This window comes from Kitasatospora sp. GP30, from assembly GCF_029892145.1.
Classification (GTDB): Bacteria; Actinomycetota; Actinomycetes; order Streptomycetales; family Streptomycetaceae; genus Kitasatospora; species Kitasatospora acidiphila.
On sequence record NZ_JARZAH010000020.1, the window covers coordinates 55164 to 142196 of the forward strand.

General features: G+C 71.3%; 94 protein-coding genes, 1 tRNA gene and 2 pseudogenes (1 of these 97 cut by a window edge). 49 read left to right on the forward strand and 48 right to left on the reverse strand.

Annotated elements, in window-relative coordinates:
• Positions 1-524, forward strand: partial view of a prolyl oligopeptidase family serine peptidase gene (locus P3T35_RS24715; protein ID WP_101383482.1) — the 3' end only. It extends 1570 nt beyond the left edge of the window; only the last 524 of its 2094 coding nucleotides appear in the window; its start codon lies beyond the left edge, outside the window; it ends in the stop codon at positions 522-524.
• 79 nt (positions 525-603) lie between these two features.
• Here P3T35_RS24715 and P3T35_RS24720 read toward each other — a convergent pair whose 3' ends face one another.
• The gene (locus P3T35_RS24720; protein ID WP_101383481.1) at positions 604-954 is read right to left on the reverse strand and encodes a hypothetical protein; all 351 of its coding nucleotides are present in this window, start codon (positions 952-954) and stop codon (positions 604-606) included.
• Positions 955-1117: 163 nt separating this feature from the next.
• On the opposite strand from P3T35_RS24720, the gene P3T35_RS24725 reads away from it, so the two are divergent.
• Positions 1118-1306, forward strand: a complete 189-nt coding sequence (locus tag P3T35_RS24725; RefSeq protein ID WP_101383480.1) for a hypothetical protein — start codon at positions 1118-1120, stop codon at positions 1304-1306.
• Between the two features lie 106 nt (positions 1307-1412).
• Here the strand turns inward: P3T35_RS24725 and P3T35_RS24730 are convergent, their stop codons facing one another.
• Positions 1413-2063, reverse strand: a complete 651-nt coding sequence (locus P3T35_RS24730) for a DedA family protein (RefSeq protein WP_101383479.1) — start codon at positions 2061-2063, stop codon at positions 1413-1415.
• A gap of 105 nt (positions 2064-2168) precedes the next feature.
• Between P3T35_RS24730 and P3T35_RS24735 the strand changes: the two genes are divergently transcribed.
• The gene (locus P3T35_RS24735) at positions 2169-4220 is read left to right on the forward strand and encodes a transglycosylase domain-containing protein (protein WP_101383478.1); all 2052 of its coding nucleotides are present in this window, start codon (positions 2169-2171) and stop codon (positions 4218-4220) included.
• Positions 4221-4470: 250 nt separating this feature from the next.
• Here P3T35_RS24735 and P3T35_RS24740 read toward each other — a convergent pair whose 3' ends face one another.
• The gene (locus tag P3T35_RS24740) at positions 4471-6600 is read right to left on the reverse strand and encodes a hypothetical protein (RefSeq protein ID WP_101383477.1); all 2130 of its coding nucleotides are present in this window, start codon (positions 6598-6600) and stop codon (positions 4471-4473) included.
• Positions 6601-6881: 281 nt separating this feature from the next.
• Positions 6882-7658 carry a TetR/AcrR family transcriptional regulator gene (locus tag P3T35_RS24745; protein WP_101383476.1) on the reverse strand — a complete coding sequence of 259 codons (777 nt, stop codon included), beginning with the start codon at positions 7656-7658 and terminating at the stop codon, positions 6882-6884.
• Positions 7659-7851: 193 nt separating this feature from the next.
• Here P3T35_RS24745 and P3T35_RS24750 point away from each other — a divergent pair, with 193 nt between their 5' ends.
• Both P3T35_RS24750 and P3T35_RS24755 read left to right on the forward strand, forming a co-directional pair.
• Positions 7852-9600: a S53 family peptidase gene (locus tag P3T35_RS24750; protein ID WP_180356718.1), complete on the forward strand. Its 1749-nt coding sequence runs from the start codon at positions 7852-7854 to the stop codon at positions 9598-9600.
• Between the two features lie 150 nt (positions 9601-9750).
• Entirely contained in the window at positions 9751-10374 is a 624-nt protein-coding gene (locus tag P3T35_RS24755) for a GNAT family protein (protein WP_101385443.1), read from the forward strand.
• 31 nt (positions 10375-10405) lie between these two features.
• Here P3T35_RS24755 and P3T35_RS24760 read toward each other — a convergent pair whose 3' ends face one another.
• The 5 genes from P3T35_RS24760 to P3T35_RS24780 form a co-directional block, all read right to left on the reverse strand.
• A complete protein-coding gene (locus tag P3T35_RS24760; RefSeq protein ID WP_101383474.1) occupies positions 10406-11179 on the reverse strand; it encodes a class I SAM-dependent methyltransferase in 774 nt (257 codons plus the stop codon).
• 118 nt (positions 11180-11297) lie between these two features.
• A complete protein-coding gene (locus tag P3T35_RS24765) occupies positions 11298-12086 on the reverse strand; it encodes an SDR family oxidoreductase (RefSeq protein ID WP_101383473.1) in 789 nt (262 codons plus the stop codon).
• 71 nt (positions 12087-12157) lie between these two features.
• Positions 12158-12733, reverse strand: coding sequence for a TetR/AcrR family transcriptional regulator (locus P3T35_RS24770; RefSeq protein ID WP_101383472.1), 576 nt, complete (start codon positions 12731-12733; stop codon positions 12158-12160).
• A gap of 32 nt (positions 12734-12765) precedes the next feature.
• The gene (locus P3T35_RS24775) at positions 12766-13308 is read right to left on the reverse strand and encodes a class I SAM-dependent methyltransferase (RefSeq protein WP_280707745.1); all 543 of its coding nucleotides are present in this window, start codon (positions 13306-13308) and stop codon (positions 12766-12768) included.
• A 147-nt stretch (positions 13309-13455) separates the two neighbouring features.
• Positions 13456-14169, reverse strand: a complete 714-nt coding sequence (locus tag P3T35_RS24780) for an ATP-binding protein (RefSeq protein ID WP_101383471.1) — start codon at positions 14167-14169, stop codon at positions 13456-13458.
• Positions 14170-14430: 261 nt separating this feature from the next.
• On the opposite strand from P3T35_RS24780, the gene P3T35_RS24785 reads away from it, so the two are divergent.
• The 3 genes from P3T35_RS24785 to P3T35_RS24795 all read left to right on the forward strand — a co-directional run bounded on the left by P3T35_RS24785 (position 14431) and on the right by P3T35_RS24795 (position 15930).
• Positions 14431-15291 (forward strand): helix-turn-helix transcriptional regulator, encoded by an 861-nt coding sequence (locus P3T35_RS24785; RefSeq protein ID WP_280707813.1) that lies wholly within the window; start codon positions 14431-14433, stop codon positions 15289-15291.
• Between the two features lie 20 nt (positions 15292-15311).
• On the forward strand, positions 15312-15527 hold the full coding sequence (locus P3T35_RS24790; RefSeq protein WP_101383469.1) for a DUF397 domain-containing protein: 216 nt from the start codon (positions 15312-15314) through the stop codon (positions 15525-15527).
• A 190-nt stretch (positions 15528-15717) separates the two neighbouring features.
• Positions 15718-15930: a DUF397 domain-containing protein gene (locus tag P3T35_RS24795; protein WP_280707749.1), complete on the forward strand. Its 213-nt coding sequence runs from the start codon at positions 15718-15720 to the stop codon at positions 15928-15930.
• A gap of 103 nt (positions 15931-16033) precedes the next feature.
• Here P3T35_RS24795 and P3T35_RS24800 read toward each other — a convergent pair whose 3' ends face one another.
• A complete protein-coding gene (locus tag P3T35_RS24800) occupies positions 16034-16810 on the reverse strand; it encodes an SDR family oxidoreductase (protein WP_101383467.1) in 777 nt (258 codons plus the stop codon).
• A 181-nt stretch (positions 16811-16991) separates the two neighbouring features.
• On the opposite strand from P3T35_RS24800, the gene P3T35_RS24805 reads away from it, so the two are divergent.
• Positions 16992-17840 (forward strand): helix-turn-helix transcriptional regulator, encoded by an 849-nt coding sequence (locus P3T35_RS24805; RefSeq protein WP_101383466.1) that lies wholly within the window; start codon positions 16992-16994, stop codon positions 17838-17840.
• 88 nt (positions 17841-17928) lie between these two features.
• On the opposite strand, the gene P3T35_RS24810 is transcribed toward P3T35_RS24805, so the two are convergent.
• On the reverse strand, positions 17929-18978 hold the full coding sequence (locus P3T35_RS24810; RefSeq protein WP_280707752.1) for an HD domain-containing protein: 1050 nt from the start codon (positions 18976-18978) through the stop codon (positions 17929-17931).
• A 137-nt stretch (positions 18979-19115) separates the two neighbouring features.
• The gene (locus P3T35_RS24815) at positions 19116-19766 is read right to left on the reverse strand and encodes a CatB-related O-acetyltransferase (RefSeq protein ID WP_101383464.1); all 651 of its coding nucleotides are present in this window, start codon (positions 19764-19766) and stop codon (positions 19116-19118) included.
• 240 nt (positions 19767-20006) lie between these two features.
• Between P3T35_RS24815 and P3T35_RS24820 the strand changes: the two genes are divergently transcribed.
• The 4 genes from P3T35_RS24820 (at position 20007) to P3T35_RS24835 (ending at position 23547) form a co-directional block, all read left to right on the forward strand.
• A complete protein-coding gene (locus P3T35_RS24820; RefSeq protein WP_101383463.1) occupies positions 20007-20456 on the forward strand; it encodes a hypothetical protein in 450 nt (149 codons plus the stop codon).
• 8 nt (positions 20457-20464) lie between these two features.
• The gene (locus P3T35_RS24825; protein WP_101383462.1) at positions 20465-21445 is read left to right on the forward strand and encodes a trypsin-like peptidase domain-containing protein; all 981 of its coding nucleotides are present in this window, start codon (positions 20465-20467) and stop codon (positions 21443-21445) included.
• Positions 21435-22658, forward strand: a complete 1224-nt coding sequence (locus P3T35_RS24830; RefSeq protein ID WP_180356716.1) for a protein kinase — start codon at positions 21435-21437, stop codon at positions 22656-22658. The genes P3T35_RS24825 and P3T35_RS24830 overlap by 11 nt, the downstream gene beginning before the upstream one ends.
• A 106-nt stretch (positions 22659-22764) precedes the next feature.
• On the forward strand, positions 22765-23547 hold the full coding sequence (locus P3T35_RS24835; RefSeq protein WP_101383460.1) for a hypothetical protein: 783 nt from the start codon (positions 22765-22767) through the stop codon (positions 23545-23547).
• 21 nt (positions 23548-23568) lie between these two features.
• Here the strand turns inward: P3T35_RS24835 and P3T35_RS24840 are convergent, their stop codons facing one another.
• From P3T35_RS24840 to P3T35_RS24860, 5 genes are all read right to left on the reverse strand, one after another.
• Complete coding sequence (locus tag P3T35_RS24840) at positions 23569-24525, reverse strand: hypothetical protein (RefSeq protein WP_101383459.1); 957 nt, start codon at positions 24523-24525, stop codon at positions 23569-23571.
• 137 nt (positions 24526-24662) lie between these two features.
• A complete protein-coding gene (locus P3T35_RS24845; RefSeq protein ID WP_101383458.1) occupies positions 24663-25067 on the reverse strand; it encodes a peptidase inhibitor family I36 protein in 405 nt (134 codons plus the stop codon).
• Positions 25068-25184: 117 nt separating this feature from the next.
• On the reverse strand, positions 25185-26228 hold the full coding sequence (locus tag P3T35_RS24850) for a transposase domain-containing protein (RefSeq protein WP_101383457.1): 1044 nt from the start codon (positions 26226-26228) through the stop codon (positions 25185-25187).
• An 86-nt stretch (positions 26229-26314) separates the two neighbouring features.
• Positions 26315-26578, reverse strand: coding sequence for a hypothetical protein (locus P3T35_RS24855; RefSeq protein WP_101383456.1), 264 nt, complete (start codon positions 26576-26578; stop codon positions 26315-26317).
• 71 nt (positions 26579-26649) lie between these two features.
• Positions 26650-26793 (reverse strand): hypothetical protein, encoded by a 144-nt coding sequence (locus P3T35_RS24860; protein WP_180356715.1) that lies wholly within the window; start codon positions 26791-26793, stop codon positions 26650-26652.
• 303 nt (positions 26794-27096) lie between these two features.
• Between P3T35_RS24860 and P3T35_RS24865 the strand changes: the two genes are divergently transcribed.
• The gene (locus P3T35_RS24865; RefSeq protein ID WP_218976732.1) at positions 27097-28080 is read left to right on the forward strand and encodes a LuxR family transcriptional regulator; all 984 of its coding nucleotides are present in this window, start codon (positions 27097-27099) and stop codon (positions 28078-28080) included.
• Positions 28081-28219: 139 nt separating this feature from the next.
• Here the strand turns inward: P3T35_RS24865 and P3T35_RS24870 are convergent, their stop codons facing one another.
• Positions 28220-29146: a LysR substrate-binding domain-containing protein gene (locus tag P3T35_RS24870; protein ID WP_101383455.1), complete on the reverse strand. Its 927-nt coding sequence runs from the start codon at positions 29144-29146 to the stop codon at positions 28220-28222.
• Positions 29147-29229: 83 nt separating this feature from the next.
• Here P3T35_RS24870 and P3T35_RS24875 point away from each other — a divergent pair, with 83 nt between their 5' ends.
• The 3 genes from P3T35_RS24875 to P3T35_RS24885 are packed head-to-tail and all read left to right on the forward strand — an operon-like array spanning position 29230 to position 32689.
• On the forward strand, positions 29230-29970 hold the full coding sequence (locus tag P3T35_RS24875; RefSeq protein WP_101385441.1) for a succinate dehydrogenase cytochrome b subunit: 741 nt from the start codon (positions 29230-29232) through the stop codon (positions 29968-29970).
• Positions 29971-30017: 47 nt separating this feature from the next.
• Positions 30018-31961: a fumarate reductase/succinate dehydrogenase flavoprotein subunit gene (locus P3T35_RS24880; protein ID WP_101385440.1), complete on the forward strand. Its 1944-nt coding sequence runs from the start codon at positions 30018-30020 to the stop codon at positions 31959-31961.
• Complete coding sequence (locus P3T35_RS24885; RefSeq protein ID WP_101383454.1) at positions 31958-32689, forward strand: succinate dehydrogenase/fumarate reductase iron-sulfur subunit; 732 nt, start codon at positions 31958-31960, stop codon at positions 32687-32689. Before P3T35_RS24880 ends, P3T35_RS24885 begins: the two co-directional genes overlap by 4 nt.
• A 37-nt stretch (positions 32690-32726) precedes the next feature.
• Here P3T35_RS24885 and lepB read toward each other — a convergent pair whose 3' ends face one another.
• Positions 32727-33578 (reverse strand): signal peptidase I, encoded by an 852-nt coding sequence (gene lepB / locus P3T35_RS24890; protein WP_101383453.1) that lies wholly within the window; start codon positions 33576-33578, stop codon positions 32727-32729.
• A 334-nt stretch (positions 33579-33912) separates the two neighbouring features.
• Between lepB and P3T35_RS24895 the strand changes: the two genes are divergently transcribed.
• The 5 genes from P3T35_RS24895 to P3T35_RS24915 are packed head-to-tail and all read left to right on the forward strand — an operon-like array spanning position 33913 to position 38343.
• Complete coding sequence (locus P3T35_RS24895; protein ID WP_280707767.1) at positions 33913-34794, forward strand: DUF4129 domain-containing protein; 882 nt, start codon at positions 33913-33915, stop codon at positions 34792-34794.
• Entirely contained in the window at positions 34794-35345 is a 552-nt protein-coding gene (locus P3T35_RS24900) for a hypothetical protein (RefSeq protein WP_280707769.1), read from the forward strand. The genes P3T35_RS24895 and P3T35_RS24900 overlap by 1 nt, the downstream gene beginning before the upstream one ends.
• A 54-nt stretch (positions 35346-35399) precedes the next feature.
• Positions 35400-36416 (forward strand): MoxR family ATPase, encoded by a 1017-nt coding sequence (locus P3T35_RS24905; protein ID WP_218976731.1) that lies wholly within the window; start codon positions 35400-35402, stop codon positions 36414-36416.
• Positions 36416-37753, forward strand: a complete 1338-nt coding sequence (locus P3T35_RS24910; RefSeq protein ID WP_101383451.1) for a DUF58 domain-containing protein — start codon at positions 36416-36418, stop codon at positions 37751-37753. The genes P3T35_RS24905 and P3T35_RS24910 overlap by 1 nt, the downstream gene beginning before the upstream one ends.
• Before the next feature lie 26 nt (positions 37754-37779).
• The gene (locus P3T35_RS24915; protein ID WP_101383450.1) at positions 37780-38343 is read left to right on the forward strand and encodes a hypothetical protein; all 564 of its coding nucleotides are present in this window, start codon (positions 37780-37782) and stop codon (positions 38341-38343) included.
• 168 nt (positions 38344-38511) lie between these two features.
• Here P3T35_RS24915 and P3T35_RS24920 read toward each other — a convergent pair whose 3' ends face one another.
• The 4 genes from P3T35_RS24920 to P3T35_RS24935 form a co-directional block, all read right to left on the reverse strand.
• A complete protein-coding gene (locus P3T35_RS24920; RefSeq protein ID WP_101383449.1) occupies positions 38512-39441 on the reverse strand; it encodes an ABC transporter permease in 930 nt (309 codons plus the stop codon).
• Entirely contained in the window at positions 39401-40306 is a 906-nt protein-coding gene (locus tag P3T35_RS24925) for an ATP-binding cassette domain-containing protein (protein WP_101383448.1), read from the reverse strand. The genes P3T35_RS24920 and P3T35_RS24925 overlap by 41 nt, the downstream gene beginning before the upstream one ends.
• Entirely contained in the window at positions 40303-40791 is a 489-nt protein-coding gene (locus P3T35_RS24930) for a MarR family transcriptional regulator (RefSeq protein ID WP_280707775.1), read from the reverse strand. Before P3T35_RS24930 ends, P3T35_RS24925 begins: the two co-directional genes overlap by 4 nt.
• A gap of 90 nt (positions 40792-40881) precedes the next feature.
• Entirely contained in the window at positions 40882-41277 is a 396-nt protein-coding gene (locus P3T35_RS24935) for a cupin domain-containing protein (RefSeq protein WP_101383446.1), read from the reverse strand.
• 52 nt (positions 41278-41329) lie between these two features.
• On the opposite strand from P3T35_RS24935, the gene P3T35_RS24940 reads away from it, so the two are divergent.
• Positions 41330-42322 (forward strand): helix-turn-helix domain-containing protein, encoded by a 993-nt coding sequence (locus tag P3T35_RS24940; RefSeq protein ID WP_101383445.1) that lies wholly within the window; start codon positions 41330-41332, stop codon positions 42320-42322.
• Between the two features lies 1 nt (position 42323).
• Here the strand turns inward: P3T35_RS24940 and P3T35_RS24945 are convergent, their stop codons facing one another.
• From P3T35_RS24945 to P3T35_RS24970, 6 genes and pseudogenes are all read right to left on the reverse strand, one after another.
• The gene (locus P3T35_RS24945; protein ID WP_101383444.1) at positions 42324-42749 is read right to left on the reverse strand and encodes an EthD family reductase; all 426 of its coding nucleotides are present in this window, start codon (positions 42747-42749) and stop codon (positions 42324-42326) included.
• A gap of 137 nt (positions 42750-42886) precedes the next feature.
• Positions 42887-43294, reverse strand: a complete 408-nt coding sequence (locus P3T35_RS24950; RefSeq protein ID WP_280707817.1) for a thiamine pyrophosphate-dependent enzyme — start codon at positions 43292-43294, stop codon at positions 42887-42889.
• Between the two features lie 240 nt (positions 43295-43534).
• Positions 43535-43762: pseudogene (locus tag P3T35_RS24955) on the reverse strand (hypothetical protein); the annotation flags it as partial.
• Between the two features lie 144 nt (positions 43763-43906).
• Positions 43907-44560 carry a DinB family protein gene (locus tag P3T35_RS24960; RefSeq protein ID WP_101383443.1) on the reverse strand — a complete coding sequence of 218 codons (654 nt, stop codon included), beginning with the start codon at positions 44558-44560 and terminating at the stop codon, positions 43907-43909.
• Between the two features lie 80 nt (positions 44561-44640).
• The gene (locus tag P3T35_RS24965; protein WP_101383442.1) at positions 44641-45186 is read right to left on the reverse strand and encodes a GNAT family N-acetyltransferase; all 546 of its coding nucleotides are present in this window, start codon (positions 45184-45186) and stop codon (positions 44641-44643) included.
• A 68-nt stretch (positions 45187-45254) separates the two neighbouring features.
• Complete coding sequence (locus P3T35_RS24970) at positions 45255-45566, reverse strand: helix-turn-helix domain-containing protein (RefSeq protein WP_101383441.1); 312 nt, start codon at positions 45564-45566, stop codon at positions 45255-45257.
• A gap of 149 nt (positions 45567-45715) precedes the next feature.
• On the opposite strand from P3T35_RS24970, the gene P3T35_RS24975 reads away from it, so the two are divergent.
• Positions 45716-46705 (forward strand): zinc-binding dehydrogenase, encoded by a 990-nt coding sequence (locus tag P3T35_RS24975; RefSeq protein WP_101383440.1) that lies wholly within the window; start codon positions 45716-45718, stop codon positions 46703-46705.
• Between the two features lie 141 nt (positions 46706-46846).
• Here P3T35_RS24975 and P3T35_RS24980 read toward each other — a convergent pair whose 3' ends face one another.
• Positions 46847-47026, reverse strand: coding sequence for a hypothetical protein (locus tag P3T35_RS24980; RefSeq protein ID WP_101383439.1), 180 nt, complete (start codon positions 47024-47026; stop codon positions 46847-46849).
• 49 nt (positions 47027-47075) lie between these two features.
• On the opposite strand from P3T35_RS24980, the gene P3T35_RS24985 reads away from it, so the two are divergent.
• Positions 47076-47579, forward strand: coding sequence for a hypothetical protein (locus P3T35_RS24985; protein WP_101383438.1), 504 nt, complete (start codon positions 47076-47078; stop codon positions 47577-47579).
• 42 nt (positions 47580-47621) lie between these two features.
• Here P3T35_RS24985 and P3T35_RS24990 read toward each other — a convergent pair whose 3' ends face one another.
• Positions 47622-48692, reverse strand: a complete 1071-nt coding sequence (locus tag P3T35_RS24990; RefSeq protein WP_180356714.1) for a DUF4190 domain-containing protein — start codon at positions 48690-48692, stop codon at positions 47622-47624.
• Positions 48693-49118: 426 nt separating this feature from the next.
• Between P3T35_RS24990 and P3T35_RS24995 the strand changes: the two genes are divergently transcribed.
• Positions 49119-49340 (forward strand): hypothetical protein, encoded by a 222-nt coding sequence (locus tag P3T35_RS24995; protein ID WP_280707781.1) that lies wholly within the window; start codon positions 49119-49121, stop codon positions 49338-49340.
• On the opposite strand, the gene P3T35_RS25000 is transcribed toward P3T35_RS24995, so the two are convergent.
• From P3T35_RS25000 to P3T35_RS25035, 8 genes are all read right to left on the reverse strand, one after another.
• Positions 49319-50548, reverse strand: coding sequence for a styrene monooxygenase/indole monooxygenase family protein (locus P3T35_RS25000; protein ID WP_101383436.1), 1230 nt, complete (start codon positions 50546-50548; stop codon positions 49319-49321). The genes P3T35_RS24995 and P3T35_RS25000 overlap by 22 nt on opposite strands.
• Before the next feature lie 60 nt (positions 50549-50608).
• Positions 50609-51244 carry an ATP/GTP-binding protein gene (locus tag P3T35_RS25005; RefSeq protein WP_101383435.1) on the reverse strand — a complete coding sequence of 212 codons (636 nt, stop codon included), beginning with the start codon at positions 51242-51244 and terminating at the stop codon, positions 50609-50611.
• Positions 51225-51710: a DUF742 domain-containing protein gene (locus P3T35_RS25010; protein WP_280707782.1), complete on the reverse strand. Its 486-nt coding sequence runs from the start codon at positions 51708-51710 to the stop codon at positions 51225-51227. Before P3T35_RS25010 ends, P3T35_RS25005 begins: the two co-directional genes overlap by 20 nt.
• Positions 51707-52132, reverse strand: a complete 426-nt coding sequence (locus P3T35_RS25015) for a roadblock/LC7 domain-containing protein (protein WP_101385437.1) — start codon at positions 52130-52132, stop codon at positions 51707-51709. Before P3T35_RS25015 ends, P3T35_RS25010 begins: the two co-directional genes overlap by 4 nt.
• A gap of 56 nt (positions 52133-52188) precedes the next feature.
• Positions 52189-54153, reverse strand: coding sequence for an ATP-binding protein (locus P3T35_RS25020; protein WP_101383433.1), 1965 nt, complete (start codon positions 54151-54153; stop codon positions 52189-52191).
• Positions 54154-54677: 524 nt separating this feature from the next.
• On the reverse strand, positions 54678-56483 hold the full coding sequence (locus P3T35_RS25025) for a peptide-N4-asparagine amidase (RefSeq protein ID WP_143676978.1): 1806 nt from the start codon (positions 56481-56483) through the stop codon (positions 54678-54680).
• Between the two features lie 186 nt (positions 56484-56669).
• Positions 56670-56906, reverse strand: a complete 237-nt coding sequence (locus P3T35_RS25030) for a hypothetical protein (protein WP_101383431.1) — start codon at positions 56904-56906, stop codon at positions 56670-56672.
• 80 nt (positions 56907-56986) lie between these two features.
• Entirely contained in the window at positions 56987-57928 is a 942-nt protein-coding gene (locus tag P3T35_RS25035) for an EamA family transporter (RefSeq protein ID WP_280707784.1), read from the reverse strand.
• 172 nt (positions 57929-58100) lie between these two features.
• Here P3T35_RS25035 and P3T35_RS25040 point away from each other — a divergent pair, with 172 nt between their 5' ends.
• The 5 genes from P3T35_RS25040 (at position 58101) to P3T35_RS25060 (ending at position 62464) form a co-directional block, all read left to right on the forward strand.
• Positions 58101-58535 carry a gamma-glutamylcyclotransferase family protein gene (locus tag P3T35_RS25040; protein ID WP_180356713.1) on the forward strand — a complete coding sequence of 145 codons (435 nt, stop codon included), beginning with the start codon at positions 58101-58103 and terminating at the stop codon, positions 58533-58535.
• 179 nt (positions 58536-58714) lie between these two features.
• The gene (locus tag P3T35_RS25045; RefSeq protein WP_101383429.1) at positions 58715-59869 is read left to right on the forward strand and encodes a PP2C family protein-serine/threonine phosphatase; all 1155 of its coding nucleotides are present in this window, start codon (positions 58715-58717) and stop codon (positions 59867-59869) included.
• Positions 59870-59967: 98 nt separating this feature from the next.
• The gene (locus P3T35_RS25050; RefSeq protein ID WP_101383428.1) at positions 59968-61143 is read left to right on the forward strand and encodes a M48 family metalloprotease; all 1176 of its coding nucleotides are present in this window, start codon (positions 59968-59970) and stop codon (positions 61141-61143) included.
• Between the two features lie 57 nt (positions 61144-61200).
• Entirely contained in the window at positions 61201-61611 is a 411-nt protein-coding gene (locus tag P3T35_RS25055) for a cupin domain-containing protein (protein WP_180356712.1), read from the forward strand.
• Between the two features lie 88 nt (positions 61612-61699).
• The gene (locus P3T35_RS25060) at positions 61700-62464 is read left to right on the forward strand and encodes a nucleotidyltransferase domain-containing protein (protein WP_101383427.1); all 765 of its coding nucleotides are present in this window, start codon (positions 61700-61702) and stop codon (positions 62462-62464) included.
• 165 nt (positions 62465-62629) lie between these two features.
• Here the strand turns inward: P3T35_RS25060 and P3T35_RS25065 are convergent, their stop codons facing one another.
• Positions 62630-63181 carry a CGNR zinc finger domain-containing protein gene (locus tag P3T35_RS25065; protein ID WP_101383426.1) on the reverse strand — a complete coding sequence of 184 codons (552 nt, stop codon included), beginning with the start codon at positions 63179-63181 and terminating at the stop codon, positions 62630-62632.
• A 141-nt stretch (positions 63182-63322) separates the two neighbouring features.
• Between P3T35_RS25065 and P3T35_RS25070 the strand changes: the two genes are divergently transcribed.
• Together P3T35_RS25070 and P3T35_RS25075 are read left to right on the forward strand one after the other, a co-directional pair.
• Positions 63323-63811, forward strand: coding sequence for a VOC family protein (locus P3T35_RS25070; RefSeq protein ID WP_101383425.1), 489 nt, complete (start codon positions 63323-63325; stop codon positions 63809-63811).
• A 20-nt stretch (positions 63812-63831) separates the two neighbouring features.
• Positions 63832-64767, forward strand: a complete 936-nt coding sequence (locus P3T35_RS25075; RefSeq protein WP_101383424.1) for a pyridoxamine 5'-phosphate oxidase family protein — start codon at positions 63832-63834, stop codon at positions 64765-64767.
• Here the strand turns inward: P3T35_RS25075 and P3T35_RS25080 are convergent.
• Positions 64739-66016, reverse strand: coding sequence for an MFS transporter (locus P3T35_RS25080; protein WP_101385435.1), 1278 nt, complete (start codon positions 66014-66016; stop codon positions 64739-64741). The genes P3T35_RS25075 and P3T35_RS25080 overlap by 29 nt on opposite strands.
• A gap of 78 nt (positions 66017-66094) precedes the next feature.
• On the opposite strand from P3T35_RS25080, the gene P3T35_RS25085 reads away from it, so the two are divergent.
• The 5 genes from P3T35_RS25085 (at position 66095) to P3T35_RS25105 (ending at position 71920) form a co-directional block, all read left to right on the forward strand.
• Complete coding sequence (locus P3T35_RS25085; protein WP_101383423.1) at positions 66095-67096, forward strand: DUF5937 family protein; 1002 nt, start codon at positions 66095-66097, stop codon at positions 67094-67096.
• 197 nt (positions 67097-67293) lie between these two features.
• Positions 67294-68754: a methionine--tRNA ligase gene (gene metG / locus P3T35_RS25090; RefSeq protein WP_101383422.1), complete on the forward strand. Its 1461-nt coding sequence runs from the start codon at positions 67294-67296 to the stop codon at positions 68752-68754.
• On the forward strand, positions 68751-69239 hold the full coding sequence (locus P3T35_RS25095; protein WP_218976729.1) for a GNAT family N-acetyltransferase: 489 nt from the start codon (positions 68751-68753) through the stop codon (positions 69237-69239). The genes metG and P3T35_RS25095 overlap by 4 nt, the downstream gene beginning before the upstream one ends.
• On the forward strand, positions 69239-69853 hold the full coding sequence (locus P3T35_RS25100; protein WP_101383420.1) for a DUF4231 domain-containing protein: 615 nt from the start codon (positions 69239-69241) through the stop codon (positions 69851-69853). The genes P3T35_RS25095 and P3T35_RS25100 overlap by 1 nt, the downstream gene beginning before the upstream one ends.
• A gap of 414 nt (positions 69854-70267) precedes the next feature.
• Entirely contained in the window at positions 70268-71920 is a 1653-nt protein-coding gene (locus P3T35_RS25105; protein WP_101385434.1) for a carboxyl transferase domain-containing protein, read from the forward strand.
• Between the two features lie 149 nt (positions 71921-72069).
• Here P3T35_RS25105 and P3T35_RS25110 read toward each other — a convergent pair whose 3' ends face one another.
• A complete protein-coding gene (locus P3T35_RS25110) occupies positions 72070-72438 on the reverse strand; it encodes a hypothetical protein (RefSeq protein WP_143676977.1) in 369 nt (122 codons plus the stop codon).
• A gap of 344 nt (positions 72439-72782) precedes the next feature.
• On the opposite strand from P3T35_RS25110, the pseudogene P3T35_RS25115 reads away from it, so the two are divergent.
• Together P3T35_RS25115 and P3T35_RS25120 are read left to right on the forward strand one after the other, a co-directional pair.
• Positions 72783-73257 (forward strand): annotated as a pseudogene (locus P3T35_RS25115) (VOC family protein).
• Between the two features lie 63 nt (positions 73258-73320).
• A complete protein-coding gene (locus P3T35_RS25120) occupies positions 73321-73767 on the forward strand; it encodes a DNA-binding protein (RefSeq protein ID WP_101383418.1) in 447 nt (148 codons plus the stop codon).
• A gap of 63 nt (positions 73768-73830) precedes the next feature.
• Here P3T35_RS25120 and P3T35_RS25125 read toward each other — a convergent pair whose 3' ends face one another.
• The gene (locus P3T35_RS25125) at positions 73831-75282 is read right to left on the reverse strand and encodes an MFS transporter (RefSeq protein WP_101383417.1); all 1452 of its coding nucleotides are present in this window, start codon (positions 75280-75282) and stop codon (positions 73831-73833) included.
• A 180-nt stretch (positions 75283-75462) separates the two neighbouring features.
• Here P3T35_RS25125 and P3T35_RS25130 point away from each other — a divergent pair, with 180 nt between their 5' ends.
• The gene (locus P3T35_RS25130; protein ID WP_101383416.1) at positions 75463-76008 is read left to right on the forward strand and encodes a helix-turn-helix domain-containing protein; all 546 of its coding nucleotides are present in this window, start codon (positions 75463-75465) and stop codon (positions 76006-76008) included.
• Between the two features lie 97 nt (positions 76009-76105).
• Here P3T35_RS25130 and P3T35_RS25135 read toward each other — a convergent pair whose 3' ends face one another.
• Entirely contained in the window at positions 76106-76564 is a 459-nt protein-coding gene (locus tag P3T35_RS25135) for an ATP-binding protein (RefSeq protein WP_101383415.1), read from the reverse strand.
• Between the two features lie 207 nt (positions 76565-76771).
• Between P3T35_RS25135 and P3T35_RS25140 the strand changes: the two genes are divergently transcribed.
• Positions 76772-78118 (forward strand): hypothetical protein, encoded by a 1347-nt coding sequence (locus tag P3T35_RS25140; RefSeq protein WP_101383414.1) that lies wholly within the window; start codon positions 76772-76774, stop codon positions 78116-78118.
• A 123-nt stretch (positions 78119-78241) separates the two neighbouring features.
• Here P3T35_RS25140 and P3T35_RS25145 read toward each other — a convergent pair whose 3' ends face one another.
• Positions 78242-78697, reverse strand: a complete 456-nt coding sequence (locus P3T35_RS25145; protein WP_280707798.1) for a hypothetical protein — start codon at positions 78695-78697, stop codon at positions 78242-78244.
• A 290-nt stretch (positions 78698-78987) separates the two neighbouring features.
• Between P3T35_RS25145 and P3T35_RS25150 the strand changes: the two genes are divergently transcribed.
• The 4 genes from P3T35_RS25150 (at position 78988) to P3T35_RS25165 (ending at position 83494) form a co-directional block, all read left to right on the forward strand.
• A complete protein-coding gene (locus P3T35_RS25150; RefSeq protein WP_101383413.1) occupies positions 78988-79455 on the forward strand; it encodes a hypothetical protein in 468 nt (155 codons plus the stop codon).
• Positions 79456-79530: 75 nt separating this feature from the next.
• On the forward strand, positions 79531-80430 hold the full coding sequence (locus tag P3T35_RS25155; protein ID WP_101383412.1) for a hypothetical protein: 900 nt from the start codon (positions 79531-79533) through the stop codon (positions 80428-80430).
• A gap of 41 nt (positions 80431-80471) precedes the next feature.
• Complete coding sequence (locus P3T35_RS25160; RefSeq protein ID WP_101383411.1) at positions 80472-81638, forward strand: winged helix DNA-binding domain-containing protein; 1167 nt, start codon at positions 80472-80474, stop codon at positions 81636-81638.
• 251 nt (positions 81639-81889) lie between these two features.
• Entirely contained in the window at positions 81890-83494 is a 1605-nt protein-coding gene (locus P3T35_RS25165; RefSeq protein ID WP_101383410.1) for an alpha-galactosidase, read from the forward strand.
• A gap of 75 nt (positions 83495-83569) precedes the next feature.
• On the opposite strand, the gene P3T35_RS25170 is transcribed toward P3T35_RS25165, so the two are convergent.
• From P3T35_RS25170 to P3T35_RS25180, 3 genes are all read right to left on the reverse strand, one after another.
• Positions 83570-83640: transfer RNA gene (locus P3T35_RS25170), tRNA-Cys, on the reverse strand.
• An 87-nt stretch (positions 83641-83727) separates the two neighbouring features.
• The gene (locus P3T35_RS25175; protein ID WP_101383409.1) at positions 83728-84639 is read right to left on the reverse strand and encodes a LysR substrate-binding domain-containing protein; all 912 of its coding nucleotides are present in this window, start codon (positions 84637-84639) and stop codon (positions 83728-83730) included.
• 101 nt (positions 84640-84740) lie between these two features.
• The gene (locus P3T35_RS25180) at positions 84741-85316 is read right to left on the reverse strand and encodes a TetR/AcrR family transcriptional regulator (protein ID WP_101383408.1); all 576 of its coding nucleotides are present in this window, start codon (positions 85314-85316) and stop codon (positions 84741-84743) included.
• Positions 85317-85423: 107 nt separating this feature from the next.
• Here P3T35_RS25180 and P3T35_RS25185 point away from each other — a divergent pair, with 107 nt between their 5' ends.
• From P3T35_RS25185 to P3T35_RS25195, 3 genes are read left to right on the forward strand one after another with little or no spacing between them, the layout of a single operon-like run.
• The gene (locus P3T35_RS25185) at positions 85424-86584 is read left to right on the forward strand and encodes an FAD-dependent monooxygenase (protein ID WP_101383407.1); all 1161 of its coding nucleotides are present in this window, start codon (positions 85424-85426) and stop codon (positions 86582-86584) included.
• 49 nt (positions 86585-86633) lie between these two features.
• Positions 86634-86831: a hypothetical protein gene (locus tag P3T35_RS25190; protein ID WP_101383406.1), complete on the forward strand. Its 198-nt coding sequence runs from the start codon at positions 86634-86636 to the stop codon at positions 86829-86831.
• Positions 86832-86864: 33 nt separating this feature from the next.
• Entirely contained in the window at positions 86865-87011 is a 147-nt protein-coding gene (locus tag P3T35_RS25195; protein WP_180356711.1) for a hypothetical protein, read from the forward strand.
• The last annotated feature ends 22 nt before the right edge of the window (positions 87012-87033 follow it).

The window sequence follows — 87033 nt, forward strand, 5'->3', positions numbered from 1 at the left end:
GGCGCGGGCCGGCCTGGGAACGCGAGGTGTACGGCGACAGCGTCAACCCGGCGCTGGACGACCAGGTGGCCGCGCTGCACGCCACCGCCGAGCGCCGACCGGGACTGCTGGACCTGGACCGGGTCGGCATCCGCGGCTGGTCGTTCAGCGGCACGCTGGCGGCCGCGGCGGTGCTGCGCCGCCCGGACGTCTTCCACGCGGCGGTGGCCGGCGCCGGGAACCACGACCAGCGGCTGTACGACACCCACTGGCGGGAACGTTTCCTCGGCCACCCGGACGAGCACCCCGACTGGTACGACCGCAGCTCGCTGCTGCTGGACGCGCCGAAGCTGCGCCGCCCGCTGCTGCTGGTGCACGGGATGGTCGACGACAACGTGCTGGCCGCCAACACGCTGCGGCTGTCGGCCGCCCTGCTCGCGGCCGGCCGCCCGCACGAGGTGCTGCCGCTCAGCGGCGCCACCCACGCGGTGACCAGCGCCGAGCTGCTGGGGCACCAGCTGGCGTTCCTGCGGCGGCACCTCTGAGCGGCCCGGTGGTCGGCTAGCGGTCGCTACGAACTGCTACGGGGCTCCTACGGCCTCCTATGGCTGAACGTACGGGCTGCTACGGCTGAACGTCACTGCGGGCGCAGACCCAGGCCAGCGCGTCATGGACGCCTCGGGCGTACTCGCGCTGCGCCGGGTCGACCCGCAGATCGAGATGGCGGACCTGGGCGGCCTGCTGCTCAGCGCCCAACTGCGCCGGGCACGGGCCCTCCGGCCCGCTGGCCATGCTGGTGGTCACCGGCGCGAGCCGGGCCCGGCCGAGCGCCCAGCGGTAGCCGTCCAGCGAGCCGTGACGGGCGGGTGAGGGTTCGAAGGGGGTGTCGCCGATGTACTCCAGGCGCGCGAGCGCGCTCTCAACCTGCTCCCGGGATCGCGCCCCGACGCGGGACGTCAGTTCGTGGCTGGTCATGTCCGCAGACTAAGCAGCGCCGACCGCCGGGGCGCACCCGAGACGGCCAAGGGAGCGAACCGCGCTCGGTGCTGGCGTCGGGGTGCGCATCGCACCGGTTCGGGCCCACACTCGGGAGTAACGCAGGACCATCCGGCCACGCCCCGACCCACGGAGGCTTCCCATGTCCGAGTCGATCGAGAGTGAGCAGCCCACTCCTGACAACCTTCTGCACACCGGAGCCGAACATCCCGTCGACCCGGTGGACCTGGTGATGGCGTCCGGTCGGGATGTCACTCCCGAACTCGTCGAGAAGGCGCGCCAGAAGCTGGAGAAGGAGGGCGCCGCGGCAGTCGAGAAGCTGATGCCCTGACCAGCGGGCCCGCCCTCGGCGGGTGCGCACCCCGGCGCCGCCGCCTCTGACCACGCTCAGCGGCGGCGCCCGTGCGCGGCGGCGGCGGCAGTGACCGTGGCCGTGCTCAGTGGCGGTTCCCGTGCTCGGCGCGGCGTCGGCGCAGCAGTCGGCGGAGCAGCCAGGCCAGCACCAGGACGACCAGGGCGATCAGCAGGAAGAGCTGGTACCGCAGCGCCTGCCGGTAGACCTCGTTGATGTTGCCGCCCGCCAGGTAGCCGGCGGTGCTCCAGGCCCCGACCCAGAGCACGGCGCCGAGGACGTTCCAGAGCATGAACCGCCGCCAGGCCATCTCGGTGGTGCCGGCGATGATCCCGTAGGTCTGGCGCAGCCCGTCGACGAACCGGGCGATCAGCACCACCTTGCCGCCGTTGCGGTTGAAGAACGCCTCCGCCTTGTGCTGCCGGTCTTCGGTCAGCGCGACGTAGCGGCCGTAGCGGTGCACCAGGGCCCGGCCGCCGAAGCGGCCGAGCAGGTAGCCCGCGCAGCCGCCGAGCACGGCCGCCAGCAGCGCGATCGCCACCACCCCGGCCAGTGAGAGCCGTCCGGCCCCTGCGTAGACGGCGGCCAGGATCAGCACCGTCTGGCCCGGCACCGGGATCGCCGCATTGTCCAGCAGCACCAGCAGGCCGACCGCCAGATAGCCGTAGTGCTCCAGGAACGGTGCCAGCGCGGCCAGTGGGCCGGGCAGCTCGCCGCCGGACGGGGCCGGAGTCATGGGCAGCACCTCGAAGGTCCGTAGGCGGACATTGTCGCAGGCTTGTGACGGACGACGCCCGCCGTTTGGTCCGATTCCTCATCTTTTCTACATAGAGTGCAAGGCATGTCTTCGTCGCGTTTTGGCACCTTCATCCAGAAAAGCGGCTTTGCTGCCAAGCTCGTCGGCGCAAGCGCGGCCGCCGGAGTGCTCACGGCCGGGGTCGCCGTCCCAGCCGTCGGCGGGCTCGGGCTGACCGCCAAAAGCGCCGTCGACGACTTCCAGAACCTGCCGGACGACTTCAAGGCGCCGCCGCTCAGCCAGGCGTCGACGATCTACGACGCCAACGGCGGCGTGATCGCCACCGTCTGGGACCGGGACCGGACTGTGGTGCCCAGTGACCAGATATCCCCGCTGATGAAGTCCGCGCTGGTGGACATCGAGGACAACCGCTTCTACCAGCACGGCGCGATCGATGTGAAGGGCGTCCTCCGCGCGGTCGGCAACAACGCGGGCGGCGGCGGCACCCAGGGCGCCTCCACACTGACCCAGCAGTATGTGAAGAACGTCTTCGTCGAGGAGGCCGGCGACGACCAGCAGGCGGTGCTGGCGGCCCAGGCCCAGACGGTGGGGCGCAAGCTCAAGGAGATGAAGTACGCGATCAAGGTCGAGGAGACCTTGAGCAAGGACCAGATCCTGACCAACTACCTGAACATCACCTTCTTCGGTGAGCAGGCCTACGGGGTCGAGGCGGCGTCCGAGCGGTACTTCAACGTCCACGCCAAGGACCTCACGCTGCCGCAGGCCGCGCTGCTGGCCGGCCTGGTGCAGTCGCCCAGCGGCTACGACCCGGTGGCCAACCCCAAGGCGGCCAAGGAACGCCGCGACACCGTGCTGAAGAAGATGGCGCAGTACGGCACCATCAGCCAGGACCAGGCCGATCAGGCGATCAACACCCCGGTCCAGCTGAACGTCAGCCGCCCGCAGCAGGGTTGCATCACCGCCCAGCAGGGCGAGGGGTTCTTCTGCGACTACGTGAAGAACCAGGTGCTCAGCGACCCGGCTTTCGGCGCCAGCTCGGAGGCCCGCGCCGCGCTCTGGAAGCGCGGCGGCCTGCAGATCCACACCACCCTGGACCCGAAGGCCCAGGCGGCCCTTCAGTCCTCGGTGACCAGCCACGTCTACGCCACCGACAAGGCGGCCACCGCGACGACCGTGGTGCAGCCCGGCACCGGCAAGATCGTCGCGATGGGCCAGAGCCGCCCGTACGGCGTGAACGCCAACCAGACGCAGATCAACTACAACGTCGAGAAGTCGATGGGCGGCGGCATCGGCTTCCCGACCGGTTCGACCTTCAAGCCGATCGTGGCGGCGGCCGCGCTGGAGAACGGCATCACGCCGTCGCAGTCCTACGCCTCGCCGTACAGCGAGCCCTGGCCGGTGATGACGGACTGCAACGGCGGCCGCTACACGCAGCCCAGCACCGGCACGGTGCACAACGACAGCACCTCGCTGGTCGGCCCGTTCACCATGGGCCCGGCGATGGCGGCATCGGTCAACACCTACTTTGCCTCGCTGGAGGGCGACGTGGGCCTGTGCAACGTGGCGCAGATGACCAACAAGCTCGGCATCACCCAGCAGGCCGGCGGCGACAAGCTGGCCGTCACCCCGGCGATGGCGCTCGGCTCCAACGCGCTGACCCCGCTGGAGATGGCCAACGTCTACGCGACCTTCGCCGCCCACGGCACCTACTGCACCCCCACCGCCATCACCGACGTGACCGGCCCCGACGGCAAGCCGATCAACGTGCCGCAGAGCCAGTGCAGCCAGGTGATGTCGACGCAGACCGCCGACCAGGTCACCACCATGCTCAAGGGCGTGGTGCAGGACGGCACCGGTAGCCCCGCCGGCCTGAGCGACCGGGACAGCGCGGGCAAGACCGGTACCACCAACGACAGCAAGCAGGTGTGGTTCGTGGGCTACACGCCCGAGCTGTCCGGTGCCACCGTGGTGACCGACACCGACAACCCGCGCCCGCTGGACGGCCAGAGCATCGGCGGCACGGTCGTCGGCCAGGCCTTCGGCGGCACCCTCGCCGGGCCGATCTGGCGCGACACCATGAGCGGCGCGCTGCAGGGCACCAGCCCGACGCCGCTCACCACCGTGCCGCTGCAGTAAGGACGTTGGGCGCGCACCTGATGATGCCGATGCCCCCGTGCCGCCGACCTCGGTCGGCGGCACGGGGGCATCGGCATCAGGGGCGGGGGCCTACCGGTTCACTCACCCGTCGCCGTGGCGGGCGGCGGTGACGGCGGCGGCCAGGGGCCCCCTTGATGCGGGGGCCTACCGGTTCGCTCACTCGTCGCCGTGACGCGCGGCGGCCACCGCAGTGACCAGGGGCCCCTTGATGCGGGGCCCACCGGTTCGCTCACTCGTCGACGTGACGCGCGGCGGTGACGGCGGCGGCCAGGGCCTCCTTGATGCGGGGGCCCAGGCGGGCGAAGCCCAGCTCCTTCATCGCGGCGCGCAGCAACTCGTCGTCGGTGCGGGTGGTGTAGTCGCTGTCGATCCAGCGGACCAGGGCGAGCAGTTCCTCGGCGGCGTAGGCGGTGATCGGCCGGCCCGGGGTGAGGTCCGGCCGCTGGGGGCGCCGGGGGGCGCGGGCTGCGGGCTCGGGGTCCTCGGTGACGGGCTCCTCAGCGACGGGGGACTCCGCGACGGGCTCCTCGGCGCCCGGGGACTCCGCAGTGGGCTCCTCAGCGACGGAGGCGGGCTCGGCGACGGGCTCCTCAGCGACGAGGGACTCCGCGACGGGCTCCGCGACGGCCGGGGACTCCGCAGTGGGCTCCTCAGCGACGGGGGCGGGCTCGGTAACGAGCTCCTCGGCGGCCGGGGCCTCCGCAGTGGGCTCCTCAGCGACGGAGGCGGGCTCGGTAACGAGCTCCTCGGCGACGAGGGCGGGGGCCTCAGCGACCGGGGAGGGGACGGGCTCGGGCTCCTCGGCGACCAGGGCCTCTGCGGTGGGCTCCTCGGCAACCGGCTCGGGCTCCGCAATGGGCTCCTCAGCGATCGCCACGGGAGCCGGCTCGGGCTCCTCGGTCACCTCCGGCACGGCGGCGACGGGCTCATCGGCGACCGGAGCAGGCTCGTCCTCGGTCACGACCGGGGCCGGCGTCTCGGCGGCGACGGGCTCCGCCTCGGCGACGGGGGTGGGCTCCTCGGCAACCGCTTCCGAGGAGGGCACGACCTCGATGGTCTCCTCAACCACCGCGACGGCCGGCTCCTCGACGAGCTCCACGGCCTCAACAGCCTCAGTCGGCCCGGCCTCCTCCGTGTCCTCGACCGTCATCTCGGCGACCACGGCCTCGGCAACCGGCTCCGGCTCGGCGGCGACCTGCTCTTCCTCCTCGACCTCGACCTCGACCTCGACCTCGTCGGCGGCCGGGGCGATGACCTCCAGGGCCGGTTCCGGCGAGGGCGACGGAATGACGATCACGTCGGCAGCCGCGTCCTCGGCCGCGAGCCGAGCGTCGTCCTCGCTCTCGACGACCTCCGTCACTGCGTCGACCTCGACCTCGGACGCCGTGTCAGCTTCGACCACGACCAACTCCACGTCCGCCGCATCCGACTCCCCCGCCAGCACCTCGTGCGCCTCGTGAGCCAGCCGCGCCGTCCAAGCGGCCTCCGCCGCCGCGCGATCGGCCCGAGCCGCCGTCAGCTCGGCGAGCAGCTCGGCAAGGCCCGCGCCCTCCAGCTCGGCGCGCAGGGTGCGCAGTTCGGGCAGACGGTAGAGGGTGCCCTCGTCGGCGGCCAGTGCCTCCACCAGCTCGCCGAGCTCGTCGAACACCAACTCGTCCAGCGCCTGGCCGTCCAGCAGCCGACTCAGTTCCCGCAGTCCGCCGGCCAGGGCATCCGCGCACTGCCCGGTGAGCTCCAGCAGTTCGGCGTCGACCGGCCGCGCCACCGTGCCGGCGACGGGGGCCAGCGCCTGCCACTCCTCGCGCTCGGCGGCGGCGGCCAGCAGGGCGGCGTGCAGCGCGTCGCGGCGCGGGCGGTCGGCGACGGCGAGTCGGCGGGCCTCGGCGCGCAGCTTGCGGCGGCGGCCCCAGGAGATCTTGAGTCCGCGTTCCTTGCGCCAACTGCCGCTGGCGGTGGCGGCCGCGAGGGCGTCGAGGTCCGCCTCGTAGGCGCCCGAGCGGAGCGTGGCGGCGGTCTCCCCGACCCGGCGCAGCAGGCCGACGAGGGTCACCACCTCGGCCACCGTGGTGGATTCGCGCAGGGCGGCTTCGGCGGCCAGGCGGTCGGCGGCCTCGCGCAGTGCGCTGAGGTCGCCGCCGCGGACCTCGGCGAGCGCGGTGGAACCGGCCCGGGCATCTTCGGGGTTGGTCACGGTGTCGGCGGCGGTGTACCAGGCGTGGGTGTCCACGGCCAGTGTGAAACCGCCGAGTTCGGCGTACCTGAGCAGGTTCTCGCCCAGGTCGGCCGCGGGGTCGGGCGCAGGGTCGCCGGAGCGGTCCTGCTGCGGTACATCAGCGTTCTTGACGGGAAGCACTGTCATGGGGAACGTCCGGATTCGTGGCGGGGGGCTGCGTCGGTACGGCCGTCGGGCTGCGGGTGGAGCGTGGTCGCGTCCCGGGGTCCGTGCTGGTAGGTCAGGATACGGGTGGGCGTTCGACCGTTGCACGCACCCGCCGTCGCTGCCTGCCACTGTGCCGTGCTCACGCCACCCTGTGCACCCCTGACACGCCTCTGCCCGCCTGCCACCCCGTTGCCGTCTGCTCCTACTTCGCCGATCGCCCCCTCCTCTCGACCTTCTTGTCGACCTCTCCACCGACCTTCTTATCGACCTTTTTCTCCGCCCTCTCCCGCCACCTTCTTCGCTACCTTCTTCGCCACCTTCCGGGCTTTCTGCACCGGCTTCGGTGGGGGCAGCTGATCGAGCAGCAGGTCCAGACCGGCCGTCAGTTCGGCCTGGGCGTCATGGTCGGCTTGCAGGGGAACGGTGGCGCGCAGGCGCGGGTACTCGGCGGCGGGGAGCCGGTGCAGACCGAGGCGGAGCAGCGGGTCGGGCTCGGCCGGGTTGTCCACCACCGGGCGCTTCTCGACCAGCAGGTAGCCGAGGACCCAGCCGACCAGTGCGCGGTACAGCCGCAGCGTGGTGCGATCGTCATACCCGGCACTGGTGATCAGGCCGAGCATGCGCTCGTTCAGCCGCAACATCGGCGCAGGACGTCGGGAGACCGGTACGGCGAGCGGCCGGGAGACGACCAGCGGGAAGACGTTCGGGTGCACGTCGGCCACCGCGCAGAAGAGGTCGGCGATCCGGTGCACCTCGCCCCGCCAGTCCCCCGGCCGCACCGGGCCGAGCCGGTCCATGACCTCGCCGTAGAAGGCCTCCACCATGCCGTCGAGCAGGGCCTCCTTGCCGGAGGCGTAGCGGTAGAGCGCCATCGGTTCCACACCCAGCTCGGCGGCCAGCCGGCGCATGGTCAGCGCGGCCAGTCCCTGACGGTCCGCCAGGTCGATCGCGGCAGCCAGCACGCGCGGCCTGGTCAGGCGCCCGCGCCCGGCCTGCGCTCCGGTCCCGCGCGCCCCGCTCTGCGCATTCGCCACCATGGGGGCCTCCTCACTCCGTCGCCCCCTTGACTCCCTCGCCTCCCGGGAGCAATGCTAAGTATACAAAGTACATGTCTGTCGTACACATACATCGAACGCTGTGTTGGTATGCGTGCGATGTATGTGTACGCATCGAGTTCCTGCTGTTTCACTCCCAGGCCCCGGGAGGCTGGGGCCGGAAGCTGGTGACACCATGTCGCGCAGCCACTACCTCGCGCTGCCGGACAGCGACCGAACGCCACGCCGTGGCGCCGTGGTCGCCGGACCGGTCAGCCCGAACGAAACCCTGTCCGTCACCGTCTACCTGCGACGCGACCCCGCTGCCCCCGCCACGCCCGACCCCACCGACTACGCCATGGTGCCGCCCACCCAGCGCGCCGCTCCCGACGAGGCGGCGCTGAACGCCGCCAACCGGGCCGCGCCGCAGGACGTGGAGGCGGTCGAGCGGTTCGCCGCCCGCCACGGGCTGACGGTCAGCTCCGTCAACGAGCTGGCCCGCAGCGTCCGGTTGACCGGCACCACCGCCCAGATGTCCGAGGCCTTCCAGGTCACCCTGGCCCGCTACACCTACCGGGACCGCGACCAGCGCCACCGCAGCTACCGCGGCCGCCAGGGCGCGGTGCACGTGCCCGCCGAGCTGCACGGGATCATCACCGCCGTGCTCGGCCTGGACAACCGGCCGCTGGGCGCCAACCTGCTGACCCGTCAGACCGCCAGGATCCCACTCACCCAGCTGCCCGCCAGGGCGGGTGGCGGCCTGCCGCCCGGCACCTTCCTGCCGACCGACCTGGCCGCCCCCTACGCCTACCCCGGCTCGCTGGACGGCACCGGCCAGACCATCGCCGTGCTCGCCTTCAACGGCCAGACCCAGCCCGGCGTGCCGTCCGGCGGCTACAGCCCGTCCGCGTTGCAGACCTACTTCACCCAGCTGCTGAACGCCCCGATGCCGCAGATCACCGACGTCACGGTGCACGGCCCCGGCAACGATCCGGGCCAGGACGACGGGCAGGGCGATCCCGCCGACAGCACCGGCGAGATCATGCTCGACCTGCAGATGGTCGGGGCGCTGGCACCCGGCGCCAAGATCGTCGTCTACTTCACCGAGTTCACGGAGCAGGGCTGGGTGGACGCGATGAACGCGATCGCCACCGACACCGCCAACCGCCCCGGCATCATCTCGTGCAGCTACGGCAACCCGGAGGACGATCCGGGCTCGGCGTGGACCAGGATGGCGATCACCGCCGTCGACCAGGCCTTCGCCCAGGCGGCGCTGCGCAACATCAGCATCTGCTGCGCGTCCGGTGACGACGGCTCCCGCGACCAGGGCAGCGACAACCGGGCGCACGCCGACTTCCCGGCGTCCAGCCCGCATGTCCTCGGCGTCGGCGGCACCCGGCTGGTGGCCGACGGCGGGCAGGTGGTCAGCGAGACGGTCTGGGACGACGGGCCGGGCAGCGCCACCGGCGGCGGGGTCAGCCGCTGGTTCCCGGTGCCGACCTGGCAGGCCTCGGCGCCGGTGCCGCCGTCGGCCAATCCGCCGCATCAGAAGGGCCGCGGGGTGCCGGACGTCTCCGCGCTCGCCGACCCGCAGACCGGAGTGGTGATCATCAGCGTGGACGGTCAGCACCTGGTCCAGATCGGGGGCACCAGCGCGGCCGCACCGCAGTGGTCCGCGCTGCTGGCCCGGGTCAACCAGGGCCTGGGCGCGCCGGTCGGGTTCCTCAACCCGCTGCTGTACGGCAAGTTGGCGAGCGGCGTGCTGCGGGACATCACCCAGGGCAGCAACGGCGCCTACCCGGCCGGCCCCGGCTGGGACGCCTGTTCGGGCTTCGGCAGCCCCGGCGGCCAGGCCCTGCTGGACGGCCTCAAGGCGCTGGGCAGCTCGAAGGCCCAGATCCCGGCTCCGTCCACGCCGGCCCAGAGCGAGGTGCCGATGGGCTGACCAAGAGTCCTGTCAGGGGCGGCACTTGGACCGCCGCCCTTGAAAGGCCGTTGTGCTGGAAGGCCGTTGCTCTGGGGGCCGATGCGTTGGAGGGCCGTTGCGCGGAAAACCCGTTGCCCGCCGCACCGAACGCCACCCACAATGCGCGCCATGAGTGATGATCACCAGGACGCCGACACCTTCGCTGATTTCTCCGTCAAACCCACCCTCACCGGCGAGTTGGTGATCCTGCGCCCGTTCGAGCTGGAGCAGGACGCCCCGGTCATCCGCGAGTGGCTGACCGACCCGGAGGTGCTCCGCTTCACGGACGGCGATCCTGGCACACCGCCGCCGTGGGACGAGGAGGCCGAGCGGACCATGCGGGAGTGGTACGGCACTCGGGCCGACCAGCCCGACCGGCTCGACCTGGCGATCGTGGACCGCGCCACCGGGCACTGCGTCGGCGAGGCGGTACTCAACCAGTGGCGCCCGGCCGACCGCAGCTGCAGCTTCCGGATCCTGCTGACCGCCGCCGGGCGCGACCGGGGCCTGGGCACCGAGGCGCTGCGGCTGATCGTCGGGTACGGCTTCGAGCGACTCGGCCTGCACCGCATCTCGCTCACCGTCTACGGCCACAACCCGCGCGGCCGCCGCAGCTACGAGAAGGCCGGCTTCGTCCTGGAGGGCACCCGGCGCCAGGTGCTGCGCTTCGGCGAGGAGTGGGTGGACGACCACGACATGGCCATCCTCGCCCCGGAATGGGCCCAGCACCGGGGCTACCCCGAACTGGCCTGACGCCGTTCGGGTGGCCCCCAGCAGCGGGTTGTCAGTCGACCGGCTTCTCCCAGACCGAGACGTGCTGGGCGCTGTCGTCCGCGAACGGCTTGCGCGTCCAGCCGTCCCAGCGCTCGCGCAGGCGCAGTCCGGCGAGTTGGGCCATCAGGTCCAGCTCGGCCGGCCAGACGTACCGGAACGGCACCTCGCGGTGCTCGCCGCGGCCGTCGGCGGTGACGCTGATGTAGTGGCAGTTCGCCGCCTGGGTGACGGTGTCGTACTGCGAGTAGGCCCAACCACTCGTGCTGTTGTGCGAGTTGTGGAAGCTGTGGAAGGGGACGATGTTCTGCCCGGCCGGGATCTTCCGCAGCTCCGGCACCATGGTCTCGATGACGAAGGTGCCCCCGGGTGCGAGATGCGCCGCGGCGTTGCGGAAGCAGGCGACCTGGGCCTCCTGCGTGGTCAGGTTCATGATGGTGTTGTAGACCAGGAAGACCAGCGAGAACGGCCCGTCCATGGTGGTGTCCACGGTGGTGGTGGCCATGTCGCCGATCGTCACGCCGATGTCGTCGCCGCCGGGCTTGGCCCGCATCCGGGCCACCATCGCACGGGACAGCTCGATGCCGTGGACCGGGACGCCCCGCTGCGCGAGTGGCAGCGCGATCCGTCCCGTCCCGACGGCGAGTTCCAATGCCCGTCCGCCAGCGGCCAGTTCGGCCAGGAAGTCCACGGTCGACTCGATAACGTCGGGCTGGTACGCGGGACTTGATGGCTGGTCGTAGCGCTCTGCGATTTTCTCTCCGAAGTACCCGTCTCTATCGATCACCAGTGGACGGTACCTCGGCGACCGCCGGGGCGCTGGGGATTTTCCGCCGCAACTCTGGCCGCTCGGCGGCTATGGGGCATGGGGCTTTTGCGGCTTTGCGGCTTTGCGGCTGCGGGGGCTATGCGGCCTTAAGCGTGCCGCCGTCGATGACGTAGTCGGCGCCGTGGATATTGGCTGCGCGCTCGGACAGCAGGAAGGCGACCAGGTCCGCCACCTCTTCGGGCTGCGTGAGGCGTCCCGAGGCCATGCCGAACTGCCCTGGAAGACCGGCGAGAAGGTCGCCGTGGTTGACGCCGAACGCCGCGGCCACCTGGCCGCCGAACCCGTTCGGGTCGGTCCACATCGGGCTCGCGGTGACGCCCGGCGAGACGGTGTTGACCCGGACGCCGCGCGGCGCCAGTTCCTCGCTGAGCCGCTTGCCGAACTGCGTCAGCGCGGCCTTGGCCTCGGCGTACCCGACCGGGGACCCGGTAGGCACGCGGGCGTTGATCGACGAAATATTCACGATGGCGCCCTTGCGCTCCAGGATGCTCGGCAGTGCCGCCCTGGTCGTCCACACCGCACTGAACAGGTTGAGGTCGAAGACGGCTTGCCACTGCTCGTCGTCGGTGTCCAGGAAGCCGGCGAGGGATACCTTGTCCGGGTCGCCGGCGCCGACGTTGTTGACGAGGAAGTCGAGCCCGCCGACTTCTGCGATTGCCTGCTGGGCCACCGTCGTTGCCCCCTCGCGGGTGCTCAGGTCGGTGGCTATGACGGCGGCGGCCGCCTTCTCCAGCTCCGGGGTGATGGTGCGGGCGGCGCCCACCACCTTGACGCCCTCCGCCGCCAGCGCCTGGGTGATGGCGAGGCCGATGCCGCGGCTCGCGCCGGTCACGAGGGCGGTCTTGCCGGTGATTCCGAGGTCCATGAGGGTCCCTTTCTTGAACTACAGGTCAAAAATCGAGCCGCAAAAATGGCCCCTGCCGGGGTAGTTGCGGGTCAGAGGCCGGCGAGAGCGGTGTCGATGATCTGGTGCAGGACCGGGCCGTCGAACGTCCTGACCATGACGCGCAGGCCCACGATGGTGTTCATCAGGAACCGCGCCTGGGCGTTGGGATCGACCTCGGCAGCGACATCGCCGTCGAGCCGGCCCTTCTCGATGCGCCCGGCGAGCAACTGGATGCTGCGCTCCACCATGCGGCGCACCACCAGGGCGGCCTCCTCGTCCTGCGCACCAAGCTCCAGCTCGGTGTTCATGGCAAGGCAGCCGCGCCGGACCGGCCCGTTCAGATCCGCCTCCACAAGGAGCACCAGGTAGGCGCGGATGCACTCCTTGGCGGTACCCGGTCGCGCGAGGACCTCCTCCGTCAGCTCGAAGCCGACGCGGCCGTATCGATCGAGTGCCTTGCCGAACAACTCCCGCTTGGAGCCGAAGGCGTGGTACAGGCTGCCCTTCGCCACGCCGGTGGCCTCGGCCAAGTCGGCGGGCGAGGTGCCGGCGTAGCCGTTGGTCCAGAACGTCTCCATCGCCCGTGCGACGACGACGTCCGGTTCGAAGCTCTTCGGCCTGCCCATGGTTGGACCGTATCGAGTAGTTGACCCATGGGTCAATAATCATTGTTCGCCTTATGGAACAGCAGGCAGGCGTGCGGGACGCGGGCCCCGGGTTCCTCCAGCAACTGGGCCTGCGTCACGAAGCCCGTGCCGGTGGCGAGTTCGGCGATGCGGTCGGGTTGGAGGAGGTGGACGTCGAGGGCCATGGGGTGGCCGCCGTAGCCCTCGCGCTTGCGGCGGACTTCGTCGCCGACATGGAAGCCGAGCAGCAGGTAGCCACCGGGGGCCAGGGCCCGGTGGAACTCGGCGAAGGCGGCGGGGAGTTCGGCGGATGGGAGGTGGATGATCGAGTACCAGGCGACAATGCCGGCGAGTTGGCCGCCGGGGAGGTCGAGGGCGGTCATGGTGCCGGTGTCGAACCGCAGGTGGGGGTGGTCGCGCCGAGCCACCTCGACCATCCCCGGCGAAAGGTCGATCCCGCATACGTCCAGGCCCAGTTGGTGCAGATGCGCCGTCACATGACCGGGCCCGCAGCCCACGTCAGCGACCGGGCCGCCACCCGACGCGAGCACAAGTTCGGCGAAGGCGCCAAGCATGCCCCGCCCCAACTTGTCGCGCTGGAAAGGCGGGTCGCACGAAGGCGGCGTAGTCGACGGCGACGGTGTCGTAGGAGGTGCGGGTCTCGGTGAGGTAGGTGGGCTCCTCGATCATGCGGGTGACCATATCGCTGAGGTATTGGGCCGTCAGCAGCCGCTGGCGGGCCGGATGCGGAGCACATGGCGGTTGTCGCGGAGGGCGAAGGGGAGCGCCACTTCGCCCTGGCGTTCGAGAGCCTCGGTGGCGCGGGGGACGGCGTCCGGGCAGGTGAGGTGATGAGCAAACCAATCGGACTGCATGTCGCCCAAGGGCAGGCGGTGCAGCGACTCCCAGGTGGCGGTGAGCGCGTCGGAGAGGCGCGCGAAGGTCGCAGGGGGCGCGATGCCTTCGATCTCCACCATGACCGGGCGGGGGATCCGGGGCTGCTCGAGTTCGGTGGGCGTAGGGCCGACGAGGCACCAGGTGCGCTTGCCGATGCCGTTGCGGGGGCCGTGCCCCCAGGCCCTGGCGAGCTCGTTGACCAGGTGGAGGCCGCGCCCGCCTTTCTGGTCCACCGTCAGGGACTTGAGCTCGGGCCTCGCGTCAGCCCTGGCGTCGTCGACGGCGATGAGGAGTTCGCCGTCGATGAGCTCCACCCCCACCCAGATCAGGTTCCCGGGCGGGGTGCCGTGCCGCCAAGCGTTGGTGACCAACTCACTGACCAGCAACTCCCCCGCATCCAGGAAGCGCTCGCCCCCGGAGGTGCGAGCTAGGTAGTCGCGCAGGAGCCGGCGAGCCAGGGCGGGCGTGCGCTTGCTCCGCGGGAACCAGCAGTCCGCGGGGGTGGTGAACCGGGGGGTGGGGGCGGGGGTTTCGGGCATGGCGAGCTCCGTGGGGTGGATGGTTGGTGAACTCGGCGCAGGAGCGTGCACCTGGCGACAGCCAGCCGAGGGCATAGGAATGCCCGGGCAACGAGCCGCCAGCGTCACTGTCGGTCGTCCTTGCAACTACCCTTCGTAGGGTCCTCGCAAGCAAGTCAAAGTGCAAGTCAGACACCAAAAGAAAGCTGCACCCCTGCGCTGCCGAGTAGCATGCCGAGCGATGAGGCTTGATCCAGCTATACAGAGGGGGCGTTCGTGGGAGTGGAGCAGCGGCCGACCGTACGCCGCCGAGTCCTCGGGACCAACCTGCGGCGGTTGCGCGAGGATCTCGGTCTCCTCCTGGAGGACGCTGCCGCGCAGTTGAGTTGTCACCCCGCAAAGATCAGCCGCATCGAGTCCGGCCGGAGTGGCATCCGCCCGCTCGACCTGAAGGCGCTGCTCGATCTGTACAGCGTGGTGAATCCGCAGGAACGTGATGGCTGGCTCGCCCTCGCCCGGGAGGGACGCCATCAGCGATGGTGGCGGATGTTGGAAGATCAGCTTCCCCAGGACTTCTTGGATCTGATCGGACTTGAGGAAGACGTCTCGGAGTGCCGAGGGTTCCAGCCAAGCGTGATTCCAGGTCTCTTTCAGACGGAGGCGTACGCCACCGCCATCATCCAGGGTGGCTCGGCCGGTCCACTGACTGACTCGCAACGGATAAAGGTCCAGGTGCGGATGGAGCGTCAAAAGGCGCTCACTCGTGCACAGCCGGCCCCGTTGACCACGTGGCTGATCCTCGGCGAGGCGGCCCTGCGCCAACAAGTGGGCGGGCCCGCCGTACTGCACAATCAGCTACTTCATCTGGCAGAGGTTGCGCTGCTTCCGAACGTCACTGTGCAGGTACTACCCTTCACCGCAGGCGCCGTCATGGGCGGACCGTTCCCGTTCATGGCCTACCGCTTCCCTCCGCCCTCAAGCCTGGAGGTCGTGGTCCTGGAGAACGCCACCAGCCACGCCTACCTGGAAGATCCGAGGGAGACGGCTCCTTACGACCACGCTTTCAACCACCTACGCGCAGCAGCATTGAGCGTCCTGGAATCTGAGGCTTTCATTACCAGGCTGGCCAGCGAACTGCCCTGACTTTAGAGATGATTCGGCACATGTCTACCCCATCGCACCAGTGGTTCAAGAGCAGTTACAGCGGACAGAACGGCGAATGCATAGAGGTCCGCCGCTCCGAAGCCGGCCTTGATGTACGTGACTCCAAAGACCCGCAGGGGCCCATCCTGGCGTTCCCCCACAGCGCCTGGCGAGCCTTCGTGACATCCGTCCATGACGGCACTGTCACTACGCCCGATGGGCATTGCGTTCCCTGAGCCCGCCCGGGGAGAGCAGCGTCTTGCAGGACCATCCCCCGATGACATTCGTGACTCGAAGGACACGGGAGGGCCAATGTTGGCCTTCTCTGTCAGCGCGTGGAGCGCGTTCATAGCGGGCATCCGCTACGGGGCCCTCCGGCGCGCCTGTTGGTTGGCGCCTCTCCAGAAACCGCAGCGAGGAGCACACATGCGAGCGAAGTCGGAACCCATGCCCTATACGTGGCGCAAGTCCACGTTCTCCGGGGCACAAAACGAGTGCATCGAGGTCGCTGACGGCTGCCCCGGAGTGATCCCGGTTCGCGACTCCAAGAACCCCGGTGGCCCTGCCCTCGTCTTCCCCACCGAGACCTGGTCGACGTTCATCGCCAGCCTCCGCGAGGGCGGCTTCCCCACCCCCTGAGCCCCGTGCCTACCGCTCAACTCCCCTGCGAGGCCCAGGATCGCTCCTGGGCCTCGCACCGCGCGCTCATGTAGTCGGCACGCATACCGAGTGCCGTACGGGCTCAGCTGGGCTGGCCGGTCGGCATGATGGTGACCTGCTGGAGGTTGACGCGCGGCGGGAGGGCGGCCAGGAAGGCGATCGTTTCGGCGACGTCCTGCGGGGTCAGCCAGTCCATCGTCTGCTTGGAGTCGGCCAGCCACTGCTGGGCGCCCGTGTCGGTGACGTGGCTCTGCAGTTCGGTGCCGACGATGCCCGGTTCCAAGGCCGAGACCCGCACGTTCTTCGCGCCCAACTCGGCGCGCAGGTGCCGGGACAGGTGGGTGACGTAGGCCTTGGTGGCGGAGTAGACGGCGAAGGTCGGGAAGATGTTCTGCGCCGCGATCGAGGAGGTGTTGATCAGGTCGGCCACGCCGCGCTCGGCCGCGCCCGCCACCAACTGCGGGGTGAAGGCGCCGATCACGTTCATCAGGCCGGTGATGTTGAGGTCGATCTGCTGCTGCCACTGGTCGGTGGCCAGTTCCTCGATCGGAGCCGGGAGCATCACCCCGGCGTTGTTGAAGAGCAGGTCGGCGGTGCCGAGTTCGGCCTCGATCTGCTCGGCGGCCGCCCGCACCGCTGCGACGTCCGTGACGTCCACGGCGATCGCCAGCGCGGTGCCGCCGTCCTTGCGGATCCGGGTGACCAGTTCGTCCAGGCGGTCCGCGCGCCGGGCCAGCACGGCGACCTTGGCACCGAGTTCGGCGAGCTTCTCGGCGGTGGCCTCGCCGATTCCGCTGGAGGCGCCGGTAATTACCGCGACGCGACCGGTGAGCGACTGGGCAGGGGTGTGAACAGACATGTGAATGCGCCTTCGGTACTGGGAGGTTGAGTGTTCGTCCGGCTGACTCTCCGTCGGCCGCACATCCATCTGACCACCGCCGAGGGGCCTTGGAAGCGGCTTGAATGGCCCGCCCGAGGCAGGTACTGGCAGGGCCACCCTCGCGCACCAGCACGCCAGTTCGCTGTCCCACAATGGGTTCATGGACCGTAGCAGCGAGCTCGCCGACTTCCTCCGCTCCCGCCGGGCCCGGATCGCCCCCGAGCAGGCGGGCCTGCCGGCCGGCGGCCGGGCGCGGCGGGTGCCCGGCCTGCGCCGTGACGAGGTCGCACGGCTGGCCGGGGTGAGCACCGAGTACTACACCCGGCTGGAGCAGGGCCGCTCCGGCCGCCCCTCCCCCGAGGTGGTCGACGCGCTGGCCCGCGCCCTGCAGCTCGACCCGGTCGAGCACGAGCACCTGAACGACCTGCTGGCCCGCCCCGGCACGGCGAGGCAGAGCAGCGCCGCCCCGCAGCGGGTGCGCCCGGGCCTGCACTTGATGCTGCAGACCCTGGAGCACGTCCCGGCCCTCGTCCTGGGCCGGCGCACCGATGTGCTGGCCGCCAACCGGCTGGCCCGCGAGGTGCTGACCGACTTCGACGCGCTGCCGGCCACCCAGCGCAATGTGGCCCGCTACTACCTGCTCGACCCCACCGCCCGGGAGAAGGTCGGCGACTGGGCCCGGATCGCCGCAGAGACCGTGGCGATCCTGCGACTTGAGGCCGGCCGCTATCCGCACGACCGCCGGCTGGCCGATCTGGTCGGCGAACTCACCCTGCGCTGCCCCGAGTTCACCACCTGGTGGAACGACCACAAGGTGCTGCGCCGCACCCACGGCAGCAAGTCCTACGTGCACCCTGAGGTCGGCGAGCTGCACTTCGCCTACGAGTCCTTCCAGCCCCCGGGCGATCCCGACCAGACGCTGTGCGTCTACAACGTCGAGCCGGGTTCGCCCACCGCCGACGCGGTGCGGCTGCTGGCCAGTTGGACGGCCGACCCGGCCACTCGGTGACCTCTGGCCGCGCAGCCGACGTTGGCCCTGTCGGGACGCCTCGCTCGGTTGCTGTGCCGGGCCGGCGTCAGCGTGTTGACTGTGTCACTCAGCTCCACCAGACGCGGAAGGTGGTGGGCAGCAACCTCAGGGCGTTCAATTCAGCCGCCAGCTCGGGCGCGGACACCTCGATTCGCTCTCCTTCCACCAGCGGTGCGGAGCTGTAGATCTTGCGCAGTGAGAAGTCCCACCCGGATGGATCCCCGGAAGCATGTCCAGCCACGACCTTCAGCCGGTGCGGCTCGTACCGGACCATGCCGCTCTCCGCTCGAGTGGCGGCACAGGAGTCGAATGCGGACCAGAGCTGGGGATCGGCCATCCGGGCGAGCTGGGCCGGGGTGAGCGTGGTGTTGTCGAGTAGCCGGCCGGCCAGACGCCGGACCACCGAGCTGGTACCCACGCTGTCCCACGACGTGTGGAGCCGTGCTTCGCCGCAGACCAGGGAGACAAGTGATGCTGCGGTCTCATGGTCGGTCGACACCACCGACTCCTCGAGGTCGAGATGGGTCAGCATGACTGCTGGATCGGCATCGAGGCGCCCGGCGGCACGCCCACTGCGCACGAAGGAGTCGAGATGGTCGAGGTTCAGCAGGCCGGAGCGGCCGATGAGGGGCGAGAGCTGCTGCCCGCCGAGTGCGGCGGTGACGGCCTCCGCACCGATCCCGTGCCTCTCCAGCACTGGACGGATCGGCTCAGCCCGCAACACCTGCAAGCCGATTGCGTGATGGTCGAGGCCGCCGATGCCTTCGAAGGTGTGGCTCAATGGGAGGTGCCCGATGTCGTGCAACAGCGCGGCGACCCGCAGGAGTTCGTCCTCCGGACGGAAGTGTGCGACCAGCGCGAGGACACCGAGAGTGTGCTCGAGCCTGGAGTACGACTGCAGAGTGGTGATCGTCGTGGCCCCTCCGTGCGTGATGAAGTGCAGGCGCCGCAGCGGTTCGGTACGGAGCAGCTCGACTTCCACGGGGTTCAGGCGGACGGGTATCCGCCACAGCGGGTCGGTGAACACCGGGGCCATGCCCACGACATTGGTCGGGACCGACCGTGCGATCTCATCCCCGGGGCCCTGCAACGAGCTCTGATCCATGTGGATAGCCATCGGGTCACTCTAGGGCTGACACCGGCTGCAGGTCTCCCACCGATCAACTGCTCCTCTCGCTCCACTCGTTGCAGGACACCTTGCCGTGGCGGACCTCGCCACCACCGGCACGGCGGACTTCAGCCGCGGCACCCCCGTCAAGGCCGCGGCGCGTCCGGCGCGGCGGCCTCCAGGTCGGCGATACTCCCCGACATGATCGTCCGCACATGGTCGGTGATGTGCTCCGCGGGCCAGTTCCACCAGGCCACCGCGAGCAGCCGGGCGATGTCCTCGTCGTTGTAGCGGGTGCGGATGAGGCGGGCCGGGTTGCCGCCGACGATGGCGTAGTCGGGGACGTCGCTGGTGACCACGGCGCCGGAGGCGATGATCGCGCCGTGTCCGATCCGCACGCCCGGCATGACCGTGGTGCTGTGGCCGAACCAGACGTCGTTGCCGACGACGGTGTCACCGCGGTTCGGCAGGCCGGTGAGGAGGTCGACGTGCTCGGCCCAGGAGCCGCCCATGGTGGGGAACGGGAACGTCGAGGGGCCGTCCATCCGGTGGTTGGCACCGTTCATGATGAACCGCACTCCCGTGCCCAGGGCGCAGTACTTGCCGATGATCAGCTTTTCCGGCCCGTAGTGGTAGAGCACATTGCGCGTCTCGAACGCGGTCGGGTCGTCCGGGTCGTCGTAGTAGGAGTACTCCCCGACCTCGATCAGCGGGGACTTCACCAGCGGCTTGAGCAGCACCACGCGCGGGTGCTCGGGCATCGGGTGCAGGACCGTCGGGTCGGCAGGCACTGGCATGGGGCGCGCTTCCTCGTCGCTAGTGGGTTCGCATCCGATCCATGATCGCTGCACCGCACCCTGCCAGGCCACCGACTTCGGCGACGACTGTGTGAGGACATGTCCCAACAGCGGGCAGCGGACGACCCGGAAGTGGTAGAAGGGAAATGCCCACGAGGCAGGGGTGGGTGGCCTCTTGGCCGCGAGAACGCCCTGCTGGCGGCGGGAGCAGCTGCAGGATGCGACTGAGAAGGGGGCTGGGTGTCTCATAGTGAGGACGAGGGCGGCGGTTCAAGGGGGTCGGGCGGGTCGCTCGCAGGGGTTGCGCTCGTCGTTGCCGTCGCGATCGTCGTGGTGTGGCTCGGGTTCCTCGTCTGGCTGGCCATCGACACCGGTGCGAGCGAGATCACGTGGTCACGCTTGCTTGTCGTCCTTGCCTCGGTGGAGGCCGTCGCATTTGCGGCGATCGGCGCGTTGTTCGGCACTACCGTGCAGAAACAGCGAGTTGAGGACCTTAAGGCGCGCACTGACGCCGCCGAAAGCCGCGCGGAGGCGAACCAGACGGCTGCTCTCAACGGCCACAAACTCGCCGCGGCGGTCAAGGCGTCCCGCGGTTCACGTGCGGACGGATCGGCCGAACGGCTCTCGGCCGAGGCTCAGCCCGGCAGTGATCCTCTGCTCGCGCTGGCCAACCGGCTCTTCCCGGACTAGGGGTCGCCATGGACGTGGTCGGGAGGCTGGTGCGTGACGGTGTCGCCGTCGGCACCGCATTCATCGTCACCGCCGACGGGTTGGCTGCCACCGCCGCACACGTGATCGCTCCTCACCCAGAGGCCGAATGGACCTTCGAGCCGCTGACGATGCCCGGGGTGTCGCTGCCGGTCGACACCGCACTTCCGTCAGACGCGGCAGCCGACTTGGCACTCGTGCAGCTTGGCGCGGCCGCCGAGTGGCAGCCCATGGCGCTCGTGTCACACACGAGCGCCACCCCCGGTGATCCGGTTCACCTGCGCGGTTTCGCCGCCTCGCGCGACTACGACTCCGGGGTGGGCCACTATGTGGGCGTAACGGCGGAGACCGGCCGTGCCTGGGTGAAGGTGAGTTGCCGGCACGCTCAACCCGGTATGAGCGGCGCACCGGTGCTGCTCACCGGGACGGGTGGCGTCATCGGTGTCGTGTCCGCCCGTCTCAACGCCGAGCGCTGGAACCGTGACACCGTCCTGCTCTCATGCGTGGAGGACCTCGTCGCGCTCGCGCCGGAGCGTCTGCGTCTCACCGCACCGGTCGGCGGATTCATCCGCGGAACCCTCCGTCTGTCGTGGGTACGGGGAAGTCAGACGGAACTCCTTCTGGAGACTGATGACTTCAACATCTCGTTCGGCCGAAGTTCGGCCAGCCGCGTGTACCTGCCCGACCCTCGCGACAGTCGCTTCCACGGCCAGCTGAGCTTGGTCGGCACGACGCTCGTCTATCAGCACCTCGGCTCCCACCCCGCGTTCCTTGCCGGCGCCACGCGGCAGTTGAGGATCGCCAAGGGCGACTCATGCCCGGTCGGTGACAAGGACCGCATCAGCGTCGCAAGTGGAACGATGCTGGTGGAATTCAGCGCACCTGATCTCTACGACCCGAACGCGGAACCGACGGCGTCAGAGGATGAGGATGCGGATGAGGGTAAGGAGGAAGCAGGAGATGGACGATGACCTGACCGTCGACGGACCGTGCGAGCCTCCTCAGCTTCTCGCCGGCGCACCCGCAGCCGTGGGCGATGTGGTGGCCGGCGGCTGGTCGGTGTCGGAGATCCGTCGTGGCGGCCAATCGTGGGTTCTGATGGTGGACGATGTCGAGCGAGGAGGTCGCCGCGCGATCAAGATCCCGCGCTCCGGTTCATCTGTCGGTGATGCCGAGCTTGCGATGCTCCTGGGACTCGAACCCCATCCCCACGTCGTCACCGCTCTTGACGAGACAGCGATCGGCGGCCGCCGGGGCATCGTGTTGGAATACGCCCCCTCGACGCTGGCCGACTTGCTGAGGCAGTTGCACGACTCCCCCTCGTTCCAGTCTTCGAGCGGCCGGCACACCGACGTCCTCCGCCCGACGGAGGCGCCTCCGGTGCCGGATCGACTCGCTCAGGTACTTCAGGGTGTGTGCGCCGGCCTGGTTCATCTGTCCAAGCGCACGGAGATGGCGCACCTCGACATCAAGCCGTCGAACGTGCTCATCGACGACACGGGTAGCGCCAAGATCGCCGACTTCGGCCTCGCACTGCAGGTCCGCATCCAAGGCGGACGGTTTCCGTCGGCGCGCGGCGGAACCTGGGCATACGCCGCGCCCGAGGCGCTCCGGCAGGAACCGTGCGACACGCGAACGGACATCTTCTCCTTCGGCGTGCTCCTCTATCAGGCCTGTACGGGAAAGCTCCCCTACCCCTTTCCACTGGCATCGGATCCGGCCACGCAGCGTTCCCAGCTTCTTGACTACTACGCGTCCGCAGGACCGCAGGAGCGCACCAAGGAGTTGTACTACTGGGGTCAGGGCACACTGACTCAAGTACCGGCCCCTCCCCCGGCTGAAGACATCAGCATCATCCTCTCCAGTTGCCTTCAAGTGCTGAGCGAGAACCGTCCGTTGTCATTCCGGGACCTCGCCGTCATGCTTGACGCGGGCCTTCGGAGACCGCCGCTGCACACCACGGCCATTCCACTGGTCGAGGCCGACGAGCAGCGCAGGGAACTTGCGTTGTCGCACACCCTGCTCCGGCTGGGCCGCTCCGGCGAGGCTGTGAACCACCTCAACCGGCTGCTGACCGCGCCCCTGCCCCAGGAACTCTTCACAGAGGTGCACCGGACGGCCGTGCATGCCTTGACCGCCGCAGGTCGTCACCTCGAAGCAGCCGCACTCAGAGAATGCCGGTGATCCCATGCCACGATTCGGACTGCGGGAGTGGTGGAGCGAGCGGCGCAAGGGCCCGCTGAACGAGAGTCCACCGGACACGGGTACTGAGGCGAGCCTGCTGGGGCGAGTGGAGGATCTCCTCCAGGACGGTCGGCGCAGAACGGCGATGGATGAAGTCCTGCGGGAGTTGCGCCATCCCTCCCCCAGAGGCTTCCTGGCCCCGCAGATCGCTCGGATGCTCCTGTCGACGAGCCGCACGACCAACCTCCAAGCGGCTGAGCCGCTGACCGGTCAGCAACGGGCAAGCGCGCTTCTGGCAGACCTCATGACGGAGTGTTCGGCTTGCCACACCGTCTGGTGCTCGCCCCATGCTCTCGTTCCCAGCGGCCAGACGATCAGGTCGATCAACCCCGCAGGGCTGCAATGCCAGCAATGCCGGTACACGCTGTGCAAAGACTGCTTGAGCGAATACCCCCCACCGGGCACCGGACCCGTCGACATGCCGCGCATTCCCTACGGTGCCTGCCCAACCCACAGCGAGCTGACCACGCCGGTGCTCCCGACCGGACGCCATGACGTCAAGCCGAGGGATCCCGAAGGGATCGAAGGTGTCATCGTCGCAAGGAACGGCCCCATCCTCCCGACGATGGAGGACGCCCTCCCGTTCGTGACCAAGTTCCTGCCGCTCATCGCCGATGACGCCCCCATCGTCCACATCCGCCGAAGCTTTCCTGGTGCCATGGACAGCGAATCCACCCGCAACCAGCTGGCGATGTCCCACATCCGCGAGTTGGAGCGCGATGGAGTGCTGCTTCCGGGAGCGTGGGAGCGCTCGGAGCGCATGTTCGTTCTCTCGGGCATCAAGCCCGGCACCGACTGCCTGATCACCGTGGTGAGCAAACCAGGATAGGAGCGACCGTCTTGGGCGAACTCACAGCGTGCCACCGGAGTTGACGACGTCGGCGTTCTTGACCACTGCCGCGATGCCCTGCCGCACCTTGGCTAGCTCCTGCTGGTGCGCCTGGATCGCCTCGGTCTCGTAGGCCGACTCGACGGTGAACCAGGTGCCGATGACGTTGGTCTGCTGCCGGCAGGTCGAATCGGCGGTGGCCGCGGCGACCTCCTGGGGCGAGGGGGTGGCGCCGCCGGTCTTCCAACGCGGGTCGTTCCCGGCGTCGTTGGGGGTCGGGTAGCTGAAGCCCTTGGTCCTCATGCAGTCCGACCACTTCCGGAAGACAGTGGTGAGCCGGTCGTCCGTCATGGACTGCCGGTAGAGGTCGAAGTTGATGCTGGTCGCCAGCGGAGAGTCCGCAATCGAGCCTCCCTGCGCGGTGAGTCGCGCGTCGGCTTCACCGAGGCAGCCGCCCTTGGGAATCGGTATGCCGTGGTAGGTCGCGCTCGACGGCGAGCTTCCCGGGCGGGCGCCCGTCAGGACGTTGACCATGTCAGGAGGCATCGGCGTGGGGCTCGGCCGCGCCGGGGCGGGCTCTGCGGGACGATAGCCGTTCGACGGGTCGGCCACGTTGTACCGGTGAGTGGCCTGGGTGCGGGGCGCGCCACCGGACTCGGGCTGCAGGGTGTAGGTGAGGCCGAACCGCTTTATGCACTGGGCGACCAGGGTTCCTCGGGCAGTGTCCACCTGCCCGCGCTGCTCGGTGGTGAACAGGTACGCGTCCACCGGCATGGTCTTGTCGTCCGTGCTGTCCACCACGGGGATCTCACCGATCGCGGGGCGGGGCATTGGCGCCAGCGTGGTCGGGACGGCTGCAGGTGGAAGTGCTGGGCCGGTGGCCCTGGGCCCGGTCGAGGTGGCGCATCCTGCGGTGAACACACCGATCGCGACCAGCGCGGCGGCGATCAGGGGTGTGATGCGGCGAGCGGGAGCCATACCCAAGACATCCTTTGCCTGTGATCGGACCGGACTTGACAAGGGGATTCCGCAGGCCGGCCACGAATTCGCCCTCGTGGCCGGCCGCCGAATTCACTGCACCGCGACTATGTCAACGGAGCACTTTCCGGAAGGGTTTAGAAGAAGTGCTGCGAGGCGTTGTTGTTGTACAGCTCTGAGTCGAGGTTGGTCGCGGTCCACGCGCCGATCGCCTGAGACGGTCCCGACCAGTTGGAGTTGACGTAGATGACCAGGGTGCGCCCGGTCTCGTTGTAGACGCTGGCGGTGTTGTTCTTCACCTGCTGGCCCTGCCCGTCGCAGTTGCCGTTGGAGCAGCCCTCGAAGTACCAGGCCGCGCCGTAGTTGTCGTTGCCGCCATCGCCGTTGAAGGCGCCGGCGAGGTTGGAGTGGTAGAAGAGGCACGCGTCGGTGCCCGAGACGCAGCCACCGGGGCTGGCCGAGGCCGGCGAGGCGCCGATGGCCACCGCGCCGAGGGCGACGACCGACACTGCGGCGGCGGCGATCTTCTTGCGGAGGTTCATGGGATTCCCTTCATCGATCACGGATGTCCGGGGGATTCGATACTGCTGAGCAATTCAGCGGTGCGGCCCGGGACTTTCCGGTCGCTTCCGCCCGCTGCTCACAGGAAAAATTCTGGGTCAGTGCCGAGATACGGTCAACGCTGTTTGATTAGCGTGCGACCGCCCCGAGGAATCCCGCTCCACTGAATCCCGAACCGCCCGCACGTGATGCACCAGGCAGATCCGATCCGCCCGCCGCAGTGCGTGGTGCACCAGCAGCCGTCCGCAGACCTCCTGTTGGATGCCGTCGAAGGTCCGGCTGGTGAGCGGCCCCTTCTCCCCCCGGACGCCGAGCACCGCCTCGCGCAGGGTGCCGTCCGTGGCGGCGGTGCTCGCGAGCACTCCCAACAGCTCGGCAGCCGGCGCCCGTTGGGCGTCCAGCAGGTTGCTGAAGATCCCCGGGGCGAGCACTCGCAGCGGCCGGCCGCCGAGCCTGGTGAGGTACGAGCCGTCGGGCAGCAGTCGTTCCGGGGTGGGGCGGGTGCGGTGGCCGTCCGGTAGCTGCCAGAGCAGCGCGACCCGGGCGGCCGAGAGCGCGTCCAGGTCGGCGAGCCGCAGCGGCTGCCCGCAGACCGTCAACAGCGTGCCGCGGCCCGCCGACCCGAGCAGTCGGCCATCCGGATCGCCCGCGCCCACGGCCGCGTCGAGGACCGTCCCGGTGCCGCTCTCGACCATCGCGACGACGCGCGGCCTGGTGGACCGGCAGGCCCGCTCGGGCAGTTCGAGGGCCTCCTGCTCCAGGTGCGTCAGCCGCAGGCCCCGCCAGTGGCTGCCCGGCAACCCGGGGCGCGCGAGCGGTCGGGCTATCGAGCGCTGCAGGGCGAACAGCGGTGCCGACCCGAGGCGTTCGCGGGCCTGGAAGATGCTCGCCCGGCTCGGCAGCGATTCCGCTCCCCACAGGCCGGCGGCTCGCAGTCCCGTGGTCAGCCGGCCCATGACCTCCTGGTAGGGGGCCGGCGCGAAGAGGTCCATCGCGAGGACGAAGTAGACCATGGTGCGGGCGGAGAGCAGCCGGCGGCGCTTCTCGGTGCGCCCGCAGGCGGCGACCGCACCGTCCACCAGGGCGGGCGGGTAGGTGTGCAACAGCAGGGAGATCCCCGCGTTGTCGGCGAGTTCTGACAAGACGTCTCCTCAAGGGGCGGCAGTGCTCGCGCGGTCCCTGCGGAGTCGGCAGCGGGTCCGGCCGGTCGGGCGAGTCCCAGGACTCGCTAGCGGTCCCGCAATTGCCAGCCGGCGAGCCATGGCGTCCGTTCGAGGGACCGCCGGCACACGCCCCGGGCCGCCCGGTCGGCGGCCGACGGGTCATCGGCGAGCAGGAACAGCGCGAGGTCGGCCCGGCCCGGAGCGCAGTGGACCCGCAGATGCTCGACTCTGTCGACCGGCCCGCTGTACGAGTCGATCAGCTCGGTGAGTATCCGCGCGTCCAACAACGCTCCGGTAGGGCCGGTCAGTTGGAGGGTGATCAGATACATGGCGTTCTCCGGGGGAGGGACGCGGATGCCATGTGCGGTGCCTCGTGCCGTCGACCGGTCGGATCGGCCGGTCAGTGTGTCGGCAGGACCACGCTGCCCCAGCCGTAGCCGTCGGCCACGGTGCCGGCGGCCGCCCGGTGCATGGGGGCGGCGACGGCGGCCCCGAGGCCGAGCGCAAGCAGTGCGGTGAGCGCAAGGACGGCGACCTTCTTCATGGCGGGCTCCAACGTCAGGTGAGTGGTCGGTGACAGGTCGGGTGTGCGCAGCGGGAGTTCTGGTACCCAGGGGGTGCGCGCTCCCCTGGTGCCGCGGCGCTTGGCTCAAGCCTGGCAACCCGGCGGGGCGCTGTCACCGGCCTGCCCCTGGCACCAACGTGTCTGGCACCATGGCGTCAGCGTGCCCCTCGTGTCTGGCACCATGGCGTCAGCGCGCCCCTCCCCCGCTAACGGTTACGACTCTTGCTCCGTACAGCCACAGCAACGACACTGTGCGTACTCAGCCAAACGATCGGGGGGTTCGTGGTGCTGGAAACGTTGGGTCTCGGCAGCCAGGCCGAGGCCGTGTACCGGGCCATGCTGGCCCAACCCGAGCACGGTGTGGCCGACTTGGCGCGCGACACCGGCCTGCCGCCGGGTGCGGTGCGGGCCGCGTTGAACGAACTCGCCGATCTGGCCCTGCTGAAGCCCTCGGTCGCCTCCGACGGCCGACTGCGGCCGGTCAGCCCGGATGTGGGCCTGGCCGCGCTGCTCGCCGCGGCGGAGGCCGAAGCCGCTGCCAAGCAGGCGCAGTTGGAGGCCACCAGGACGGCGATCGCCGCGATCGCCGCCGAACACGACCGCCGCCGGGACGACGGCAGCCAGGCCACCCGCCGGCTGCTGGGCCTGGAGGCGGTACGCGAACGGCTGGCCGAACTCCAGCAGCGCACCGAGTCGGAGTGCCTCTCGCTCAACCCCGGCGGCGCCCACCGGCCCGACGCCCGGGCCGCCGCCAAGCCGCTCAACCAGCAGGCGCTGGAGCGCGGCGTGACGATTCGCGCGATCTGCCGGGACAGCGTCCGCAACGACATCGACGCCTACAACTACGCCCGCTGGCTGACCGGGTTCGGCGGCCAGATGCGGACCGTTCCGACCGTGCCGATGCCGCTGGTCATCATCGACCGCAGGCTCGCGATCCTGCCGCTCGACCCGAACGACCCGCGCGAGGGAGCACTTGAGGTCGACAGCCTCGGGATGGTCACGGCGGTCTGCGCGCTGTTCGATCAACTCTGGTCGGTGGGTTCACCGTTCGGTGAGGCCGCGCCCACCGACCGGAACGGCTGCACCCCGATGGAGCAGGCCCTGCTGGAGATCATCGCCGCCGGCCACACCGACGACGTCGCCGCCCGCAAGCTCGGACTGTCGCTGCGCACGGTGCGCCGGATGATGGCCGGCCTGATGGTCCGCCTGGACGCGGCGAGTCGTTTCCAAGCCGGCCTGAATGCCTCGAAGCGGGGGTGGATTTGACCCGGCGTTGAACCCCGACGTTGAACCCCGGCCTTGACCCCGACGTTGAACCCTGGCCTTGTACCCGGGCGTTGAACCCGGGCGTTGAACCCCGACGTTGAACCCCGACGTTGATCCCCGGCGTCGAACCGGCGGGCCGTCAGCCGAGTGGCAGCAGCCTGGTCCCCGGCGGCAGCGCGCCAGCTTCGCCCGCCTGGCGCAGGTAGCCGAGCAGCACCCCGCGCAGGGCGGCCGCCGCGCGGGTGAGGGGCAGCTCGGCGCCGTGGGCGAGGGCGATGGTGCGGCCCATCGCGTGGTCGGCGAACGGGGTGACGGCCAGCCCGCTGCGGGCCGCGACCATGCCGGGGACCACGGCCGGGCCGAGGCCGGCTCGGACGAAGCCCAGCACCGCGTCCATCTCGCCGCCCTCGACGGCGAATTCGGGCTGGAAGCCGGCCGCCAGGCAGGCCGCCAGGGTGGCCTCACGCAGGTCGTAGCCCTCGCGGAACATCACCAGCGGCCGGCCGCGCAGGTCCTCGATCCGGATCCGGCGGCGGCGCAGCGGGCGGTCGGAGACCAGCACCAAGTCCTCGTGGAGCAGCTCCGTCAGCGCCATGCCCGGCGGCCGCTCGCCGCTCGGCCGGGTGATCACCAGCGCCAGGTCCAGTTCGCCGGCGGCCAGGGTGCCCACCAGGTCGCGGGAGCCGCCCTCGCCGACCAGCAGCTCCACGCCCGGGTGGCGGGCGCGGTAGGCGCGCAGCACGTCCGGCACCAGGCTGGTGCACAGGCTCGGCGGGGCCCCGAGGCGCACCCGGCCGCGCCGCAGCTGGACCACCTCCTGCACCGCGCTGCGGGCACTCTCGGCGTCCGCCAGGATGCGCCTGGCCAGCGGCAGCAGCGCCTGGCCGGCGTCGGTGAGCGCCGTGTCGCCGCGACCGCGATGGAACAGCTCCGCACCCAACTCCCGCTCCAGAGAGCGGATCTGCTGGGAGAGCGAGGGCTGCGCGACATGCAGCCGCTCGGCCGCGCGGGTGAAGTGGTGGGTGTCGGCGACGGCGGCGAAGTAGCGCAGTTGCTGGAGCTGCATGGAGCCATGATAGGTGCTGCCTATCGTGATGAGCAGAAAGATGTCTTGGACGGATGATGAAGGCACTGCCTACCGTCATGTTCATGGCTCTGACGAGTGAGCGCACCGAACGCTCCGGCACCAGCAAACGCAGCACGCCCGCGGTCGGCCGCGGCGCGATCGCGGTCCTGTGGGACTCGACCGTCGGCAAGAAGGCGGCCATGGCGGTGAGCGGCGCGGTGCTGCTCGGCTACCTGGTCTTCCACATGATCGGGAACCTGAAGATCTTCTTCGGCCCGGCCGACATGAACGGGTACGCGGCCTGGCTGCGCACCATCGGGCAGCCGTTCCTCGGGCACGAGTGGTTCCTCTGGATCGCCCGCATGGTGCTGCTGGCCGCCGTGCTGGTGCACGGGACGGCCGCCTACCAGCTGAGCCGCCGCGACCTGCGGGCCCGCCCGACCGGCTACCAGCACCGGCGAGCGCGGAGCAGCTACGCGACCCGGACCATGCGCTGGGGTGGGGTGATCCTGGCGCTCTTCATCGTCTGGCACATCCTGGACCTCACCACGCTGACCGTGAACCCGAAGGCCGAGCCGGGCCACCCGTACGAGAACGTGGTGGCGTCCTTCCACTCCTGGTACAGCGGCGTGATCTACTGCCTGGCGATGCTGGCGCTCGGCCTGCACGTCCGGCACGGCTTCTGGAGCGCCGCGCAGACCCTGGGCCTCAACAACCCGCGCCGCGACCGGGCGTTGAAGGCCGGCGCCAACCTGCTGGCGTTCGCGCTCACCGCCGGGTTCCTCTCCGTGCCGATCGCCGTGATGACGGGAGCCGTCAAGTGAGCAGCGACAGCCGCCAAGTGAGCAACGACACCCATGGGGGCCACGCGATGACCAGCTACCAGGACTACACCGTCGGCGCCCCGATCGCCGACACCAGGGCACCGGACGGGCCGATCGAAGAGCGCTGGGACCGGCGGCGGTTCGAGGCCAAGCTGGTCAACCCGGCCAACCGGCGCGGCCGCACGGTGATCGTGGTGGGCACCGGCCTGGCCGGCGGGGCGGCCGGTGCCACACTGGCCGAACAGGGCTACCACGTCGTCCAGTTCTGCTTCCAGGACTCACCGCGGCGGGCCCACTCGATCGCCGCCCAGGGCGGGATCAACGCGGCCAAGAACTACCGCAACGACGGCGACTCGATCCGCCGGCTGTTCTACGACACCGTCAAGGGCGGGGACTTCAGGGCCCGCGAGTCCAATGTGCACCGGCTGGCCCAGGTCTCGGTGGAGATCATCGACCAGTGCGTGGCCCAGGGCGTGCCGTTCGCCCGGGAGTACGGCGGTCTGCTGGACACCCGTTCGTTCGGCGGCGTGCAGGTGTCCCGCACCTTCTACGCCCGCGGCCAGACCGGGCAGCAGCTGCTGCTGGGCGCCTACCAGGCGCTGTCCCGACAGATCGCCGCGGGCAACGTGGAGTTGCACGCCAGGACGGAGATGCTGGACCTGGTGGTGGTGGACGGGCGGGCGCGCGGCATCGTGGCCCGCGACCTGGTCACCGGCCGGCTGGAGACCCATCTCGCGGACGCGGTGGTGCTGGCCACCGGTGGCTACGGCAATGTCTTCTACCTCTCCACCAACGCCAAGAACTCCAATGCCACGGCCATTTGGCGTGCTCACCGGCGCGGCGCCTACTTCGCCAACCCGTGCTTCACCCAGATCCACCCGACCTGCATCCCGCGCTCCGGCGACCACCAGTCCAAGCTGACCCTGATGAGCGAGTCGCTGCGCAACGACGGCCGGATCTGGGTGCCCAGGGCAGCGGGCGACACCCGCCCGCCGAACGAGGTCCCGGAGGCCGAGCGGGACTACTACCTGGAGCGGATGTATCCCGCGTTCGGCAATCTGGTGCCCCGCGACATCGCCTCCCGGGCCGCCAAGGCGGCGTGCGACGAGGGCCGCGGGGTCGGCCCGGGCGGGCAGGGGGTCTACCTGGACTTCGCGGACGCCATCGCCCGGCTCGGCCGGGACACCGTCGAGGCGCGGTACGGCAACCTCTTCGAGATGTACCAGCGGATCACCGCCGAGGACCCGTACCGGGTGCCGATGCGGATCTACCCGGCGATCCACTACACCATGGGCGGCCTCTGGGTCGACTACGACCTGCAGACCACCATCCCGGGCCTGTTCGCGATCGGTGAGGCCAACTTCTCGGACCACGGCGCCAATCGGCTGGGTGCGAGCGCCCTGATGCAGGGCCTGGCCGACGGCTACTTCGTGCTGCCGCCGACCCTCAACGACTACCTGGCCCGCACCAAGGCCGAGCCGCTGGCCCCGGACCACCCCGAGGTCGAGGCCGCCCGGGCGGAGGCCGCCGACCGGTTGGCCGCCCTGCTCGCGGTGGACGGCGACCGCACCCCCGACTCGTTCCACCGCGAGCTCGGCGAACTGCTGTGGGACGACTGCGGCATGGCCCGCTCGGCAACCGGCCTGCGCAAGGCGCTGGAGCGGATCCCCGAGCTGCGCGCCGAGTTCTGGCGGCGACTCAAGGTGCCCGGCACCGGCGAGGAGCTCAACCAGTCGCTGGAGAAGGCGAATCGGCTGGTCGACTACTTCGAGCTGGCCGAGCTGATGTGCCTGGACGCGCTGCACCGCGCCGAGTCCTGCGGCGGCCACTTCCGCATCGAGAGCCAGACCCCGGACGGCGAAGCAGCCCGCCGGGACGAGGAGTTCGGCTACTCCGCCGCCTGGGAGTTCAATCCGGACGGCCCGCCGGTGCTCCACCGTGAAGAGCTCGTCTTCGACTACGTCCACCCCACCCAGCGGAGCTACGCATGAACCTCACCCTGCGGATCTGGCGGCAGCCCGGACCGGACGCGCCAGGCGAGATGACGGTCTATCAGGTCAGCGGCATCACCGAGGACATGTCGTTCCTGGAGATGCTGGACATCCTCAACGAGGAGCTGATCCTGCGCGGTGACCAGCCGGTCGCGTTCGACCACGACTGCCGCGAGGGCATCTGCGGCGCCTGCAGCATGGTGATCAACGGGCAGCCGCACGGCCCGGAACGCACCACCACCTGCCAGTTGCACATGCGCCAGTTCAAGGACGGCGACACCATCGACGTCGAGCCCTGGCGGTCCGCGGCCTTCCCGGTGATCAAGGACCTGGTGGTGGACCGCTCCGCCTTCGACCGGATCATCGGCGCCGGCGGCTACATCACCGCCCCCACCGGCAGCGCCCCGGACGCGCATGCCACGCCGGTTCCCAAGGAGGCCGCCGACCGGGCCTTCGAGCACGCCGAGTGCATCGGCTGCGGCGCCTGCGTGGCGGCCTGCCCGAACGGCTCGGCCATGCTGTTCACCGCGGCCAAGGTGGTGCACCTCAACCTGCTGCCGCAGGGCGCGCCGGAGCGGCGCTCCCGGGTGCGGTCGATGGTGAACGCGATGGACAGCGAGGGCTTCGGCGGCTGCACCAACACCGGCGAGTGCGCCACGGCCTGCCCGAAGGGGATCGGGCTGGACGCGATCGGCGCACTCAACCGGGAGTTCCTGCGGGCCCGTTGACGCTCGTCAGCGTCCGATGCGGGCCCGCTGGCGCTGGTCAGCGTGCAATGCGGGCCCGCTGGCGCTGGTCAGCTCCGAGCGGGCGGGTGCGGCGGCGGTACCAGAGCAGCACGGGTATCGTCACCGCCGTGCTCGCGGCGGTCGAGGCGGCCAGCGAGTGCTGCTGGAAGGTGGCCGGGACGGGCAGGGTGGACCAGCGGGACAGCGGCCAGGCGACGGCGAAGGCCCGTCCGACCACGTCCGACTGCGGCACGAAGCCGTCGCCCGGCCCGAACTTGTGGTGGAACCGCGAGTCGGAGGAGTCGTTGCGGTGGTCCCCCATCATCCACAGCTTGCCCTTGGGCACCGTGATCGTGCCCACCGAGTAGTCGTCGCACGGCGTCGCGCCGGGGTAGATGTACGGCTCGGTCAGCGCGGTGCCGTTCACCCGGACCGGCTGGCCCGGATCGCACTGCACGGTGTCCCCGCCGACCGCGATCACCCGCTTGATCAGGTCCTGGTCCCCGGCCCCCGGCATCAACCCGATGAAGCTCAGCGCCTGCTGGAACACGTTGGGGTGGTCGACCTTCTCGCCCTCCCCCTTGAGCCAGCCGTCCGGGTCCTTGAAGACGACCACGTCGCCGCGCTCCGGTGTGGCGCCGAACCACGGGGTGAACTTGTCCACCAGGACCCGGTCTCCCGGCTGCAGGGTGTTCTGCATCGACTCGGAGGGGATCGAGAACGCCTGGACGAAGAACGTCTTGATGACCAGGGCCAGCAGCACGGCCACGACCACCAGGATCGGCAGCTCCTGCCAGAACGGCCGCGGCTTCCGCTTGGCGCGCGGCGCGTCGGCTCCTCTGGCCCTTCTCCATCGGCGTCGAGCGCCCTCCGCCTGAACAGCGGCCATGCCCAGCCCCCAGTCATCCCAGCTGACGGTCTGTCGATATGACAGCACCCAGGTAGCTGAACGAGCGACAGTTCCCGACCTCGGCCACCAGGTGGCCCATCGTAGTTCCGCCCGCCACCGCGTGTATGTTGCGGGTGCTGACAATCCAGCGTGAGCTGTGCGAAGCTGCGGCCCTGCCGGGCCGTGCTCGCACCTCGAAGCGGTCCCGCACGGGGGGATTTCCACACGCATGTCCGGACCGAACACGCCGACCGACCATGCCGGTGCGCGATCAGAGACCCCGCCGAGTCCACCGGGCGCGGCAAGCCCCGGACCGGCGGCGGATGACCGCCCGGTGCTGCGTGCGGCACTGGCGCTGACCGCGGTGGTCGGGCTGGCGTTCGCGGCGCTGATACTGCGGCCGGCCACCGGCCTGTTCAGTACGGGCGGTGCTCCGCTGGGCCGAGCGTCCGGCTGGGTGGCGCTGCTGGGCATCGGCTGGGCGATCGTGGTGGGGACGGTGAGCCGGGACTACCGTGCGGCGGTCCGCCACCTGACGGGCCTCACGCCCCGGGCCGAGCGGCTCACCAGGACAGCGGCGTGGTTGCTGCCGACCGCCGCGGTCGTACTGCCGGTCACCGCGCTGGCCATCGTGAACGCCCACCACCGGCCCCCGCCGACCCCGCCCGTGCGGCTCCCGCAGACCAAGCTCCCGCCGGTGCCCGCGCAGGGCGGGGCCGACCACACCGCCATCGGCAACGCGATCGCGATCGTGTTCGCCCTGCTGATACTGGTGCTCGCGGTACTGCTCGGCCGCCTGCTGCTCAACGCCCTGCGCAAGCGCCGTCGCGTGCCTCGCCGCACCCGGGTGCCGGGCCTGGTGCCGAGCCGGGCACTCGACGAGCAGGAGCAACTGGCCGCAGCGGTCGGCTCCGGGCGGCAGGCCCTGCTCGGTACCGATGCCCGGGCCGCGGTGATCGCCTGCTACGCGGCCATGGAGGACTCGCTCGCGGCCTCGGGGGTCGCCCGCCGGATCGCGGACAGCCCCTCCGAGCTGCTGGCCCGCGCGGTGGCCCTCGGCACCGTACCCACGGGGGCCGGCACCGCGCTGACCGCGCTGTTCCGGGAGGCCCGCTACTCCCGCCACCCGATGGGCGTGCCGGAGCTCGACCGCGCTCGCGCTGCCCTCGACACGATCGCCCGGCACCTCGGGCAACCCGCCGAGGGGGTCTCCTGATGCCCGACCGGAACCACACGGACCAGGTCGGTCGGAGCACCGCCGACCAGGACGCTCCGGACGCCACCGACCAGGTCGGATCGGTGCGGCACTCACTGACGCTGCTGCTGCCGGTGGCGGTCGGCGCCGAACTGGTGCTGGGCCTGGTCGGCGGCCTGCCCGGGCTCGGCCTGGGAGCGGCGGTGCTGGGCGCCGTCGCACTGCTGACGGGTCGTTATGTGGCCGGCGCGGCCTCACAGGACAGCGGCTACCGACGGAGCACCCGGCTGATGACCTCCCGGCTGCCTGGCATAGGCGACTGGTACTGGATCGTCCGCGGCGGGTTGGACCCGGACGGCTACCTCAGCTCGCTCCGCCCCCAGTTGCAGCGCCTCTACGCCGCCCGGCTCTCCGAGCGCCACGCCGTGTCACTGCACACCGAACCCGCCAAGGCCGCGGCCCTGGTCGGCGCGGACCTCTGGCCCTGGGTCGATCCGGCGCAGCCGCCGCCCTCCACCACCATCCCGGCCGACCGGCTCGACGCGCTGATCGACCGACTCGACGCGCTGTGAACCGGCGGCCCGCCCGTCGGCACCCGTACCACCCCTGGACCCTGTGAGGACCCTGTGACCACCGAAGACCTGACGCCCCAGCAGGCCGGCAAGCTCGCCCGCGAGGTGCTGGCCGAGATCGAGCGTGCCGTGGTCGGCAAGCCCGAGGCCCTGGAGCTGGTGATGCTCGGCGTGCTGGCCGGCGGGCACGTGCTGATCGAGGACCTGCCCGGCCTCGGCAAGACCCTGCTGGCCCGCTCCTTCGCGACCACGCTCGGCCTGGAGTTCCGGCGCATCCAGTTCACCCCCGACCTGCTGCCCTCGGACGTCTCCGGTGCGCCGTTCTACGACCAGCGCAGCGGCGAGATGGTCTTCCGGCCCGGCCCGCTCTTCACCAACCTGCTGCTGGCCGACGAGATCAACCGCACCCCGCCGAAGACCCAAGCCGCGCTGCTGGAGGCGATGGCCGAGGCACAGGTGTCGATCGACGGCACCACGCGCCGGCTGCCCGACCCGTTCACCGTGATCGCCACCGCCAACCCGATCGAGTACGACGGGACTTACGCACTGCCCGAGGCGCAGCTCGACCGGTTCCTGCTGCGGGTGCGGATGGGCTATCTGACGGCCGAGTCGGAGGCCCGGATGCTGCGGGCCCGGATCGACCGCGCCGCGCCCGAGGCGGTGCTGCAGCCGCTCGCCGACCCGGCCACGGTGCTGGCGATGCGGGCGGCGGTGGAGCGGGTCGAGGTGGCCGACGACCTGGTGCGCTATGTGATGGACCTGATCAGCGCGACCCGGTCGCATCCGCAGATCCAGGTGGGCGCCTCGCCGCGTGGTGGCCTCGCGCTGGTCCAACTCGGCCGGGCCCGCGCCATGCTGGCGAACCGCGACTACCTGACGCCGGAGGACGTCAAGTCGGTGGCGGTCCCCGCACTGGCCCACCGGGTCACGCTCAAGCCGGAGTTGTGGGTGCGACAGGTGTCGGCCGATGACGTGCTGAGCGGGCTGGTGGCGGAGGTGCCGACCCCGCAGACGCTGCCCGGTGTGCCGCTCGGGCAGGACGCCGCCGTGGCTGCCGTTCCGGCATCGTGATGAGCACCACCGCGCCGGAGCGGCAGGAGCGGCATGATCGGTATGAGCAAACGCAGTTGACGCTCAGCGAGGGGCCCGCGCCGTCGCCGAGCGGCTGGCGGACCGGCGAGCGCACGCTGCGCCTGCTGACCGTGGCCGTGACCGCCGCGGTCGCCGCCCTGCTGACCGGCCGGCCCTGGCTGCTCGCGCTGGCGGCCGGCCCGGTGGTGCTGGTGGTGCTGGCCGCGCCCGGACGGACCAGGCCCACCCAGGTGTCGGCCACCGCCGAGGTGGCGCCGCGCCGCTGCTTCGAGGGCGAGACGGTCACCGCGCGGATCACCGTCGCCCACGACGGGGAGGTCGGGCTGCTCGACCCGGGCCTCCTTGCGGGGCCGGGGCTGACGCTGCGGGAGCAGCGGATCGGCCATGCCGCCGTGGAGTTGGAGTTCACCGCCGCCCGCTGGGGCCGCTGGACCGTGGGCACCGTCGATCTGGACCTCTACGACGGCGGCGCGTTGGCCCGCCGCACGGTGCGGGTGGAGCTGGGCGAGGTGGACGTCTTCCCGGTGCCCACCGCCGCCGGGCTGACCCCGATCCCGGTCCGGCTGCCCGAGCGGCTCGGCGAGCACGCCTCGCGGCAGGCGGGCGAGGGGGTGGAGGTGATCGGGGTGCGCCCGCATGTCTGGGGTGAACGGCAGCGCCGGATCCACTGGCCGTCGACCACCCGGCGCGGCAGCATCCAGATCAACGAGTTCGGCGCGGAGCGCGCGGTGGACACGGTGGTGCTGCTGGACGCGCTGGGCGATCTGACCGACCCCGTCTCCGGTACCTCCACGCTGGACGAGACGCTGCGCGCGGCCGCCGGCCTGACCAGGGCGTACCTGCGCACCCACGACCGGGTCGGCGTGGTCTCGGTCGGCGGCAAGTTGCGCTGGCTGCAGGCGGGTTCCGGGGAGCAGCAGTTCTACCGGATCGTGGAGAGCGTGCTGGAGGTGCGCAAGGACCTCGGGTATCGCACGCCGGATCTGCACCGGCTGCCGCCGCGGGCGCTGCCGGCCGGTGCGCTGGTGTACGCGTTCACGCCGCTGGCCGACCAGCGGATCCTGGACGTGCTGGGCGACTTGGCCGACCGGGGGAACCCGCTGGTGGCGGTGGAGATCCCGTTCGGTGAGCCGGAGGTGGATCCGTCGGACCAGGCCGAGGTGTGGGCCGGGCACCTGTGGCGCGCCGATCGCGAGGCGATCCGGTTCGCGCTGCGCAATCGGGGTGTGCCGGTGGTGACCCATCAGCCCGGCGAGACGCTGGACTTGGCGGTCGCGCCGCTGCGGCGCGGGCGGATTCAGGGGAGGCAGCGGTGACTGGGCACTGGTTTGGCGGTAGGGCAATGACCGAGCGCTCGGTCAGCGGTAGGGCGGTGACCGAGCGCTTGCTCAGCCGCTGCCTGGGCATGGCGCTCCTGACAGCCGCCACCAACCCGATGGGCGGGGCAATGGTGGCGCTCCACCTGGTCGGGGTGGCGGCGGCAGTCGGCTTCGGATGGTGGGCCGCACCGCCGCTGACGACCCGCCCCACCGCCCCGTCCGCCCGGCTGCACCTGCAACTCGCCCGGCACCGCAACACCGTGCTGGCCACCGCGGCCGTCCTGCTGGCCGCCCTCACCCAGCCCTCCGCCTGGCTGGCGGCGGCGATCACCGCTCTGCTGCTCGGCTACCTGCTGCACATCGACGCCCACAGCCACGCCCACCTGCCGACCAGTCCCGGCGCCGCCCTGTCCGCCTGCGCCGCCTCCGCCCTGGTCCTGGCGGCAGCCCTCACTCCCGCCCAGACCTCCGACGCCGCCCGCCTGCTGGCCGCCCTCGGCCTCGCGGCGGCAGCCGGCGCGGTGGGTCTGGCACTCCACCAGCGACCGGGCGGCCGACGCGAACGGAGCGGCCACCCGGTCGACTAGGGCCGCTCTTATGGGCCATGCCGGGCGCGCGACGCCGGAGCACGCACGCCCCCAGCCTTCGGCCGGGAGCGACCCCCACGCTGCGTTGTCGTCGGTTGCCTATGGCCCCCAGCCGCGCACTGATCCGACCTGATCCATAAGAGAGGCCCTAGGGCTACGCCTTCGGGCTCATCGGGCCAGCCGTCCCAGCAGTGCCGAGGCTGTCGCGATGCCCACGGCGGTGGCCGCGGCCAATACGCCGAAGTCCAGCGGCAGATGGGCCGGGGCCCCGATCAACAGGCCCCGGAGAGCGTCGACTTGGTAGCTGAGCGGATTCACCTTACTGATCGCCTGTAGCCAGCCCGGCATCAGGTGCAGCGGGTAGAGGGCGTTGGAGCCGAAGAACAGCGGCATGGTGATGGCCTGGCCGATGCCCATCAGCCGGTCGCGGGTGAGCACGATGCCCGCGATGGTCATCGACAGGCAGGAGAAGAAGGCCGAGCCGAGCAATACCACCACCGCGACACCCAGCAGCCGCACCGGGTTCCAGGTCATCGCCACGCCGAGCAGCGCGGCGATCAGCACCACCACGACGGCCTGGATCACCGCCTTGACCCCGGCGGCGAACGCCTTGCCGGTGACCAGTGCGGCCCGCGGCGTCGGGGTGACCAGCAGCTTGGTGAGCACCCCGGAGTCCCGCTCCCAGATGATCATGATGCCGTAGAAGATCGCGATGAACATCGCGGACTGGGCGATGATCCCGGGCGCCAGGTAGTCGAGGTAGGGGATGCCGCCGGTCGGTATCGCCTTCAGGCGGGTGAAGGTCTCACCGAAGATCAGCAGCCAGAGGGCGGGTTGGATGGCCCGGGTGTAGAGCTCGGTGCGGTCGTGGCGCAGCTTCTGCAGCTCGACGGCGCACATCGCCAGCACCCGCGCCGGGACCAGCTGCCAGCCGGTCCTGGCGCGCGGCGGGACCAGCAGCAGGCCGAAGTCGCGCTCCGGCGCGGGGCCGGTGCCCGAGGCGGCGGCCGTGGTCGCGGTTTCGGTCATGGTCGCGGCCTCGGCTGCGCCTGCGGCCTCAGCCGACACGGGACGCGGTTCGGCGGGTACGGCGGACATCGCGGAAATCTCCTTCCGAGGCTTGACCGCGCGCCAGATCACGTCCGGCGAAGTGGCGGAAGACGTCGTCGAGGGTGGGGTCGGGGTGCTCCGGGGCCTGTTCGCGCACCCGGGCCTTCAGCTCCGCCGGGGTGCCGAGGGCGCGGATCTTGCCGCGGTCCATCAGGCCGAGCCGGTCGCAGTACTGGTCGGCCTCGTCCATGTAGTGCGTGGTGACCAGCACGGTCATGCCGGTCGCCCGCCGGACCGCGTCGATGCACTCCCAGACGCTGGTGCGGGCGATCGGGTCCAGGCCGATGGTGGGCTCGTCCAGCACCAGTAGGCGCGGCGCGCTGACCAGGGCCTGCGCCAGTTCCAGGCGGCGGACCATGCCGCCGGAGTAGGTGCCGCACATCCGGTCGGCGGCCTCGGTCAGGTCGACCGCGGCCAGCGCCTGGGCCACGCGTGCGGCCCGTTCGGCGTGCGGCACGTCGAAGACCCGGGCGAACAGGGCGACGTTCTCCCGACCCGTCAACCCCGACTCGGCGGAGAGCTGCTGGGGCACGTACCCGAGCAGTCGGCGGACCTCCATCTGGCGGCGCGCGGTGTCGTGTCCGAAGACCCGGACCATGCCGCTGGGCACCGGGAGCAGCGTGGTGATCGCACGGATGGTGGTGGTCTTGCCGGCGCCGTTGGGCCCGAGCAGGCCGAAGACCTCACCGGTGTGGACGGTGAGGTCCACACCGTCCACCGCCCTGGGGCCCTTGCCCCTGCCCCGGTGGAACGAGTACTCCAGGCCGCGGCAGACCACCGCGTCGGGGCCGGAGGCGGGCGAAGGCGCGGCGTCCGAGGTGGCCGCAGCGGTCGCGTTCTCGGTGCCGGTCATCGCTCCTCCTCCCCCAGTTGGGCCCGCAGGCCGTTGGCGACGCCGCGCAGCGCGGGCAGCGCGGCGGCGAGCGCCGCCTGATCGGCAGCGGGCAGGTCGGCCACCACGGCCTCGAACAGCGCCGCGCGCCTGGCTCGCCAGGCACCGATCCGCTCGACCGCCTCGTCGGTGGCGAACAGCCGGGCGGCCCGGCGGTCGGCCGGGTCGACCTGGCGGTGGAGCAGGCCTTGCGTCACCAGCTGGTTGACCAGGGTGGAGACCGAGTTCCCGGCGAGGCAGAGCTCCTTGGCGGCGTCCGAGACCCGCAGCCCCGGGCTGTCCATCACCAGCCGGAGCAGCTCGACATGGGCACCGCGCAACCGCGGCTCGGCCTGCCCCTGGCGCAGCTTGCGCCGCACCAGGCGCTGTATGCCGACGAGCAGCGCGCTGAAGTCGTCGGCCAGGTCCATGTCAGACCTGGCGGACGTGGCGCGAGGAATAGTCATATCTACAGTTTATCTCTCAGTGAGAGGTAACTGTCCAGAGCACTCCTCGCACGAGGACGCCAGGGCACGGGCGGGGACCGCCGGACCGGCTCAGCTGCGGAGCGGATGCCCGGTGGTCGCGTCCACGTGCGCGGGGACCTCCTCGTGGCGGTCACCGACCGTCGGGGTGCCCGTGGGCTCGAACATCAGGATGGCGGCACCGGCGGCGGAGGCGGGCTTGTGCTCCGTGCCCCGGGGGACGGTGAAGACCGAGCCCCGGGGCAGGTGCACCGTGCGTTCGCCCGCCGGCCCGCGCAGCGAGATGGCCAGCTCGCCGTCCAGCACCAGGAAGAACTCGTCGGTGTCGTCGTGGACGTGCCAGATGTGCTCGCCCCGGACCTTGGCGATGCGCACGTCGTAGTCGTTGACGCTGGTGACGATGCGCGGGCTCCACAGGGCGTCGAAGGAGGCCAGGGCGGTGTCGAGGGAGAGGGGTTCGTCAGTCATGAGTGGATCATCGCGGCTTGGCCCTGGCCCGAACGAGTGCTAGGAATCGCACATGTCGCAAGAATCCTCGCAGCGGCGCCCGACCGCCGGCCCGCACCGGGTTGTGGTGATCGTGGACCAGAACTCGAACCCGTTCGAACTCGGTTGCGCGACCGAGGTCTTCGGCCTGCGCAGGCCCGAACTCGGCCGCGAGCTGTACGACTTCCGTCTCTGCTCGCCGGAGCCGACCACCCTGATGCGGGACGGCTTCTTCACCCTCGGCGGTGTCGCCGACCTGGCGGCGGCCGACACCGCGGACACTCTGATCGTCCCGAACCGGCCCGACACGGAGGTGCCCCGCCGCCCGGCCGTGCTGGACGCCGTCCGCCGCGCACACGCCCGCGGCGCGCGCCTGGTGGGCTTCTGCAGCGGCGCGTTCACCCTCGCCGAGGCCGGGGTGCTCGACGGGCGCCGGGCGACCGCGCACTGGCAGTGGGCCGACGCCTTCCGGGCCCGCTTCCCCGCCGTCCAGTTGGCGGAGGACGTGCTCTTCGTCGACGACGGCGACATCCTCACGGCGGCCGGCAGCGCGGCCGCACTCGACCTCGGGCTGCACCTGGTGCGCCGCGACCACGGTGCCGAGATCGCCAACGCCGTCAGCCGGCGGCTGGTCTTCGCCGCCCACCGGGACGGCGGGCAGCGGCAGTTCATCCAGCGCCCGGTGCCGGACACCCCGGACGAGTCCCTCGCCCCGGTGCTCGCCTGGACCGAGGAGCACCTGCACCTGCCGCTGACCGTCGCCGACCTGGCGGCCCGCGCCCGGGTCAGCCCCGCGACCCTGCACCGGCGCTTCCGGGCCCAGCTGGGCACCACCCCGCTGGCCTGGCTCAACCGCGAACGCCTCTCGCTGGCCTGCCGGTTGATCGAGCGCGGCGAGGCCCGAATGGAGGTCGTCGCGCGCCGCAGCGGACTCGGCACGGCCGCCAACCTGCGCATCCTGATGCGCCGGGAGACCGGCCTGGCCCCCTCGGCCTACCGGCGGCGTTTCGGCCCGGGGCCCAGGTAGGTCACCCGGGCCCCCGACCCACGGCGGCCGGGGCCCGGGGTCTGTGACCTCGGGCCCCCTGACTTCGTCGTTGCCTTACGCAGCGCTCTGCCGCGCGAGGCAACGACAGCGTCTGCGCTCGGACCTCTTCGACATCTGTGAAGAGGAGCCGCACACCGCCGGTCGCCAACTCGCGGAGCTTGGAGACGAACGCCCCGGCCTCTTCGGTCGTCACGGCCCTGCCGGCCGCGTCGTAGTCGGTGAAGTACAGGTCGAGCACGCGATAGGCCGGGGTCGGGCTGCCGTCCTCCTTGAGCCAGACCTTCGCGCTCTCGACCCGCTGGACTCCGGGGATCTTCTTCGCCAGCGCGACCTGGTCGTCGTGACCGGCCTCGAAGACCTCGGGGTCCTGCGGGCTCTCGAAGATAGCGGTGATCTTCGTGGGCATTGTTCTCGTCCTTCTCCGGTGTTGCCTTGGTTGTTCGTCCTGCTACCGGGTCTTCCAATTCGCGTTGTCAGGGACCGACTTGTCGGGCACCCGGACCTGGATGATGGACGGGCTGCTCGCGTTCTTCAGAGCAGCCGTCACGGCACCGTCCAGTTCCCCGTACGTGCTGACTTCCCATCCCTGGCAACCGAATACCTCCGACAACTTGCTGTAGTTCCACCGGTGCAGGACGCATGGCCGGTAGAACGACTTGTCGGTGTGGAAGACCGATGAATCGGCGAGCCACTGCTCCACGCCGTAGACGCCCCGTTGCCGATGACGAAGATGATCGGGTTGAGTCCGAAGCGGGTCTGCGTCGAAAGGCATTGGGCGGTCATCTGGAAACCGCCGTCACCCGAGAAGACCATGACCCGCTGATCGTCCCTCTTCGCCAGGCAGACACCGGTCGCGGCCGCCGCGATGTAACCGATCGACGAGTAGGACGACTGAACGATGAACCCGCCCGGAGCGGGCACATCGAGCAGCAGACTGCCGAAGTAGTTCATGCTCGCGTCACTGCCGACGATGGTGGCCCGGTCGATGTACTGCTGCACGAAGTTGTAGAACCCCTGGTATGTGATCACCTCGGTCGAGCCCACGGCCGATACGCTCCGGGCCGACTCCTTGGGCCGTTTCCGCGCGTTGGGCGCGGCCTGCTTCGCCGCGAGGATCCCGTCGATCAGGTGCTCCAGCGCGACCTGCCCGCCGAAGTAGGTGCCGAGCTTGACCGCGTCCAGCGATGCGAATGCGGTCTTGTCGAAGTCCGGGTTCCAGCCCAGCGAGTTGATGTCCGTCAGCCACACGCCGAGGGCCAGCACGAAATCAGCCGCATCGGCCAACCCTGTGAAGGCGGTTGAGGACGCCTGGCCGTCGAGCACTCCGACGAACAGCGCATCATCCTCGGAGAGGACGGCTTTGCTCAGGAGTTCCGTGACGAAGGGGACCTCCAGTTGCCGGATCAGCCGCAGGGCCTTCTCCTGGAGGCCGAGCCGGTCCCGGGCGGTGGCGGGTCATTAATAATGGGCATTATTAATGACCCGCCACTACGGGCGTGGCGCTACGGGCGTGGCACTACCGGCACTACCGGCGCTACTAATGGGCAGCATTAATGACCCCCATCACCCCAGAGGCGCGCTGTGCCAGCGCTCGAACTCCCGGCGCCCCTGCCCTGGCCGGCCCGGGAGTTCGGCGCGGCCGGTGGCCCAGCGGAGGGTGGCCCATGGGTCGTCGCCCACCTCGACCTCCGGGAAGAGGCGGGCGAGCGCGCGTGCGCAGGGGTCCGCCGGCGGCGCCCACTCGACGCCGAGGCCACGCGCCACGTCGTCCGCATGCACCAGGGTCTCCACCACGCCCATCGCCGCGAACCCCTCCGGGTCGGAGACACCGTAGGCATGGAAGGCCCGCGTTGTCGGCGCAGCGGTGCGCACCATCGCCGTCAGCACCGCACCGGCGGCCTCCACCGCCTCCAGCAGCGCCGCCGGCCCCGCCTCCCGGTCCACCGAGATAGCCAGCGTCGGGCTGCCAGGCCGTTCCCGTCGCCAGCTCAGCTGTACGAAGTCGTCCAACGGCGGGCGCGCCGGGCCCAGTTGCAGCGCATAGGCGAACAGCCCGTCGGCCAGGTGCTCGATCGTCTCCCAGCAGTCCCAGCTCAACTCCGCCGCCGGTACCGACCAGTCGGCCGCCGAGACCGGAGCCAGTGCCCCGACCGCCGTCCGCACCGCGGCTTCAAGGTCCGCGGCCGCTCGGCTCAACACATCGTGATCATCAGTCATGGCGGGGACGGTACAAGCCAGCGCATTCCGGCCGCGAACCGATTCCCCGCCAGGCTCCGGGCGAGTCAAGTCCGAGCCAGTCAGGCTCCGCTGTGCGCGGTGCCCCCGCCCTCCCCCAGTGCGTAGCAGTGCACCGCCACCACCCGGCCGTCCGGCCACTGCTGATCAACCGTCAGCATCCTTGTCCAGCCTTGGCGTTCATAGAGTTCCACGGCCGCACCGTTCATCGTCACCACATCGAGGACCGGCCAGAGCCCCGCCGAGCGGGCGTAGTCGGCGGCCACGGCGAGGAGTTCGGCGCCCAGGCCGTGGCCGCGGGCCGCCGGGGCGACGTAGAGGCGGCTGAGTGCCACGGTCCGGTCCGGCGCCCGACCGGTCCGCTCGGCCCAGACATGCGCCGCCGAGGAGTCGACCCCCGGCGCCAGCGCGGCATGGCCGACCACCGCGCCGTCCGGTGCGATCGCCACCCAGCAGGCCAGTTGGTCGGCCTCGGCCAGCCAGTCGGCCGGCCGGTCGGGCCACACCATCGGGTACCCGTCGGCCGTGTGCACCTCGGCCAGCGCCCGCACACAGCCGTCCAGGTCGGCCGGCTCGCGGCGCCGTACCCGGTGTTCGCGCTCCCTCATGCTCCCGCTCTCCCCCGTCTCCAACTCGCCGCCAGCCATTAACTTTGTCGTCAGCCAGTGACTTGCTGTCAGCCCTTCACGGCAAGGTCCAGCAGCCCCGGGAAACGGGCCTCGAACTCGGCCCGCCGCAGCCGGTTGACCCGCTTGGCGCCGTCGTCCCGCTGCTCGATCAGTCCGGCCGACCGCAGCACCGCGAAGTGATGGCTGAGCGCGGCCTTCCCGACCGGCACGTCGAAGCTACCGCATGCCCGTTCCCACTCCGGCGACCCGGCCAGCTCACGCACGATCCCCAGCCGCACCGGATCCGCGAGCGCCGCGAACACGGCCTGCACCGGTACGTCATCGGGGTGGGTGTGTTCAGGTTCCGCGCGGTGACCCATGACTCTCCTCCCTGGGGGTTTTCCCTCGTGCCTGTTCCCTCTTGCCGAGTGTTCGATCAACTCCATACACTCAAGGTGTTCGATTCCCATTGAACACCAGGGGCGGCCCGTCCTCAATGGCGGCTGCTCATAACGGAGGGAAGAGCCTGATGCGCGCGATCGTGGTGGAGGAGTTCGGCGGCCCCGAGGTTCTGCAGCTCACCGAGCTGCCGGTGCCCGAGCCGGGTCCCGGACAGGTGAGCATCGACGTCGCCTACGCAGGCGTCAACTTCGCCGAGCTGAAGGCCCGTAGCAGCGGCTACCGGGTTCCGGCGCTGCCGTTCCAGCCGGGCCTGGAGGTCTCCGGTCGGATCCGCGCCGTCGGCGAGGGTGTGCCTGAGGCCTACGGTCTGCGTCCCGGCCTGCCGGTTGCCGCGCTCACCCGCTTCGGCGGCTACGCCGACGTCGCGGTGGCTGACGCCGACACCGTCTTCGCCGTGCCCGAGGGCGTCTCCCTGCGCACCGCCGCCGCGCTGCCGACCGTGCTGCCGACAGCACACGCACTGCTGCACGAGATCGGGCGGCTGCGGACCGGCGAGTCGGTCCTGGTGCAGGGTGCGGCGGGCGGAGTCGGCGGTGTCGTCGGCCAGTTGGCGAAGCTGGCCGGGGCCGGCCAGGTGCTGGGCGTGGTCTCCAGCCAGGCGAAGGCGGAATACGCACTGAAGACCGGTTACGACCACGTCTTCGTCGGCGCCGAGTTCACCGCCGAGGCCGTGCGCGAACGCACCGGCGGGCGGGGCGTCGACCTCGCGCTGGACGCGGTCGGCGGCGACACTTTCCGCGAGAGCCTGGCTGCCCTGACCGCCTTCGGTCGCCTGGTCTCCTTCGGCAACGCCGGCGGAGACGCCCCGTGGCAGGTGGGCCAGAACGACCTCACCCCGGGCCGCACCGTCGCCGGGATGTCCATCCTGGAGCTCTCCCACCGCGCTCCCGCCGAGCTGCGCACCCTCACCGACCGCGCCTTCGCCCTGGTCGCCGGCGGCTCCGTCGACCCGCTGATCAGCGCCGAACTCCCGCTCGCGGACGCCGTCGAGGCGCACCGCCTGATCGAATCGCGCACCACCACAGGCAAGTTGCTGCTGCGGGTGGCGGGCGAGTAGCGAGGACGCCGACGGTGCCGTCGGACCGCCGCGTCTCAGGCGCGGCACGCTTCGGCGGCACCTCGGCCTCAGCCGCCGAACGCATTGGACGCGACGAATGTGCCTGCGCCATGCTCTTCCGGTGAACATACCGAGATCCCTTCACTCAACCGCCGCCGCGACGGTTCTGATCACGGTCCTGACGAGCTGCTCCCCATCGGGCACGGAGGCGCAGGCAACCGCCTGGAAGTCTCTGCCGGCCTCCGCACCCGCCTCCCCCGCGACCGCCTCGCCGGGCTCGGGCACTTCGTCCACCCCGCCGTCGCCGTCCGATTCGGCCACGGCGTCAGTGACGCCGTCGATGCCGACCTCCGGGCCGGGAGCGCAGTTGATGGCCCAGGTGATGCCGCTGCCGGGCGGTGCGCACGAATGGACCGACCAGACCGGCGTGCTGGATCTCGATGGCTTCGTGCACGGCTTCTTCACCTCCGACGCCTGGAGTGAGGAGACGTCCCTCTCCAAGGAGCGGGGGTTCGTCACGGCCGCGCGCCGCGGCTGGCGGGCCACGGACGGCAGCCAGTCCTTCGTCTTCCTCGTCCAGTTCGCCAACGCGGCGGGCGCCCAGAGCCTTTACGACAGCATCTCCGAGGGCTGGAAGCAGAACCCGGACCAGGGAACCGTCTTCACCGACCCGGCCGACCAGGCGACCGGCCTGAGCGTCACCAAGCTCGACAAGTACGGAAACGCCTACGCCAAGGTCATGGCGGTGCAGGGCAATACCCTCATCCGCACCCTCTACTTCACAGCTGCCAACCCCGACAAGGCCGGAGCGCAGGACCTGCTCCACCGCCAACTCGCCGCCATGAGCAACCCCGCCGCACAGGTCGGGGCCTGAGCTCATCCGCCGCGGTGGGGTGTCCTCCGGCCGCTGCTCCCCTCACGCCTCCGCTGACGGCTTCGCCGCGGTCGGATCCTGCACGGTCAACCCCAGCGCGGCCCGCACCCGCGACTCCGCCTGAGTCGGATCGTGCCCCGCAAGCCCGGCGTACAGCTGGTCGACCGGCGTCGTGGTGTCCGCCGCGGCCGTCTGCCAGAAGGGCTGGTCGGCCGCCAACTCCCATTCGAGCATCGCGATCGAACCCTGCGCCGCCGGCGGCCAGGTCTTCAGGAGCAGACCGTTGCGGATCACCAGCAGGTCTTTGGCGGTCTGTTGCAGCCGAGCCCGGTCGGCGGGCTTGCGGGCGTCCCAGTCGAGTTCGCGGATCGATGAGAGGAATGAGAGCTGGCCGGCGGTGAGGGTGCGGGCGTCACAGCGCACGGAGCGGGGAACGGCGTCGGGGGCGATGTCGCGCAGGTAGCAGACGGCGTGGTGGCGGCCGAGGTCCCACTCGGTGCGGGTGGTGGGGGCCTGATGGTACTCGAGCAGCGTCGAGGACTGCGCCCAGAAGTCGTAGACGTAGGCGTTCTTGGAGATTCCGCAGAGCCGGTCGGCCTCCGCCTGGGCGGGGCCGGACCCGGGGAAGTCGGTCTCGGTCAGTACCACCACGCCGGACACCTCACCGTCGTGCGGCGCGGTGCACGGCGTCAGTTTGACCCGCTTGTCGAGAATGGACGGCTGGTTGCGGAAGCAGTCTCCGACCTTCAACTGGACCAGTTCAGGGGAAGAGTGGCCGTTCAGCAGACCGACGATGCCCAGCGCGGTGAGCAGCATCCCCACCACACCGAGCACCAGGCCGGCCACCGCCAGCCCCTGGCCGGCCTGGGGATATCCGGCCCGGGCACGCCTGCGCAGTTGCACCAGGCCGCTGATGCCGAAGGCGATCGCGGCCGGCCACAGGCAGCAGAGGATGCCGGTGATCAGGGAGGTGACCGCCAGGCCGTTGGTGCGGGGGCGAGCGGGCTGCGGACTGAACGGCCCGGGGTACGCGCGCCCGGGGAACTCCGCACCGAGGGCACCCGGCGGCGCCTGCGGCGGTACCGGGATTCGACCGGTGACCAGCGGCGGCACCGCATCACCGGGCGGCGCCCACGGGTCCCTGGGCTCCGGACTCTCCGAACCGTCCGGCCCCTGCGAAACGTCCGGCGCCTTCGAACTATCCGAACCCTTCGAAGCGTCCGCGCCGTCCGCAGTCATCGTTCCCCCACCGTGCCCTCGCCCAGGATCCATCGAATCGACCCGGGACTCTAACGCACCACGCCCGCAACCGAGCGCCCAGGGCCGTTTCTACTCCAGTAGCTTTCCGCCCCTGCACTAGCGTGCTGACATCGCCCAGAACCCGCAGGGAGAGTCGCACAGCCAGGAGCGCGTGCCGGCCCCGGAGGTGATCGCCGAGCGGCTCGCCATCAGGCCCGGGGACCTCTGCGTCACCACGCGCTGCAGCAGGCCCTCACACCTGACCGGCTGCTGGGCCGGACGAGCGCGACAGCCCGGTTCGTGTCCTGGGGCGGCCTGCCGCTGGGCGGCGTCCTGGGTGGCGCGTCGGGTAGCGCGTTCGGGGCGCCAACCACCCTGTGGATCGGCACAGTCGGCATGACGCTGAGCTTCCTGCCCGCCTTCCTGTCACCGCTGCGCACCATGACCGCGCCCACCCCGCATGACGAGGGTGGGCGCGATGACGGACCAGCCGACGACCGTCAGCTCAGCGAGGCGAGGTAGGCGCCCGCCTTCTCCGGGTCGAAGAACCAGTTCTCGAAGTCGGCCGCGTTGTCGAAGCCGTTGGCGAACCGGTCGGCGACCGGCTGGAGTTGACCGGCGGCACCGATCAGGTTGAGCACGTGCTCCGGCGGCGGGGCGAGCATCGCGTTGGTCCACTTGGTGACCGGACCGGCGCTCACCCAGTAGCGGTCGAAGGCGCCCTGCATGAAGTCACGGTCGAACGGGCGGTCGCCGTGGGCGAGGATCGCGTCCAGGTAGACGGCGGCGCACTTGGCGGCGTTGTTGGAGCCCTGGCCGGTGATCGGGTCGTTGGCCACCACCACGTCGGCGACACCCAACGCCAGGCCGCCGCTCGGCAGTTCGGCGATCGGGTTGCGCACCACCGGGGCGTAGCGGCCGGCCAGGGTGGCACCGGCGTCGGTCAGTTCGACGCCGCCGAGGGTGCGCTCGTACTCCCAGGGCGTGAAGGTCTTCATCAGCTCCAGGGTCAGCCGCAGGTGCTCGCCCGGGTCCTTGACGTCACCGAAGACGTCCAGCGGGCCACCGGGGATGCCCTCCCAGAAGATGATGTCGCAGGGGCCGGACACGGTGAGCGCCGGAATCATGAACAGCTCGCCGACACCCGGGACCAGGTTGCAGCGCACCGCCTTGAAGTCGTGCTCCGGGCGCGGGCCGAGGCCGTGCACATAGGCGACGGCGAGGGCGCGCTGCGGAGTGGAGTACGGCGAACGGGAGTCGTCGCGACCGAACATGGAGACCAGCTCGCCCTTGCCGGCGGCGACCACCACCAGGTCGTACCGGCGGCTGAAGTAGTCCAGGTCGGAGACGGTGACGCCGTGCACCACGACCTTGCCGCCGCGCTGCTCGAAGGCCTCCAGCCAGCCGGCCATCTTGATCCGCTGGTCCACCGACTGGGCGTAGCCGTCCAGCTTGCCGACCCAGTCGATGACGCGCTGGGACTCGGGGCCGGCCACCGAGACGCCGAGGCCCTCGACTCTCGGCGCGGCCTCCTCCCAGAAGTTGAGGCCGAGTTCGCGCTCGTGGCCGAGCGCGGTGTTGAACATGCACTGGGTGGAGAGCACTCGGCCGTCGCGCACCTCACCGGCGGTGCGGTTGGTCATCACCGTGACGTCGTAGCCGTTGGCCTGGAGGCCCAGAGCGAGCTGGAGTCCGGCCTGACCGGCGCCGACGATAAGTATCTTGCGCAAAGCTGCCTGCCTTCTTGCGAAGTGTTGCTGAGGGTTGTGAGGAAGGTGAGCTGAAGGCCGTCAGCTTACGGGGGCCGGCTCGGCGGCCAGCGCGTGCACCATCAGCTGGATCAACACGTCGACGACGGAAGCGCGTTGACGTGCGTCGAAGATCAGCACCGGCACGTGCTCGGGGATGGCGAGCGAGTCGCGCACCGCCTCCGGCGAATACACGGGGGCACCCTCGAACTGGTTGACCGCGACCACGAACGGCAGACCGCTGCCCTCGAAGTAGTCCAACGCCGGGAAGGAGTCGGCCAGTCGGCGGGTGTCCGCCAGCACCACGGCGCCGACCGCACCACGGACCAGGTCGTCCCACATGAACCAGAACCGGCCCTGCCCCGGCGTGCCGAACAGGTAGAGCACCAGGTCGGATTCCAGGCTGATCCGACCGAAGTCCATGGCCACGGTGGTGGACGTCTTGTTCGGGACGGCCGCGGTGTCGTCGACGCCGACGCTGGCCTCGGTCATCACCGCCTCGGTGGTGAGCGGCGGGATCTCGGAGACCGAGGTGACGAAGGTGGTCTTGCCGACGCCGAAGCCGCCCGCCACCACGATCTTGGTGGAGGTGGCCGAACCGGCCGCCAGCGGCACGCCGGGTGGCAGCGCGCCCGGCTGGGGCACGCCGAACGGCGCGTCAGAGCTTGCGAAGTCCACCGAGCACCCTTTCCAGCAAATCGCGCTTGCCCGACAACGCCGCCTCGGTGTCGAGCGGTTGGGCCGAGTCGTCGCCGTGCACCCGCACCCGGCCCTGCTCGGCGAGATCGCTCACCAGCACCTTCACCACACCGAGCGGGATCTGCAGCAGCGCCGAGATCTCCGCGATCGAGCGCATCTGACCCCTCGTCAGATCGCAGATGGCGGCCAGCTCCGGCAGGCTGCGGTCGGCCGGGTCCGCTGGGCGGTTGAGCGCCGACACCAGGGTCTCGACCAGCAGCACCCGCCCGAACCGGGTCCGGCCGCGGGTGATGGTGTACGGCCGCACCCGGGAGGAACGCCCTTGGCTGGTACGGCCGGTGTCGGCGCGCAGACTGCGCCCGGCACCCGGGCCGACCGTACTCACAGGGATACCGCTGTGGGCGGTGCCGGACATGCTTCCCACCTCCTGGGAACTGTTGCTCATCGGACCGCCACCGCCCGGCGGAGCTCGCTGCGCACCTGGGGAGTCAGGGCGTGGCCGGCGCGCTCGACCAGCAGCGACATCTGGTAGGCCAGCACACCCAGATCGCACTGGAGCGAGGCGTACACCCCGAGGCAGGAGCCGTCGCTGATGGCCATCACCACCACATGGCCCTCGTCCATGGTGACCATGGTCTGCTTGACCCCGCCGAACTCGATGGCCCGGGCCAGTCCGCCGGCCAGGCTGGTCAACGCCGAGACGATGGCCGAGAGTTCATCGGCTTTGCGGCCCTGCTGGGAGTCGGCGAGCAGCAGCCCGTCGGCGGAGACCACCACGGCCTCGGCCACCCCCGGCACCTGGCCGAGGAAGTCGCCGAGCAGCCAGTGGACGTTCATCGCGGCCTGGCTGACCGAGGGTTGGGGCATCGCGCCGTGCGATGGCGGGGCGGACTGGGCGGGGGCGAGCTGGTAGTCGAAGTCGCTCATCGGTTCTGTCCCTCGGATCCCTCGGGAGCGGACTCTCGGGCTGCCTGACGCAACCCGCTCTGGAAGCCGCCCAGTCGGCGGCGCAGCTCTTCGGCGGAGGTGCGCGAACGGGGCGACGAGGCCTCCGCGTCGGCAGGGCTCGCGCCGCCGCCCGTCGCGTCCGGCCTGGCGTGCACCGGGCCGGAGGCACCGGTGACCCTGCGCAGCCCGGAGGCCGGGGCCTCGCCGGTGCCCGGCAGGCCGGTCGAGCGCGGCACTCGGCGCGGCAGACCGAGCTCGGTCAGCTGCTCGCCCTGGGAGTGAAGGTGACGGATCATCAGCTGCTGGGTGGGCTGATCCAACGGGCTACTGTCCGCACTGACCGGTGCGGCTGCACCCGGTGCGGCGGCACCCGGTGCGGCGGCACCCGGTGCGGCGGCACCCGGCTCGGCGGCAGGCTCAGCAGCGGAGGCCTCGAAAGCAGCAGGCGCCTCGGAAGCAACGGCGGGCCCAGCAGCTGGGGCCTCGGAGGCAGCCGACTCCGCGACGGCGTTCTCAGCCAGGCCCGTTGCGTCAGCGCCGCCTCCGCCCTCCGCCGCAGCCGGCCGGGCAGCGTGCGCCGGCCGCCGCCGGGGCAGCGCGGGCAGTTCACCGACCCCCGGCGCGGGCGCGGCCGCCGGTGCGGGGGCAGCCGGCGCGGGCGCGGTGGCTGCGGCAGCGGCCGCCTCGGCGGCCCGCGTCTCCACCGCCCGCACCTGCGCCGCCGCCGCGGTCGCACTGCGCTCGGCCTGCCGCTGGTCGTCGAGGTCGGCGGTGCTGACGTCGTCCTGCTGCAGCGCCTCGCGCGGCAGCACCACCATGGCGGTCACCCCGCCACCCTGCCCGTTCTCGCGCAGCTGCACCCGCAGCCCGTGCCGCGCGGCCAGCCTGGCGACCACGAAGAGGCCCATGCTGCGCCCGGTCAACGCGCCGGCCATCAGCGCGTCCCGCCGCTCGCTCGAGTCGCTGGGCAGCTGCTCGGCGAGTTGCTCGTTGAGGGCGCGCATCCGGTCCGGCGGCAGGCCGATGCCCCGGTCGTTGACCGAGACCATCAGTTCGCCGTTGTCCAACAGCCAGCCGCCGATCTCGACTTGCTCCTGCGGCGGCGAGAACGCGGTGGCGTTCTCCAGCAGTTCGGCGAGCAGGTGGCTGGTGTCATCGGCGACCGCGCCGGTGAGTCGGACGGCGGCCAGGAAGCCGAGCTTGACCCGCTCATAGCGCTCGATCTCGGAGACCGCGGCGCGCACCACGTCGAGCAGGGTCACCGTCTTGCGGCTGCGCTGGCTGTTCTCCAGGCCGGCGAGCAGCAGCATGTTCTCGCTGTTGCGGCGCATCCGGGTGGCCAGGTGGTCGAGCCGGAACAGGTTGTCCAGCTGTGTGGCGTCGGCCTCCCGACCCTCCAGCGTCTCGATCAGCACCAGTTGACGCTCGACCAGGGTCAGCGTGCGCATCGCGAGGTTGACGAAGGTCGCGTCCACGCTGCCCTGCAGGTCGTCGCGTTCCTTCTCCAGGCCGTCCCGCTGGGAGAGCAACTGGCTGTGCTCCTGCCGGAGGCTCTTCAGCCGCTCGACGGTGCCGGCGTGGGCGGCGGCGGCCTCGCTCCACTGCTCGGTCAGGTCGTGCTGCTGTTGCTGGAGCTCCTCGTAACTGCGGAGCAGTCGCTGGTGTTCGGCGGCCTGCGCCTGGAGTTGGCGCTGCTGGGCCTCGCGCTCGCCATCCACTCTGGTGCGCTCCGCCATCAACCCGGCTCGCTCGTCGAGCACTTGGGAGAGGTGGCGGGCGGCTTGGTCGCGGGCCCGCTCCAGTGGGCGGGCGGTGACCCGGCGGACCGCCACCGCGGTGCCGCCGAGCAGCACCACGGCCACACTGACCGTCCAGGCTTCGGTTCCCCCGGAGTTGGCGGAGCATCCGGCCAGGGTGGTCAGCCCGGGTAGCACGAGCATGGTTCTGCGGAGGCGACGTGGAACCCGGTCCGAACGGCCGGGCAGCGCGGGCTTCAGACGCGCGATCCTCTTACGCAACGGTGCTCTCAATCTCGCCAGCTTTGAGCATCACGGCCTTTGCCTGACCCTGATGTCATCCTTGGACAGTCGGCCGCACCCCCATCCGCCGCTGACACCCGCAGAGTGAAGCGTAGAACCCTTTCGAGAACAAGATCAACTCTTTCACGAATCCTTAACTGTTTTCTCGGTGACATCACGCACACTCCGCGTTTCCGCAGGTCACAGACGCATCACAGCAAGTCAGCACAAATCCCCCGCATGAACCGACGTGACAGACATCACATCAGGTGCACTTGAGAGTTGATCCGCGAACTGATGAAACGCCAAAGGGCTGGTCGGGACCGTGTGAACACAGTCCGGACCAGCCCTTGACTTCTCCCCAACGTTTCACATGACCATCACGGACGTGTTTCCGCAGGGCCTTCGGTCGGCGTCAGCCGCAGGCCCTGCCGTTGCGGCCGGCGTCAGCCGCAGGCCCTGCCGTTGGTCGAGGCGTTGACGCGATCCAGCGTCAGATACCCGTGGTCGGCCGCCAGCTCGTGGTCGTAGCACCCGCCGTCGGCGGTGCTGCCGAGGTAGTGCTCGTTCGAGCTGCCGTCGGCCTGCACCACGGTGCCGTTCTGCCGCTCCAGCACGCCTTGGGAGTTCAGCCGGTCGTCGGTGAACACCTGCTGCTGCCACGCCCCCTGGCTGTGCCGGGTCTGGTCGGTCAGCTCACGCGCCACCGAGACCTGACCGCTCGCCAGGAAGCTGTCCGAGCCGCTGCCGGGGGTGTAGCTGCTGGTCACGTCGAGCGGGTACGACCAGGTGGTGCGGTGCTGCCGGGGCTGGCCGTGGCCGTCGTCGGTGCTGACCACCGTCCAGCCGCTGTCCCGCTGGCTGGTCACCTGGTTCTGGCCCTGGTTGGCGAGGGTGTCGGTGTTGCGGTAGTCGCCGTGGTGCTCGACCGTGGTGGTGATCCTGCCGTGCGAGGTGTCGACGTAGCCGGCCACCGTCCAGTCGCGGCCCGCGGTGACCGTGATCAGGTCGCTGCCGTCGGACTGCTTCTGCTCGGTGGTGTTCAGCTGCGGTGCGGCGGCGATGGTGTCGGTGGTGACCGCGCCGCCGGTCTGCGCGCGCAGCGGGTCGGTGGTCAGGAAGAGGCTGCCGTCCAGCGTCCAGGAGTCGCTGATCCCGGCCGGCGGCAGCAGCGTGACGGTGTGCTGGCGGCCGTCGGTCAGGGTGCCGGCGAACGGGGTGAGGTCCACGTCGTAGGGCTGGGTGCGGAACGCGTCGATGCTGGGGATCGGCCGCCACATCAGCGGGCTGATCCCACCGGTGTAGATGGCCGGGAACGGCTGCACGGTGCCGGCGAGCCGCCCGTCCACCAGCACCTGCACCTCGCGGTAGGTGCCGCCGCCGCACATGCCGTAGTCGGGGTGGGCCGCCGCGTAGTCGTCGGGGACGTTGGAGTACCAGAACTCCTCGCAGCCGCCGCCGCGGGCGTAGACCTGCAGGCGGGCGCTGGTCAGGTTGCGCGGGAACGCCAGGGTGGCGGTGGCGCTCTGGCCCTTGTTGAGGGTCCACCAGCCGGGCGCGGTCGTCGACTGCGAGACGGGGAGCACCTGGTCGGCGGTGGCGGCCGGCGCGTTGTCCCGGTCAGCCTGGTAGTAGGTGACCGTCATGGTCATGTGATAGACGCCGGTGTACGTCGAGTTGACGACGTTGCCGAGGTCGACCACCACCGGCTGCTGGGTGCGCAGCAGCGGGATGAAGTCGGTGAGGTCCTGGTCCACGTGCCAGCTGATGCCGGCCGGGTCGGGCTCCGGCGTACTGGTCCGCAGCACCTCGGCGCCGCCGATCCAGACGCCGGCCAGCCGGTCGTACTGGCGGCCCGCCACACTGCCGGACCAGTCGAGGACCACCTTGGACCACGGCCCGGGGCAGTCGGCGGGCGGGGTGAGGGTGCCGGTGAAGGGCTGGCCGTAGCTGTTGGCGAAGTCGTGCTGCATGGCGGTGACCGTGCAGTGCTTGCCGCTCGGGCGGCTGATCGGGGGCAGTGCCGTGACCGGGTTGCCGTAGTTGGTCTCGACCCGCCCGGCGGAGGGTTGGGCGGCGGCGCCGGCCACCGCGGTCGTGGCGGAGGCCGCCGCAGTGGCGGCGGAGGCGGCGGAGGCGCCCACGGTGGTGGCGGAGGCGGCAGTCGGCACGCCCAGCGCGGCGGCCGCGGCCAGGGCCAGCGCGGTGACGGCGCGCCCGAGGGGGCGACGGGGGAAGGATGGTATGAGCACGGCTGGCATGTACTCACGCACTGGTGAGCACTGTCAAGGGATGTGTCAGGCCTGGTTGTTGACGTTCCGACGCTCCTGAGAACGGTCAGCGCCCGCAGTCCGTGACGGACCACGGGCGCCGTCGCCGCGGTTCGGTGCGCTGCTCAGGGCCGATCGTGCTGTTGCGCGTACGGTTCGGTGCGGTACTCAGAGCCGGTCGTGCAGCTGCGCCGCGAGGCCCCGGCACCAGTGCGCCAGCTCGGTGCGCTCCTCCTCCGCACCGCCGCGCAGCGCGCTCACCTGCTCGTCGCTCAGCCGGGTGGGGCCCTGGATGGCCAGCAGCTGGCCCAACTCGTCAAGCAGCACGGCGAGCCGTTCGGCGTCGGAGTGCTCCACGGTGGCCGCCGCCTCCATGTGGTGGCCGAGGGTGACGGAACCAGGCATCACGGACTCCCTTCGCTCACCCCCTCGTCCACCGTACGACCGGCCCGAGCCGCGTGCACCCAGCACCCGGCCCCGCCCGGTCAGCTCCGCGCCCGCCGTTCCGTACTCACCACCACACAGACCGCCGCCACCACGATCGCGCCACCGACCAGCTCGGCCACGCTCAGTCGCTCCGCCAGCACCAGCCAGCCCAGGAAGACCGCGACCACCGGGTTGACGTAGGCGTAGGTGGCGACCAGCCCGAGCGGCGCGTTCTGCAGCAGCCAGGCGTAGGCGGTGAAGCCGACCAGCGAGCCGACCACCACCAGGTAGGCCAGCGCCAGCCAGGAGCGGGTGGTGATCGCGCTCAGGTGCAGCTGGTGCTGCTCGCCCCGGGCCAGCGCCACCAGCAGGCAGCCGAACCCGCCGATCAGCATCTGGTAGGCGCTCGCCACCAGGGCGTTGGCGGGCCGCGGCAGCCGGGTGCCGACGAAGGAGCCGACCGCCCAGCTGAGCGAGGCCGCCATGATCAGCAGCACCCCGCCGAGCGAGACCTTGCCGGTGATCCCGGGCAGCGACAACACCACCAGCCCTACCAGGCCCAGCAGCACCCCGAGCAGCCGCGCCCACCCCGGCCGCTCCCCCACCGACACCTTCAGCAGCACCACCCAGATCGGCACCACGGCGACCAGCAGCGCGGTCAGCCCGGACGGGACGCTGCCCTCGGCGATCACCACCAGCCCGTTGCCGCCGACCAGCAGCAGCACCCCGACCACCGCGGTCGACGCCAGCTGACGTCCGGTCACCCGCAGCGCGGCCGGCCCCAGCCGCCACGCCAGCACGGCGAGCAGCAGCGCGCCGGCGAGCAGGAACCGCGTCGCGCCGGAGAGCAGCGAGGGCATGCTCTCCACCGCGATCCGGATCCCGAGATAGGTGGAACCCCACACCACATACACCAGGGCCAGCGCGGTCCAGACCGCGCCGGATATCCGGACGGGTGCCGCCCCCGCTGGGGCGGCCTGCCGGGTTCCAACCGACGTCATGGGCATCTCCTAGGTTCGGTGCTGTACTGATCCGAGCCATGACAGCGCATCCGAGCCGACTTCCGCCAGTCCAAACCCCTGTCGAACCGCCACGGCGGGCGAGTACCGTGCCAGTGGCGGTGGCGCCCGCCGGGTGCACGCCGGGTGCCTGCCGCCCGAGGAGGCACCGACCGTGTCCGACCAGCTGCCGTTCTTCGTCTACGGCACGCTCCGCCCCGGGCTGCACAACCACGCCCGCTACCTGGCCGGCCGCTGCACCCGGATCCGCCCGGCGGTACTGACCGGGGCCGCACTGCACGACGGTCCCGGGTATCCGTTCCTGCTCCCCGACCCCGCGCACCGGGTGGTCGGCGAGCTGCTCACGCTGCGGGCCGCCCAGTACCCGCGGCTGCTGGCCCTGCTGGACGAACTGGAGGGCTGCCGGACGGACGGCACCGGCCTCTATGTGCGCGAGCGGCTCCCGGTCACGGTGCGCGGGACCGGGCTCGCCGAACCGGCCTGGGTCTACCTCGCGGGCCCCGCGGCCACCGCCCGGCTGCGCGAGCGCCCCGCGCTGATCGCCTCCGGCGACTGGACGCTGCCGCACGGAACCACGCTGCCCGGCTGAGCCCGCACCGCCTCGCCGAACCGCCAGGGCTCGGCGGTTGAAGCCCGGCCCCGAACTGCCGGCGCCTCGGCGGTTGGACGCCGGCCCCGAACCGCCGGCGCCTCGGCGGTTGGACGCCGGCCCCGAACCGCCAGCGGCTTCGCGGTGCGCCCGGGCCCGCCGGGGTGTAGAGAGGAAGCGTGCCTGTCCCGCGGCGATCCGCTGCTCTCGCCCGGCCACGGCGCCCCGGCCGCGCCCTGGTGCTCCTGCCGCTTGGGCTGATCCTGGTGATCACGGTGGTGGACATACTGTCCCCGCCGTCCATCCACCTGGGCCCGCTCCTCGTGGTGGCGCCCGCCCTCACCGCCTCGTTCGCCGGCGCCCGGCTGACCGCCCTGGTGAGCGCCATCGCCGTGGCCGCGCTGTTCCTGATCGGCATCCTGCACGGCGGCCTGACCACGTCCAACCACGAGAGCCAGATCGCCGCGCTGATCGTGGTCTCGGCACTGGTGGTGGGGTTCCGAGCACTGCGCGACCGGCACGCCCGCGAGCTGGTGCAGGTGCGGTCCGTCTCCGAGACGGCACAGCAGGTGCTGCTGCGACCGCTGCCCACCCGGATCGGCCCGCTGCGGATCGCCTCCGTCTACCTGGCCGCCGACGCCGAGGCGCAGATCGGCGGGGACCTGTACGCCGCCTCGCGTACCGTCAACGGCACCCGGCTGATCGTCGGCGACGTCCGGGGCAAAGGGCTGACCTCATTGGGCGAGGCCGCCCTGCTGCTCGGGGCGTTCCGGGCCGCCGCCCACCTCCAGGCCTCGCTGCCGGAACTCGCCGCATACCTGGACGGCAGCGTCAGTTGGGACCTGGCCGCGGCCGCCTGCGACCCGCCGGACGATGACGAGGCGCCCGAGCCGGTGGTCCATGACGCCGCCGAGTCGTTCATCACCGCGGTGATCCTGGACATCCCGGACGACGGCACCCAGATCCAGATCATCAACTGCGGCCATCCGCCGCCCCTCCTGCTGCACCACGGGCGGGTGGTGACCCTGGAGGTCCGCCGTCCGGCGCCGCCGCTGGGCCTGGGCGGGCTGCTGGAGCCGCAGTACCAGGCGGACTCGTTCCGGTTCTCGCCCAGCGACCGGCTGCTGCTCTACACCGACGGCGTGATCGAGGCCCGGAACGCGGCGCGGACCTTCTACCCGCTGACCGAGCGGATCCGGGACTGGACGACCGAGCGGCCGGCCGCCCTCCTGCAGCACCTGCGCCGTGATCTGCTGGAGCACGCGGGCGGACGGCTGGGGGACGACGCGGCAATGGTGGCCGTGGAACGGGTGCCCGACACGGGACGCCGGTGAGTACGCCTGCCCGGGCTCTCCTTCCTTCACGGTGAGCCCCATGCTCTACGGTGAGCGTCGAACGAAGCACGGCGTCGACCCGACGGAGGCGGTCACCGGTGACGACAGCGGCGCAGGCGGAGTCGGACTTCACCCCGGAACCGGACTTCACCCCCGAGCAGCTGGCCCGCGGCCGGGCGCTGCGCCGGGCCCAGCTGCCGTGGCTGCTCGGCGGACAGCTGGCCGGGCTGTCGCTGTCACTCGTACTGGGGCTGACCCCGGCCGGGGCGCGGCTGGTGCACTGGGCGGGCGGGCTGTTCGACGGCTCCTGGGCGGCCGAGGTGCTGGCCGGGGCAACGGCCCTGATCCTGCTGGGGCAGCTGCTCGCGGTGCCGTTCAACGCCCGGGTGCGGGTGGTGCGGGCGCGCTACGGGCTGGTCACCCAGGACTGGGGCGGCTGGGCGGTGGACCTGCTGCGCGGCCTGCTCCTCACCCTGGCCCTGATGCTGCCCGCCGCCCTCGGCCTCTACGCCCTCACCGGCTGGTCCACCAACCGGTGGTGGCTCCCGGCGGCGGGCGCGGCGGCGCTGCTCACCGTGCTGCTCTCGTTCCTCTTCCCGCTGGTGGTCGAGCCGCTCTTCAACCGGTTCCGCCCGATGCCGGAGGGTGAGTTGCGCAGCGCGCTGCTCGGCCTGGCCGAGCGCGACGCGGTGCGGGTGCGGGAGGTGCTGGTCGCGGACGCCTCGCGGCGGACCACCGCGCTGAACGCCTACGTCTCCGGCTTCGGCGCCACCCGCCGGATCGTCGCCTACGACACCCTGCTGAGCACCGCCGCACCGCGCGAGGTGGAGCTGGTGGTGGCCCACGAGCTGGGGCACGTCAAGCACCGCGATGTGCCGCGTGGCACGGTGCTGGGCGCGGTGGGCGCCGCGGTGATGGTCGGCGTGCTGGGCTGGTTGATGTCGCTGCACCCGCTGCTGAACGCCGCCGGGGTGGCCGATGTCGCCGACCCGCGTTCGCTGCCGCTGCTGGCCGCCTGCGCGGCGCTGCTCGGAGCCCTCGGTGGGCCGGCGCAGGCCGCGGTGAGCCGGCGGATCGAGGCCCGCGCCGACCAGCACGCCCTGGATCTGACCCGGGATCCGGAGCAGTTCATCGCGATGCAGCGCCGGCTCGCGCTCACCAATGTGGCGGACGTCGACCCGCCCCGCCTGCTGGAGTTGCTCTTCGCCACCCACCCGAGCACTGCGCGACGGATCGCGGCCGCGCGCGCCTGGGCACCGGCGACCGATCGTTGAGAACCGCTGAGAGCCATTGGGACCAGCTGAAAACCGCTGAGAGGGGACCAACCGCTCATGGACACCTGGCAGTTAACCGACGCCCCGGTGGTCGAGGCACCCGACGGGTCGGCGGTGCGGCCGCTCGGCGTGCTGCCCGGCGCGGCGAGCATGGCCCGCTTCGAGCTGCCGCCCGGCGCGGTCTCCCGGGCCGTCTCGCATGCCACCGTGCAGGAGCTGTGGCATGTGGTGGACGGCTCGGGCGAGTTGTGGCGCCGCCGAGCCGCCGACGGACACGCGGAGATCACCGCGCTGCGTCCCGGCGTGACGGTGAGCATTCCGCTGGGCACCGCCTTCCAGTTCCGTGCCGGTCCAGATGCCGCCCTACTGATCGTCGCCGCCACCATGCCGCCGTGGCCGGACACTCCGGACGAGGCGCGGCCCGAACCGGGGCCGTGGTCGCCGTCCCCCCACCCGGAATCCCGTTGACCTGCACGTTCCTCACCCGCCACGCTGGTCCCCGGACCAGGAGAGGTGAACCGTGATTCAAGGTCAGGGGCTTGACCAGGATGGGCTGATGCTCCGTGAGGGGTCGCTGTCGCGGGTGACGGCGGAGTACGTGCCGGTGGTGGCGGCAGTCCGGGAGGCGGTGGCGGCCGCGTTCGGACCGGAACTGCTGCACAGCGCGTATCTCTTCGGCAGCATCCCGCGCGGCACGGCGGTGGCCGGGCGCTCGGATCTGGACCTGCTGCTGGCGCTGCACCGGGAGCCGACCGACGCCGACCAGGCCACCGCGAACGAGCTGCTCGCCACCCTGGAGGCCCGATGCCCCCAACTCAACGGCGGCAGCGTGCTGTTGTTCAGCACCGAGCGATTGCTCAGCGACCTGGAGCGGTACGACCTGGGGTGGTTCCTGGCCTGCCTCTGCACGCCGCTACTCGGGCCCGACCTCGCCGAGCGGCTCCCCCGCTACCGGCTGGACGGCATGCTGGCCCGGGAGACCAATGGCGACCTCGCCGAGTTCCTCCCACGCTGGCGCGAACGCGCAGCGAACGGCGCCGAGTTGACGACGCTGAGCCGGGGCGCGGCCCGCAAGATCGTCCGCACCGGCTTCACCCTGGTGATGCCGCGCCGGCAGGGCTGGACGAGCGATCTCGCGGAGTCCGCCGCCGTGTTCGCGCAGTACTACCCCGAGCGCGGGGCACAGATGCGGGCCGCCGCCGGGATCGCCCGCACCGGGAGCCCGGATCCCGCCGATCTCGCCCTGCTGCTCGACGAGTTGGGGCCCTGGCTCGCGACGGAGTACATGGCGGTCCACGGCCCCAAGTCACCCCGGCCGTAGCCGAAACGCCTCGCACGGCCGCCCGCCGTGCGAGGCGCCCGGCTGTGCTTGACGAGACGCCGTTGAAGCGGCGTCGTTTTGAAGAGGTGCCCTTTGAAGGGGACGCCCCTCGAAGAGGCGTCCCTTGAACGGGCGGCGCTTGAAGAGGCGCCCCTTGAAGCGGCGTCAGACCTTCCCGCGCGCGTAGTGGCGGGAGGCCTTGGCGCGGTTTCCGCAGGTGGCCATCGAGTGCCAGCGGCGGGTGCCGTTCTTCGAGGTGTCGTAGAAGTACAGGATGCACGAAGGGTGGGCGCAGGAGCGGATCCGGCCCGGCGCCTCGACGAGCATGCGCAGGTAGTCGGCGGCGGCGGACCAGGCGGGCAGCCAGGCCGGGGCGTCGACCTCCACCCGCTCCGCCGGGCCGTCCGCGGCGAGGGAGCGGCGGATCGAGCCATGCGCCAGCACGGAGTTCAGTTCGGCTCGCAGCTCCGGCCGGTCCTCGCCGTCCACCAGGCGCTTGATCACCTCGCGGGTGAGGATCAGGGCATCACGGGTCGCATCATCGGCGGGCACCCGGTCGGCGAAGCCGTTGGCGCGGAGCCAGAGCGCCAGGTCGTCCGACGAAGCCAGCAGGTCGCGCGGGTTGCCGCCGTTGTTCCACCGCGTGTTGAGCAGGTCGACCACGAGCGGCTCGTCCGGCAACGGGCGAGGGTCCTGCGGCACTGCATCCTCGGTCATCGACTCTCCTGACGTGTCCTGCCGACGATTCTAACCGGCATCGCCCACCACACCGGTTGACTCCCTTCAAGATAACCCTCCATACTCGTTTCACTGGTTAGTCCGGACCCGTTCTCCGGACCTCACGACAGGGGGTTCTCCATGACTCAGGCAGTCGCACAGCCCGTGGCCACCGCGCCGGTCGCCGCCTTCCAGACCGGCCACATCGGCCTGAACGTCACCGACTTGGACCGCTCTCGCGCCTTCTACCAGCAGGTCTTCGGGTTCGAGGTGGTCCGAACCGACCCCGAGGGGCGCTTCATCTTCCTGGGGCGGGACGGCCGACCGGTGATCACGCTCTGGCAGCAGAGCGAGGGACGCTTCAACACCGCCGCGCCCGGCCTGCACCACCTGTCCCTCGAGGCCGAGAGCCTGGAGCAGGTCCGCGCCGTCGAGCAGGTGCTGCGCACCCTGGGCGCCGAGTTCGCCTATGACGGCGTGGTTCCGCACGGTGAGGGCTCCGACTCCGGCGGGGTGTTCTTCGCCGACCCGGACGGCATCCGCCTGGAGATCTACACCTCCGCCGGCGTGGCCGGTGAGCACTCCCATGCGCCCAACGGCGCCGGTACCCCGACCTGCGGCTTCTTCTAAACGGGCGGACCCGGCACACGATGAACACGCATCCGCCACTCGCCCCTGTCGAGAGCGGCGAGCAACTGGTCCGCCGCCGGGCCGGGTTCGACCGTCCCGGCTACTCCGGACCGACCAAGCACCGCCGAGTCCCGGCCGTGGCCGCCGAGTTCCTCACCGCACAGCCCATGGTGCTGGTCGGCGCGGCCGATTCGGACGGACGGATCTGGGCGAGCGCGCTGGCCGGCCGGCCCGGCTTCCTGCACACCGAACCGGGCCCTCCCGACGGGCCCGACGCCGTCACCATCGCGGCCCGCCCGGCCCCGCAGGACCCGTTGGCGGCTGTCCTGGGCGGGCCCACCCAGGTCGGAATGATCGCCGTGGAGCCGGCCAAGCGCCGCAGGATGCGGATGAACGGGCACGCCACCCCGACGGGCGACGGACTCCGGGTGGCACTCGACCAGGTCTTCTCCAACTGCCCCAAGTACATCCAGGCCCGTGGCTTCGACCTGGTCGCCCAGCAGCCGGGCCCTGTCCGCCACACCACTCAACTGACCCTCTCCCAGCAGATCTTCATCAACACCGCGGACACCTTCTTCATCGCCACCGCGGACCGCGCGGGCGACCTGGACACCTCGCACCGCGGCGGCCTCCCCGGTTTCGTCGAGGTGTCCGGCCCGGGGCGGCTGCGCTTCCCGGACTACTCGGGCAACGCCATGTTCGCCACCCTCGGCAACCTCGCCGAGAACCCGAACGCCGGCCTGCTGTTCATCGACTGGGACACCGGCACCACCCTCCAACTGACCGGCACCGCCCGCACCGACTGGGATCCTTCCCACGCCGCCCAAGTCACCGGCGCCCAGCGCCTGGTGGACTTCACGGTGACAGGCGTGGCGGAGTCGGTCACCGCCCTGCCGCTGCGCTGGACCGAGCCGGGCTACTCCCCCTTCAATCCGCGTGCGGACAACGGGAATTGATCACTCGGGCCTGCCAGCACGCGGTCAGCAGCACGGCGACGCCCGCACAGCTCATCGCGCCTGCCGCCGAGCCGAGTTGGGCAACCGCCCCGAAGGCCATCGGTCCCACGCCCTGCACGGTCATCATCCCGGCCGCGAGCAGGCTGAAGGCCTGGCCCCGGCCCTCCGTCGGGATCGCGGCCAGGAAGGGCCGTTGCAGACCAAGGCCGTAGGCGAATCCGAGGCCCGCCACCACCAGCAGGACCCCGGCGGCCACCAGTCCCGGCCGCAGTGCGAACGCGACCAGCGGCAGGCCCAACAGGGCGGTCAGGGGCGCGACCAGTCGCTCGCGGGTCGCCGGGCGCAGCAGCCGGCCGACCGCCAGGTCACCGAGCAGCATGCCCAAGGGGAGCGTGCCGAGCAACAGGGCCGCGTCACCGAACGGCAGCCCCCGCTGGCCGGTGTAGGGGACGATCAGGCTCTCCGCTCCGGCGGCGAAGGCCGGCGGGAGCCACTGGGCGAGCAGCACGGTGCGGGTCCGGCGCGCGGCGAGCAGGGCGCGCGCCCCGGACCAACTGCTGCGGACCAGCGCGGCGCGCTCCCCCGCTCCATGACTGCCCCGGCCCGCGGTGTCCGGAAGCCGCAGCCGAACGGCCAGCGCCGCGAGCAGGTAGCCGCAGGCGCTCACCAGCAGCGCACCACGCGGTCCGAGTGCGCCCACCACGGCCCCCGCGCAGGCCAGGCCCAGCAGTTGGGCACCGGACGACGCCATGGTGTTCAGCGATCGGCCCACTACATAGGCGTCGTCGGTGAGTTCGGCCGCGACCAGGCGACTGCCGGCCGCCCCGGACACCGGCGTCAGCGCGGCCACCACCGCCACCAGGGCGAGCGCCGCACCGACCGGCAGTGGCACCAGCGCTGGAATCGCGGCGGTGCAGGCGCACAGCAACTGCCCGGCGGTGATCAGGCGTCGAGGCCGTCCGCGGTCGGCCAGCGCACCGAGCAGCAGCGAGCCGACCACCTGCGGTGCGAAACCCAGCCCGAAGGCCAGTGCGCCGAGCAGCGGTGACCGGGTGCGGGAGTACACCAGCACGGCGAAGGTGGCGATTCGCAACGCGTCCATGGTCACGCCCAGCGCCCCGGTCCACCACAGCAACCGGAAGACCGGCCTGGCCAGCACCTCTCGGTAGCCGACCCGTGGGGCGGGCCGGCCACTCGGCGCTCGGCCGCCCGGCCCTGGTCCGTCCGTCACCCCAGCGGTCTCGTTCATCGCGCTCGTCATGTCCGCAGCCTCCAACGGTGCGCCGCCCACCCGCGATTGATTCGTCCAGCGACGTAAACTCCCGTCATGCTGCGATTCGAGGTCGGTACCGATGACCTGCTGCGGAGCCGGTTCGCACTCTCCCCCGCCTTCGAGCTCTGCACCCTGCTGCACGTCCTGAGCGGCGACCTCCCGCACCGCCCGCTCCCCGCCCGCTGGGCCGCCCGACTCCGTCCGGCCTTCCAACGACTGCGCGCGCAGACCGAGTTGGATGCCGTTTTGGCGTTGCAGAACTCCTCGTTCGGCGCCAACTTCATCGCTCCACCCCCGACCGCCGGGCTGGCCCAGAGCTGGGCCGACGACCTCGCCGCCACCCTCGCCACACCGCTCGACAGCGCCCGGGCCGAGATCGCCGACTGCCTGGCCGCCAAGCCATCGGTCTCGCCGGTCGCCGCCAGGGTGCTGGCGAGCCCGGAGGTGGTGCGGCGGGTGGGCACGGCCATGGACCAGGCCTGGCATGCCTTGCTCGCCCCCGATTGGCCGCAGCTGCGGGCGATTTGCGAACGCGACGTGGTGCACCGCGCCGGCCGCCTCGCACGCCATGGCTGGGCCGCCGCGCTGGACGGCCTGCACTCGCGCCTGCGTTGGCGCGACGACGGCATCGAACTCCTGGACCGCTCCCGAACTCGGGTGGTGCCGCTGGCCGGTGAGGGTCTGCTGCTGGTGCCGTCGGTCTTCACCCACCCGCAGATCGCCGCCCATGCCGACGAGCCCTGGCCGAAAGCGATCATCTATCCGGCCCGGGGCACCGCCGCCCTCTGGCAGTCCCCGGCGGAGCATGCGCCTGACGCGCTCGCCGAGCTGCTCGGCCGGTCCCGGGCCCGGCTGCTGTCCGCGCTCGCCGAACCGGCCGGCACCACCCAGTTGGCCCGCTCTCTCGGCATGGCTCCGGGGGCGGTCGGCGATCATCTGGCGGTACTGCTGCACGCCGGGCTGCTGCGCCGGGCCCGCGACGGCCGCACCGTGCTCTACTACCGCACCCCCGTTGCCGAGGCCCTGCTCGGCGCCGCCGGGGCCGAGAGCCCGTAAAGCACCTGCGTGGTCAAGGGTGTTGTGTTTACCCTGGAGCCATGACCTCGTTCCGTGCTCCCAGTCGGCTGATGCCCCGCCCCGCGGGGTAGCACTCACGGACGCGCAGAACCGTTCGAGGCCCCGCCACCACGGGGCCTCGTTTCGTGTTCGCGGCCCCGGTTGCCCACCACGATTCCGTGACCGGAGGACCGCTCATGACCACCTATCTGACCACCACCATCCCGTACGTCAACGCCCGCCCGCACCTCGGCTTCGCGCTCGAACTGGTGCAGGCCGATGTGCTGGCCCGGCACCGGCGTTCCCGTGGCGAGGACGTCCGGCTGCTCAGCGGTACGGATGAGAACTCGCTCAAGAACGTCCTTGCCGCCGCGGCCGCCGGGGTCGAGGTGCGCACGCTGGTGGACCGCAATGCCGCTGCCTTCGAGGCACTTCAGGAGCCGCTGGCGTTGCGGCTGGACGACTTCATCCGCACCAGCCGCGATCCGCGCCATCCGGTCGGCGTCGCGGAGCTCTGGCGCCGCTGCGCGGCCAGTGGCGACCTGTATCGACGGCACTACCGCGGCCGGTACTGCGTGGGCTGCGAACAGTTCTACACGGCCGAGGAGTTGGCGGACGGCCGGTGCCCGGAGCACGGCACCGAGCCGCAGTTCGTCGAGGAGAAGAACTGGTTCTTCCGACTCTCGCGCTACACCGGGCAGTTGCGGGCTGCGATCACTGAGGGCCGGTTGCGGATCGACCCGCCCGCGCGCCGGAACGAGGTGCTCGGCCTGCTCGCGGCCGGCCTGCCGGACTTCTCGGTGTCGCGTTCCCGTGAGCGCGCGCACGGTTGGGGGATCCCGGTGCCCGGCGACGACTCCCAGGTGATCTACGTCTGGTGGGACGCGCTCGGCAACTACGTCACCAGTCTCGGCCTCGACTCCCCCGACTTCGACCGCTGGTGGCGCGGCAGCGAGCGGCGGATCCACCTGTGCGGAAAGGGCGTGCTGCGCTTCCACGCGGTCTACTGGCCGGCGTTGCTGCTCTCCGCCGGCCTGCCGCTGCCCACCGACATCCTGGTGCACGACTACCTCACCGTCGACGGCCGGAAGATCAGCAAATCGGCGGGCAACACCGTCGACCCGGTCCAACTGGTCGACGGCTACGGCACCGACGCGGTGCGCTGGTGGCTACTGCGCGACGTGGCGAAGGTCGGTGACACCGACTTCACGGTCAACCGCCTGGCGGAGCGCGCCAATGCCGATCTGGCGGGCGGGATCGGCAACCTGGTGAAGCGCGTGGTCACCTTGGTACACCGTCAATGCGACGGTCGAGTACCCCAGTTGGACTCGGCCGCACTGCCCGAGTGCGCCACCGTCCCGGCCGAGATCGCCGCCGCGCTCGACCGTTACGACTTCCGCCGTGCCACCGGCGCGCTCTGGCAGCTGCCGGCGGCGGCGAACCGCTACCTGGATCAGACCCGGCCCTGGTCGGATCCGACAACTGCGCCCCGCCATCTGGCCGTTCTGCTGCACGCCTGCCGCACGCTCGGCGAGTTGCTGACGCCGTTCCTGTCCGATGCCGCAGGCCACGTGCTGGCCCAGTGCACTCCAGGTCCGGACGGTCGACTGCCCGAGGCTCGAACACTCTTTCCACGCCGCTACCCTCAGAGCGCATGAGGATCGAATCGATGCGGCCCGACCACGGCAGGCAGGTGCTCGACATCTACCGGCTCGGGATCGCCGGGGGAAACGCCACCTTCGAGACCGAGGCGCCGAGTTGGGCCAAGTTCAACAGCGGTCGGCTGCCCGAGCACCGGCTGGTCGCCGTGGACGAGGAGGAGCGCGTCCAGGGGTGGGCCGCGGTCTCCCGGATCTCCGAGCGGCGCGCCTACGAGGGGGTGGTCGAGCACTCGGTCTACGTGCACCCGAAGGCACAGGGCCACGGGGTCGGCTACGCCCTGCTCACCGCGCTGATCGACTCGACCGATGCGGCCGGCATCTGGACCGTGCAGTCCGGGATCTTCCCCGAGAACACCGCCAGCCTGGCCCTCCACGAGCGGGCCGGCTTCCGGGTGATCGGCACCCGGGAACGGATCGGCCGCCTGCACGGCCAGTGGCGCAACGTGGTGCTGGTGGAACGCCGCAGCCCGGTGGTGCTCTGATGCCCGCCGGGGTGCCGGAGCAGGGCGCCGGGGTCCCGGAGCAGGGGGCCGGGGTGCCGGAGCAGGGCGCCGGGGTCCCGGAGCAGGACGCCGGGGTCCCGGAGCAGGACGCCGGGGTCCCGGAGCAGGGCGCCGGAGTGCCAGCGAAGGGGGCCGGGGTGCCGGAGCAGCGGGCGCCCGAGCAGGGGGCCGCCCGCTCCGCCCAGCCGCCGGACAGCGCGCTGGACCAGGCGATGCGCCAGTTGGCCTGGTACCGCAAAGCCCGCAACCGGGCCAAGCTCGCCCACCAGTCGAGCGAGCTGCTGGCGCTGCTGACCACCTCGGCCACCGTACTGGTCTCCGCGCTCCGCGCCCCCGCCGCGGTCACCGCCTCGATGGCGGCCCTGACCCTCTTCCTGACCGGCTTCCGGCAGATCTTCAAGCCCAACGAACGCTGGACCCGCACCTCAGTAGCCTGGCTGACGCTGCACCACGAGATCACCCGATACCTGCACCGCCCGCCCACCGAGCGGAACGGTGACGCACTGCTGGAGCGGGTCATGGAGATCACCATGACCGAGAACCGCGACTGGGTTGAGGAGCGCGGGCACGACGGCGGATCCGCGCCGTCATGACACGGCAAGTCCGCGCTGCTGTTGCAACAGCGGCTCCGCGACCGATGTGAAGCGGCCGCTCCGAACCGGTGCGGCACGGCCGGTCCACGCCGTCGTGGAACAGCGGGTTCGTGCCGGTGCAGCACGGCTGGTCCACGCCGTCGTGAAACGGCGACCCCGTACCAGTGCGACACAGCCGTCCATGGCGGTGTGAATCGGCGGGTCCGTACCGGCGTGGCACGGCCGGCTACGACCCAGGTGAAACGGCCGCCCCGTACCGGTGCGGCACCACCGTCCACCCCGTCGCGAAACGGCGACCCCGTACCAGTGCGGCACCGCTGGTCCACGGCGGTGTGACCTGGTCGACGTTGTGGCCGTGCGCGACCGCTGCCGACACTGGGCGGTGTGAACACGACACCTGGCAGTGTGCACCCGATGCCGCCCCGCCCGGCCGCGCTGGCCTTCGCCGAGCAGTTGCTCGACCCCGGCTCGTTCCGTAGCTGGGACACCCCGCCGCAGTACGCGGACGCCGGGCCGGAGTACCTCGCCGACCTGGCGCGAGCCCGGCAGCGCAGCGGTGCCGATGAGGCGGCGCTCACCGGTGAGGGGCGGCTCGGCGGCCACCGGGTGGCGCTGCTGCTGAGCGAGTTCGCGTTCCTGGGCGGCTCGATCGGCACCGCCACCGCTGCCCGCCTGCTGCACGCCATCGAACGGGCGACGGCCGAGGGCTTGCCACTTCTCGGCTTCCCGGCCTCTGGCGGCACCCGGATGCAGGAGGGCACCCCGGCCTTCGTCCGGATGATCGCGATCACCAACGCGGTGACCGCGCACAAGGCCGCCGGGCTGCCCTATCTGGTCCATCTGCGCCACCCCACCACGGGCGGGGTGCTGGCGTCATGGGGCTCGCTCGGCCAGCTCACCACGGCCGAGCCCGGGGCGCTGATCGGGTTCCTTGGGCCGCGCGTCTACGCGGCGCTGTACGGCGCGCCCTTCCCGGCCGGCGTGCAGCGAGCCGAGCATCTGGAGCGGTTCGGCACGGTGGATGCGGTGCTCGGCCCTGAGCAGTTGCGGGAGCGGCTGGTCGCGACACTGGACGTGCTGCTGGTGGCGGACCGGGTGGGCGAGGCGGTTAATAATGCCGATTACGCGGACGGCCGGGTGGTCGACGCAGCGATTAATACTGCCCATTATTCGAGCCGAGCGGCGACTGAAGGAGTCGACGCCAGCATTAATAATGGCCATTATTCGGCCCGAGCAGCGGCCAGCGAGGCTGGCGAGAACGGTGACGCCAGCGAGATCGGTGAGCCCGCCGAGGCCAGCGCTAATAATGGGCATTATTACGACCCCCCGGCCCCCTGCCCAGTCTGGGAGTCCGTCGAAATCACCCGCGAGCCGGGGCGCCCCGGCCTGGCCGAGCTGCTGGCCCGGGCCGACGCGGTGGTGCCGCTCTCGGGCACCGGAGCGGGCGAGCGTGATGACGCGCTGCGCCTGGCACTGGCCCGGATCGAGGGGGTCTCCTGCGTGGTGGTCGGGCACGATCGGGCAGCGGCCGAGCGGCACGGGCCGGTCGGACCGGCCGGGCTGCGCACCGCGCGGCGCGGCATGCGGCTGGCGACCGAGCTGCGGCTGCCGCTGCTGACCGTGATCGACACCCATGGGGCGATGCTCAGTCAGACCGCAGAGGAGGGCGCACTGGCGGGTGAGATCGCACGTTGCACGGCCGAGTTGAGCAGCATCCCGGTGCCGGTGGTGAGCCTGCTGCTCGGCGAGGGCGCGGGCGGCGCGGCGCTGGCGCTGCTGCCGGCCGACCGCGCGCTGGCGGCCGAGCATGCCTGGCTGTCGCCACTGCCGCCCGAGGGTGCCTCGGTGATCCTGCACCGCACCCCGGACCAGGCACCCCGGCTGGCCGAACAGCAGCGGATCGGCGCGGCGGAGCTGCTGCGCGAGGGCGTGGTGGACCGGCTGCTCCCGGAGTCCGGGGACTTCCTGGCGCGTACCGTCATCGCCGTGGCCGCCGAGCTCGCCCGTGCCGCCACTCTGTCACCACCGACGGCCCGGCTCGACCGTTTCCGCTCGCTGGCGCGGTGACCTGTTGCCCGCGGATCCCGCGGATCCTGCACCACCTGCAGCACCCCAGGCCACGGACGTCGGCGCCCCCGGACCTGTCGGTTCGTCAGTGGGGGTGCCGGGCGGGTTACGCGGTTCGCCCGCCGCCCGGTGGGCTGCCCTCGTGATCCTCAACCGCCCATGTACAGCCGTCGGTGCCACCACGGATACGGATTGCCGCTCCAGTCCGTCCAGTGGCTGGGATCAGGATCGTGCAGTGTCCTGCGGCCGAACTCCGCATCGAGGCCGGCGAGTAGCCGTCGCAACTCGGCGCGGGCCAGTAGCGGGAGGAAGCTCACTATCTCCTGCAGCGCATCCCTGACCACCGCGACATCGTCGTACTGGCACCCCGGACAGGCTGGGCACTCCGAGGCGACCAGCCTCAGCCTCCGACCGGGCTGTCGCAAGAACTTCCGGTAGCCGTAGAGGAGTTGCGAGGTCCGCCCGGGCTGAAGATCAAAGAGGTGATAGCCATAGCTGTGATCGCCGTGCTCCAGCATGTGGATCGCGGCACTCGTGTCACGCGACAGACGGTCGATGGGGGGGCAGCTCACGCGCCCACTGCGGCGGTTGGCGCTCCCGTACGGCGCGGATCGCGCCGGGACGCTTACGCGGCATGAGCCTTTCTGGTGGTCATCACGGAGCTCATCCTGTCATCAGCAACACTCGATGCGCCAGCGCGGTTGCGTGCCAACCACCTGCGAGGGAAGCCACGTCCGCGACGAGGACACCGCCCGCCGGTCGCTGCTGAAGCTCACCCACCGCCCCGCAACGAACTCGCCCCCCGCGAGCCGGTGACCCGAGCCCGGCCGGCTGCCTCGGTCGACTCCGCGAGCGGACGGGAATGACCGACGACCCATCAGCCTTGCAGCACGGCGTGAGCGAACTGCGGCTTGTGTGACCGCCGCAGACTACGAGGCCGCGCTCGCCGTCTACCGGGACGGGACCAGTTGGGCCTGCCCGAGCAGGCCACGTTCACCTCGCCGGGCGGGCGAGCGGGCCCGCGGGTGACCATCCTGGAGGCCGACCAGGCCACCCTGGAGATCGCCGACCCGCCGCACGCCGCCACATCGACGAGGTCGAGGTCGGGCAGCGAGTCGCGGGGCACATCCGGGCGGCCTTCCGGGCGGCCTTCCGGGTGCCGAACGCCCGGGAGCCGACCGAACGAGCCCGGGTCGCGGGGGCCGAGGTGATCGCGGAACCGGTGGCGACGCCGTGGAACTCGTCCGACTCCCGCCTGGCCGGGCCGGACGGCCGGTCTCCAGCTGACCCTCTTCAAGGAGTTGGGCGACCAGTCGACCAGCCGGGCCGACTCCTGATTGAACATCTCGTTCAACATTATCCGTTGACAACGATGCACATCGCCCGTGATGCTGAGGCCCATGACGTCCATGGATATTGACGACCCGTTCGCCGCTCCCGACCCGGATCGCAGCCGCGCGGAGCGGGCGCCGGCCGCGCTGTTCCGGATCGCCGAGCGGCACGCCGCCACCGATGAGCAGCGGCGGCGGCAGGTGCACCCCTATGTCCTGGGGCCGCATGAGGCGGTTCGGTTGGTGAGCTTCCTGCTCAGCGGGGCGGCGCTCGCGGAGGAGGGCGAACCGCCGGTGGACCGAAACGACATGATGGCCGCGCTCACTCTGCTGCCGCTGGTCCGGGCCGAGTTGGACGAGTTGGAGAGCGGTCTGCTGCAGATGGCCCGGGGTCGCGGTCTGACCTGGCAGGACATCGCCTTCGGCCTGGGCCTCGGCACCCCGCAGGCCGCCCGCCAGCGTGCCGAGCGGCTGGCCGAGCGGGTCGCCACCGATGATGATCTGACCGGGAGTTGACGGAGACCGCCTCCCACCACCCGCCCCGCCCCCACCACCTCACGCCCCCGCGTCACCCCCGCCTCACGCCCCCGCGTCAGCCCCGCTGCCCGCCTGCCGGGTACCGGCCGCCCGCGCCCAGAGCGCCACCGCCGCACCCAGCAGGCACATCAGAATGGCCACCAGGATCGCGCGGTCGGCTCCGGTGGCGACCGCGGCGGCGGGGTGCCCGGCGGACCGGACGGAGTTGATCACGGCGAGGACGATCGCGATGCCGAGTGACGAACCCAGGTAGCGGGCGGTGTTGTTGACGCCTGACCCCATCGCGGCCCGGTGCGCCGGAACGCTGCTGACGGCGAGTCGGGCCAGCCCCGCGTTGAGCACGCCGCTGCCGATCCCGGCCACCACCAGCCCGGGCGCCAGGCGCACCCAGCCGTCACCGGAGCTCAGCCCGTAGAGGGCGGCCTCACCCACCGCGCAGGTGAGCAGGCCGACCGCCAGCTGGGTGGCGGGCGCCAACCGGGTGGCCAGGTGGCGGGCCTGCAGGGCGGCGACCACGGAGAGCCCGGACCAGATCGCCAGCACGAGACCGGCGGCCAGCGGGGTGAGACCGAGTGCGCGCTCCAGGATCAGCGGCACGCAGCTCATCAGGCCGACCAGCGAGAGCCCGGTGAAGAGCGCGCCGGCACCGGCGGCGACGAAGCCGGGGGTGCGGAACAGCGCCAGGTCGAGCATCGGCTCCGCGACCTTGGCTTCCACCAGCGCGAAGCCGGCCAGCCCCACCACCCCGAGGCCGAGCAGGATCGCCACCGACGGCTGTCCCCAGCCGCTGCGGCCCTGGGCGAGGCCCGCATTGAGCAGCGCCACGGCCACCGAGAGGGTCAGGGCACCGAAGACGTCGAGCCGGCGCGGCCGTTCGCTGCGCGACTCGGCCAGGCAGCGCTTGGAGAGCGCCAACAGCAGCAGGGACAGTGCCCCGAGCACCCAGTAGACGGTGCGCCAGCCGCCGTGGTCGACGAGCAACGCGGCATAGACCGGGCCGACGGCGATACCGAGGCCGACCGCCGCACCCCAGCCGCCGAGGGCTCGCACCCGGGCAGGGCCGGGCGGGAAGGCCTCGCTGATCAGGCCGAGGCTGGGCGCCAGGATCGCCGCCGAGGCACCGCCCTGGAGCACCCGGGCGATCAGGAAGACCGCGGGGTCCGGCGCGACCGCGCCCAGCACCGAGCTGACCGCCAGGGCCAGTGCGCCGAGCCCGAAGACCCGCTTGCGCCCATGGTCGTCGGCCACCCCGCCCATGATCAGCAGCAGTGCGGTCAGGCCGACCGAGGCGGCGGTCAGGATCCAGGTCTGGGCCGCGGCGCCGGCGTGCAGCGAGGCGGCGGTGGGCGCCAGCGTGGTGGTGGTCACGGTGTAGTTGACCAGCACCAGGAAGGTGCCGAAGCAGGCCGTCAGCAGCGTGGGCGACGCCGAGGCCGTCGGTGCGGTGGTGGTGCTGATGGCCCGCGAAGGCGGCGTCAGCTCGCGGATGGCCATGACGGATCCCCCTGGATTCAACTAGGTCTGGTGAATGAACCTACTACCCGCCTCACGGTACACCATGAGTCTGTTCATTGAACCCACTCGGCTTGCCGAATCCGGGGCTGAATCCGGGCTGAATTCGTTGACTGAACTCAAGAGTCTGTTCAACGAACCGACCCCGAGTAGACTGGCGCCATGGCGCTTGGAACGGACTACGCCCAGCAGGACTGCTCACTCGCCCGTGCCCTGGAGGTGGTCGGCGAGCGGTGGAGCATGCTCATCGTCCGCGATGCCTTCTACGGCGTGAGCCGGTTCAACGACTTCCTCGCCCACTTGGACATCCCGCGCGCGGTGCTCACCGCACGGCTGCGGACCCTGGTCGAGGCGGGCGTGCTGTACAAGGAGCCCTACCAGGACTCCCCCGTGCGCTACGGCTACCACCTGACCGATGCCGGGCGCGAGCTATGGCTGCCAGTGCACTCGCTGGCCCGCTGGGGCGAGAAGCACGCCTCCCGAAACAGCGCGCGGTTCCTTTTCACGCACGACGCCTGCGGTCACCGGCTGAGCCCGTCCGGCTTCTGCGTCCCGTGCGGGGTGCTGGTCCACCCGGACGAGGTGATCATCCGCCAGTCCACCGACGCCAGCCCCAACCCGCGCACCGACGCGGTCACCAAGGCGCTGGCCGCGCCGCACCGCCTGCTGACGCCGCTGGACACGGCACCGGAGCAGCAGCCCGCCTGACCGACCGTTCGTCAGAAGCGTTCAGTACTGGGACAGACACCACTGGGACAGTCAAGACGGAAAACGGAAAACGTTAAACAGCCAGCGCGGAAAGCAGTCAGCGCGGATAGGAAGCCGCCGAGGCGCTCACCGGCTCGCCCCGCTGCCCGACGGGCGCCCGCTGGGCGGCGAAGGCGAAGTAGACCACCTTCCCGCCGGGCACCATCCGCCAGCCCCACCTGCCGGCCAGTGCCTCGACCAGCACTAAGCCACGCCCCGACGGCAGTTCGTCGCCGGCCACGAGCACGGCGGGCGGACGCCGGCAGCCGTCGGCCACTTCCACCCGCAGCTCGTCGGCGACCCAGTCGACCGTCACCAGGCAGCTGCCGCCCGCGTGTTCAAGCGCATTGGCCACCAACTCGCTGGCGCACAGCCGGACATCCGACAATGCGTCCGCGGAGAGCGGCACCCCCCAGTGCTCCGCGGCTGCCACGACCCGCTCCCGGGCCCGCCGCACCGCTTCCACACCGACGGTGACGTGGAATTCGTCCCGCATAGGACGGTACTCGCGCTCCATGACGGCATCTCCTAGACCATCCGGAGAACGGCCGAGCAGACGTGCTGCCGCCGTCCCCCCACGACTGATACACAGTCAACCGGGTTACGCCAGCGATGAGAACGGGCCATGCTTGACCCAGTCGTGAATGACGTGAATCACGACGCGACCCTGGACGCGGGGGCGTCCGAGGGGGTGCGATTGACGGGGGCGAAGAACGGGGGAGCCATGACCCGCACACCGAACAGACAGCTCGCAGCCCTGCTGACGGAGGCCCGTTGGGGCAACGATCAGCTGGCCAGGGCGGTCAACCGTACCGGCCGGGACACCGGTCTCGAGCTGACCTACGACCACTCGGCGGTCTCGCACTGGCTCAAAGGCGTCAAGCCCAGGCTGGTCGTTCGACCGGTGATCGCCGAGGCTTTCGCCAGACGACTGGGACGCCCGGTGACCTCGCAGGAAGCCGGTTTCGGCAAGGCGCCGGCCGGTGCCCGCGACAACGACCGGCTGGGCGGATTGGCCGATCTGGTGCGGGACGACATGGACCCGTCGCGGCGCACCATGCTGGCCGCGGGGCTCTACTCGGCGGCGATGCTGGTGCCCGGCTACACGGAGCTCGCGCAGCGCCTGGACGGCGCGCAGCAGGAGGTTCGCGCCGGGCGCACGGTCCGGATCGGGGAGAGCGAAGTCGAGACCGTGCGCGCCATGACGGACCGGATCGCGGCCATCCTGGACGAGTTGGGCGGCGGCCACGCCCGTCCGATGAGCGCGGCGTTCCTGGCCAACACGGTGATGCCCTGGCTGTCGGCCGACGGCAGCCCGGCCACCAAGAAGTCGATGCTCGCCGCCGCCTCCGACCTGGTCTACCTGACCGGTTGGATGGCGATGTACGAGCGGGCCCACGGCCTGGGCCAGCAGTACTTCACCGAGGCCCTGCAACTGGCCCAGGACGGCCAGGACCACGTCACCTACTGCCGCACGCTGCGCGGCATGTCCCTGCAGGCGGCCAACCTCGGCTACGGCCCGCGCGCCCTGGAGTACGCGGACGCCGCCGCCGAGTGCGCCCCCGCCGCCGGCCCCCGGCTGACCGCCTTCCTGCGCGGCCAGCAGGCGCACGGCGCCGCCCTGGTGAAGGACCAGCGACTCGCCTTCACCCGGCTGCAGGAGACCGAGGCGGCACTGAGCAAGGCGGACGGCCGCAATGACGCGGTGGGCGGCTACGACTGGGCCGCCTACCACTTCCACGTCTCCAGCGTGCTCTACGCGCTCGGCGACCTGCCGGGCTCGATCCAGGCGATGCGGCAGTCCAACCGGACGCGTCCGGTCAATGAGCGCCAGGGCCGGCTGCACGCCAACGGGGTGCTCGCCGCCCGCCAGTGGGAGCTCGGGCACATCGAGGCCGCCACCGCGACCTGGGGCGAGTTCCTGGACGACTACACCGCCCTCTCCACCTCGCGCGGCGACGAGCACTTCGACAAACTGCGCGCCAGCCTGGCCGCCCAGGTCGGCAACCGCCAGGTCCGCCGCCTCGGCGAACGCGTGCGGGAGGTGGCCCGCCAGAAGGCGGCAGTCTGACCGGACGCCCGCCCGCCCCGGCGGGCCGCCCGGACGCACCCAGCGGGGTAGCCGGACGCACCCAGCGGGGTAGCCGGGCGCACCCAGCGGGGTGGCCGCGCGGACCGCGGCCACCCCGCTCGGTTACCTGCGCTCCGGCAAGGGAACGCGGGCCGTGCGCGCGGCAGTTCTGACCGGGTTGCTGGCCGTGCGCAGCATCGCGACCGCGATGACGATCAGCACCGCCTCGACGGCCAGGCTCAGCAGACCCAGCGGCTCGGTCCAGTTGCCCTTGTCGTCCGAGTAGTCGGGCAGGCCCGGCCCGCGCGACAGCACATAGCCGACCAGCGGCCCGAGGCCGATCCCGGCCGCCAGCACCCAGACCGGCAGCGCCGGCACCTTCCGGCCGGCCAGCGGCAGCAGCACCGCGGCGATGACGCCGGCCACTTCCAGCAGGTAGTAGCCGACGCCGACATAGTCGGGTGTCTTGTCGCCGGGGAAGCCTCCCTGGTCCTGGACGTGGATCCAGGAGACCGCGAGGCAGAGCAGCGCGGCGAGCGCGGCGAGTGACGTGCGGGTTGGCGAGGGGTGTGCGGACATGAGTCCTCCGGGGAAGTGGCGAGGGGAAAAGGGATCTGACGATCCATCAGTTCCTGTCTTGCCGGCGCCGGCGGGATCAGCATGTCAAGCCCGGACTTGACTGACCATGGCCATATGGCTCTGAAAACCTTCTGAATCCCACATCCCCCCGGGGGGTATATGATCCTTGGGTCCGGTCCTCCGGTCCGGTCCTCGGGTCCTCGGGTCCTCGGGTCCTCCGGTCCGGTCCTCGGGTGTGACGCGGCAGGCTCGCCGCGCCCATCCGGTCATGTCGGCGATGAGGAGCAGCGGTGCCCAGTCCCAGCAGCACCCCCCGGCGGTTCGCCGCCCGGTTGCTGCTGCTCACCACCCTGCTGCTCGGGCTCTTCCTGATGCACGGCGCACCCATGGCGGCCGGCACCGGCTGCCACTCGGACGCCCCGGCCCCGGCGCAGCACGTGATGGCGATGACCCCGACCGCGCAGCAGGCCGCCCACCAGGCCGGCCCAGCCGCCCACCAGGTCACCCCGCCCGTGCACCATCCCACCCCCTCCGCACAGCAGTCCCCCGGCATGGCGCACAGCACCGTCAACTGCCTTGCACTGCCCGCCCGCAACAGCAGCCCGCTCCCGCTCCCTCTGCTCAGCCTGCTCCCCGCCCTGCCGATCGCGCTGCCCCTTGGCCCGGGCAGGGCGGCGAGGCGCCGGCTGCCGGCCCGCCGCGGGCCACCGCGCGGCGGACGCGAGCTGCTGCTCCAGGTCTGCGTCGCGCGGAACTGAGCCGACCCCTCCGGGCCTCACCAGGAGCGCCCGGCACGGTGTCCTGCTCAGCTTCCGTTCCGAAAGACCTGACCCATGAACCTTCGTCGTACCCTCACGCTGTCCGCCGCCGCCACCGCGCTCGCCCTCACCCTCGCGGCCTGCGGCTCCTCCGGCCACGCCGTGCCGATGAACTCCCCGTCCAGCGCGCCTGGTTCGAGCCTGCCCGGTTCAAGCATGCCGGGGATGGACATGTCCGGCCCCGACACCGACGGCCTCTCCGACACCCTGGACGGCTACCACCTGACCGGCCTGCCCGGCACCCTCCCCCCGGGCCAGGACAGCACCGTCACCTTCCGGATCACCGGCCCGGACGGAAAGCCGGTCACCGCCTTCGCCACCGAGCAGACCAAGCAGTTGCACTTCTACGCGATCCGCGGCGACCTGACCGGCTTCCAGCACCTGCACCCCACCCTGACTGCCGACGGCACCTGGACGGCGCAGGTCAGCGCGCTGCAGTCGGGCAGTTGGCGGTTCTTCACCACCTTCACCCCGAGCAGCGGCCCGGGTGCGGGCAAGGGCTATGTGCTGAGCGGCACGGCCACCGCCGGCGGGCAGCAGCAGACCGTCCCGCTGCCCGCGCCGACGGCCACCGTGACCACCCCGGACGGCTACCAGGTGACCGCCGGCACGCCCGGCGGTCACCTGATGGCAGGGATGGAGCACCAGTTGACCGTCACCATCAGCAAGGACGGAAAGCCGGTCACCGACCTGCAGCCCTACCTGGAGACCTACGCCCATCTGACCGCCTTCCACACGGGCGACCAGGCGTTCGCCCATCTGCACCCGCAGACCGCGGTCAACGGCGACCACGGCGGACCCGAGTTGACCTTCCACGCCGAGCTGCCCAAGCCCGGTGACTGGCGGCTCTTCCTGCAGTTCCAGACCGGCGGTCGACTGCACACCGCCGCGCTCACCATGACCGCCGAAGGCTGAGCTCCGGTGCGCTGACGGACCGTCGGGCTACCCTCCCCACCATGGCCACCCATCTCACCGACGACCAGCGCCGCATCCGGCTGGCGCACCGCCACCTGCTGCACCCGGCCGCCCGCGCCACCCGGGTGGAGCAGGTGGCGGACGCGCTGGTCGGGCTGCACGCCACCGATGCCGCCACCGTCTTCCTCTCCGCCAACGCCCGGCTGGCCGAGCCGTCGGCGGCCGAGGTGGAGCGGGCGCTGTACCAGGACGTCAGCCTGGTGAAGCTGCTCTCGATGCGGCGCACCATCTTCGCCGTCACCGCCGAGCTGGCCCCGCAGGTGAGCGCGGCAGCGGCCCGGGCGATCGCGGTCAAGGAGCGGGCCACCCTGCTCAAGCACCTGGCCACGGGCGCCGAGGGCTGGGACGAGCAGCGGTTGGCGGAGGCCGAGCGGGCGGTGCTGGCGGCGCTGGCCGAGCGCGGGGAGGCGACCACCGCCGAGCTGTCCGTGGATGTGCCCGCGCTGAAGGAGACCATCCTGATGTCGCCGGGCAAGCCCTACGAGGCGCGCCAGAGCGTGGGCAGCCGGCTACTGCGGCTGCTCGCCTCGGACGGGCACATGAGGCGCTGCAAGCCGCGCGGTTCCTGGTTGAGCAGCAGCTATCCGTGGGCGCTGGTGCCGCCGTGGCCGGACGTGCCGGTGCGGGAGGCGAAGGCGGCGGTGATCGGCCGCTGGCTGGCGGGCTACGGCCCGGGCACCCTGGCCGACCTCAAGTGGTGGACGGGCTGGACGTTGGGCGAGGTGCGCACCGCGGTGGCTGATCTGGGGGCCGTCGAGGTGGCGTTGGACGGCGGTGCAACCGGCCTGGTGCTGCCCGGTGACGAGGCCGCGCTGCCGCCGGTCGAGCCGTGGGCGGCGCTGCTGCCCGCGCTGGATCCGACGGTGCTGGGCTGGCGCGAGCGCGACTGGTACCTGAGCCCGGAGCTGGTGCCCGCGCTGTTCGACCGGAGCGGCAACAACGGCCCCACCGTCTGGTGGAACGGCCGCGTGGTGGGCGGCTGGGCGCAGCGCACGGGCGGCGAGCTGGTCTGGCGGCTGCTCACCGACATCGGCGCCGAAGGGGAGGCCGCCGTGGCCGCCGAGGCGGAGCGACTGGCCGGCTGGCTCGGCGCGGTTCGGGTCACCCCGCGGTTCCGCACACCGCTGGAGCGCGAGCTGACCGCCTGACCGCCTGACCGCCTGACCGCCTGACCGCCTGACCGCCTGACGAGGTAACGAGCCGACCTCCTGACGAGGTAACGAGCCAACCTCCTGACGAGGTGGCGACCTGACGAGCCAACGAACCAGCAATCGAACCTAATCAACGTATTCCAACACAAGGATCGACCCCCGCGCGGTTATTGACGCCAGTACAGAACATGAGCAACCTTCTTCCAACAGAATGGCTCAGCTGATCCTCCACCCCCCTGGGAGTGTTCATGCAGATCCGCCGACTGACCCGCGCCCTGCTCGGCAGGGCCGCGGTACTCGCCCTGCTGGTGCCGGGCGTACCGGCCGTTGTGCTCACCGCCACCGCTCCCCCGGCCGCGGCGCTGGACAACGGCCTGGCCACCACCCCGCAAATGGGGTTCAACGATTGGAACGCGTTCGGCTGCAACGTCTCCGAGGCACTGATCAAGTCGACCGCCGACGCGATGCACAGCAACGGCATGCAGGCCGCCGGCTACGACTACGTCAACATCGACGACTGCTGGATGACCTCGACCCGCGACGCCAACGGCAATCTGGTGCCGGACCCGGCCAAGTTCCCGGACGGCATCGCCGGCACGGCCGCCTATGTGCACGGCCTGGGCCTGAAGCTGGGCATCTACGAGGATGGCGGCACCGCCACCTGCGCGGGCTATCCGGGCAGCCTCGGCCATGAGCGCGAGGACGCCGCCTCGTTCGCCGCCTGGGGCGTCGACTACCTGAAGTACGACAACTGCAACAACACCGGGGTCAGCGCGACCACCCGCTACACCGCGATGCGGGACGCGCTGGCGGCGACCGGCCGGCCGATCCTGTTCAGCCTCTGCAACTGGGGCCAGGAGTCGGTCTGGACCTGGGGCGCACCGGTCGGCGACTCCTGGCGCACCACGGGCGACATCAGCGCCGGCTACGGCAGCATGCTCGCCAACTTCCATGCCAATGTGGGCCTGGGCGCCTTCGCCGGGCCGGGGCACTGGAACGACCCGGACATGCTGGAGGTGGGCAACGGCATGTCGACCACCGAGGACCGCACCGAGTTCAGCCTGTGGGCCGAGATGGCCGCGCCGCTGATCTCCGGAACCACCATCACCACCGCCTCCGCCGACACCCTGGGCATCCTGACGAACCGCGCCGTGATCGCGGTGGACCAGGATCCGCTCGGCAAGCAGGGCCAACTGATCGCGAACAACGGCGGGTTGGACGTGATGGCCAAGCCGCTGGCCAATGGTGACGTCGCGGTGGCGCTGTTCAACGAGAACTCCGCGGCGGCCACCATCAGCACCTCGGCGCCGGCCATCGGCAAGACCGGCGCGGCGAGTTACACCCTCACCGATCTGTGGAGCGGCGCCACCGGCCGCACCACGGGCGCCATCAGCGCCACCGTGCCCGGCCACGGCACGGTGATGTACCGGGTGGCGGGCGGCAGTTCGGGGCCGATCCCGTCGGGCGTGGTCTCCGCGACCGGTGCCGGCAAATGCCTGGACATCCCCTGGGGCTGGACCACCCCCGGCACCCAGCCGCAGATCTGGGACTGCAACGGCGGCGGCAACCAGGTGTGGACCCAGACCCCGAGCGGCCAACTGACCGTCTACGGCGGTAGCAGCACCATGTGCCTGGACGCCTACAACAACCAGACCACGCCCGGCACCAAAGTGGAGATCTGGAACTGCAACGGGCAGACCAACCAGCAGTGGCGACTCAACTCCAACGGCACGATCACCGGCGTGCAGTCGGGCCTCTGCCTGGACGTCACGGGCGGCAGCACGGTGGACGGCGGACTGGCCGAGCTGTGGACGTGCAACGGCGGCAGCAACCAGCAGTGGAAGCTGAGTTGAGCAAGCGCCAGTGAACACAGTGGTGGGGCCGGTGACTTGGGGATCTCCCAGGCCACCGGCCCCACTGCCATCGCGAGGTGGAGACAGGATTCGAACCTATGTGCACGGCTCTGCAGGCCGCTGCCTCGCCTCTCGGCCACTCCACCAGTGATGCCGCTGCTGTGGACGATCATGCCGATCGCAGCGGGCGCCAGCCAGGCAGCACGCCACGAGTTCACCCGCTTGGCGGCGACTCAGTTCGGCGGCAGCCCGGTCCTTCCGCCGGCGCCACGCAGGGCGGCCCGGGCGCGGGTCAGCAGGGCCCGGCCCGCCGGGCTGCCCGGTCGGCCGGCCCGCCAGGCCAGCACCAGCCGGCCGCGCAGCGCGGGCGGGTCGATGGCGATGCTGTGCAGCCGGTCGGCCAAGGCGGCCGCATAGCCGCCCGGCAGGATGGCGGCGCCGAGCCCCCGGGCGGCCAGCTGGGCGAGCATCACCGGGTCGCTGGCCTCGAAGGCGATCCGCGGCGCGAACCCGGCCGTGGCGCAGCCCTCCATCAGCCGGGTCCGCAGGCCGGTGCCGTTCGGCAGGCTGATCAGCGGCACCTCGCGCAGCGCGGTGAGCGGCAGCACGGTGTGCCGGGCGAGCTCGTGCCCGTGGCTGACGGCCGCGACCAGCGGCTGGTCGTCGATCACCTGGAGCGCCAGCCCCTCCGGCGCGTCCGGTCCGACGCTGACGATCGCCAGGTCGAGGGAGCCCGAGTGCAGCCCGTCCAGCAGGTCGGCGGAGTCGCCCTCCCGCAGGGTGATCTCGACCGCCGGGTGGTCCTGGTTGAAACCGGCCAGCAGGCCGGGCAGGTCGACATTGTGCGAGGTCACCATGCCGATCGCGACCCGGCCGCGGAGCAGGCCGGTCAGCTCGTCGACCACCTGGCGGGCCCCGGCCACCGCGGCCAGCGCCGCTCGCGCGTACGGCAGGACGGCTTCCCCCACCTCGGTGAGCCGCACCGCCCGCCCCGAGCGGTCGAACAGCTCCTGCCCCAACTCCCGTTCCAGTCGCCGGATCTGCGCGCTCACGCCGGGCTGGGCAACATGCACCTGCTCCGCCGCCCTGGTGAAGTTCCGCTCCTCGGCCACGGCCACGAAGTACTGAAGCTGTCGCAGTTCCATACTCGGGGAGTATAGGCAGCGGGCCGATCAGCACGGCTTGTTCTGGTGGTCAACGGCCCGTTCTGATGATCAGTCGGCCGGCCCGAGCGGCCCGGCGCCGATCAGTCGGCCGACCCGCGCACCGCGGTGTCGACCAGAGCGCGCAGTTGGGCGGGCGAGACGGTGCCACCCGCCAGCAGCCGGTCGAAGACCAGCCCGTCGACGCAGGCCAGCAGGGTGTCGGTGCGCTCCTCGACGGCCGGTTCCGGCACGCCCTGGGCGCGCAGGAAGTCCTGCACCGCCTCCCTGGCCGCGTTCTGACGCGGCATCAGGATCTCGCGCAGCTCTGGCTGGTGGACGCTCTCGACCGCGCAGGCGTAGCGGGCCAGCGAGCGCCGCCGGCCGGCGCCGGTCAGCCGCAGCTCGGTGAACCGGGCCAGCCCGTCGGCCAGTTCGGCCGCCGAGCGGGGCAAAGGCGAGGCCTCGCCGAGCGCCTGCAGCTCGGCCTGGTCGAGCGCGACCAGCTGCCGGACCAGGGCGGTGAGCAGGTCCTTGCGGGTGCGCAGATAGGCCGAGGTGGTGCCGGCCGGCAGTCCGGCGGCGCGGTCCACGGCGCGGTGGGTCAGGCCGCGCATCCCGGCCTCGGCGAGGACGTCGATGGCGGCCTCGGCGAGGAGGGTGCGGCGTTCGGTGGTCACCCCCCATTTCTACACCTGTAGAGGGCGCGTTGTACGCTCCGTCCGGAACGCCCCTTCTACAGATGTAGAAGGGGCCAGGTGTAGAAGACCGGCGAGAGGAGCTGGGCATGGACAGCGGCACTGCGGTGGTGGTCGGCGGCGGCATCGGCGGGCTGTCCGCCGCGATCGGACTGCGTCGGGCGGGCTGGCAGGTGACGGTCGTCGAGCGCGCCGAGCAGCTGGACGACGCGGGCGCGGGCATCTCGCTCGCCGCCAACGGGATCCGCGCCCTGGAGGCGCTGGGCGTCGGCGCGGCGGTGCGGGCGGCCTCCCGCGGCCAGTACACCGGCGGTACCCGCACCCCCGACGGCCGCTGGCTGGCCCGGATGGACGGCGCGGCCCTGGAGCGCGCCCTCGGCACCCCGATCGTCGGCATCCCGCGCGCCACCCTGCACCGGATCCTGCGCGACGCCCTGCCCGAGCAGCAGTTGCTGATCGGCGAAGAGGTGACCGAGATCGACCGCTCCGACCCGGCCCGCCCGGCCGTGCGACTCGGCTCGACCACGCTGACCGCCGACCTGGTGGTGGCCGCCGACGGGGTGCGCAGCCGGATCCGCACCCAGCTCTTCCCCGGCCACCCCGGCCCGCAGTACAGCGGCTCGACGGTGCTGCGCGCGATCACCGAGCAGCCGGTCGACGTGCGCACCGACTTCGAGCTGACCTGGGGCCACGGCGCCGAGTTCGGGCACATCCTCTTCCCCGACGACCGGGCCGAGTGGCACGCGGTGCTCAACTCCCCTTCGGGGGTGCGCTATCCGGATCCGCTCGCGGTGCTGGCCGAGCGGTTCCGCGACTGGCACCAGCCGGTCCCCGCGCTGCTCGCCGCCACCCGCCCGCAGGACGTGCTGCACCACGACATCCATGAACTCAACCCCGGCCTGCCGAGTTTCACGGTCGACCGGATCGCACTGCTCGGCGACGCCGCGCACGCCATGACCCCCAACCTGGGACAAGGCGCCTGCCAGGCCCTGGAGGACGCGGCCACCCTGACGGCAGCCGTGGCCGGCGCCCGCACCATCGAGGACGCCCTGCGGCGCTATGACGCCGAACGGCGCCCGCGCAGCCAGGCGGTGGCCCGCGCCGCCCGCCAAGCCGGACGCCTCGGCGCCCAGTTGGAGCACCCACTCGCCGTCCGGCTGCGCAACACCGCCCTGCGACTCGCCCCCTCCGCCGCCACCCTGCGAGCGATCCTGCGCCACGCCGACTGGCAACCGCCACTGGCGGCCTGACCAGCTCCTCGGCGGGATGTGTAGTGTTGGTCTCTCATGCGTATGGACGTTGAGGGGGCGCCAGCAGTCCGGCGACCCGGCGAAGGCCGCCGCCGCGCTGCTCACCGCCCTGGCGCTGCCCGAGCCGCCGCTGCGCCTGGTGCTCGGCGCGGACGCGGTGGCCGGGATCCGCGGCAAGCTGCCGGCCGTCGGCGCCGACCTGGACCGCACCGCCGAGCTCAGCCTGAGCACGGCCGTCACCGACTGACCGTTCCGAACGCAGCACGAGAAGGAGCACGTGATGGACCAGGAGACGTTGCGTCAGCGATTCGCCTCGCTCAGCACCGCGCATGTGGCCGACGCCTGCATCCGCGCCAAGCTGCCGGCCGTCGGCGCCGACCTGGACCGCACCGCCGAGCTCAGCCTGAGCACGGCCGTCACCGACTGACCGTTCCGAACGCAGCACGAGA

Coding starts and splice junctions, on each gene's coding strand:
- P3T35_RS24720 (WP_101383481.1), bottom strand. CDS start 954: ATGACCAGCCACGAACTGACGTCCCGCGTCGGGGCGCGATCCCGGGAG.
- P3T35_RS24725 (WP_101383480.1), top strand. CDS start 1,118: ATGTCCGAGTCGATCGAGAGTGAGCAGCCCACTCCTGACAACCTTCTG.
- P3T35_RS24730 (WP_101383479.1), bottom strand. CDS start 2,063: ATGACTCCGGCCCCGTCCGGCGGCGAGCTGCCCGGCCCACTGGCCGCG.
- P3T35_RS24735 (WP_101383478.1), top strand. CDS start 2,169: ATGTCTTCGTCGCGTTTTGGCACCTTCATCCAGAAAAGCGGCTTTGCT.
- P3T35_RS24740 (WP_101383477.1), bottom strand. CDS start 6,600: ATGACAGTGCTTCCCGTCAAGAACGCTGATGTACCGCAGCAGGACCGC.
- P3T35_RS24745 (WP_101383476.1), bottom strand. CDS start 7,658: ATGGTGGCGAATGCGCAGAGCGGGGCGCGCGGGACCGGAGCGCAGGCC.
- P3T35_RS24750 (WP_180356718.1), top strand. CDS start 7,852: ATGTCGCGCAGCCACTACCTCGCGCTGCCGGACAGCGACCGAACGCCA.
- P3T35_RS24755 (WP_101385443.1), top strand. CDS start 9,751: ATGAGTGATGATCACCAGGACGCCGACACCTTCGCTGATTTCTCCGTC.
- P3T35_RS24765 (WP_101383473.1), bottom strand. CDS start 12,086: ATGGACCTCGGAATCACCGGCAAGACCGCCCTCGTGACCGGCGCGAGC.
- P3T35_RS24770 (WP_101383472.1), bottom strand. CDS start 12,733: ATGGGCAGGCCGAAGAGCTTCGAACCGGACGTCGTCGTCGCACGGGCG.
- P3T35_RS24775 (WP_280707745.1), bottom strand. CDS start 13,308: ATGCTTGGCGCCTTCGCCGAACTTGTGCTCGCGTCGGGTGGCGGCCCG.
- P3T35_RS24780 (WP_101383471.1), bottom strand. CDS start 14,169: ATGCCCGAAACCCCCGCCCCCACCCCCCGGTTCACCACCCCCGCGGAC.
- P3T35_RS24790 (WP_101383469.1), top strand. CDS start 15,312: ATGTCTACCCCATCGCACCAGTGGTTCAAGAGCAGTTACAGCGGACAG.
- P3T35_RS24795 (WP_280707749.1), top strand. CDS start 15,718: ATGCGAGCGAAGTCGGAACCCATGCCCTATACGTGGCGCAAGTCCACG.
- P3T35_RS24800 (WP_101383467.1), bottom strand. CDS start 16,810: ATGTCTGTTCACACCCCTGCCCAGTCGCTCACCGGTCGCGTCGCGGTA.
- P3T35_RS24805 (WP_101383466.1), top strand. CDS start 16,992: ATGGACCGTAGCAGCGAGCTCGCCGACTTCCTCCGCTCCCGCCGGGCC.
- P3T35_RS24810 (WP_280707752.1), bottom strand. CDS start 18,978: ATGGCTATCCACATGGATCAGAGCTCGTTGCAGGGCCCCGGGGATGAG.
- P3T35_RS24815 (WP_101383464.1), bottom strand. CDS start 19,766: ATGCCAGTGCCTGCCGACCCGACGGTCCTGCACCCGATGCCCGAGCAC.
- P3T35_RS24825 (WP_101383462.1), top strand. CDS start 20,465: ATGGACGTGGTCGGGAGGCTGGTGCGTGACGGTGTCGCCGTCGGCACC.
- P3T35_RS24830 (WP_180356716.1), top strand. CDS start 21,435: ATGGACGATGACCTGACCGTCGACGGACCGTGCGAGCCTCCTCAGCTT.
- P3T35_RS24840 (WP_101383459.1), bottom strand. CDS start 24,525: ATGGCTCCCGCTCGCCGCATCACACCCCTGATCGCCGCCGCGCTGGTC.
- P3T35_RS24845 (WP_101383458.1), bottom strand. CDS start 25,067: ATGAACCTCCGCAAGAAGATCGCCGCCGCCGCAGTGTCGGTCGTCGCC.
- P3T35_RS24855 (WP_101383456.1), bottom strand. CDS start 26,578: ATGTATCTGATCACCCTCCAACTGACCGGCCCTACCGGAGCGTTGTTG.
- P3T35_RS24860 (WP_180356715.1), bottom strand. CDS start 26,793: ATGAAGAAGGTCGCCGTCCTTGCGCTCACCGCACTGCTTGCGCTCGGC.
- P3T35_RS24870 (WP_101383455.1), bottom strand. CDS start 29,146: ATGCAGCTCCAGCAACTGCGCTACTTCGCCGCCGTCGCCGACACCCAC.
- P3T35_RS24875 (WP_101385441.1), top strand. CDS start 29,230: ATGGCTCTGACGAGTGAGCGCACCGAACGCTCCGGCACCAGCAAACGC.
- P3T35_RS24880 (WP_101385440.1), top strand. CDS start 30,018: ATGACCAGCTACCAGGACTACACCGTCGGCGCCCCGATCGCCGACACC.
- P3T35_RS24885 (WP_101383454.1), top strand. CDS start 31,958: ATGAACCTCACCCTGCGGATCTGGCGGCAGCCCGGACCGGACGCGCCA.
- lepB (WP_101383453.1), bottom strand. CDS start 33,578: ATGGCCGCTGTTCAGGCGGAGGGCGCTCGACGCCGATGGAGAAGGGCC.
- P3T35_RS24900 (WP_280707769.1), top strand. CDS start 34,794: ATGCCCGACCGGAACCACACGGACCAGGTCGGTCGGAGCACCGCCGAC.
- P3T35_RS24910 (WP_101383451.1), top strand. CDS start 36,416: ATGAGCACCACCGCGCCGGAGCGGCAGGAGCGGCATGATCGGTATGAG.
- P3T35_RS24915 (WP_101383450.1), top strand. CDS start 37,780: ATGACCGAGCGCTCGGTCAGCGGTAGGGCGGTGACCGAGCGCTTGCTC.
- P3T35_RS24920 (WP_101383449.1), bottom strand. CDS start 39,441: ATGTCCGCCGTACCCGCCGAACCGCGTCCCGTGTCGGCTGAGGCCGCA.
- P3T35_RS24925 (WP_101383448.1), bottom strand. CDS start 40,306: ATGACCGGCACCGAGAACGCGACCGCTGCGGCCACCTCGGACGCCGCG.
- P3T35_RS24930 (WP_280707775.1), bottom strand. CDS start 40,791: ATGACTATTCCTCGCGCCACGTCCGCCAGGTCTGACATGGACCTGGCC.
- P3T35_RS24935 (WP_101383446.1), bottom strand. CDS start 41,277: ATGACTGACGAACCCCTCTCCCTCGACACCGCCCTGGCCTCCTTCGAC.
- P3T35_RS24940 (WP_101383445.1), top strand. CDS start 41,330: ATGTCGCAAGAATCCTCGCAGCGGCGCCCGACCGCCGGCCCGCACCGG.
- P3T35_RS24945 (WP_101383444.1), bottom strand. CDS start 42,749: ATGCCCACGAAGATCACCGCTATCTTCGAGAGCCCGCAGGACCCCGAG.
- P3T35_RS24950 (WP_280707817.1), bottom strand. CDS start 43,294: ATGAACTACTTCGGCAGTCTGCTGCTCGATGTGCCCGCTCCGGGCGGG.
- P3T35_RS24960 (WP_101383443.1), bottom strand. CDS start 44,560: ATGACTGATGATCACGATGTGTTGAGCCGAGCGGCCGCGGACCTTGAA.
- P3T35_RS24965 (WP_101383442.1), bottom strand. CDS start 45,186: ATGAGGGAGCGCGAACACCGGGTACGGCGCCGCGAGCCGGCCGACCTG.
- P3T35_RS24970 (WP_101383441.1), bottom strand. CDS start 45,566: ATGGGTCACCGCGCGGAACCTGAACACACCCACCCCGATGACGTACCG.
- P3T35_RS24975 (WP_101383440.1), top strand. CDS start 45,716: ATGCGCGCGATCGTGGTGGAGGAGTTCGGCGGCCCCGAGGTTCTGCAG.
- P3T35_RS24985 (WP_101383438.1), top strand. CDS start 47,076: ATGGCCCAGGTGATGCCGCTGCCGGGCGGTGCGCACGAATGGACCGAC.
- P3T35_RS25010 (WP_280707782.1), bottom strand. CDS start 51,710: ATGAGCAACAGTTCCCAGGAGGTGGGAAGCATGTCCGGCACCGCCCAC.
- P3T35_RS25015 (WP_101385437.1), bottom strand. CDS start 52,132: ATGCCCCAACCCTCGGTCAGCCAGGCCGCGATGAACGTCCACTGGCTG.
- P3T35_RS25020 (WP_101383433.1), bottom strand. CDS start 54,153: ATGCTCGTGCTACCCGGGCTGACCACCCTGGCCGGATGCTCCGCCAAC.
- P3T35_RS25030 (WP_101383431.1), bottom strand. CDS start 56,906: ATGCCTGGTTCCGTCACCCTCGGCCACCACATGGAGGCGGCGGCCACC.
- P3T35_RS25035 (WP_280707784.1), bottom strand. CDS start 57,928: ATGACGTCGGTTGGAACCCGGCAGGCCGCCCCAGCGGGGGCGGCACCC.
- P3T35_RS25055 (WP_180356712.1), top strand. CDS start 61,201: ATGGACACCTGGCAGTTAACCGACGCCCCGGTGGTCGAGGCACCCGAC.
- P3T35_RS25060 (WP_101383427.1), top strand. CDS start 61,700: ATGCTCCGTGAGGGGTCGCTGTCGCGGGTGACGGCGGAGTACGTGCCG.
- P3T35_RS25065 (WP_101383426.1), bottom strand. CDS start 63,181: ATGACCGAGGATGCAGTGCCGCAGGACCCTCGCCCGTTGCCGGACGAG.
- P3T35_RS25070 (WP_101383425.1), top strand. CDS start 63,323: ATGACTCAGGCAGTCGCACAGCCCGTGGCCACCGCGCCGGTCGCCGCC.
- P3T35_RS25075 (WP_101383424.1), top strand. CDS start 63,832: ATGAACACGCATCCGCCACTCGCCCCTGTCGAGAGCGGCGAGCAACTG.
- P3T35_RS25080 (WP_101385435.1), bottom strand. CDS start 66,016: ATGAACGAGACCGCTGGGGTGACGGACGGACCAGGGCCGGGCGGCCGA.
- P3T35_RS25085 (WP_101383423.1), top strand. CDS start 66,095: ATGCTGCGATTCGAGGTCGGTACCGATGACCTGCTGCGGAGCCGGTTC.
- metG (WP_101383422.1), top strand. CDS start 67,294: ATGACCACCTATCTGACCACCACCATCCCGTACGTCAACGCCCGCCCG.
- P3T35_RS25095 (WP_218976729.1), top strand. CDS start 68,751: ATGAGGATCGAATCGATGCGGCCCGACCACGGCAGGCAGGTGCTCGAC.
- P3T35_RS25100 (WP_101383420.1), top strand. CDS start 69,239: ATGCCCGCCGGGGTGCCGGAGCAGGGCGCCGGGGTCCCGGAGCAGGGG.
- P3T35_RS25105 (WP_101385434.1), top strand. CDS start 70,268: ATGCCGCCCCGCCCGGCCGCGCTGGCCTTCGCCGAGCAGTTGCTCGAC.
- P3T35_RS25110 (WP_143676977.1), bottom strand. CDS start 72,438: ATGCTGGAGCACGGCGATCACAGCTATGGCTATCACCTCTTTGATCTT.
- P3T35_RS25120 (WP_101383418.1), top strand. CDS start 73,321: ATGACGTCCATGGATATTGACGACCCGTTCGCCGCTCCCGACCCGGAT.
- P3T35_RS25125 (WP_101383417.1), bottom strand. CDS start 75,282: ATGGCCATCCGCGAGCTGACGCCGCCTTCGCGGGCCATCAGCACCACC.
- P3T35_RS25130 (WP_101383416.1), top strand. CDS start 75,463: ATGGCGCTTGGAACGGACTACGCCCAGCAGGACTGCTCACTCGCCCGT.
- P3T35_RS25135 (WP_101383415.1), bottom strand. CDS start 76,564: ATGGAGCGCGAGTACCGTCCTATGCGGGACGAATTCCACGTCACCGTC.
- P3T35_RS25140 (WP_101383414.1), top strand. CDS start 76,772: ATGACCCGCACACCGAACAGACAGCTCGCAGCCCTGCTGACGGAGGCC.
- P3T35_RS25145 (WP_280707798.1), bottom strand. CDS start 78,697: ATGTCCGCACACCCCTCGCCAACCCGCACGTCACTCGCCGCGCTCGCC.
- P3T35_RS25155 (WP_101383412.1), top strand. CDS start 79,531: ATGAACCTTCGTCGTACCCTCACGCTGTCCGCCGCCGCCACCGCGCTC.
- P3T35_RS25160 (WP_101383411.1), top strand. CDS start 80,472: ATGGCCACCCATCTCACCGACGACCAGCGCCGCATCCGGCTGGCGCAC.
- P3T35_RS25165 (WP_101383410.1), top strand. CDS start 81,890: ATGCAGATCCGCCGACTGACCCGCGCCCTGCTCGGCAGGGCCGCGGTA.
- P3T35_RS25175 (WP_101383409.1), bottom strand. CDS start 84,639: ATGGAACTGCGACAGCTTCAGTACTTCGTGGCCGTGGCCGAGGAGCGG.
- P3T35_RS25185 (WP_101383407.1), top strand. CDS start 85,424: ATGGACAGCGGCACTGCGGTGGTGGTCGGCGGCGGCATCGGCGGGCTG.
- P3T35_RS25195 (WP_180356711.1), top strand. CDS start 86,865: ATGGACCAGGAGACGTTGCGTCAGCGATTCGCCTCGCTCAGCACCGCG.